Origin of the sequence: Paenibacillus cremeus (assembly GCF_007786445.1) — a bacterium.
GTDB classification, from domain to species: domain Bacteria; phylum Bacillota; class Bacilli; order Paenibacillales; family NBRC-103111; genus Paenibacillus_G; species Paenibacillus_G cremeus.
Genome location: NZ_VNJI01000011.1, coordinates 52,420 through 164,118, shown reverse-complemented (window position 1 = coordinate 164,118; position 111,699 = coordinate 52,420). Strand labels below are relative to the sequence as shown.

Genomic DNA, 111,699 nt, shown 5'->3' with positions numbered 1-111,699 from the left:
GGCCAACCTATGTGTCGCTAGGTGATACCTAAAATTTAAAGGTAATATCAACTTTCTTACCATTAACAACTATGCGAGAAACCAATTGCCTCAAGCAATTCTTCACTATTTGTCTGTCGTCGGATGACCAGTCGCCTTTATAGGTTTTGACTCGCTTAACAAACTGATCTTGAATTCGCTTGGATGAGTCTTGTTGTGCCAATTCTAATTCTTTCGTTATTTCAAGACGTTCTTTTTCAATTCGATCAGCAGCTCTCCGGAAGTCCTCTTTGTTAATTTCGTCATCTTCATACAATTCAATTTGTTTCTGCATTTTATTATTGATCTTTTTCAACCTATCCTGAAGAGCTTGAACGTTAACTTCGGATTTTTGAGTAGTTTCTATAGTCAGCATATTAGCTTGTGCGTACTCTTCAATCTTCTCTAAGGTTTTTATTATTGCAAGTTCTACTTTATCCCGAACAATGCTATGCCGAAAACACTCGCCTTTTTTATGGTAAGCAGAACACAGGTAATGAAAATATTCTTTACTGCCTTTCTTTCGGTATTGACCAGTCATGTTTGCCCCACAGTGCCCACATACAGTCAATCCTGATAATAGCCATCTGTCATTATCTGCTTGTGTTTTTGATTTCTGTCTAGAGCTTATAGCCATTTGCACTAATTCATATGTTTCTCTGTCAATTATAGCCTCATGGTGATTTTCATTCACGATCCATTCTTCTTTTGGTCGTGTTTTAGTCTTGTTCTTTAGTGTGTATTTGCGATTGTAAACGAACATTCCTGCTATAGTTTCTCTTTGAAGTAATTTACGTACAAACCCTTCTGAAAACGAATTTCCGTCCTTTGTTAATTCTCCTTTTAATCTGATTGCGATTGAACGGCAACCATCGCCACTGATAGCCCAATTTGCCATCTTCCGTATAATTTCTGCTTCCCTTTGATTTATAACGTATTCTCCATCAACAACATCGTATCCATAGCAGGGGCGATTTATGACCTTATTGGTTTTCTTCGCGAGTGACTTCATATTGTCTTTAACACGTTCTCGTATGCGTTCGCGTTCAAATTCTGCGAATGCTCCGAGAATTTGTAATACCATTCTGCCAGCAGGAGTGGATGTGTCGAAACTTTCACTTGCTGAAACGTAACCACAATCATATTCAACTAAGTCATCAATAAAAGTGAGTAGGTCAAGCAGGTTACGACATAGACGGTCAATCTTCGTAGTCACGACCATTTGGATTTTATTATTTCTGATTTGTTCAATCATCTCTTGAAGCTTAGGACGATTCATATCTTTAGCCGAATAGCCATCGTCTTCAAAAACCTCATATTCTTCCCAATCCATGGCCTTACAATACGCTTCTAGACGTTCTCTCTGTTCAAGGAGTGAGTTACCCTTTGTCGCTTGTTCATCAGTACTAACACGTATATAAATTGCTACTTTCAATTATTTGTCCTCCCGATTATCGTTCTCTAGAATGTTTAAATGTTATGATTTGTTCTTCTGTCCAAATGGGGCTACTGGCTAGGACTTGAACAGGTTGCGGAAATTTTCCTCGTTTTATATAATCGTTCAGGAGTTGTTTTGACCATCCCAAATACTCAGTTACTTCTTTATGGCCTAATAACTTTGGGATGACATCGTTATTGCTCATACAATACAGAACCTTTCATAATAAATTTGTACAAGCATATTATATCATTGTCACTTTACATCGTAAAGGAAGAGGGCACACGTTATGTACCAGTTCGGAAATGGAAAAATTTTGTGTCTCGAATGTGGAGGGAAATTTAGAGGTAAGCAATTAAGGACTCATAACTCATATACATGTACGACTTATCAGAAACAGGGGAAAGATGCTTGCACCAATTTCACCATCAAAGAAACTGATATCATACATATTGTTGAAACACACTTGAAATTGAAAGGTGTACGTGTTGAAGGTTCATTATGTGAACATGTGCTCAGAATAGAAGTGAAAGATCGTGGATTTAAAATTTACTATCTTGACGGTTCCAACAGTATAGTGAATGACCATTCATCTGAATATGGCGTAAAGTTCAAATATTGACTTTTAGGGGCAACATGGGTATTTTTTCGATATAAGAGAGGAGGGAGGTTTAGGACGCATTACAGAGCCATTTGGAACGTTTTAAGAGGGGGAACGTATTTTCGTGTAAAAATGATAAAAAAAGGGGTAAACTCAGCCTAAAATAGACCAAATTTACCCCTAAAAGTTATCCTTAATTTGATTGTGTTAATTGAACAGATTGATTTGATTGTGCATCTTGAATAGTTTGTTGAACATTAGTTGTAGCCACTGGAATAGTTGGTGCTTGCATAATTGGCTGTTCAGTTTGATGCTCTTTTGCAATAGCAACAGCTTCATCAAACAATTGTTGAACGAGCATACTAAACATTGGCTTACTAATATGTACTCTAACTAATGCTGGAAATTTGTCATACGCCTCTGAGACAACGAAGTCGAACTTATTTTTTCCTGTGGTTAGCAGTAAGTCAGTTGCTTTCTTCTCTACAGCAAACATAAGAGTCTTGGCTAAACCAGTTGCATAATTCTTAGAAGATTGTTGAGTGTATTTATAACCACCAACCGTTACCAAGAAGAAGCCGATAATTGAACTAATCGTTTCCCAATTTTGACTTACCAATACAAGTAAATCATTTAAAACTTGAATCATATGTATTCTCCTTTATAATTTATTTTATTGACCCAATGCTTTATTACGTCTACGCTCATCAATAAATGTCTTCAGTTGCAGCCATTCCACAACATTAATTTGCCTGTCACGCACTTTTTGCACCCAAGCCCAACTTTCGATGATTTTCTCGTTATAAGCATCCCCTACAAATTTATCGAGTTCCTGCCAACTCCAATCATCCATCACTACTGGTTTCATGTATTCATCATCCTCGTTATATAAAAAATCTTGAATATTGCCGTTAAATTCGTTCATATCAACATTTGTCGAGATGCCATCTACACTTCCCGATTCTGCCCATTGAAAGAACAACCAGTCAGACCAAATTCCATTTTCCATTGGGCGAATCGCACCATAATGCGCCACCCACAAAGGATACATAGATAAGTCGGGTTCAAAATACGCAGCCGCGAATGAACCTCCAGTGTAAATTATAGGTAGTTTTCCTGTGCTGTTCTGAACAGTCTGCAAAAATGTCCTTGCCCACGAAGATACCTGAGATTTGCTATAATTCGCACCATCTAGACTACCTTGCTCTAAATCCAAAACGTAGAATAAATCAACTTCCAACCCGTTAACAACAGAAAGAAAATGGTTTGCTTCTTGCACAGGATCATTAGAGACATGAGCAAAATGATAAAAGCCAACTGGAATTCCAACTCGTTTTGCCTCTGAGTAGTTATAACTTAGAGTATCATCGATTGTTCTCGTGCTTTCTGTGGCTTTCATAAAAACGAAACTAATTCCTGCATTTTTTACTTTGTCAAAATCCACTTGACCATTATGATGCGAAATGTCTATGCCTTGACTATTTGTTGCTTGTCTTGATGAATTCATTTATTACACCTTCTTTACATTTTAGGCATTGTCGTCACTGTTGTCTGAGTTGTAGTTTGTTGAACTTGTGTTGGATTAGGATTGATGATAGGTGTCTGATTAGTAATAGTTGGCTGATTCATTCCATATCCATACATATTTGAGTTATACATGTTACTGTTTTGCACTGGCACATTAGTTTTGTTTGCAGTGATATTCCCTGCAACAACAGAGATTGCATTAAATCCAGCTACCGCTGAAATTATTGTTATCGTGATTGATGTAAGTTGTGGAGGAACATCGTGATATTTAATTGCCATAAAACCATCCAAAATCAAGATTCCAATAAGCGATATCGCTAGGAGGCTGACTTTCAATTCGTCCAGTGAAACAAGATTTTTAAACCAACTATTCATACTTTACACCTACTTATTAATCAAATCCTTATATGCCTTTTCACTCATAGAAACTTCGTAACCTTTTCTTTGTGCCATACGAGCCATAAACGTAGGAGTAGATGTACCATGTGCTCCTGTTCCTTCACCACGATGACAAATTTCATCTAAAATTAATTGATTATAAATTGTGTCTGCTGCTGTATCATCACAAGTCCATATTTTATTTCCCTGTGCATCTACAAATTCTGTTTCTCGTCCGTTATAATGGTCAACGAAAAATTTAAAAAGTTCGTCCGATGTTTTATAATCTCTTTTTACATGACCATGAAAATCATAATGATGAAACAAAAAGAACGCTACTCTTTTGAGATCGAGTGCGTTCCAATAAGCTCGTTCAAAGATATGATGACTCTCACGTTTATTCATGGTTCCACATATAAAGCATGGTAAATGTTCGACTACTTCTAATTCATGTTTTGCATTACGAAACTCCAATGTTTCTGTTCGTCCACCATGTTCAGGGAAATGCTCAACTTCAGTAATACGATGGATTTGGTAATGCTCATTGACGATATCTTTCATTATTATTTCACCTCCCAAATATTAACTGTTTTTTCTGCATTATTTGGTTTATAATAGATGTATAGAACGGTTGATTCTTGCTAATTGGTTAATCTCCCTGCGAATGGCGATTGATTAATTGCAAATGAAACCGTTCTTTTATTTGCTTGCATACAAAGCCATAATAGCCACAAACATTGCTCCAAGAGTACCAATGGTTTGTAACCAAATAGGCCATGCAGACTTTGTTTCTTTCTTCTCCTGTCTCACCTGATCCAATGCCGTTTGAAGACCATTTATCTTCTCATCTCTCAGACGCATCTCACCATTAAAATAGTCTTTAGTTACAAAGGTATCGTCTCGTTTGTCAAGTTTTGTTTCTAGACGATTAATTGCATCTGTAAAAGTTTGAAATACAAGTTCGAATTTCGTCTCCAATCGTGTTAAGCGTTCCTCAATATTACTCATTTCATTGTTTGGCACTGTTACCCCACCTTGTTTTTGATATATATAAAATAAAGAGACTGCCCCTTAGACAGCCTCATAAAAGTGGAATCTATGTTAACCCTCGTATGAGGATTGTTTTATTACTTACTAAAAGTAAGTTGTACGATTTGGGGTACAATACATTATTTATTAATAATCTTATACCCGACTAAAATAGTGTGATATGCGAAATCACTATTAATAGATATATTTATTATATTTAAGGAATCTCTTGACCTTGAACTTTTCCTGTGAATCTAAAGGGTGAGGTAAGTACAAGGAGCAAATGTAATCATAATTAATTAACAATTGTAAACAATATTCACCCAAGTAAACTTTTATATTGTCTCTGCGATAAATTTTTCCTTAATTCCTTATCAGAAAAATAAAATCTCAAACACACATCAAAATTGTCCAATTCCTCAGTGGTAAAAACTTCTGTTTCAATTAAACCATCAGATTCGAGACTCCTTTGATAATTCATTCGATACAGATTAGGTAGCATTTTCGCTAATCCCTTACCCTTCGGTTTCCTTCCTCGTTCTATACACTCGACAACTCCAAGTTTTATTAATTTATTTACCTGTGCTTGAACGGCTTGATCGTACAATCCCGTTGCGGTTTCTATGTCTTTAAATGGCATATAAAAAACGCCTTGCTTATTTGCATGACGTTTAGAGTGAATCAACATAGCGTATGTAATTAGTTTCTGATTTTTCTCTGGACAATTGTTCATTATCCATTTAATTTCATCGCATGTAACCGTCAAGTCTTTCTGGTTTGCAGATAAATTATAGTTTTTTTCATAAATGTCTTTTGTTAATTGATCAATATCTCTGCAACATTCATCCAATGGAGTTGTATAAGTATTAGGATTCTGCCATTCCATCCAAGCATAAAGTTCTGCTCTATTTTGCTCTTGACTTAATCCGCAATATTTCAAATACATCCCAAGCAATAATACCGAATTGTGTCTGCTACCTTGTACTTTTAAACCATTAAGAAGCAAATCCTGTGCTCGGTCTATCGAAGAATCTTCGCTTTGCTCATAACTTGGTAATGGTTTGTGTGGACTAATGGCATCTTCTGTACTAATAATTTTATTTTTTTCTTGTTTTGTATCGATCTTTTCTGAGGTATTTATATCTAAACCGATAATATCCAATATACTTTCTGATTGGATTTTCTTGATATTAAATAAAAATTCCTCACTGTTCTCCTTGCTCATTACTGTCAGGTTATCTGGATAGCAGAATCCGCAATAGTTACCTGTTTCCTGATGTATTCCAAGAGGCAACTTAACGCCCTGAGTACTTGTTGGACGAAATTCCACCTTCTTGTCATCCAAGTTTAAACTCTTTATTAGGTGTTCATAAAACTTTTTCGCATGTTTCCATTGGATTAAATCATCAAAGAATATATCGATGTGATAACCCTTGTTACCACTAAAACTAATATAGTGTTCTGGAATGTGCCAATCGGTAAATTGTTCACTAATTTTATTTGTGATCAATTTAGACATTTCCAAGTTTCCTTTATAATCTACGTCAATAGTTATAAATTTTGTGAAAACTTCTTTGCAAAATGTCCCAACTGTATACTCGCCATTTAGATGTGATTCAATCATATAATCTAATAAGGCTTTATATTTTTTACCTGTTGATTTGCTGATTTCACCTTTTCGATAATCACGATAACCATAATTTTTATCTTGAATTAAATAATGCCCTCGTTGTATTAGATATAAATCGCTAAGTTGCTTGATTATATTCCCTTGATTAATGTCCATTTCTGTTACCTACTCTTGCTCTTATACTCTTCTAATGCCTCTTGTAATACATTAGAAATAAGAAATAGGTGGAATACCTTGTGCGTATCTAGATGTCTTGCTTTAGTTAGGTAGGGGATATTTTTATCCTGTTTCAAGTATTTAGCAAGATTAGAGTCGTAACAGTAAAAAAGATTGAGTTTTTCCATATTGAATAATTCCTCCTAAGATTAAAGTTTTTCATTTAAACAACACAAAAAGACCACTCCAACAAAGGAGCAGCCTTAAACAAATGGGAAGATTAAGGTCTCCGTCACCACGCAGGAGACCTTACCCATATATTACCCTTCAATTTCAACCAAATATTCACTTTCCCATAAATCTTGAGGCGACAAGTCAAAAGTAGGTGTTTTATCTTTTATATTCATAAACTTACCAGTAACGTCATACATCGCTTTTGCTAACTCTTCGCTACATATGAATTTATCAGGATCATCATAGTAAAAATACATGCCTAATTTACGTCTAAAGAATAAGGCCACGCATTCCATGTAACCGTAGCTCCTACCTTCAGTTTCAAGAATGCACTCCAATATCTTTTTCCTTGTTTCTAAGTCGCATGTTAATCTTTTGACTTTATACTCATATTCATCTAAGCTCTGGAAGCCGCATGTTCTAAATCCGTTTGCCTCGAACACAATGTTGCCTGAAACGAAATAGGCACAATGGGTTATATCCGAATCAGTAGCCCAAGAGATTAATTTACGTATGATGATATCTCTCAAAGTTTCATTTTTACGTTTTGTAACGAAAATAACATCACAAGGTTGTAGATTCATAATCTCACCTACCACTGAATAGCAGCTACATCTGCTCTAGTTTCACACGCCAATACTTGATTCTTGAGAGTCCAATACTTTGCGATGTTGGTTTGTTTAAACGTCATACCATCGGCGTACAATTGTTTAAATTGATTTACTGTATGAGGCTTATTTCCTTCAGCAGTTTTCCACATGATATCACCAGTAATCATTCCTGCTGTAATTCCATTGAGTGTTCCACCCATATTAATTTGAGCTTCGTAATCAAAGTCATAATGGTTTTCTTCGCCTAAAGCATCAGATGTAAATCCTGCTAAGATGAACTTGTTGCAAGCGTCATTTAACTGGTCAAGTTTAGTCTGCTTAACTTGTTCTAGAGTAGGATAATTTTGAACCTCGTCAACAGTGAACAAAGTTGGATATTGAGCAACCGAAACTTCTGTTCCACTCTTAATTGTCTCAAATGCTTGAGATAATTCCTCTGTCCACTCGGGGGAGTCAGATGTGATAAGTTTAGGTTCTTGTGGCTGCATTGTTACAACAGTCTCTTCAACTGTTTTCCAATAAAGGAGTTTGCCATCAGCGTCTTTTTTCTGCTCCTGAACAACCTCAGTCGTTTGCAACAAAAGAGGAGCACCAACGTTTACAGTTTCTTGCCCTGTTACATTTCCTTCATCATCATACACATCGACAACTTGAGTTGGTTGATAAGTTTTCTGTACTCCTGTAACGGGGTCAAGCATAGGAATATACTTCACCACATCCACGAAAATTGGTTCATTTCCAGTTTCTACGATAGTTTCAACTTGCTTTGTCACAGTTGATGTGAGTTCCAAATCGGGTTGAGCAAGAACATAAAGCACATTGCCTTCAGTGTCCAACTTTGGCAATTGTGCATCCTGTTGAAGCACCTTCTTCAAACCTTCAACATCTACATCCAAAGAATACTGGTTAAATCCAACAGGAATATCGATGCCTACAATTTGATTGTTGGAATCAATGATTATTTTTGACACGCAAATTCACTCCTTTCAGTGTGAAAAGAAAAGAATCTCCCACAAGTTAATGTAGGAGATTCACATATTTTAGTTATTACTTTTGGAGCACTCTACCTTGGAGTTTGAACACATCCCAAATTCCATCTACCGCTTGGAATTGGAGACTAGTATTTCTGCTCTTACGGAAACTAACCACAACCATTTTTAATTCTCCATTGTCAATGATGAGCATTGGAAGTGAGATTAATGCTTCCGATGGTAACGTTGATGGCAGACTAAACTTGTAAGCCGCTGCACCAATAGACTGTGAAGTAATTGTATCGTTGGTGTAACCTGCTCGGCTAGATGCTCCTCGCACTACGGTTTCAGTAGGTGTAGAATACGGATCAAAATATAATCCCGAAAAAGGAGAAAATCTGTAGCCATTATTAGAAGTTAGCGAATTTCTCTTGAGTGTAACATTGTCAATAGTAGTAAGCACACCATCAGATGTAAACTTTTCAGCGACTAAGTTATAGTCTGCTATTGGAGTTGGGAGTTTTGTCGTCACATTTCGAATCCCCACAAGATCAACATCGGTTGCTGTAGATGCTGAACCTGTACCCAATGTGCTAATAATCGGAGTTCCAACAGCCATAATTTTAGACCTTGCAACAGAACCGAATCCACCATACGGCAAATACCTATAGCTCCACCCAATAACGCCAGCTTGAGCGACACCAGAATATCCTGTATATCGGTAGGAGTGTACAGGGAACCATGTTTTGATTTCCTTGGTCTCTGGTCTAACCTTCACGATATTGGACTTATTGTAATCTACGTAATCCGCTAAATTAAGGTCAAGCTTGATATAGTCGGTGTAGATATTTGATGGATTTGTTGCCGATGCAGGATTTGTGCTGTGAACAAGGATGTAGATTTTTTGGTTGCTTGTAATGTAGTTGGTTTGACTTCCATTATTGACAGTCATAGCGACCGATGATGGAGTGCTCGTTGTATTACTCCAACCTCCAAAGGTTGCCCACGAACCTGCTCCAGTTGCATCCCACCATTTAACGGTTGCGCCATAAGTCAGCGCACTTGCATTATCTCCGCTACCGTAGCCTACCCATGTAGCCGTGATTGGTCGTAACGCTTTCTTCAACTCACTCAACGACATGCCAAGATAGGATAAATCGAACTCAAAAAGTTGCTGAGCGTACTGTCCTGCTGTAGAAGATGAGTACGACCATAAAACACCATCTTGTGTTGTTACCGGATCAATTAGATTAGACGCTGTATTCTCTGCATAGTTAGAGAAGCTCGGAATCGGAGATGGGAACGATGCACTGTTTAATCTGCCTAATCTATGAGGATTCTCAACAACACTTCCAGCAACTTTACCCAAATAGTTCAGCGTAATCTTCTTATTTCGTCCTGCTGACCATGGAGTTGCGGTTACACCTTCTTGGACTTTCATTCGACGAATCTTAATTACATCACTTGCACCGGAATTATTAGTAATTTTTAATCCGCTTAGACCGGACTGCCCTATTACAGTAGTTGTGATTAGCGTTACAACTTTCTGCCATGTTCCCTTTTTTGTCAAATCATAACTGCCTATCACTTTCGTAGCACCTGTAAAGTTTCCATCGTCATGAATTTGCACAGAAGTTGCTACACTTGCAGAAGGAACGAAAATTTCTGCGCTAAATGCATACGTAGTTGCTTTAGGGAGTGTTACAGATGCATAGGACAATCCATATCCAGTCGATGGGAAATTTGTTACAAGTATTGTTCCGATATCGCTACTATCCACACTATGTGTTACACCATTGACTGCTGTAAGTCCACTAACATCCACCGGAAATGCCTGATTCGAATTCAACAAATTCTCATTCATCACAGGGAACAAATTCTCAGGCGACAACACTGTAAATCCAGTTTCCGTATTCCCATCAAATGCCGATTTCATGCTAGTATTGAGTGTGATGGAAAGTTCAATGTAGTCGGTGTTAATTGTGGAATAGGTTACACCGTCGGAAGGGTCTGCGTAGGCGATAAAATACATATAACCATTTGCGTCGATGTAGTTTCCGATATTAGAAGATGTTCCTACAGCCATTACTGCTACAGCATTTGTTGCATTCGTAGCCCAAGCAGAACCCCATGAAGAACCTGCAACACTCCAAACAGAAACGCTTGCTTTATTTCCTGTGGGAGATGAGCCATAGCCGTATATATTACATAGGAAGTTTGTAATATTAGCCTTCAACCAAGCAACCTTCGCCGCTGTACCGTCAACAGGGATTTCACCGTATTTGTCTTCGATGGCTCGGATGAGGTCGAATTGGAAAAGTTGTTGAGCGATCGAACTTGCTCCAGATGAGTTTACTACGTTAAGTGCGCCATCGAGAGAAGAAATATTTGCATAGGTTGTACCAGAGCCCCCAACTTCAGCAAACGAACCATTGGACGGTGCCAGTAACGTTGTGTTAGACCCGATATTGCTGTTAATCCATTTTGCAATATGAGGTACAGCATCTGTATTCCCTGCAACCTTGCCCAAATAATTCGCCTTAACACTCACCGTCTGACCACTAATCAATCTCTGATCATTCACACTCGCCTCAAGCACATCCGTAGGCACGTTTCCGAAGCCTTTTCCTGCTGGATAGTTAACCGAATAAGAGCATGAAATGTTCGTTTGATTGGCATTTCCTAAAGTAGCATCTGTAGCGGTAGGCATTGTACCAATAGTGAATGTAGCCGACTTTGTGCCAAGGTTAGTCCATGTTCCCGGCATAGAGATGGAATAGACAGAAGTTGCATCAGGAGTTGTCGTCCACGCAGAAACCGTAGCGACCTTCGTAGAGCCTGTGTAAGCCGTTATCGTCTTGGATTGTCCCGCGCCTGTACCGGAGAGAATCGTAACGATCAAGTTGTTGTAATAGTTATCTGTGGCAGATGCATCCGAAGCCAATTTGATGGTTGTTGATGTGGAACCCGACTGAGCCGTTTTATTCTGCTGTGTTGTGTATGCTATAGATGGCAGAGTGTTTGTTCTAATCACCATGTCACCCACTGAAACAGTGGCGGAGCCTGTCATGGTTAAAATTTTGTTCGTGGTATCAATGGATTGTACAGTCCACCCGACAGCTACTAAATTACTTGAAACAAGATAAAAATTGACTGTATCATTAACAGCGAATTTAGATACGTCATCGACATAAATAGCCGTAGCCCCACTTGCATTTTGAGTAACGCGCGCCACAGCAGCATTATTACTTGCAAGCAATCCATCATTCGATGAAATAACGAGTTTATCGCCTGATGCCCATGTACCTGCTGTGGCCTGAGTTACGGCAATATGCTTTTGCGGTGTCATGAGTGCTTCGATGACATCTGTGCGAGTTTCGCTAGTTTGAGCATCTGAGAATGTTGAGCGTTGACCAGTAAAGCGTCCACCATTAACGTTATCATATCGAGATACAGAGTTATTACCCATGTGAGCGTTATAACCTTGGTAGTCAGCAGGGATATACCAGCGACCTTTAGGAACATATACATTTTCTACCGAGCCTGCTTCCACCTTAATGTTCCAAACGGTAACAGGTTTTGTATTATCTGTTGCTCCCTGCCTACGGAATTTAACGTAAACAGTATTTTGAGTAGGAGTAAACGAGAATGAAACATGCCCTGTTTGCGATGCCTTTGACACTACATCATTTGTTGTAGAAGTGTAGCCTATTTCGACATTTAATGATGCCCCATCCGAAGCTATTGCCGTATCAAGATTTAGCGTATATGCGGTTCCGCTAGCTACAGATAATTGAAATCCTTTACCCCATACACTAGCGGAACCATTATAAATGTTTAATTTTCCGCTTATCCATGCATTATCATAGGTAGAGTTTGTGCCAACATTAAAGGCAGCGTTATCTTGCTCCTGTTCTCCATAAACTAAGTTCTCCACAAAGTTTGGTTGTGAATCCACATAAGGGAATAAAGCACTGATTTTATCGCCACCTGTGTAGTTCGGGTCAACGTCGATGAGGTTGTATGTGGCTTGGTCGATCTGGTAGAGACGAATACCATCAAAATAACTAGTGCTTGTCCCTGTTGCTTGCTCGCCGAATAATATGCGGAAGCCGTTAGGCGTGGTAATCGCACCATTAGCAGGAATCTTAAAATAGAGTGTCTGCCATTTACCAGTTATAGCAGTATTAGCTATCGCAGAATATCGTTGTGTAAACGTGTTGTAGTCTCTAATGTCAATTTGAATGACGTTTCCGCTCGTATATGACTCAATATATACATCACATGCAACGAGATAATAGCCCGATGTAAAGGAAGAAATACTGTAATCCTTATATGCGTATAGTGAATTGTTACTGGTTACAAATTTAAGCGAATTTTTTCCGTACTTTGCCTGTGTTGTAGAAAGAGTACCACCCGTAGTCCATTTGCTTATGTCTTCACAGTTACCGTCCGTACCTAAAAAATTCACCAAATCACGACTCGTACCATCGCTACCCTTAATCGTCACCGATTGCAAACTTTGTGCCAATCCCAATGGTGCTTTACGTAACCCCCAAGTTTCTTTGATGCTCGTTTTCGTATCCTTAGTGGTTAAGTTTCCACGAAGAAGATTATCAAAGTTTTCTTCGAGCAATTGTTGATAATTTACACCTGTTAAGGATACTTTGTGGCGTAGGTCTATGATGTCGGAAGAAGAAATTACATTACTGTAAAGTGAATCAGGTCGGTCACTTTGGATTACTACGGTAGAACCGGAAGCATGAGCAGAATCAGCATTTCTATCTAAAGTTAAAGTTGTACCACTGATTGCATTGATTTTATAGATAGATGATGAACCAATTTTAATACTATTTCCAACACTTAATCCTGTTGCACTAGCAACTGTAACCGTATTAGATATGGTGCTTGCAATAGCAGATAAAGTAGTGGAAATAAAATCAACACAGCCAGAAATATTGTCTTTTCTGTATCCTCCGCTATTACGTCTTTTTACACGAGCAATTGGAATAGCGTAAACTTTTCCATCGAACGTTGCTAGTGTAGTTTTATCACCAGCAGAACCCGAACCGCTGACGTATAATCCCTGATCCACAGAATCTTTAGTGAATGTATAAGTGGTAGGAGATGCTTGACCACCTTGAGCAAATACTACCGCAGAATGACCTACACCTTCGGGATAGGCTGTAAAATCTACTGCATCAACCGTCCTAAATCTAGTGCTTAATTGATATCCATTTCCCGTAGATGGGAAATATGCCTCCACGAAAACAAGTTGATCTTTCATTCCAAACGAACCTGCATTAGGCATAGTAATTACTGTTTGAGGTATGGAAACTTTATATCCATTGATATAAGCAATAAATGCACTAATAGTAAACCCATTTAATGTTGAAGTAGAATCTGTGGTTAATGCACTTACAGAAATTACACCGCTGTGAATAGAGTCGCGTACAATATCTGATTTGGCTTGGTCAACAACGGAAACATTGGAAACCGTCTCTGCACCAGAAATATTCAAATTGTTTATCTTTAACCAAGTGGAATTAGATTGCCATCTCCATACTCCATTATTTGCATTATTTGAATCCGAGGTAACTACATACGTGTCACCAACTTGCTGACCCGAAGATGGAAGAAGGGAAAAAGTAGCAAGAGTTCCCTTATGTGAAATCTTCATGTCAGTATTAATAGCGTTAATTGTGCTCGTCGCATTTGTCGATGCTGTATTTGCTGCTGTGGCTGCTGTATTTGCAGAGGACGCAGCAGAAGTTGCTGTGGAAGCTGCACTAGTGGCACTGGCAGTCGCTTGATCACTCAATGTTTTTGCTGATTGAGCATTAGTCAATGCCGTATTTGCGCTTGAAGTTACACTCGCTACTTTCGTATCAATTTGCGCTTTTGCATCATCTACGTATTGCGTTAATGTTTGGGTAACTAATCCATTTGACTGAGCCGTGAAGACCCTGTTTGAACTGAGAAAATATCCACCCTTCCCCTTATAAGTGAATACCAATTGCTGATTATTTCTCCCAGAATTTAATGTTGCTAATCCTTGATTATAATCGATAATATACTGATTTATAGTTGGCGAACCGCTAGTAATCTCTGTTAGTGTTAATGTTCCATCAGTGGTCGTTACTTTAACTCGCTGAAAATCATCAGGAATTTCGCTCAAATTTACAACAGAGTTAATCACTTGTTTTGGTTCGCTAATTGAAATATAGGGGTCATCCACCGTCCCTTTTCTTAACTGCCCAATTACTGAATTATCATAATCGAAAACCGACATTTATTCTTCCTCCTTTAAAATGAAAAAGAAGCCTGAATGTTATCGGCTTCTTGAATACAATCTTTTTCTTTTATTTTTCTGAGTCTACCAAAATCAAAATTTACTTCGTATTGACTAGTTACTATTTTATTTTCATCTATATCAAATTTAATAAAATGTCTGCCCGTACTTAAATATTTTTTAGCGATTGAAAGCATTTCTAATAGTTTGCTATCCAGAGGTAGTAAATCGCTTTTGGAGATGATCCTAATTTCCTTCCATCCCTCTCTTAATAAGGCAAAACTTCTGCGTAATTCTTTTTTATTAAAATCTTCAATCGATATTTGTCCCATTGCAACTGAAAGCCAGTGGCCTCCACCGTCATATTCGACATATATCTTTTCTTCGGGGAACGCGATATCCAGCATTGCTTTTAAGTCTTTTGAATAATTCAATTTCCCACCAAATAAATTATTTAGATAAATCTGTTGTTTAGAAGTTTTTCCTGTGCCATTTTTATAAAAACTATTAGACACTTTCGTCATAACTTCCCCAGATTGAGTAGGAAAGTCTACCCCTCGAATTCTCTGATTTGTTGCTTTTACTTTTTCAATATACTCCTCTGTCTTTGAGTAGTTATCAACACCATACCTTTGGATAATTGTATGCTTTGCTTTGTTTTTAACATTAGCGTCCTCTGCGAGAGGAACTGCCACTCCATATTTCTCAATATTTGAGTTGGCTAGTTTTTGAACGATTTCTGGATTCTTCATGGGATTATCAAACCCGTGATTCTTCAAATTACTTTCTTTTATCTTCCCTATGATCTCTTTGTTTGCAAATACATTCTCTACTCCATATTTGTCGATATTACTTTTCGATATTCTATTTCTTACTTCTATGCTTTGTATGTGATATGGTACACCGTATTTTTCTATATTTGTTTTCTTTACCTTTTCTTTGTAATCTTCTGTTTGCGTGTAATGCTCAACGCCGTATCTTTCCAAATTGATGTGTTTCTTCTTCTCTTTTATTTCATCAAGTTGATTTACATTCTTTACACCGTACTTGGCTAATGTATTCTCTGCAACTTTTTTGCTAGAGCATTTTCTACAGCAGTCTTTATTCGATATTTCTCTAGATTGTACGAAATGACAATATGGCCTCGAAAAGGCTAAAACGATTCCGTCCTCTAAGCAATAATCACAAATTAACTCGATCTCCTTTGAACTCCCCCTTGGTAAGTCAAGAATATAAACCGAGAATTCATCAAATAATTTTGTGAACTCGTATCCTTTTTCGATAAAATGTGTTTTTATCTTACCACTCCATTTAACTTCAACCATTTGTGGCAATATCAGCATTTAAAGCATCTCCTTATTTGTTGTTTTTATATTTGTTGTTAAAATTAAAAAGACTATCTTTTCAGACAGTCCATAATTCGATCCTTGTTTTGCTTGTAATCTTCGATGGCATTCATCAAGTCATCTGAGTCATTAAAAATGAAAACATTTCTATTGCTCTCCCTTGACTTCTCCATTCCCTGTAGTACGAAATTTCTCATCATCAAGTAAGCAGCAGTTTTCATTGAATAAATGTACATCACACCATCTCCCCTAAAATTTGCACAACAAAAAGAAGGAGAATTGCAAAATGCAATCTCCCTCAATCTCAATATTACTCACTTATTCTCTTGTTTTCAGATATGAAATCCTCATAAAACCTATGTTTCATTAACTTTAAACTTTCCCAATGACATTTAACTTCTTATTAAAATACTCCTGCCTATTCGCCTGTGTCGATTCAAATTGCTTATGCAAATATTGATATCTCCAATCAGTCGTATCATCAATAGGCATATCATTAAGATTAAAAGTTCCTACCAAAGCATCAAAAAAATCCAACTCAGATTGAGTTAGCTTCGTTCGATCAATGGATTTATTCAGGATTTTCGCCAAGCTAACCAAGGCAAATTCAACAGCCGATAAAGCTTTTGCTTGATCTAAAGGAGCAGGTGAATACTCTTTAAATAAAACTAACTTAACCGTATCCTGTTCGTCCTGACTCAATTGGCTAAAATTAGTTGATGTAATTTCACCAACACTAATTTTATTTTTTGCATCTACCTCTCGTTTGGTTGATTCCAAATCAACCTCTGTAGCCACAGAAAGCAAACTGATATTCTCAATATTTTGCTTTCTCTCTAAATGCAATTGCAATCCTTCAGGCACGATTCCATTTTGAAGATGATCAATGATTTCACTTCGACTCGAATATTTGTAGTCTGGATATGGAACTACAATATTGTTTGTGAGTTTTTCAACTGTGAAACTTATACCTTTACCTGTAAAATACTCATCAAAGTGTGCATATTCTTCTGCACTGTAACAGACAATTTGATTACCATCTTCCAGTCTAAACTTTATGGAGTCATTATCTATTGACTCATATTGAGTAACTGAAATAACATGTGTTGCAAAAACTGGCTTACCATCTTCTGATCTTACTCTCATTTTTGTCACCACCATACAACTAGACTCTATTGCCAGAGCCAATATTTGTGCTTGTTCCAGAATCAGATAACGCGCTTGTGGCATAGCCATTAATGCAATCATTATTTGTTACATAATTGCCCGTACCTGAACCTACTCTGATAGCGTAGCCAGCAGTATTACCATTTAACCTTATAGTATTGCTTTGGATAGTATTATAGCTTCCGACTACATTCAAGCAGGCTGATAATGAACTAGTTTGACATCCATTTAATACATTATTAGAAACATTCCCGTTATTAATTTGAACATAATTTATTCCATTATCACTGGTGTTTCTAACGATATTATTAGTAATGAAAGTTGAAGTACTATCGGAAGCATCGATCCCAACCGAAGCGGTGTCAATGATGTTTCCACTTATTGTCGTGTAATATCCATTAAACGATTTTATTCCCTGTTGAGTCATAGAAGTGATAATGTTGTTATTTATTAGCGAGTTATAGGTTTTGATTCCAGTACTAATATCAAACCATATGCCAACCGAACATGAAGATATTTTATTATTAGTAATGGAAATGTTGTAAGCATCAACTGTACCATTATAGTATATTCCATTAGATGATGAGGCAGATATCGTATTTTTATCTATGGTAGAATTGTTTGTATCAAGAACAAGTATATTTGGACAAGTATTATTACCAGTAAAAGTGCAATTTGTAATTGAGAGATTGCTACAACTCTGCACTCGAATTCCATAAACTCCGGTAAATCCAACGCCCGAGTTCTTCCAGTTTTGTACGGTTAGATTGTTGATCTTAATTCCACTCGTAGAGCTTCCGCAATAGACCGCACCGTTATTCCCACCGTTTGAAATAGCGTAATTGCTTCCATCTACACAGAAAGATTCTAGAGAGATATTCGAACAACCGATGGCGCTAATACAATAAAAGACTGGCGTAACTCCAGTTGGCCTTTTAATTACCGTTCCAGTACCTTGCCCCTCAAGTGAAACATTGCTTTTTAAATTAATTGCGCCATTAACATTATATGTTCCTTCAAGTAGTACGATTTTTCCACCACTCGCAGGCAATGCATTAATAGCGGTATTAATTGTATCCTGTGCATTGGTTGCTCCTGCTGGAACTACATAGTCTGCCCTCAATGGATTTAAAGTTGTAGAACCATCAGCAATTATAACTGTTGACGAAGTTTTCGTAGCATTGTTAATTGCGTCAGAATTTCCAATTTCAACATATGGAGTAGCAAAACTTCCTTTTTCAAGTTTTACGGTATCAGCAAAGAGATAACTACTTGTTTGGCTTGCCATTTGTACATCTTTCCATAATAAACATCTTAGTTTTGTACAATTTGTTGGCAACGTTTTAGTTAGTGTCATTGTGGTTGGCGTACTAATATTTGTAATCGATGTACTATTATCAGAACCAATCATGGTATTTGAAGAATCATAGTACTCAAATCTAATCCAGCCACTACATCTGTGTGCTTCTAACAATGCAGAAAGAGTATATGTTTCTCCTGCACTAACTCTGGTATAATCTTGGAAATAAGCACCATTGGTATTTGTAGTAGCAGTACCCGAATAATTTATTTCAAATGACGAATTTCCAGATATCGTCCAAGATGAATCATTTACTCTGCGTGTGAAGGTACATAATGTACTTGGTTGCCAAGTTAACCATCCATCAGGGATATTTGCTCCAAATCGACCAGTACAAATCTCTGACCCTCCATTTTGTAACAGGTTGATATTGCTTGTAGTTGAATTATAAGCAATTGTTGAAGCACTTGTCCCATTAATATTACCTGTATAATTCGGACTTGACGAAGGTTGATAAGGGTTAGGGGAATATGTAGCAATAGAACCAACTATCATGTCACCTGTTTTTTGGTATTGTGCTGCTACCGTATTCCATACATCATGGTCAACTACGCGAAACGCTCTTACCCCAAATGTATAATATGAACTTGGAGACACCCCATGTAAGATATAGGATGTTTTACTTGAATCAAGAGTTATCGTCTTTTCTGCACTTACGCTTGTTCCGAATGTGTAGGCGATATTGGATGATTGAGTATAGATACTAACCATAAATCCATCGATGTTATGCTGATTATCTGAACCGCTAAACGTCCATGAGAAGGCAAGATCAGCAGAACCGTTCGCATTTAATACACTATTGACTGTTAATCCAGTTGGAATCGCAGGGATATCTGATAACCTGTCATTTCTACTGTTAAAATTGGTTGTTGCTGTACTAATCGTTCCAGCACTAGTACCTCCTACATTACCAGTGAAGTTTGGAGTTGTCGAAGGTTGATATGGATTGGGCGTAGCGGTAGCTATTGCACCAACAATTCCATCACCTGTTATTTGATTCGCAACTGCAACCGATGACCAAATATCATGATCGACCATTCTAACCGCACGAACACCAAAAGTATAGTATCTGTCTGGAGTTACCCCATACAAAACAAACGATGTTTGATTAGGTGGTAAATGATAAATTCTCTCTAAAGATGGAGATGTTCCAATTGTATATGTTGCATTTGTAGTTGAAGAATATACATACACCTGAAAACCATCAATATTATGAGCGTTATCAGTACCACTAAATGCCCATGAAAATACAATGTCAGCAGAACCATCTGTGTTTAAATTGTTTGCTAATGTTAAACCTGTTGCTGTAGCAGGAATATCAGCCATACGATCATTACGATTGTTGAAATTGGTTGTAGCGTTACTTACAACCGATGCCCCTACTCCATTTACACTACCTGTAAAGTTTGCGCTAGTGGCTGGTTGATAAGCAGTTCCACCGGAATTGATAATCGTAATAGTCGATCTTATTATTCCACCACTATTTATTGATGTATCAACAATTCGATATGCAAAAATACCAAATGTATAATAAGTTGTTGGATTCGCTCCATAGATAGTGAAATTTGTTGTGGATTTATCTGCATAGTAAATAGTATCGCTTAAACTAGGTGTATGTGTTGTTGAAGAAGTATTAGCATATACAGCAATCCCAAAACCATTTATAGGGCTTGTACTTGATTCTGTATAAGTCCAATTTATTGTGATATCAACGCTTGAATCAGGATTTGTTGTAACACTAATAGGAGTAGTCCCCGCTACTGGAACATTGGTTATAGCATTACTATTTCTAATAGTGTTTGATGTTTGACTATATGCGGTATTACCATTTCCAGCGTTAGTTGTAACTGTAGACGCTGAAACACCATTAATTGTACTAATGCCACTAATGGATGCTGTCACAGTAACACCAGTTGAAATTTGCAATGGGTTCCCTGAAGGATTAACTGTTGTAAAGTTTGATCTAATGATTCCTGATGAGGTAACAGATGTATCGACACTTCGATATGCGAACAATCCGAATGTAAAGTAATTCGTCGGATTGATACCATAAAGTGTAAATGTCGTTGAAGCTTTATCAACATAATATACAGTATCAGTTATTGAAGGAGTATGAGCAGTAGAACTCCCGCTACTATAAACTATAATCCCAAAACCATTTATAGGTGAAGTACTACTTTCTGTATATGCCCAAGTAACTGTAATATCTGCCGAACCATCTGGATTATTAAAAATACTAAATGGAGTCCCTGTAACAGTTGGCAAATTTACAATTGGGTTACTATTTCTGATTGTGTTTGATGTGCCACTGTAAGCAATATTACCGTTTCCTGCATTTGTTACAACAGTAGATGCGGCAGTACCATTGATTTGTGCATTAGTGCCAGTAACATTACCATTGATATTGACAACTGAACTTGGCTTAAATGGATTATACGAAGCATAAGATGGCTGTACAATCGCACTGACCAATACACCATTTGGATTAATATCAGCATCAACCACTCTATACGCTCTTACCCCAAATGTGTAATATTTTGTTGGTGAAACCCCATAAAGTGTAACTGATCTTTGGTCGTACTTCACAACAAGTACATGTTCCAACGACGAAGACGTACCAATTGTATAAGCAGACGAAGAACTTGACGAATAAGTATAAACGTAAAATCCATCAATAGTTGCTGGATTGGTATTACCTGTACCGTTTGTGTAATTCCAATCAAATGTAATGTCAACTGAACCATCATCATTTGTCTGAATAGAAATTGCTGTAGCATCATTAGCAATAGTTGGAGTTGTAGGAGTAGTCGAATTTCGATTATTCCGATTTCCAAAATTAGATGTAGCCGTTGTAATACTGGCAACAGGTGTTCCATTTACCTGTGCATTAGTACCTGTTAAATTTCCGTTAACATTTACGGTTCCCGAAGGTTGATATGGGTCTTGGTTTACCGCTGTAGACTTGATCACATTGGATGTTAAAATTCCATTAGAATTAATATCAGGATCAACATGACGATATGCTTGAACTCCAAACGTGTAATATCGGTTCGGAACTAAGCCAGTTACAATAGCAGAACGTTTATCTGCTTGATAGGTATATGTCTTTTCACTTGCAAGATTGGAGCCGAATGTATAATTTTCATTTATTCCAAGTGAGCGAACATAAACAATAAATCCATCAATGTCATATTGGTCTCCGTTAGGTGTTGCTGCATTATATGCCGTATAGCTCCAATTAAAATGAATATCAGCAGAACCATCATCGTTTAATATCGATGTAATTGCTGTACCATCACTAGCCACAACTGGATCAGCAGGAACAGTTGATTTACGATCATTTCTACTGTCAAAGTTTTGACCAATTAAATCCCAATTGTAACGTTTGTTATTCAACTCCATTACGTTATTTGCAGTATTGTAAATATATTTAATGTATTTATGTCTAGTATGTCTTGCTATTTTTGCGTTTGAAATTGTTAACTGAATCTCGCCTGATTCAAAGTTATATTGAATTTCAGATATTTTCGCATTAATGTCAATGTTCATTGGCTCATATAGAATTGTAACTAAATCGCCTAACACAAGTTTATCCCAATTCCATTGTTCTTCTATACACTGCAAGAAGTTTACGATATCAATTTTAACAATCAACTGTGGAACATTAATCTCTAATATTTTAGATGTAGCATAGTCGTATAGAGATTTAGAATCAGAATAATTAGATTCTACAAGTTCCTTTTCAATAACGAATGATTGTAATTCTGTTAATTGAGCAGAAGTAAAGTTATTTGCATAGGATAAAGTATTTCTTAAAGTCGCAATATTATTGTTAACAGTTGTGATGTTATTATTAGTAGTATTAATATCTACTTGTTTCAGGTTAATCAGATTCTGAGTATAGTCTAAGCAATATTTCGTAATGATTGCCGATTCATTACCAGTAGCCGTGTATTCAGAGTTAAGAATGCTCACAACAACAATGTTAACCGTTACATTAGTAGCTGTTCCGCTAAACTGAACAGAAGTTGTTGTTGCACCATTACCTAATTTACCAAGTACCGTCCAAGTGTTTGCTGTTATTGTTTTTGTAACATTATCAAGTTTAACAGTTAAATTAGTCGCACTTGAAACTTTACACAATATAGCGTAACTGTAAAAATTATTCAATGGTGTTGTATATGTTAAAGTAGAACCATTGTAAGTATTAGTATAACTAGCAACATTTTTAGCATCCTGTAGAAGTGCCAACGTATCAAGTACCTGAGTTTTTTGAACAGTTAGATTAAACATGTCATTCTGCTGTGTTGTTAATGTACTTTGATAAGTTGCTAGAGAAGCTAGATAGTTGCTATATGTAGTCTTATTTAAAGTGATCAAATCATTGTAGTCCAAGATTGCATTTGCTAAAGAATCAGACATGTAATCTGAGTGAGTGATTACATTTTTTTGTGCATCACGAGCGAACGGAGAGAGGAAACGGCTGTAGTCCTCGATGTAAGATTGACCGTTCGGATTTTGATCCTGAATGGAGATGTCGTTTTTACCGTATACCTTCAAGCGAGTACACATATCATCCATATTAATTTCATAATTTACACCACGCAAATAATGGCCTAGAGTGAATCTCAATCCTTTATCTGTTCCAATGTTCTCCGCTGCAACTAAATTGACTAAGCGATTAATTTCATCTAACACCATTAAAACATCAAACGCAGCAGCAACTTCTAAGATTGCATCTAATCCAGTTCTACCAACCATATCAAATGAACGTACTTTTGCGGATATGCTACTCTCAATACTTCCCACGTTCCAATTAGTACCTGCGACTATATCAGAAATTGCTTGAGAACAAGATACGGAATCCACCTTGTATTTATGTATTCTTTTTCTCTTTAATTCATATCCAAGAGAAAAAGCATCAATTTGGTATATATCTTTATCTTGATCCATCACTTTTGTTATCTTGGTAATGATAAACCACCGATAATCAGTTCCTACAACCGCTTTGAGCAGATGTCCTTCTCTGATTGTTTGTGCATTTGGATTCAGTTGTAATTGATGATCAATTTCAAGATAAACTGGCATCTCAAACTTTAACTCGTGTATAGAATTTAATTGTAGATGTAAATCTTTATTGTAAGCCTCTTTTAAAATCCCCACAATTGTCATATCAGGTCTTGCAAGGAAGATATCGAGATTGCGAACTTTTTGAGATAAATCAATTGTATCAAGTAACGCCATTTAATTCCCTCCCTATTAGAATATTGTTAATCTGTCGTATCACTGTAAAATGCGATACTCCCATACAAATTTCAATTTGCAGTTGCCTACAACATTTAAATTGTTTACTCCATAAAGTAGTTCAAGCCAGTTATTATTAAAATTGCTATATCTATATAAGTTATTTTGATCGGTTGAAATATACTGACGAGTAGAATCCACGAATAGATTCTCACCATTCAAAAGTCCAGTAAACTTAAATTCAATCCCACCGTTGCTGTAATTGAAGATTGAAATATCCCCATCACCAACCTTTTGGATATATAGTTTAGGGAATACTGATAAATCACCATTGTTGGTAAATTGAAATAGCGTTCCACCTGCGACATTGGATGAGAAATCGTAAGTTTGCGTGTAGGATGGACTATAGGCATAAGGCGCGTTCGTCCTAAATTTTAGATTGATATATCCATTTGTTCCTGTGTGAATTAGACTCGAATCATTCACAGGCATTGCAAAGTAAATCTTATCTGGATCATCGCTAAAGACGAGAGGACAGAAATAAGATACATTTAGCCAACGAGCAATTTGTCTTAATTTAGTTTGGTCAAAACTATCCTGTAGAGCAAATGATACGCTAAATTCAATAGGTGAAAGTTCCGTATATTGATAATAAGGCTTATCGTTTCCTCGAATTTTCACTTCATGAATTGTTCGAGATGCCAAGAATGGTTCTTCATACATTCCTTGAGAAACATTAACATTCAGAATCCCCATGTCCTGAGAATTGATCCCATTAAACATAAAATAAAGGCTTGATTTAATTGTCAAAAATATTCACCTCTCTTTTGAACAAAAGAAAAAGGAAGCAGATAAACTGCTCCCTCACATTTTTCTTACACAAAATCAAAATCTCCACCAAGTTTATTTACTTCTTTCCTCACTTCATTCATGAAGAAATCTACACCTTTTTTATCTCCTGTGACCGTCCCAATGTTAACACTCATATTAAATGTCTTGTTTCCACCAGCAGAAGGAGATGCTGTTGCTAAATTAGGCATAGACATACTTGGTAGACTATTTGCAATTTTACTCAGAAAGTTTATTGGTCTTGAAATGATTTCTCTTAGTTTCGATTGCATTGCTTCCGTATAAACATATTCGCCAAGTTTAAGAATCGCTGGCATTTCATCAGGGGCTAATGCAGGTTTACCAACTTCGCCTCCTGTATGGTAAATAGGCGTGTCCCCAATCCAACCCATTGGAGAACCTTCGCCACCACCATTATAAATAGTGGGACGATCAGAAGTATAAGTTGTTCCACCTACATTCTCGCTATAAGAACCACCGCCACTATTGTAGGATGGTGTAGGATTGTAAGTAGGCGTGGGTGGTATGTAAGGTGGCGTTGTATTGCCATTCATCGCATTAACCACAATATTTCCTTGGGCATCTTTCCACACACCACTTGGATCATAAGTGAGTCCAAGGATACTGCCCAATGCAACGTTCTTATCGTGCAATGATTTTTGCTGATTTGCGTCACTAGTCATGTTATAAGCAGCAGCATTGGCTTGCATTGCACTAATCATCATATCTTTAAACTTTTGGTCAACTTGAGACAATGAATTAGTTAATCCAGTGAATTTCAATTGGTCAAGTTCTTTAAGTTTAGTGAGTAGACCTTCGACAGCGGTAGTAACTTGACTTGTGACACCAGTTCCAACAGCACCAAGTTTGGATTGTAATATTGATAAGTTATTCCCCATTACCATCGAGATAGTATTCATTGTTGTAGTTAATGAATTCATCGTACTTAATATGCTACTGGAAATATTCTGACCAATAGCTTGCGAATTGGATTGTAGAAAACTACTAAATTGAGCAAAGTCACTCTGAACCTGTGCAAAATTACCTTGAAGAATTTGGTTACGGATTTGGGTAAACTTTTCTTCATTGTTAACTAAGTCACTATAATATTGTTCAGATGCAGTTTTTTGTTTATCAAGATAGTCTACAGCATCTTGATAAGTCATCTGCTGATATTGGTGAGTTTGTTGGTATTGCTGATTCAATTGATCAATAGCAAATGTGCTTGAATCCTTTTGTGCCGTTAACTCCTGCTTCTTCGCATCAAGTTCATCTTGTAAACTTTGTTTACGTAACGTTTTTTCTCTATCACGAGTTAGCTTGTTAATCTCATCCGTTTTAGTCGCTAATTGGGTTTGCAATTCTACACGTTTTGCTTTTGCATCAGTGCTATCATCCATTTGCATCGCGTTGAGTTGCTTGGTGTATGTCGCTGCTTCATCTTGAAGTTTCTTTAACTGTTGATTGTAATCCTCAGTAGCGGTAACTTCATCAATCTGTCTAACTTGAGCTTTATAACGTTCTTCATACTTTTTAATTTCTGTGTCAAGATTTTTAACTAAGTCTTGATGCTGATCGTCAAGTGCTTTTTTCTCTGCTGTGATTGAATCCGTAGATAGTTTCTTTTGAGTGTCATAAAACTTTTTATATACCGCAATAACTTGGTCGGCAACATTGTTCAACTGAGTTTTTAATTTATCGTTAGCATCTTGGATAGATTGAGTCAGCTTTATCTGAGTATCAATAGATGTTCTCAATTGATCATTAAGACTTTTCCATTCTGATTCAGTTAAACCAACTGTAGTCATTTGGTCACGGATTGTTTGCTCATGTTGCTTTTCTGCTGCGATACGTTGTTTAATGATATCGATGTTATTAAGTAATTCTTGATCGTATTTCTGTACATCGAGTTGCTTATTATTCTTAGAACCTTCTTCGTACATTTTAAGACGAGTATCGGATGCTTGGATTTGAGCGTCAAGGTTTTTAAGATGAGTATTCTGCTCATCAATGACACTTTGCATCTTTTTAGATTCATCTTCGTGGATTGCTTTTTGGTTATCCGCTAAGATTTTGTTGTAATTTGCAAGTTGTGCTATTTGTAGATCGGTTAAAGTATTACTCTTTAAGATTTGTTCAGTTTCATTGTTGAGAACATCATTTTTTTGTTTGATAAGATTGATTTCATCTGTTAAATGGTCTCTGTAACTGGAAGAAGTTTTATCATATACTCCATCCAAATCTTTAGAGGCTTGGATTTGTTTGTCAATATCGGCAAGTTCCGCTTTAACAGTTTCATCATGGACACGTTTGATTTCTTTCTCGGCCTCTATACGCATTTTAGCGTTATCTTGATGAGCTTCTGCGACACGTTTCCAAGCTGCCTCTTCATCTTGAAGTGGAAGCAAGCCTAAAGTTTTTTGTTCAGTAATCCAATTTTTAGAGTTATCAAATGCTAACTGCTCCAAGGAAATGTTTGTTGCGTTTGTGGATTCCCTCAAAGCATCTTGCTCTTTTGTTAACTCAACATAACCTTTTTTCTGAACCTGAAGAGCGTCAAAAACTTGCTTTGCAGTTTTTATTTGCTCGGCTAACTGTTTGTTTTCTTTTTCTTCTGATTTAGATAATTTATCTTTACCATTCAGCAGGTTATATTGCTCAGTTTGAAGTTTTTGTATGTAATCCAGATACTCTTTTGAGGCATTGCCTTGGGAGTCAAACCAAGCATCAAACGATTTACCATCTTGACTAAACTTATTACCTAAAGAAGAGAAGCGAGGATCGTTTCTTATTGAATCTGCATCTTTCGATACGTTATTCTTAGCTGTATCCAAGTCAACAAGGGCTTGTTTCTGTGCAATAAGCAGGTCGTTTGTTGTCTTAATTGCATCAGAATAATTCTTTTCCTTCTCATAATTTTTTGCTTTTTTATCAAGTAAATCGATATTTTGTTTCGTAACCTCATATGCTGATTTGGCAAGTTGAAGTGATTCTTTTTGTAGGGACACGTCTTCAACAGTTGGGATTGATGGTGCAGTAACCGATGAAGAACCTGCTGGATAACCTTTTGCTTTTAAACCAATGCCATCCTTAGCACGTTGAATTTCTTCATCGATTCCATAAAGGTCTTTATCCGAAAGTTTGTCGGCAAATTGATCACGTATTTGATTTAGTTTATCAAGTTGTTGTACTGCATCCGTATAACCTTGAGCCTTCATGTTCACCAAATGACGGAAGTCTGCCATTTGATTATCGAAATTCGCTTTGATGTCCTTGGTCGTTTCTCCCTGTGTCTTTCCGCTTTCTCCATTTAAATTATTTAAATTAATTAAGTCTGCTGTTACAGTTATTTTTTTATCTTCGATTTCTTGATTTTTGCGTTTAATATCATCTAATTCTTTGTTTGCCTCTTCTTGTTGCTTTTTAAATTTGTCAATATTTTTCTTTCTATTAATTGCATTAAGAGCACCTGTACCAGCCAAGTCACCAAAGGGAGCATCATCGGATTGTCCATTTAATTTATCGAGTTCTCTATTTGCTTCATTTCTTTTTTGTAAAGCAGACAATTCTCTATCACTTAAACTTGAGGAATCTTCATTTAAAGTATCAAGCATAGATTGTTTTAATGCTGCCTTACGCTTAATTAATGATTGGATAATTTGTTGCGTAGCCTGATCAGTAAATTGTGCTGCTTGTAATTGAGCAAATCCTTCTTGACCAATTGTATCAGCAAGTGCTTTTGATACTTTATCTAAATCATTTTTAGCCTTTGTTTGACCTTCAGCAGATAATGTACCACTTTCCAACGCTTTAGTTAATTCATTATGGAGATTAACCCATTGTGGAATAACTTGAATCTGTTTTTCTGCTTGCATGTATTGCTGTTCTTGTGCAGAAATAGATTTATCTCGCTCATCATTCAAATTTTTCTCGGCTTTTGTTGCTTCCCCTGCATTCATGACGTAAGCAGCCAGTACTCCAACCAAGATGGATGCACCTGCTGTCGCAGCAGCTAATGTAACAGCCGATCTAGCTTCTGCCGCTGTCATTGTATTCACAGCTACTGTTGCACCTTCAGTAGCAACGGTTTTGGCAGTAGTTGCAACAGTTGATGCTTCGGTTGCAACTGTTTGTGCCGTTGTAGTAGTAGTATTTGTTACGTTTGAAGTAGTCAACACACCAATTGCGGTAATTAAAGAAGATACAGGGTTTTTTAACGCAAGGTAAGCAGTTCCAAGACCACCCAAAACCCCAATTATTTCATAGACTCCTGACGGAACTTTTGAAAGCCCAATTAAAAATTGATCAACAACATCAAGTATACTTTTTATTGAGTTTCTAAGACCGTCATCTCCAGCAGTATTAAATAGTTCAAGCATAGTTGCTCGAACTTGCTTAGATTTTCTTTCGATAGTATCCATTTGAGTTACTAAATACTGCGATGTACTACCAACACTATTTATACTCGCCGCTTGACCTTGAACAATAGAGCCAAGATCGAGGGAAGCTGCTAACTTCTGGTACTGATATACCCCTCTTGCAATATCCTCGTACGACTTTGTTAAGTCTTCATTTTTGCCAATGACCTTAACAGATAAATCAAGTAGGATATCTTCGGCTTTTCTCCATTGTTCTGTACCATTAACAACTTCTTTGGTTGCCACACCTAAACGCTCAATCTCACTAACCGCTTTATCAGTATGGATGTTACCAAGCACAGTTTTCCACATATTACCCAAATTTTCACCTGATAAAGCCGTATTTCTAAAACCTGATGCGAGTAAGCCATTCATGAAATCTACACTAACTCCTGTTTGGTTTGCCACTGAACCCATTCGCTCATAAGCAGCCAATAAGTCTTTTGCAGGAATTGCGCTATCATGTGCTACCTTAGAAAATTTATCGAGTAAATTATTGCCTATTACCTGTGCGTCATTTACGTTATTTAATTGTACATGGTACTGAGCAAGAATTGCCTCCATACCTTTAGTTGCATCACCAAGAGATACGAGGTCAATTGTAGATAATTTAGTTGATTGCCTTACGAGTTCCTGAACTACGTTAACGTCCTTATACATACGACCATACAAGCGTGCCGATTCTAAAACACTATCTAATTCTGCTCCAAGGTCATGAGTAGTTTGTATAAATTTATGTGTTTCATCATTTATTTTTTGTTCAGAGTTAAAGTATGCCTCATTAGTCTGAACGTAACCTGCCATCTTAGCATCTATTTCGGAAATAGACTTGGCGAAATCCTCAATAAAATGGATTCCTGACATAAATAGTGTCATACCGCCAAACCATAACGGAATAGACTTAGCCATCTCTTTTAGTTTATCGCCTAGTGTTAAGTTTTGAGATGCGGTAGTTAACCCTCTATCTAACTTATACACTTCTCCGGTTGCTTCAACAACAGAAACAGTATAGTTGCGCCAATACTTCTCTCCCTCTTTAACTCGAACATTCATTTCTTGAATGGAGCCGAACGTTTTATCTAATCTTGTTGTAACTTTTATAAGTTCAGCATCTGCCCCTGCAACTGATTGGGCGAGTTGTTTAAATCCAGCTACATTTGTGCTACCACTCACAGAACTTATTAGACTTGTATTAGTTCCAAGTTTTTGTTGTTCCTGAGTTTGCTTCGTATCATATTCTTTGTTTTTTTGAAGCGCAAGATAGTGTAACTTATCCATATCCTCAATGCGTTTATTGTTATCACGTATGGCATTAAAATGAGCGCGATCTAATGCTTCTGCATCTTTGTTCGCCTGCTCCTGAGCTTTTAAATCAAGTTCTCGATTTTTTTGTAAAGCAAGATAGTGCATTTTGTCTAATGCTTCTTCTCTTGCTTGGTCATCTCTTAATGCTTGCCAATGTATTTTGTCTAATGCTTCAGCTTTTTTATCAAAATCAGCGTTCATCCTATAGGCTTCATCCAACATTCTCTCTAGTGCTTTATTATTGGATTCAATAGGATTTACTTGATTTAATTTTGTTGGAGTAAACATTTTTGAAATGTTATCACCATTAGCAACATTTAACATATCAAATTTTAATTTTTCGATTTTTTTATCTGCGTTTTCAACAGCAATTGAAAATGATTCTAATTCCTTTGTAATAGGATTAAGAGTTTCATTCGTGATTTTTACTTTACCTAATTTTGAATACTCATCCATTACTTCTTGAAGTGTGGCGTATAGTTTTTGACCATTAGAAATCGATGAACTGTCTACCACCTCAATTTTCTTTGTTTGAGACAACTGCTTAGAAATGATTTCAATTTGATTAGTTAGTTGATTTAAATTCTGCGAGTCAACTTTAACATTCAAATTTAAACCTGATACTTTTTTAGCTATTTCATTTATCTGATTATTTAAGTCACCAATTGCTTTAGTGGATGTATCTAGACTAGCTTGAATAATAATTTTTAAATCATCTGCCATTGTTTTAATCACTCCTTTTTTGAAATAAAAAAGAAGCGATTAATCATATCGCTTCCTAAGAATTTTTATTGGTTCAGTAATTCAAAAACTTTAACCTCATACTTATTATATTCATTCATATACTTCTGTTTATTTTCTAAATTATTTTCTTTAACCGCTTCTTTATACAGTTCTAAGTCAACATATAACTGAGTTAATCCACCAAGTATTTGCTTATCATTATCACTTAATTTATTTAAATTATCAGGTTCTTTAAAATGATTCATATAAAAATCAATTTTTCTTTGTTGTTGATCAGTTATTTGACTATTTCCACTCATAAAATCATGGAATGTTTTAGCAACAACTTTTGAATCGTCTTTGAAAGTAGATATACCATTTGCGGAAACTGAACAACCTGAAACAATCAGAAAAACAAATAAAAGGATAAAACAAACCCTTATATGGTTATGCATGTACAGAACAACCCCTTTAAAATTAATGGTATGTATTAATCCATTATAATCCAAAAGGGGTGCTATGTGCATAATTATATATTAAAAAATATTCTCATAAGACTCTTCAATTTTTACTTTTAATTGAAATTTTGATAATTTCTCAATTAACCCAAAATAATTATTATCTAAATCAGTTGGCAAAATAGCGATTAATTGTATGTTCGCTTTTTCACAGTCATTAATTTTTTTAATAGCCTTTTTGGTGTATTTAGAAAATTTTGAATCATTTTTTAAACTTTTTTCATTAAACATCCCAAAGTATTCAATGAAGATATCATGTTCTTGTAATTTCCAATCAAAATTTCTCTTCGTCTTATCGTTTGGAATTACCTTTTTATATGGGTATTCTTTAATAAATTTTATCTCATTGTCAATGAGTATATTTGAAATTACCATTTCTGGGTATGATCTACATTGTTCTCCGTTTCTGTCGAAACAGATTTTTCCTTCTCCAGATTTATACAGAACAATTTCATTTTTATAATCGATGTTTAATAAATTACATATATCTCTAATACTTCCCAACTTATTTTTATATGTTGTATAGTTTGCCATCTCGGATTGATTATTAATGTCTTCCATTAATGGGATTCTTTTTAGTTTATTGTATAATTCAAAATAATCTTGAAGCATTTCTTCGTTTGATTTATTGCTATAAACGTGACCAGTTAACGCCCAACCTAGTTCTTGAATGATTTGATTAAAAGTCATTCCAAATACTCGCTGTATTTGATTAATACTAGTAAGTCCACTTTCCTTTATTTCTATTGTCATAGGCGCTCTACCTAGTTTGTTTTTTAATTCATTTAAAATTTCAATTAGTTCTTCTTTTGATCGTTTGACGATATTTGCTTCTCCAATGTATTTTAAGCAAATATCATTATAATTCAATCCAAGCAAACCCTCTAAGTTTCGTCTGCGACTCAACTTATGTTTTTTTGCATATTCATCATATTCTTGAACCGTTGGACAATAACCTAATTCACTGAATAAATTTTTCAATCCCAATATTGCACGATCAATTCTTTCATTCTTGGTTATTATTTTATCATCTGTAACAAGTCCTGCTTCAAATAATGCTTTATTATAACTGCCAAATTTTAGTGCGAACCACGAATCATTCAATCCAAGATTCTTAAGATCGTTTTTAGTTGGTTTTTTATTGCTACCTTCATAAAATTGTTTCAAAAAAGTAATTCCGTCTTCTTTTGTTTTTAAACTGTGATAATTTTTATTTATTGGTAAATTGCAATCTATAAGAAATTCATTCCAAGAAGGCCAATAATGTCTAATAATATTACTTGAAAATGATAATTCATTATAATAAGGACTTCTATTATTTTTTTCGTAAAAATCAATTGCTTCTTTCATTAAATATTCTTTATCATAAACTTTCAAAGAATTTAATTCGAATCCAGCAGCAATCAGAGCATTATTCCAACTTCCAAATCTATCTTCAAAAACTGTTGAACTTGGAAATTCCTTATCTTTATTCATTCCATTTATATAAGGAGTCTTATTATATTTATAGGAAAACCTTTTTAATTCATTTATCAAAAACTCTTCACTCATAGTCTGTTTACCATATTTCGCTTCTTTACTTCTTTGTAATCCTAATTTCATTGCTCTTAGAACGATTTGAGGCCAACCTCTTTTAATTAATAGCTTACTTAATATTTCTTCTTGTTCTGCCGTATTATATAGTTCGATTAAAACATTATCATCCTCTTTATTCCATTTAATTCCACCCATAAAAAATCACTCCTTAGTTAATTACTCCACCACATAAAAGACAACAGAAGAGGTGAGTGGAGTGTATTCACCTCTTGTCAGATATGGTAGCTAATCATATCCTATCTATTGTAAACTTTATAAACATATTATATAATTTCATTGAATCCATTCAGCATCGGTTCAGTGTTCCAGCACTGAGCCTTTTTCTATGTATTGGCTTGTAAATCTGTTTACATCCCAATGTAGCTCATCGATATTACCTAGAAACCACTTGTTAACAAACAATCCAACGTGATCGTCAAGCCAAGTATTCTTAATTAAATCGAATACCCATTTCTCTTCAGATACAATCTCAAGTAACGATAATAATTGCTGCTTTGTCTGTGCTCGATCCAATTGTTCAGTGAATAGTAGTTCCATCCGAACCATCTCCTCTTGGAATAATTTCCATCCCATAATCAGAGTATACAAGGTTAAGAACCTTGTGTCAATAGTTCATCAAAAGCAATATTTTTTCACTTGGAAGCGTAACTTTTCACTCTATAATGAAATAATTTAACTTTTACAGTTCAACGTTATATGTTATATTGTTGTTAAAAGGTTAAGAACTTTGGTACAACTTTTGATCAGGAGTTGATTATATGGCTATTGCAGACAATAACGAACGGTTTACATTCGTCCTCGATAAAGGATTAAAAAATAAATTGCAGATATTAGCCGATGTAGACAAGCGCAAATTGGGTAATTATGTTGCGCACATTCTTGAACAACACGTTATCGAATATGAGCGAATGCTTCTCGACAAGTATGGTTTTGATGGATATGATGAAGCATATGACGCATTCTTCGGTGGATTGCGATCTCATTTGTTTGTGAATGAAGCAGATTTTGAAATGCAAGCCAAACTAGAACGGCTAAGACAAATTCAAAAAGATTTTGGAGATAAAGTATAACTACATAAAATTCCTTAACAAAATGAACTGCACCTATACTTATAGATGCAGTTTTTTTATTAAGAATAATCCTATGAAACGAATGTTTTATCTCTATATCCCACTTTTATGAAACTTAGCAACACCTGTAAACAAAGTAGATACATGCTCATTTGCATCAATTAACTCAGCAGCATGATAGTAACTTCCTGATAAGTTTTCTGTATCCGCAGGATTGAGATTGATTACAAATTTCCCTGTGGCAGGGTCAATTGAAATTCCACCATCAGATGAAATTTTTAATACTTCATTATTTACATTTATAACTGACTTCTTGACTGCCCACTTGATGGTTGAACCAGATAAATCAGTATTTGCAGACATTGTTACAGGAACGCTTATATATTTTGATTCACCAGCAAACATTTCAAAATCTTGGTTTTGTTTCGTCACTCCTATACCTCCTTCGAGGTTGATGTATAAATCTTGTTCACCGCTAAGGTAAACATAAAGAACTTGTTCGCCACTAAGGTGAACATAAAGAACTTGCTCACCCTCAAGTTCAATTGTTCCGATAAGCGTTGGGGCATTTGGCAAAGTCTTTGTAAACGCTTCTGTAGAAATAACCACATCGTACAAGCGCAAGCTCATACTGGCCTGTTTAGAGAATGTTTCTGCTATACCAACAGAATCAGATTTGCTTTTTTGGATTGTTTTTTTCAGTGATTCGGTAATTGAAATGTTATCGCTCAAAACAACAAGTTTACCTGTGCTAGTAGTCAATACATCCGTCTGTGATAAGAAATCAGATAAGAGTTTATTTGTTGATGCTCTATCTGTTTCGGATGCCAAAACATTGTCTGATCTGGTCAAAGTAAGTGCTTTGCGTATTGAATCAACAATGGCGATAGAATCGCTTAAGTTGACCGCTTTACCTCTTGAAGCAGCAATAGAGTCAGACTGTGAAATCAAGTCAAACAGTTGTTTAGAGGTTAAATCATTCTCGCTCTCTGTTGTAGAAACAATATCTGCTTTGGAGATGGAAAATGACTTGCGAATAGTATCTACGAGAGTAATTGAATCACTCAGATTTATCGCTTTACCTTGCATCAATGCGATGGCATCAGCACTAGTGATAAAATCGTTGAATGTAAATGATTTAGAGTTATTTCTGCTTGTGCTTTCTGAGCTGTTTACTGTGTCGGACAATGATTTACCGGATTGTTTGGCAATGGTATCAGTGGCAGATAAATTATCGATAATCGTAACTGAAAGACGTTTATTTATAGTATCTGTGCTCACTATGGTATCAGACTTGGTTAATGCGCTTGATTTTGCAATAGCATCGGATAAGGTTAAGGAATCTGATTTCATAGATGACAATAATTTATATATTGTATCAGATGAAGAAAGCGAGTCAGATTGAGATTGCATTATTCCTTTTAGCAGTATTTCGGAAAAAGAAACTGAATCAGAAAGCGATTTTGTGTATGATGAGCCTGTGCCCGCTCCAAATACCGCTTGCCCTTGCTCTGTTAGCGCACCGTTTACCCTTCGTCCACGTTCGTCTAGTGTGGATGTGGCTATCCTGCCTCGCTCTGTTATTGGCATGGGTTATTCACCTGCCCTTACCACGTTATTGCCATTACTGTAGGAACATCTGATTCCTTGGTATTTGATTTAATTTGTTTAACCAGCGTATCCCATTTATTGAATTTATCCCGAAGATACAGCCTTCCGTCTTTCCAAACTTGGCAGAACTGGTCTTTTGTATGGTTTACTCCACCTTGTTCCAAGGTATACCATAAAATAGGTAGTCCGTCATAGTCAGTGCTATTAACATAAGCATACTCTGCGTTAAATTTACCTAGTGATGTGTCATCGGCTAAGTAAGTAAAAACAGAGCCTAATGCTGAAGATTGAAAAGTTTGAGTTGCCCTTCGATAATCATTTGTAATTAATGTAATTTGTTGTGTTTGTGCTTCGGAAAGCGATAGTGTATTCACGGGTGCATCTACATAAGTAACTTCACCTGTTAGCGCATCGAAGTTTGCACTTTTCATGCCGTATACACCTCCATTACCGTTCCGTTAGCAATTAGTTCCCCACAATTGAACGTAATCCCCGAAATTAAGGAATCAGCGAATGTCGTGTTTGTAAATACAAAAGCGTCAGTTATACTTGTACCTGTAAACGTCGCCGCCGACGGTGAAGCCGTTATTGTTTTTCCTTTATAGCTTGCTTTGGCGATTCCAGTTGAATCGAAATACGCTTCTACATAGTTCCAATAATTCGCACTACTGCCAAGACTACAGTTACCGAATGTGTTATCTGCGTACCTTATCGAACTGTTATCGTTCCAGTTGTTAGGCGCACTAGGGTAAAGCATTAACGAAACATTCGACGCTGTTGTGCCATACAAAATACATCTATATTTTGGGGCGGGTGGAAGATTAGAAATGCTTATTAGAGTCGCTCCTATCACTTCAAAATGCCACTTGGTTATATCTCCACCACTTATAGTTTTTGCCGCCCCGCCTGATGTTGCAGATACCTGAAAGGTATCCGTTGTAGCATTGACCACATAATAATAAGAATTGTTCGTTGAAAACCCTGTAGGAAAAGCGGTAAAGGGATGTATCTTGCCTGCATTTTGATTAAGAAATATTGCAACCCTCTGACCATTTGTAAGACCATGTGCTGTACTTGTAAAAATGTTATTAACCGTATCAACACTAGAGACTGATACGGATTTATTACCATTAAATACATATCTTGCAACAAGTTCGCCGAGGTCTTTATAATTCGCTCGGGTATCGCCTAACCATTTCACGCTCATATTTTCACCTACTTCGTTACAACGCCGTCATAGGCAATATTGACTGCGCCGCCCGACACGTTTTTGATTTGCAGATATTGCGTGTTGTTTACGTGGAATACCGCACCCAAACGCGCACCAAAAGAGGTATCTGAATCGAATTTAATGGAGTTCGCGCCGTTCACAATGTAGAACTCCACCGCACCGGAATAGTACACGTTATGGACAACCCATTCCGCACCTGATGCAGGCTGAATGTTAACTGTGCCGTTATTTGCTACGGATGCAGATAATCCCGATGTTACGTCACCTACTGCCATATAATTACCCCCTTAAATAATAAAATACCATTTAACATAGTCTCTGCCACGCTATTAACTAAACGTTACTTGCCATGTAATTTGAAGACTGTCAGAAGAGGATGATAAAGTTACTGCTCCTGTAAGTTGATGAGCGAATAATGTGCCAGCAGAGGAAGCACTGAAAAGGCCGCATTCTTGAATCGTAGGTGTAGAGGTTACTCCAGTTAAAGTAGCTTGGTATTGAATTACGTTACCAGATGGATTAGAACGAGTTACAGAAACACGGTTATATCCTGCTGATCCAATTGTTAATTCTGCGCCGAGTGCAGTATCTCCAGCGGCAACTGCGGTAGCAGATGTGCCAAAGCCCATGTGAGTAACAAGAGATGTACCTGCGCTTGCAGAGTTCAACAAAGATGCGAGAGAGTTTTTACCTGCTGTCGTTACAACGTTGTCTCTCCATTGACCTTCTTGTACAAGTACGCCATCGCGATATAAATCAACTTTTAAGCGCCCTGTTACTTTGATATTTGCATCAATCATTTTATAATTCCTCCTATGTTTTTTTGTTTTGTTAGATATAAAAAAGAGAACCTGTAAATTTGGCTCTCTTAGTCAAACTTGCTTATTTTGTTTTTTTTGTGCGATGGAATGAAAGTGTGATTTTATTCTGTTTTAGTTAAGTGATCCTTCAGTTTTTCTAGGTCTTTCCATTTCTTTTCTTTAGCGGTTAAGTCGTTATAGACCTTAACCATGTCAGTAGAATTCCATCCCATCACTTCAACGATAAAATCAGAAGACATTCCTAGACGAGACATGTAGGTAGTTATGAAATGACGAAGGCAATGAGGATAGAAAGGAACTCCCAAAAATAATTCCCATTTTTCGATCCATCCTCGAACTGTCTCAACTGTGGCAGGTTCACCATCTCTTTTAATAAAGATTGAATTATGATCCTTGCCTTTGTCATTCATAATTCTTTCTCTCTCAACCAACCAGTCTTTATAATAGGGCAGGAAAATGTCTTTAATTATATACTTCTCAATCATTTTGCCTGTCTTGGTTCGGCCTTTAGTTTTTATTTTCTTAGTAGTCTCAAGAAACATATCTTCAAAAGCCGTGTTATTTTCATCTATGATATCGGTTGTGAATCGTAGCCACTCAGAGACCCTTGCACCACTTGCGATTGCTAACGCGAGAAGACAGGCTTCTTGAGGTCTGCTGATTTCATTTTTAAGATGATTCAAAAGACTATTTACTTGTTCTTCAGATAAAATCGTTTTTTCTCGTACAGGGTTACGAGGCATTGATTCAATTGCTTTTAGGATAACATTTCTAAAATTGGGATGATCTTCATCATAGTATCGAATGATAAATTCAGAGAGCGAACTAAGGCAAGACTTCATTCGTCCAAAACGAGCAGAACCCCACTTTAATTCTTCAACACAGTAACTAAAGAAATCTGCGAATTCAATCTTCTTAATTTCAATGAAAAATTTATTTTCATTATTCAGAAGATTCCATGTGAAGAAAATATTTAAGTCGCTGGTGTAAGCTTCAATTGTTGTGTCTGAACATCGTGTATTTTTTTCCTTCAAGAAACGATCAATCAGTTTCTTATTTTTTTGATTTATTTGTTCTGTCAGTTCTGGTGATGTGATTTGCTTTTTAAATGTTTTTCTAGGCATTAAACCACCTCTCTTGATTCTTCAAATAAAAAAGAAAATACTTCATCAAGCGATTTATTGTGAAAATCAGCAGGATAAAGTATTTTGTAATTTAAATTATTACGTTTTAGCATTTTGAAATTAAATATGGAATGTATCCCTGACCTTGGTTTTTAACAAATGCAGTATGTATTGTTCGATAACTGGGTAAATTATCATTTTGATCTATTTCAGCATTTGTAGGTATTCTTCCCAATTTTCTTGTATAGTTTATTATTCCTTCATATATAATATTAAAATCTATTTTTGCTGGCATTACTTTCTCATCCTCTCAATTCACCCCATCCCAACTTCCCTATATAAAAAGAAACAAGCGCAACGTATCACTAGGATGAGTTAGTGACACTCAAGGTTTGCAACCCTTGTGCGCTTGTTGAACAAGTAATTCAAAATCTAAAATTTATTTCACATTCAATCCTAGCCTAGTCATACCTTGTTTAAATGCCTCAACGTGTTTCTGATTCTTTAACAATCTTTCAACAGTATCGGCATAGAAATTACGAGGAAATGGTTGCATACTATAAATTTCAGAATTCTTCCATGTATATCCAATACCTGTTGCGAAAATTTGTGCTACATCTGTAGTACCATCCATACGCTCATTAGTAATGGATATAGTGTTATCGTCTATAACCTCTACTTGCATGTTTCGAACGTCACTCAAGCCACCATCATCCATTTGTCTAATATACGGATTCTCAGCATGTGATACATACTTGGGATACTCAACTTCTTTTATTGTCTCACTCATTTCCTGAGTAACTGTTTGAGCAACTTCATTTTTCAATACTTTTGATGCTTGAGACTCGATGTATTTTTGAAGTTCATTCAAACTATTGAATGTTGGCATCTTGCTCAACCTCGTTTTGTGTCAATTTACTCAAAGCAGCCTTAGCAAAAATCTCTCCTAATTGCTCTCCAATCAAGTCGCTATTTTCACTAACTTGTTTCATCATATTATTCACTTTTTCAATTTCAGCAGGATCAAAAGCATTCATGATTTCCTCTAGAATATCAAGGTCGATCAACTTTTCGCAGACAATTACCATTTTATCAACTTCGTTCGGGATAATATTTAAACTTGTGAAGTGGCGTAGAAGGAGCATATAGAAAATAAAAGTGATGTCCTTAATGACGTTCATATCCACTTCTTTTTCTTTAAGTTGTTCGAGGATTTCTTGATAGTCGATTAAGAAGCGTTGAATACTAGTTTTCTTAAACCTTACTTGTAAATCGATATAATCACCTGTTTTAAGTGTTACTCGCTTTTGTTCGTTGAACTCTTTTGCGTGGGCTTTATTTATGGATGAAAGCGTAAGTTGTTTTGACATTTTGGATAAAACCTCCCTGAATATTTTTAATCCTCATATTCAAAAACCCTTATAAATAAAGGGTTTCTCAAGATGAAAATCACAATAAAACCAACATTTCATTTGGTAAATAAAAAGAGAAGCAACCAAAATGATTGCCTCTCTTAGAAGAATATAAAATTATCAAGAAACAGTTACAGTAGAAGTATCAGTCAGTCCAGACGCAGTATGAGTAGTTGTAATGGTGCAAGTACCTGCTGCGACACGTGTGATCAAGCCTCCAGCACTAACAGTTGCCTTGGAAACGTCAGACGATACAAAAGTACAGCCACTAGTTACAACATTGTTTGCGTATACTCCCCCACGAATACCATATACCGTCAACTGAGCCGTAGGTGTTCCGGCAGACACCGAAATTGCAGATGGTGTAGCAGCAATTGCTTGATAAGTTACTGCACCAGCACCAGTAGGCTTCATATTTACATAAGCATATGCGCCATCAGCAGCATTTACGAGAGCCATACCATCCAGTTTGGAGCTGGAGATACCGTTTGCCGTTAAGTTAAGATCGAAGTTACCGGAGATACGGAAGTTAGGGATGACAATTTGCATAGTAGCTGTTTGACCACTAGCCTGAAATACCTTTGCGCTGAGGGTCAGCTCGTACCCGTTCGGTACGCTTTGTGCGTCAATTGTAATAGTATCAACCGCTGTGCTGTAACGATAGGTTACTTTTACAGTTGTATTTGCACCACCAGCAACAGAGAAGCTAGTTCCAGATGGGGTAACTGTGACTAACGAGTTGTCAGCTTTTTGTACATAAACCGAACCTACAGGTGTGTTAGCAAGTGTACCATTACCACTTGCAAGGGTGATAACTTCATCGATTACATAGAAATTTTGTGGGGAGTTGATAATGGAAGCACCATTATTCAAAGCCAAATAAGTTTCGTCAAACTTCGCATCTTCAATCGAAACTTCCAATTTTTTGTCATGTTGATAAACGAAGAGAAGTCCATTATTGGCTCCACCGCGTTGCTCAGTTGTAGCAAGAGTTTGCTTGAAAGCAGAGTTGATCAGCGTCTTACCTTTCAATACTACAGCATCAGCTACAGTATCTCGAAGCACAACGTCAGCTACCGAAACCAAGAACTGATTCGTGTTAGTAGACATATTATTGTATTCCTCCTATATTTTATTTATTAAACTATGCCTTGAACATGTCTTTGTCAGATGTAATTTTGTCAAACTCTTCTTTGGACATAATCACATCGTCGTATTTACCTTTTTCTTCGACATGGGATAGCCAATGTTGTATGTCTTTGCTTGCACCATTTTCCGCTAATAAAGCAGAATAAACATCGAAGTTTTTGATTATTGCAAAGCGTTCTAACGTTTTGTTAAATTGAAAAATGGTGTAGTTTTTGATTTCCTGATACGAAACACCTGATAGACAATGCAGGGCAACTACTCGTTCCTCTAATGTGGCAGGAGTTCCGTTTTTCTTGGCTAAAAACTCTTCTGCCGCTTTAAGTTCTTGTTCCAATTCAGGATCGATGAACTCCTCATTGAATTGAATTAGATTTTGCTCAAGAATAATCTTTTTGAACTCATCGAACTCGTATCCATTGATGATTGCATCTTCGACTTGTAAAGATATCTTGGCAGAGTCAGTTTCATTGTATAAAAATGCATATTTTTGCTCTTTTAAAACTAGGCTCAAAAGTCGATCCAGTTTACCCATTAATGCGTTTTCTTGCTGAATAAGCGCAAATAAAAAATCAAGATATGTCATCTTGATCACTTGGATGTCTTGAACTTTATTTTTTTCATACAAGAATACCTGAACGCATTCATAAAAATCCATGCAGTCTTGCATGGTTATAGGATAGATAGAGACACCTTTGAACTCATGAGGATCGCCCCAGACTCTCATCTAAATCGACCTCACATTTGGATACAATTCATAACCTGAAAAGTAGGCGTTATAGTTTACAATTCGTATTCGACTGTTAAAATACAAATTCCCAACAAGTTCAATGTCTACTCCATTAAGACTTTTCAGCAACTCTTGAATGATGACCAATGGCCTTTGTTTACCTTCATCGAGTCTCCATATCCTATTACTTACAATAACCTGAAAGGCAATATTAACATTGGCAATATGAATATTTTCAGGCTCAAAATCTCTGATAAAGATTCGCAATTCACTTTTTGCTTCTTCTACTGTCGTTAGGTTGAAAGGTGTGAAAGATATCCTTATGTCTCTGGGATCAGAGTCATAGTCGAAAAGGACATTGATTTCATCTTGAGTTAAATCAGGTTTACTTAATGCATCAGGAGATGGATACTTGAGACATTTTAATAAGTTTTGATTGTCAATCAATTTAATTAAGATATTTTCGATGACTCGATCAACATTATCTAAGGTATACACTTTACACCCCCTATATCAGACTTTTTACTTGTATTCGCTTTACACTAAAAATTGACCCATCGCTCACCAAACTTGCTTTCACCTTACAGTATCCATATAACTTATTGTCATTACCCTTAATCACACACTGAGTTCCACTTTGACTTGTAATAGTAACTAAGTCTGTATTACCATCCTCACTATCATTTACAAGTACCCAAGTTACAGTTTGTGTATTGTCAATTACTCCATTGAGATATACATTAGCCGTATAAGTTTGACTTTGTGTTACTTTGCAAATATCAGAACCTGTAACCACAATTGAATATCCAGATGGTTGAGGGGAAGGCGTAGAGGTTGGTGTAGTGCTAGAGTAATAATCAACTAATCGTAAATCCAAATTATCCTTGGATGGATTGATGGAGTCCTCAGTTAACTCTAAGTAAACAAGTCCAGTTGTCAACCTATCAACACCTACAACTCTCCAGCATCTTCCGTCAATGATAAAACGTCTATCTTTATCAATTTTAATGGTATCGGCATTATTCTGGACATAGATGTATCTTCTCTCTTGAGGCATAATGAGGACAGTTCCATCATTTACACCTAACCCACGAGAAGTATCAGATTTATAAGTAAACCACGCCTCTTTTATCACGCCAGTTTCCATCCACTTTAACGATGATACACATTTTCTCAAAGTCCCACGATAATAGACATCGCTCATATTGTCCGTTAAAATGTTGATCCACTTTTCACTATTCCATGTGATGATATCACCATTTGCAATAGGGTTATCATGTAGAGAAAGCAACATTTTTTGCTCACGCACATCAGAATCATCGACAATATGGACTCCAATAGGAGTTGTGGAGGAATTTAATAGGACTTCATAGTAAGATGGAGAAGAGGTAAAATTGTTATCGATTATTTTAGATGTAGTTTTGAGCAAGGAATTTCTAATTGTTCCATGTACTCTGGATTTATAATCATTAATTGAACTCATAGTTCACCACCTTATTAAGTGGCATAGTAGTAGTACACCATATCTTCAACCGCTTCAGAAATTAACTGCTTCTTCAGAGTTGTGAGCTTATCTAGAAAGTTGGCTCCAGAATAAATCTGAAAATCCTTGTTTCCTAAATTTTGTCGTATGTTCTCCAATCGAAGAATATTAGGATTAATCCAATGTACCAACATAAACTTAGCAAGAATCTCCTGTTCAGAGTCATTCAAGTCAATGTTAAATGTCATTGCGGAATCATCACGATTAGACAAGTCTTTTGGGCAATATTTAAAGTCAGAAATTGCGCCTCTAAGGAATTTATTCAGATTAGACTCAAGATCAGCATCAATCAACTCTGCAAGCTCATAGTCAGTTATTTTACTGAGGAATCGGTCAAAGATTATGTCATATGTGGTAGCCATTTAATCACGGCTCCTTATTTTTCTTCTTTACCTGTGTCTACAAGTTGATCAAAGTCGTATCCAGACCACTCTTGAAGATATGTGATTTTATTGCGTTGCAAATCTTCCATTCCTTTTGCAACATCAATAACTCTGTCAATCTCATGTTTTTCAGTTACATTGACAAGAGTATCTTTGATTTTGTTAATTGTTCCACGAAGTAGAGTTTTAATTTCTTCATCAGAAAGTCCGATAACTGGCTTCTCTGCATATCCAAGCGCTTGATTGATTTCAGGATCAGCAATAAGTAGATGCTTGTGGCTAAACGTTCTGCTTACACTGTTGATGAAGTATACTTCATCCTCATCGAGTAGCGTGAATGAACCACCAGCAATATTGATTTCACGAATGCCATCCATTAATTTGAGTCCATGAGCAAAAGGATTTGGATTAACAAGTTTCACTTTTTTATTTGCCATTTTAAAATCTCTCCCTAAGTAATTTTAAAAATAAAAAGAGAGGATGATCGAAACCATCCTCTCAACTAATTAGTTAATACTACAGAGTAGTATCTTCGTATACGGCAAGGGCATGACGAGTACCAGCGATTACACCAGCACCCATATGCTTGTCAAAACGCATTTCATACGAGCCATCTTCAATATTTTGACCTTGCATGGATTGAACTCCACCAGCAAATTGAATTTTCAGAGTCTTATTCATGTCACTAACAGCAGGAACGATATAAATATAACCACGATCCAAAACAGTGTTGAAACCAGACAGGCCAGTGTATGGGTTAGTCAGGGAAACAACTGGAGCGCCTTTATATGTACCGATGATACCATTGCGGTTCAGGTCGTTGATGATTTCATTGCTCGTACGACCACTAATAGCAGTAAGAGCAGGAAGTTTTTGCAGAGCTTCGTAGTCACCGATAATAGCTGCTCCACCAAGACGCATCATAGAGTTCAAAAGCGTATCGAAAGTAGCAGTTACGCCAGCACCACTAGCATAGTTAGGGGAGGACAGACCGCTGAAAGTTGCATACAAAGTGTTTTGAACTTTTTGTGCAACTTTAACTTCGAAATCGTTAGTGATATCACGAGTCAGTTCAGCGAAGTCATAACGACCAGCGGCAACTTCAGCCCATTCAGTAATCGGACGAGCAGACAATGCATCGATTTTCAAGGAATCATACTTGTAACCGATTTTAGTCTTTTGTGGAGTTGCACCAACAGCTTGCCAGAAACCTTGTGCATTTTGAGTCTTAATTTTGAATTTTGGACGCTCATCGAAAGCAGTGTTTTTAACTTCAGCAATTTTGCTCATATAGTCCATGCGAACATCGATTACAGCGTCAACAGTATAAGCGATAATTTGGTTCAACTCATACAGGTTATTTGGATTAGGGTTGGAAGCCAATTCTTTCACCAGTTCCATTGCAGAAGCATAATCGGATTTTTCAATAGCAGTCATTTGCTTGCCATGGTTCAGTGCGGCTTCGGCAAAAGTTTCAATAATAGCGGATTTTTTATTAAGTTGAGACATTTATTTTATACCTCCTATGTATGTTTTATTTATTAAACGGACAATACTACGCATTTAATAGCGTTGTTGCCGAACAGAGTAGTTTTCTCGATAACTTTTACCGACAGTTTAGGCGTACGAGCACCAATTGCGTCTAACTTACCAGCGGCAGCAGCAGCAAGAACATCATTCACGTTGATAGAGCCAATTGCTGGAACAAATTGATCAGTCGTGAAAATGTCACCAGTCTCAAGAGCTTTCAGACGCAGATATTCACCATTAGCAACAGCAAAAGTGTCATCTCCAACAGTTTGTTGATCGATGTTGATATTTACGTTGTTCACGAACAAAAGACCAGCAGCGTCACCCTCAGCAGTACTTGCAGTAGCAGCAGCAGTACCAGCAGCATAGTCAGCCTTTACGAAAACGCCATTAGCAATAGATGCTACAGCTTTAAGAGTTCCAATATAATCGTTATCACCAATATTAATTACAGCAGCCATTTAATATAGCCTCCTTGTGTGTATTTTAGTTTTATTGTTTAGAAGCATAGAGTTTGCTTCTGAGGTCTTGCGGAAGAAGGTCTTCCGATTGACGAGCACTTACAACAACATCGGTTTTAGCAGGTACTTCTTGAGTGGATTTAGATGCAATTTCTTTTGCAACCTCGGACACAACAATTGCATTCATAGCAACTTCATCAAGTGCTTCAATTGCATTTACAACTTGCTCAGATTTCATAGTCTCAGCAGACAGTAACTTGCTAAATTTCTCTGTCATACCATCTTTTTTAGCTTGTTTCTCAGCAGTTTCAACCTGCTCTTTAAAAGGTTGCAGACCTTCGATTACACCGTTAAGTTCAGTTTCTTTATTTTGCAGTTGAACGATTTCTTCCTTTTGCGATACTACGATACCGTTCAATTCAGAAACTTGATTTTGCAGTGTTTCAAGTTGAGATTGAAGCTCTTTAATTTGTTCTTCTGTCACCTGTAATGCCTCCTCATGCTTGGTATTAAGTTCATTTTTGATATTATTTATCTCAATCTCAGCAGCGTTTTGTTGTGAGATAAGATCATCCACATTAATTCCTTTCGGGATAAAGCCTTTATACCCCTCAATCCAATTCTCCTTAGCGTCAAGTACAACCATGTCGCTCTCAATGCTAAAGTTGATACGAAAAAGAGTTGAGCAGTCTTCCCAATCTTCAACGATCACATAACCGTCAAAATTATCCGTCTTTGCAAAATAGACAGCATTAATCCAATAGTTATATTTTCTATAGTTACTTTTCGGGTCAACCGGATTCAGAACGTTATAAATCTGATTAGAGATATCACTTGAAGTTAAAGCAGAAATTTCAATGTTTCCATAGTAACTAATTTCAACACCCTTATTGAAAACGAGAACTTCAGACACGTTTTCACCTCCTCCCAAGTCTTTTTCCAAAGCTTCTGCTACCAACAGATTCGCTTTAGATTTCGGTTCGGCTGGATTTGTGACAATGCACGAACCGAACAAACTATTGATACTTCCTTCATATTCATAATTGACGGAACGCTCATTTGTTTCAGTATTGATATCAGCATAACCGTAGGCGTAAATCTCACAACTAAACTCTAAATCCTCGGATTCAAAAAGCTCAATCATTGCATTGCAAACATTTGGGTAGCGCTTATACACTCGAACAAGACCCATGAGTTTTAAAACACCGTCATCATCAGTTTCAGACCAAAAATCAACGAAACTACCGATAGAATCTGTTTTAAGAATTCCGGTTTTCTTATCTAGCTCATGAGTAAGATTGTAGTATAAACCGTTTTCAAGTTTGTCTCTATTTGCAACAAGAGGTATCCCAATATATCGATCTTTGTTATCAACAATTCCGCTGATATAATCATCAGTGAATTTTAATTTATTAAGATTGGTTTCATTGGTAAGAACACACATGGTTAATTCCATGTAAATATCATTTGCTTCTTGTAGATGGAGAATCTTTGGTTTTACGGATAAGATTTCTTTGTTCAATAATTTCACCTCCTTCTTCCGGTTCGATTGAACCAAGTTCAAGAAAAGTAGTGGTGAGAGAATTGGTTTGAATCTTTGTTGTTGGTTTATTGAGTTGAATAGGAGAGCTGCCTTTCAAAAAATCACCACCTTAAAAAGAAAAAGAAGCGTCAAAAACGCTTCAGTTTAATTACATATCAGGTTTTGCGTTACCGTTGTTCCCTTTGGATTTAGCAGTGTTATCATTAGTTGGATTCTTTACACTCGGCCTGCCACTACTGTTTCCATCGCCAGATTGAGTGAATGAGGTTACGTGAATAGGTAATGTTTCATCCAATTTAAGAACTTCATTCTCGTACCTAACTTGTGCAAGCCAATGGTCAAAGTCTCTGCCGCTTGCCTCAACATAGTCTTTAAGACTTCCTCGCCCTTTAAGATACAGTGATTCAGCCTGAGTAAATGCACTATCCTTATCCAAAATAGTTGCTCGACTAAATCTAATCTTAGGATTGAAGTTGCCACTTGGCACAATGATTCCTAAGAACTCGTTTAATGCAGATTCAATATCTTCTATAATATAGAAAACAATGGAATATACTTTTTCAACGTTAATTGTACCTGAACCAAAACTCTGGCCTGTTCCACCACCCATGTTAAGAGTAGAGGAGAACCCTAATTTTTTGTAGATATCTCGATCAATACGTTCCCAAATTTCTTTTGGGAAAGTGCTCATATTGATTTTCAACTCTTCGATATCAACGAATGAAGGGACAGTCAATGGAGCAGTTGCAGCATTATCAGAGGAATTTGTATCAAATTTTTTCTGTAACAAATTTTTAAGATTAGTGTGGTATCCCTCAACGGTTGCTTTAGGAACTGGAAGACCCACTTTTCCATCAGCACTAGGCATGTTACCAACCTTTTGAACAATAATCTGATTGATAATACGATCAGCTACAGCCTTCTCCGTCTTTTCAAGCAAATCCCTATGTATGATGCTACTAATAGCAGGTATCGAATAGGGAATACCGTATGGCTCATTTCGTGATCCACGAAGTTTAAAAACCTGAGTCTTATCGATATCTAATGGCACATATCTATATTTTTTATTATCTTTCTTATATAGATTATATTTCTCAAGCGTCACTTCATCTGGGGCAGAATCGATCTTTGCCATAATATAATCAAGATTATGACTTGTACGATATTGGTCGATATAGAGCATATCGTAAAACACTTGCCATTTACCGTTAACCATATAATCAATCATATATTCTTCATTTTCGAGAAATTGAATGTACTTGTTATCACGGTTATACCAAACACAAGTACCCTCTTGAATGACAGAGAAAATGGTGTCTCGAACTAACTTTTTTACTTTAATTTTTTCGAGAAAAGTATCGACAGTTAGTTTATTTTTAGTAAAAGCCTTCATGTTCATGTTCTGCCAAAGAACCGAGAAATTTAGCACAGGAAGAACATTAAAAAGATCGTAACAATCCGTTACGACTCCATCACGATTGTAATAATATTTACTTAATTGAATAAGTTCTCTACGAAACTTTGGTGGGTTCCGAAGCCAATTCATTAAATTGTTGATATTAATATCGATAATTCCTCTACCAACAGCAGATGTGCTAATAAAATCAAAATAAGCAGCCAATTCGTAATACGATGTATCAACCATAGAATTGGTGTCGATTTGTTGCTTGGGTGGGCGACCACGTTTTTTCTGTTCTGTTATTGTTTTCACCCTCTTTCATATTTTATTTAGTTGTAGATGAAGTAGTTATAGTCGTCGTAATTGTTCTCTTTAAATAAACTACGCTCAAGTTCCGAAGCTATAAAATTCCCATATGTAACCGAACTATAACGGTCTTTCCGTTTGGACTTTGGCTCTTTAAGACGAATTAAACCATTATCTGTTCGTTCACCCTCAAGATTAATCATTTCATTTACGAGTAGAGTAGTTTGGATAAATACGGCTTCGTATTTTACCTGTATCTCAATCGGGAGAGCTTCGAAACCTTTTAAACTCTTCAAATACTCTTTGCCATCAGCCTCTTTAGCAAGCAATCTAACCTTTCCTCGCTTTAATCCATCTCTAAGAAGGATTGCACACTCGCTATTGAACTGCATATTACCCTTGATGCTATAAATAAGTTTCGGTGCGTTTGTATAAGTACATCTTTCAGCCATTTTATCGTCATTGATACAAGTCCAAGGATCATATTCAACATTTCTGTCCTTGTCATACAAAGGCTGAACCAATTGGTCATATATGCCCAATCCCATATTCTGCGTATCTAATACAAGATAATCGCAGTCAAAATCATCATATAATTGTCTTATACGGATTGCTTGAGTTACGGTATGACCACCAGACATACTTTCCATATAGACGATATGGCGATCAAATCCCTTAGAGTTTGGTATTAAGCGAAAAATAGTGTATACGCTGGCATCATTTTCTTTTCCTGCCATACCTGCGATATCGCAACTAACCAAGCGTAATTCACCATCTTTTTTAGGCTCGTATTTAAATGAGTTATCCTTTAAAAGAGGATACATTTCCTTTGGATACAATGGCTTAGAGATTCTTCTGTTCTTGTCCAATTCCTCAAATTTAAAGAAGGCTTTCTCTGACTCGCCAAAGAATAAGCATTCCATTTCCATGCTAAATCCAATTTCATCAAAATCTGCTTCAGACATCTCATCTTCAACTTGTTCCTTCATTAGCAATCCTTCTTTGACTGCTAACTGATAAGGGAGCCCACACACAAAATAGTTCTTTGCTTCAGACATCGATTTGTAGAATGCAAGCAACTTATTCCATGACCAATGAATCTTATACCAACTGGACGAGAGATAGATTTCCTTGTTTCGCTCTTGTAAATGTGCGTACTCAGGCTTGTTTAGATATTTTGGTTGCCGAGGAGCAGTTAAAAACTTTCTTAGTACCTTGTTGATGATTTCTAAGTCAATCATTCGAAACTCATCTGCAATAAGACAGTTTGCTCTTTTACTTCGTGCTCCATCATTTGACGCAACTACCTTTATCCAACTACCGTTATGAAACTCTACTTTAGGATCGTTTGTTGAAGTTGATAAGTCACTAATTTCTCTAGATAAATTAGGTGAGTTCTTTCTTAAATCAGCAATCTTCTCTATAACTTCTCTTGCCTGTTTCATATTACCTGAAGCAACTACAATTTTAGTTTCAGGCCAAAGGATACAGCGAATCACGCAATAGATAGAAGTAAGGAATGTTTTCCCTTGACCTCGACTAGCTAAATACATGAAGTAGTGAGAGAAGTTCATCATGAAAATGAGGATTATTTGAAACAACTTTAATGTAATCCCAAGATATTCTTTAGCAAATCGATGTGGATTTGCACGATAGAAACTAGCCCAAACCCCTATGCCATCCAGAAGTCTTTCAGATTTATCTGCTGACTTATTAAAATTTCTACTTTTAGCGAAGATATCGTTACCATTATGAGCCTTGTTACGATTAACCTGAAAATTCGCAAAACCACTCATACTGTTACCTCTTCGCTGATGTCATCATCGTACTTTGGAGGATCAACAGTATATTTGGCAATTTCTTCATCATAAAGTCTGGAATAGTCGTTGTTAATTCCAATCATTCTACACAGGTGTCCGAGAAACCAAACTTGGATATAACGCTTTATTCCATCAACATCTTTCCAAGCTTCATCAGGCTCAGGAATTGGACGCTCGTTTTCATATTTCTTAATCAAGGTTCCAAACGTGGCCTGTTCCGTTGCATTTGCACCTGTCTCTTGAACGGGTTTAACATTTGCTGATCCCAACAAGTCTTGGAGAGTTTTGAGTTCTTTGTCTACCGATTTACCTTCTTGACGCAATTTATTAATTGTTAACCTTTGCTGAGATGCTTCTTGGAAAAGCAATTCCATTGCATAGGAGTCGCATTCATAAGAGTTTAGAAATTTCTCATATTGTGTTTGCAGATATTCAAGTTCATCAGGAGTGTAATTTTTACCCCAAAATGAAGATAACTCTGAAATTTCTTCACTCGTGTAACTGCTTGGAGAACTGTTTAGCACAAAGCTTTCATTTGGGTTTTCTGTGTTTATTTTTTTATCAGTAAATGTACTATCTGCATTCGTCAATCCTTTGTACTGAGGAAACGAAGATAATTGAGGGATATACCTTCCCCAATCTTCATCTCTTGATATCCATAAGTCATAGAGGAAAGGTTTATCCATAAGTCCAAGAACAAGTTTTACTCTATTCAGATATCCTGACGAACTTTTAGTACCTATATATTCTGATATGCAATCCTTACACACTTCTAACTTCTCAGAAGAGAAGAGTGGGTTTGTATTTATATAAAAATTTGTTGGCGCTTTTTCTTTACCACACTTGCCTTTACATTTAATCTTTTCTATTACGAGTTTATCTTTAGCGCTGCTCCCTTTTGGCCTAGCCATATTTCCACCTTCTTTCAAAAAAGAAAAGAATCTCCCTAACCCGAATATGGGCTAAAATATCTTGAGCTGGACTAAGGGGTAGACGGGAGATATCGCCCTTACTTTACACGACCTTAAACAGATTGCTTCCAGCTCAAAAACTTTGCAAACCAAAAAGACCCACCAAGATGGTGAGTCAGTCTAGTTCAAAAAGTTTATGAAATGTGAGTTTTAATAAGTTTTAATTAATTAAATAATCTCATCGATAACGCCCCACTCTAATGCACTTTTAGCAGTGAGCCACCACTCACGATCCTTCATATCCTCATACTTTGCATCTGTAATCTTAGTGTTACGAATAATAAAGTCTCGGATTTGTTGATCCTTTTCCTCTTGGAATTTAACATGGTCTTTTACCTTGTTACTGGAACCATAAAGTACGGTCGAACCATCGTGGAAGAGGACATTCGAGAACTCGTATGCTCGTCTACGTCCGTGCCTAGAACCGGACACAAGCAAGAGAGCACCCATTGAAGCAGCATTACCGATGACAGTGATTGCAATAGGAGTTACTGATTTCTCAATTACAGCGCATAGTGCCATGCCAAGATATACGTCTCCACCGGGACTATTGAGAATAATTTCAATTTCCTTGCGAGACTCACCATCAGGCAATTTATCGTCTTCACGATTCCACTTGATGATTTGATATCCAACACGTTCGAGAAGATAATCATCGACTTCGCTATTTAAGATAATTTGACGATCTTCTAAAGCTCTGAAAAAAGTATATTCCTCAAAATCAAGTGCAGAGTAGGGCATTTTAAATTGTTCTTTTTCCATGTTTCATTCCTCCAATATGATTTAGCTTGGAGGCATCGGTCTGCTCTGGACAGGGTGGAGGCTTTTAATAAACAGAGCATACATACCTAAGACTTTTTTATTTTCGTCTCTTCGAGTATCTTAGCTTGATGTTGAATATTTTTGGTTAGAATATCACGCAACGTATTGTCACGTGTATCATCGATAATCATTCTGATGAGAGCATAAAATTCATCGGCTTTCTTACACGTTTTCAGAATTTCAATGTAATCATCCACGTGTTCATAGCGCTCTTCCTCATAGTTGTTGAGCATTATAAGGTTGATAGGAATATCATGGTCTAATTCCATAGTTTATTCCTCGTCATCGCCATCCATATATTGAACTTCTTGCATTAGAGTTCCTGCAATTTCAGCAAGAGTATCGCGTCTAGTCAAATACTCAACATATCCGATTAAGTTTTCAACTTCCTCACGGAATGTCTGACCGTTGATACTCAACCCTTTAATACGACTAATAAAATTATCAATTGTTTTGTCTTGCCACTCACAGTGAGGACATACATGCTCATGGTTGCAATTTTCTTTTTGATTTAAGATAGTATCAAAATCAATAACATTCTTATTTTTATCCATGAACATATCTCCCTATAATCTAATATCGTATGTATTAAATATTACAAGCATATTGTCTCGTATTTAGTAATTTTCCAAAGTTGTAGGGTATCTCAAAAATACTCGTTCTAACTGTCAACTTGTCAATATCAAAAGTAATCCATGAATGCTCCTTGAGGTGTTCCTTGGAGTATTCGAACATGGAAATTAGAACTTCTTCATTTGGAAGATAATCGTACTGAGAAGTAGAAATAATTTCGATCATTTTCCACCCTCTGTTTTTCAGGTAGTAATATCGTTTCTTATCGATTTCTTTCTGCTCTTCTTTGGATATTTTATTCATTTTAACAGACAGGTCATGACCTGAACCTTGATACTCCAAATAAATTTTATCCAATAAGAAACCAATGTCTAAATTAATTCTGTCAACGGGATAATTTAGTTCTCCTCCGAGCACATTCCAGATATATATTTGCTGTCTCGACGTTGACACATCGCCATTTTTATATAATGTTTGTGCCCTTTTTGACAATGCTATTTCTAAATGCTCAGGAATTTGCATCAGATTTGTAGCGCCATAATTTTTTAACAATGTTTGTTTACTTTTTTCTTTTACTTCTTCTCTTTGAAACTGATTGCTTACGCCGTATAATTCAATCACTGTATTGTTTATTTTATTTCTTACAGTTTCATTACTCAACGGACTTTCTGTGCCGTACTTCTTTAAGCATGTTCTTTTGCGTTTCTCCTTGGCTTTGGGGAGTTGTGCTGCGCTATTAACCCCGTATAGCAACTGTGAACTTTCCATTGATTTAATATTGCCACATTTAAAACAAGCATCTTTGTCGATTACTGAATTCTTGCGTATTAAATTATGGTCTTTAAATGTTCTAGAAAATTCTTTGTCGCAGTAGTCACATTTAATTCTAACTTTTTGATGACTTCCCTCAATTAAATCATAAACTGGTACTTCAAATTCTTTTAGATGTCCTGTATAGACATACCCCTTAGACTCGTACCATTCTCTATTAAAATTATGCCATTTAACCTTTACCATTTGCGGTAATATTATCATGTTTATCCTCCTTAAATAATAAAAAGACCGCTTAATGTCTCACGACAGAAGCAGTCCCTTATAAAAGGAGGTAGAGGATAGTGTTTCACAACATGACCTAAACCTCTATTTATTTCACTCTAAAATCATGAATGGTCGATCTTCCCACATCTTCTTTAATGACCATCAACTTAGCTCCAGCATTTGCTGTCTTTTTAATTTTTAACGAGAAGTCGTCAATTCCAACAACGCTTTGACATTGGATATACTCAATATCCCTAAGCCCATTCATACCAACGGTTTTGCTGTCTGTATGATGCAAATGCCCACTTATCATTAAATCAACGTTATGACCATAGATTTTAGGATACTCTGTTAAACTCATGCTCAAATTTCGCTCGTCATGTCCATGAACAGCAAGAACTTTTGTGCCTAGAATGTCAACATACATGTGATTTTTACATTTATGTATATTTACGTTTTTATTGTCTTTAAGATTGCATGAGATGATATGCGAAACAACTTTCTCCATATTTTCGTTAGAGAAGTCGCCTCGTTTACCGTTAAGTAATCGAAGTTCCGTATGATTGCCTGATACGGCATAGTAGTCCACTTTAGAGTATTTAGATAATTCATTTAACCAAGTACTCATAAACTCTGCGAACTCAATTGCCGAATCAACATTTCCCATCTTGATCCATTGCAACTGACTCATACGAAGAATACCGTCTAAGCTGTCACCTAAATTAAACAAATGAACATGATTAATGTTATCAATGTCGTTTTGGTTAACATACAGCTCAAGAATGTCCCACAATCGTCTTTGTGCAATTTGAGGGTTATATTCATTAAGGATTTCATCCATCCATCCTAAGAGTTGGAAGTTAGCTGCATAATGAATATCTGCGAGAGTAAAGAGGTAGTCTCTTTTTAATGTGTTCGGTCTAATGTAGATGTCAGGAACTTGGATTGTCTGCCTATTCTCAATAGCCTTAAGAATTTTTTCTTCAATTAATTCGTCTCTAGCCTCTAGTCGCAAATCCCTGCTTGGCTCAAATCTCACAGATTGAAGTTTAATTCTCTCTTTTTTTAACTCCAAAGTTTTATCTTCGATCTCTTTGATTTGATCATTATCCAAACCGGATTGTTTTCCTAACTCTAAACCATCAGAAAATGCAGCCCACCATTTGCGGTAAGCAGATTCACCGTAGTTATCGCCAGTTTGCTTATTAATAAGATCACGAATATCATCCCAAGTTAGACCATAATGTTCTTTATTGGAACAGATACGAATCTTGAAGTCTTTGATGGTTTCATTTTCCAGTTTGTTTAATTCAGATGGAGTCATTCAATCACTCCTCTGAATCGTATCCACCAACTGGAATTTCATATTCCTCGTTTGGTGCTACTTTAATTTTATCCCCATCAATAGTTACTGTAATTTTTGTTGCATTGGGATAAATAGCGAATAGTGCTTCACGAACTTGGTTCAATCCAACAATTTTTTCACTAGACATGGATAAAACATCTCCCTAAGTATTTTTTATTATTAAAGCAGTTCAACCAGCGAGGCAACATTAGAACGTTCATTTTTATCCAAAGTTACCATGCCAAATAGTTTGTGGCCTTTCAACTTGTAAAGTGTTCGAATACCGCTATCGGAATCATATCTCTTGTTATCTCGCTGCTTTAAGTCCCCGTTAATCCACAGTTCAGAACCTTGTCCTACGCGAGAAATGATAAGTTTCATATGATTGGACGATAAATTCTGTCCCTCGCTACAGTATAAAATTGAATTAGCAAAGCTTCTGCCACGTAAAGCAGAAAAGTTAGCAATTTCAATTTTTCCTTTTTCAACGAGCATTCGTAATCCTTCATACCCACCTAGACAGTCAGCAATCATTCCGACCCACGGTTCCATTTTTGCCATCAAATCCCCCGGCAAAAATCCTAATTCTTTGCTTCCTTCAAGTGGTTCTGTATTTCGAATGAATATCATTTTCTCAAATGCATTATCTTCAATTAACTTAATCATGTTAGCAACCATGGAGTAATCTTTTCCTGTGCCAAAGTTACCTTGGCAGAGTTTAATTCCAATATTGCGATTTTGCAACAAATCAAATAAAAGACGCTGCTTATAGTTAATAGGTGATACTTTACCCATAAAACGGCTCTCTGCATGTTTATATTTGATTTTAATTAATCGATTGCCATCCCATTTTAGTTGGTCGATTAATTCATATCCGGTTACTTTATTGTTTTCATCGTATGTTGGTTTAGATAAATCCCAGATTGAAATGTACTCATTGAGTGACAAGTCATATACATTTTGTTCCTGTGATTCATAAATACTGGCTAATTTAATTTGATCCTCTGTACTATTCCGATCAAAATAAATATCTTTCACGCCTCTATAGTGTTCATGAGTTACATCTGTTCGACTTGGAACGACAACCTCAATGCCAAATCCTTCTGCTTTAAGTTTTAGCAGGATGTCATTGGTTACTAATCCATATTCGTTTTCAACACACGCTTGAAGCATACGGTTATCTTCGTAGTAATTATCAAATATTTCGTTTAAATTGAAATGATAATCTTTCAAGTCATACGAAATATTGCTATTCTCATCCAAAAATCTTTTTACTTGTCTCGCTTTATATGATAATTCTTGATTATGACTATGTTCATGTTTCTCGATTTCACGCAAAGCATGGCTCGAAACAACATACTTTGTATCGTTGAGAATTTCATATTGATCAAGAATAACGTTGGTATCTACAAGATAGCTCTTCATAGGCAGTCTTTACCTTTCACGGTAGATTAGGAAATGGGGAAGAGAGCTAACCGTAATCGGCTAACCCTCTTTGTATGTATTGCGCCTCTTTGCGAGGATAACGTTATTTGCCTACAACTTCATCTAGACGTTTCAATGCTTTGAATGCGATTTTCTTACCTTTAGGAATTTCAATTTCTTCGCCAGTTTGAGGATTGCGACCTTTACGTGCAGAAGTTTCTTTTACGGTTAGTTTCAGCACCTTAGTGATATCCACTACACCATCTTCGTCAAGTCCTTCAACGATACAATCTAGGAATGCGTCTACGCAAACTGTAGCATCTTTCTTGGAATGACCTGTTTTACCTGCAAATTTCAAAATCAAATCTTCTTTTTTCATTGTTTATTTCTCCCTTTGGATTATAATTTAGTTTTTAAAGCGGAGTTCCGCTTCGCATGTTAAAATAATGTACGTAAAATATGTAAAAACATATCTTACTATATAAAAACCTTTGCATGTACCGAAAAATCCAGTAAAAATAAGGGTTTTTTCGACCTCTTTTCTAAAAAGTGTGTATTTTTATGTATTAATTGCATTTAAAAAAATGTTTTTCTGTGTTCTATATAAGACATTCATCAATCTTGTTGACACTTTACTTTTATTTTTCTGTATCTTTGATAAAATTGCATACATTGTTTCCGGTTTAACCTTTAATTTGCTAATATAGAAGTCGTAATACTTGATTATATCATCTAAAATGTGATTTCTTTCGTCTTCATCGGCTATATTAATGTACACCTTAATTATCTTATTGCTCATTTCCTCAACGTATTTGATTATTTTTTGTTCCTGATTTCTATCTCCATCTTTTATTTTATGCTTCACGAGTAGTTCATTCAGAGATATACTTTCTCGCGTCTCAGCATATTTAACGTCTGAAAACTCTATGTATAGATAATCCATGGGGCATTGCATCTCAAATGTTTTTATTTCCTTGTTCTGGCTAACGTATTTCCAGAACAGAGGCTTCCGACAATTTAATTCCTTTGTTTTTGCAACTTGCTCAACCTCTTGATTAATATCAATATCATAGAATTTCTTTGCCAAATCAATGCATATGCCACTTAAAACAGTCATAATATCTATTTTCTTCAATAAATCAGTAAGGTTGTCTTTATTCACTCCTTTGTTCAATAAGTCCCAATACTTTGACATACAAAATTGCCCAAGGTTTACGACTCTGCCAATATTCTTTTGACTCATTGACAATTGGTTATCAATGATTGCCATATCTGATTCGGTTAAGTTATATTGCCTTTTGCTGCTCTCAACCTTGTTAATGCAGACATTGTATTTGCCAAAGCAATTCATTGCTAACTCAAGCATTTTCGAATTATCGAATAGTAGCAATGTATCTGAATCATAATCAGAACCGCTTAATATGTCTTGCAATGGGAAATTAATTGCGTTGACACAAACGATGTTGTCAGTTAAGTTAAAATATTTCTCAATCTCCGCATTATAAGTGTTTTTGACTACTAATACATTACTAGGACTTGTGTGAGGATTTCTAAAGCCCACCAAACACTTGTTAAACTCAAATAAAGTAGTGTATATTTCATTTTCTTTAAGACTGGATTCATCCTCACAAATATTTAAGCGCCCAATGGAATGAACCAGAAATTCCATTGGATTCCCTAACATCGTGCAGTAATCACCGTGCAATCTAATCTTTCCATGTTTAATATGAGTCAGGTGCTTATTAACCTCGGCCTTGCGGAAATCTTTAAATATCTTCGTATGTGCAATTTTCTTGTTACGGTAATAAAGATCAGCAAACATAGCGTTACTATTTACAGTGGTGACAGACTTTAAGATGTGTTGAACAAAAAAGTCATCGTCATTTTTTAATTTTTCAATATATGTATTTTCGTATTCAGCAAGTTCATGGATGTCATTTTTATTTACTGGCATACTATTGAGCATTTGATACGATGTTTGCTGAAGGATTTCTCCACTCTCATTTAACCCATGCTTAGATTTCTTTTCACTCTTAACAACACCAAAGAGTGATGCTCCGTCAATGCTTACGTCAGAAATATAATTCTTCCAATAACTAAACATTTCTGAATCGTTACCAACTGCGTGACTAAATTTTAAAGCCTTTAAACTGCTTGGAGTAATTATTAAATGAATATCCTTTGCGAAGACTTCATTATACGCGTTTTTTATTTTCCACTCATCGAAGTTGATACCTTCTGGACAGTTATCCCTTAGATACGATTGAATATTGCAATTGAAGGCTGCTGATTTAAACATGTGATTACGAAGCAACATCATTCCTTTATCTTCAGGGAAGTAACTGCTATCTAACAGCGATTCGCCATCAAACAAACTATTAGAAATTACAATATCTTCTTGAAAACTGTCCAGCAATCCATTTTCGCCCTTTCGGACAACATTGCACTTTCTTAAGAATTTACTCTCAATGTCATCGACCAAGAGAATATTATTAGGATGAATTTTTACAACATCATCGAGAGACGAACCAACTAGGGATTGATACGCAAGCAAACTAGGAACATCCACCTTAACATCCTGAAGAGGGAGGTTCATACGACTCCAATTTATCATCTCATCGTATAAGGTCTCTTTAATAAACAAGCACTCTCCAACTCGACTCTTTGCGGAACTCCTCTTGTAAACCACATATCTTGTTTTAATAATAGCGTCTGTTTTGTCATCAATTGAAGTTAGAACGAAGCCATTCTCGTATAATAGTTTTCTTAATTGGTCATTACTTACTTCTTTCCATTTGGGAAGAATTTTTTCCTGTTTCAATAGTTGTACGAATTCTTCTAATTTATTTTTGTAATCAGCCTGATTATCTGTAAGCAGATTGATCTTCTTCTTAATCTGTGATACCATTTCATCTGCTGATTTAACCTTCTGCTTAAACTTAACGTTAATAATATCGTCTGATAGAAATTTCTCACTTGGCTTCTTTTTATACATGGAAAGACCAATACTTACTAATTTATTCAATTCTAAGCTACTTGGAATCATCCCCACATACTTACGATCAATGTCCTTATCTCGATGCATGTGCGAATAAATATCATTTGCTTCAATTGACGGTATGTATACAGGCTTATGCAAACTATTATTCAAATAATTTATCCCCCTCTAGTCCATTGGAACCCAATTTCCTTCATCGTCTACGTTGAAACCAAGACCAGCAGCAACGGATTCTTCGGTTTCATCATCACCGTTATAATAGTTATCCAACTCTTCATCACAAATAATATATTGTTCTTTGTTTTTCATCGTATGTATCACTCCTGATTATTTTTGTTAAAAAAAGTTGATATGTATTATTTATTTATAAAGACAAAGACATCATCTGTTTTAGGATCAAACGGCTTTCTATAATAAGGGGAGTCCTCGCACATATTTTTCAGTTCAATAAAGTGGTCATCGTTACAATTACACTCGTCTATGTATTTTTTATCTCGTAGATGATGATCCCATCCATCATTTACTCTTACATTAAAAATTTTCTGTGACTCTTCATCGAAAATCTCATACCGTTCATCAATCAGTCCATCATAATAGAGGTCTTCCCATGTTAATCTCGAATGTTTACCTTTTCCCATTTAATCTTCTCCTTTGTATTTTTCATTTTATCACTCCCTCTAAGATTTAGATTCGGCAGGTACATTTGGTAGTTGTTCCCTGCACACTTAAATTACCATCTTTTGCTTTTAAAGGTCAATACTTTTCAAAATAAAAAATAAAGAATCCACAAAAATGGATTCCATTAAAATAATGATTTCATTTTTCTATGCATTTTCTTCCTCATCTTCAAATTTATGTTCCCAACAAGTGGAACAATAATCGCAATTAAGGCACAAATGCAATTCCTTGCAATCATCGCATTCAACTACCACATTTTTTCTGAAGCAAGAGTCACATATGAATTCCACCTTAGACGGAGTAGACCCCATACGATATATCTTAAAAATAATTCCGTTATCGCTTACATCATCCACTTTGGGAAAGTATATTGAAGCATAATTTTTCTCTAAATGCTGAATATGAAATTCCAAATGTCCATATTCGGACAGCATGGTGTTTACGGCCTCGAAAATGCTTTCATACTCTCTAAAGTCCCATCCACCGTATTCACTGTCATCGTCATCAGGTACGCATGAATAACCAACGTCGAATGTGTAAAAATGTTTTTTCATTTGAGCCTCAAATCAGACCCTTTAGCGATGGTCACTATCTCATTATACTTTGAATACTTACCATGAATTTTTTTATTCAATCTTTTGCCCATTTTACTCCCAAGTGATGCTCCCATGTAAGTAGCTCCGACAACCCCTGTAATCAAATTAACGACTATTAGAGTCCCAAGCATGTTCGTCACCCTCCTTAAAATAGACTTCCTATAGCACTAACAGCATGATCGTAAGCATGACTCCAGAAATTTATCATGTTGATATCTCCATTAATCAAATGATGACCAGCATACGTAATATCAACGTTAATCGGCGTATGAATAATTTCAGCGATATCCAACTTAACATTTACTCCACTATCATCAATAGTTAATGGAATTCCATTCATTTTCAGAACCATTCAATTTCACCTCATTTTAATTTTTCAAGTTCAACTTTACGTTGTTCAGGGGAGAGTAGTAATTCATATCCCTTCGATCTAGCACTATGCTTCTTAACCCAACCTAATATGACCAATTCATCCATATATGCTTTGACTTTTTCTGTTCTCATTTCCAACACTTTCGGCAATTCTGATATCCGTGTTTCACCTGTTTCGAGTACGACTTTTCTGAACGCCTTGGTTTCATCGTTACGTTTCTTATTCCTAGCAGCCTCAAGATCAATAACTTCTTTTTTGTTGTCGCTTTTCCAAAATGACGACAATCTCTCAATTGCTTTTTCCTGCTCATCGTCATCCTTGCCTATTACAGCCCCTTGGAACCTGTGTATGCCTTGGATACCCTCAAGCCGATACATTCCATCTCCTTTACCAAGAAGCGTGTACTTAGGAGCCTCGTCAAGCACAACACGATACGCTGTTGAACTGTCTAACATAAGACATACGCGAGAATAAATGTTCCGCTTGATGAGCGGTGTTACAACCTCTCTAATTGGATATTGTGTTGCAATTATAAGGTGGATTCCTGCTGCTCTGGCCTTTTGAGCTAATCTAACCAAATACTCCTCCACTTCAGAGTTTGTTGACATCAAATCAGCCAACTCATCGATGACTAGTAGAAGGTAGGGGAGTTTCACTTTCTCATGCTTGTTATATTGTTGAATATTTTTATAGCCCTTTTGTTCGAATAACGAGTAACGCTCCTCCATTTTCGCACACAAGAAGAACAGCACACCTTCGGCTTCGTTCATTTCAGTATAAACATTCTGGACGTGGGGAAACGACCTGTATCCTGATAACTCAACTTTTTTTGGATCAAGCATATACACTTTTAGCATGTCAGGACTAACAAGTGAGAATAGCACAACAAGCAACGTATTTAGAAAATAACTCTTCCCTGAACCAGTTGTACCAGCGATTAGAAGATGCTTTATCATGGTAAGACAAGTCATGACGATTTCTCCAGCGGTATCCACTCCAAAGAATATTGGCAACTCATACTTTTTCGTCTTCTCCTGAAATGCTAATGATTCACTGCAATCACGAACGAATACCATTTCTCTATCCTCTTGTGGGATAATAATGTTAGCCGTACCTGCGACATCGCCTTGTTCAAAACTTATGCTATTCATTCCAAGCTCCACTTGAATATTCTGTGTTGACTTCGTTAAGTCTGACAATTTTAATCCAGCAGGTAAACTAAATGTAATTTTTTGTGTGGTTGCCCCATGTTGAAATTTTTGTACTACAACATCTGCTGTGGTCAATGAAAGTTTTTTAAGGGCATTATTTAGATTCGATGCAAAGTTAACATCATTTTCACGTACCAGTTTCGAACCTCTTGGAAAGAGCGCAAATGGGTTGCTCTTATCTTCCTCTGACACAGGCGATTCAATCGCAGCAGGAATAGGAGGTGCCGCAGGTTCAATGATTGGAGTTACTACTTCTAACGGTTGATGTTTCGAGATCATTAACAAGTTAACCAACTCTGAGGCACACAATATTTGTCTAGGGTAACTCAACGATGGTCTACGCAACTGCACATCCTCAAAATAGCCATGAATGTCCTTATCTTCTGACAGTAGCCAACTATTCACATAATCGACCTTGGAAAATTTCGAATGCACTAACCTTGCCAATTTTCGTCTAGTGTCTCTATTTGGCGCGATTACCATGAAGCGAACCTCGGTCTGAAACATATCCTCCTTTAGTTTTTTTTCGGCCTCATTAATACGTTGATTTCTTCTATATCCACCTTCGAGTTTAGCCTGAATCTCCATTATTTTGTGCTGAATACCTCGGATTATTTTATTATTTGTGGGATATTCCACTCCATTGATGTAGTCAATATACTGATCCGTTAATTTGTCATTCCAGAACTCGGTTTGTTTTTTAATCGCAAGTACTTGCAATATGATCAATTCATCATCTTTCATTTGTGTGCCGATTTCATGCAGCCCCTCGATAGGGGATTCACTCATTGTAAATGGAAACACTGATGATTTGTTGGAGTAGAGAAAGCTACAGTTTGATTCACCATATTCTCTCAGGATAAGCTTACTTTCTGTCTGCTGAATTGGAAGGTCAACTGAATGCGATTCGGCAATAAAGAAAGGTTCTAACTTATCCTTGCTAATGAAACATTCAATTCCGTATATCCTATCTGCCACAGGAATTGTGGCAAGATAGGACTTTAACATATGAATAGTTAATCCATCGAAATTGAAATGCCGTACATCTGGAAGCGATAATGACTTAGGTAAAAGTTGTTTTAGTACCATCAAGTATCAACCTCTCTTTTTAAATATAATTCTGTATGCTTTACCTGCAATCTTAGCCGAACCAAGTAGAGCACCTTCACTCATTTCTTTGGCAGTTTCAACACGTTTCAATTTGCCATCTCTAATTTCTCTATCCTTCAACTGTTGCATCCATCTATACATACCTGCTGCGTTATCATCAAAATTCTTTACAATTTGAGGAGGAAAAGCGAGACGGTATATTCCACCTGTTAGCAAAAGTGTTTTAGAAATTACTCCTGTGAATGTAGTGGGGTTAGGTGTCCCGAACATTAATATTCCTATAACTGTAACGAATCCTGCATACGCAAGTTGAACCAATCCCAACCGCTTAATTCCTCTTAGCCATTGATTAAAATAATCTCTTGTAGAGTCAAAAATAAATGCAACCATAGCTAAAGGTGTTAACATTCCAAGCATAGTAAGATCGAACCAACGACGAGCATGTAATAAGAGCATAGGTACGCATAATAATGAGATTAGAATTAAGAATAGAACCATCACGATTGCATTTACTGGCTCAAAAAGTATGGGAGTAATGAAAATCCCAACAGCCTTATTTGCACCGATTTCATCTGCCCCTAGTTTAAGAATCCAGTCAGTTACCGTGTTAAGTAATTTAAGACCACTTGAAAAAATGAATGGCGTAGCAGCCGATACTCCCAAAGCTATAGGAAGTCTTTTTAGGAAATCTGGATAAGGTGTATGATTGAGTTTGCACATGCGCTTGATACCTTCAATCATCGCTATGATGATAATCAGGATCACGCTTACTGATGAGAATTTTGCAACCGAGGAAGGGAACCATGAGTTGTTAAATATCCATTCGGGAGTATAGATGACGATTTTGGTTACAAACTCATATATCTTCTTAAAAACAAATTGCACAGAATTATGAGTCAACTGATTGAACATCGCACTGATGTAGATGATTATTTCTTTAAACCAGTCAGGCATAAAATGAGTGGCTGGAGCTGCGCCTACATAGTCATACATGTATTTTACAAAGTCAATCTTATCGTCATTAGGGTCAGGTGTTAGGAGGGCTTGTTGGTGGAGTTGTTCTGCTAATTCTTGAATCTTCTGCTTAATCCCTAGCCAATCGCTAATTGAAGGAAAGAGAGAGGATTGCTTCATGTTCTCCTGCATCTTCTCATTTGTCGCGAGTTCAGTAATAACTCCCTTTTGATGCTCTTTCCCAAACAATAAATCCGAGAGTGAAAGTGGAGCCATTGCAATCATAAATTGTTGTTTGTTTTTTAATGATGTTGAAAAAATACTCGAATTGGGTCTTCGATTGGCTGAAAAATTGCAACGTTGCCAAAGAGAAGAAAGTATAGTCCCACTATCAGACCGACTATGATTGGAGCCATCAGTAGTTGAGCTAGACCCTTGAGGATGTTCACCGACCATTCGTCTGCCTTGTTTTTTATTGGAGACATTTTGAGAATTGAGGACAGTGAAAGCAAAATTATCGATAAACCTACGCCTATTACAATTATTGTTATTATTGTTGCCTTTAGTCCGTCCGTAATATCTGTCGGAACTGGACTTGTTGGAGCAGCCATAGCTAAGTTTGTTTGCATTAACATGGATGCCAATGTTGTACCTGTTGTACAAAGATTCTTGAGCAACGATTTGGCTTGCTTTGGGTTCTGCATCACCTCCTCTTTTAATGCTTCGAAAAAATTTTCCGTTTCACTCGTTACGGCATTCTCTCCCACAACAAATGATTTACTCGATATCATCACGGTGAAATCTCGGGAGGGATTCATGCTTACCTTCATCCTTACCACTACCTTTCAGATTAATGGTCTTCTTGTTGAACCAATTGACTCCTGAAGTAATTCCGACCACTGACCCCAGAGCTACTGCAACTTTCAAGCCAAGTGCAACCACTGCCATTGCTGTTATTACTTCCATGTTTAAAACACCTCTCCTCGGAACATAATAAAAATAAAAAGCAGAGGGGGAGATTATTCATGACTAAACTTAATAAAATTATTTCTGCTGCTTCTTATGTAGTTGGAATCTCCAGTATGATCCTCGACAACCACAAAAGAATCAAACCGGAGTGGGAAAGAAAATTTGAGTTCTATGAAGGTGAAATTGCCGACAAGACTGGACTCTCTAAACGCAAACTTAGAGAGGTCATTGAAATAATGAAGGAATATGAGGTATTGGAAAGAGAGGGAAAGAGATATTAATCATCTTTCCCTTTTTCTTTTGTCTCGAAAAGTGGGCAAAACGGCACTTGGGAAAGATGATTTTAAACAGTGAGAAGATGAAATTAAGGAAAAGATGGATTAACCAACCAACTCTTGAACATCTTCGGACGTTTCCCCTAAAACCTCTTGTTGCAGTTGGTAATACCACTCGAATCCCTCTTTGGTCAGATTTAACTCCACGCCTTGAGTCTCCAATTTAAGCAGCATTGCGATGATTTCCATTTTGTTTTGTTTTGTCATAGTAAACACTCTCCCTTAGACAATGTATTTTTTCATTTCGCTGATTTTGCAAACTACTTCAAATTTCTTTTCCTTTTCTGCATCATCCATTGTTTTCTTTATTGTTAAAGCACCCATGAGGCCACAATACTTAAAGGGATGTAACATCGCCACTTTAACGGTGTACGCGAGCAATGTTTCAAGAAGCATTTTTCTCACCTCTTATATTTACTCAAAATATCCAGCATCGACTTTTTCTGCTCTTTCTCAACTGGTTTACGAATCTTACTAAGCAGGTCAGAAGCATTAGACTGATAACTCATTTGATTCGCCATCATGGATTCAACACGCTCTTGGTTGCTCTTGTTCAATCTTTCAATATCTTGTAAGCGCGAGTTACACCATGCAAGACCAGTCAAGATAGAGACAATTTTCCCATTGCTTTCATGATAATTACCCTCGAACAAATCCACTGGCATCCCATGTATAAACTCCGAGAACATCAGGTCGTGACGAATTTGCTCCATTAAAGATTCCTGACCATCGAAGATAATTGCTGCTCGTGTTACTTTTTCCATTTCAACAGGTGTAAATAATGTATTAGCCCACGACTTTCTGACTTTATCGGCTACACCTTCAGGAGTGAGGCTGATGTTTTGACCTACAACAGCAATATCTACTTCAGCAATTGTTGCGATCCCCTGAGTTCTGAGAACAGTTATGAAATCTTTTTTATCAAAGTTACCGTTTTTGGAGTGCATATCTGTATACATAGCCAATTTATAAAGCAACGCAATGGAGTTCCTATTGGACAATTCATATAGTTTATTTTTTCCGACATACGGATTTTGGTTCCGAACTAGTTGATTATCAACAGGGAAGATTGCAATGTTTAAGCCAGATAACTCCTCAAACGTCTTTAGGCAGTTGATTTGACTAGAAGTTGCTTCGCTTAATTCGGGCATTACCACAAAAGCAATGAATGTTTTATCAGGCATGGAATTAGTGGCTATGTCCAGCAAGATTGGGCTTATACCGCTTCCAGAACCTCCGCTCGATGAAAAAGCGAATGCAATTACATCACAGTTTGAAAAATGATCTTGGATGAACTTTAAAGCAATTTCCCACTGATCCTGAAAGAGAGCGATGGCCTCATCTCGATTTTTTCCTACTCCCTCTGACCCCAACAACCTCAATTTGTGTTTTACATCGACTGAATCCAAATCTTTTTGAGAATAGTTAATGACACCAGATACAATTCCGTATTTTGAAGCTTCTTCTGCGAAATTCGATCCTGCCTGACCTAACCCTAGAACACCTAACATTAAGCACTCACTCCTTCGACGTTAATCTTCAATGCTGCGATACCATAGTGGGTGAGATAAACGCTGTGTTGACGCTTATTTGGGACTGTAGAGATGAATTTGTTCGCTACTAGTCGATATACCACTTTACGGAATGTAGCCTCTGACAAACCAACCTTATCCATTACAACACTATGCGTCATAGCTTTAAATCCTGCTGTAGCGTCATTGTCGTAAAGAACACCGAGGAAGTTCATATCGTCTATTGATAATTCGCCAACCACATCTTTAAAATACTGTTCCATCTTCATCGCTCCTTTCTGAATTCATGTTGTTTTTGCTTTATGTTACAGGATATGAGTGGATATTTTGTCCTGATACCAACTCATACCAAAAAATTTCGGTATAGCTTGTTTTAAAATGTCACTGCTTGGACAATACTAGTTTCTAACTTAAAGTCCAAGGAGATGTATTTTTTATGTCGCTAACACCGTTTGGCAAATGGTTTTATGATGAACAGGACGCATACAACCAAGTTGAGTTTGCCGAAGAGATAGGTATTACTACAGATACTCTTAGAACCGCATTAACTCGGAACGGATGGATTCCTAGCCAAAATGTAATGAAGAAGATTATGGATGGTGTAAAGCAGATTGATCCAAGTAAGAGAGCGAGTCATTTTTGGGATTATTAATGAAGAAAGTATTAAGATAAATAAAAAATAAAAAATAGTGAAAAAATAATTGACCACTAATTGGTAAATATGTTATATTAAAAATAGGAGATGTTCAATCTCCGAATTTTTTATACATAGGTAAACAAAAGTTTACCCTATACGAAAGGCTGAATGATGTGGATTATAAACAACTAATTAATGAGAGAGGTATTAAGCAGCAATTTCTCGCAGATAAGCTTGGCATAAGCAAAACAATGATGTCATTATTTTTATCTGGAAAAAAGAATTTGTCTCCAGAAAAAATAAGTATGCTAAATAAATTATTAAACGTTAAGGAGGAATAAAGTTGGCGATTATTACCGATATTTATAAGGATGGGTCGTATTGGGTAGAGACATCTTTAGCAAGTAAGATGATTAGATATTACGAAGAATTAGGTTATGTTATTCCGAGAAAACCAAATTATGAAGGCAAATTAATTGTTCCCAAGGGAACAAAAATCTTGGTCAGAATCGAACATTTGTTAAAAAGTAGTAATGAGAGGGTTATTAAGATATGTGACTGCTGCAATAAAAGAATATTAAATCAAAAATATCAGAATATAATCAGACACAGAAAAATCGATGGATTAGACAGATGTGTTGATTGTGGAAAATTAAAAAGTGGAGAGTCGAATCGAACAAATGCTCCATATAATAAATCATTGGACTATTTGTTTCCTAATATTGCAAAAGAATGGCATTCGACAATGAATGGGGCACAGAAACCGAAATCTACATATGCCCAATCTCAGCAAAAAGCATGGTTTCTTTGTTCAAATTGTGGACTGCCGTTTGAACTGAAAGTACAAATAAGAACTTTATACAATGTTGGTTGTCCATTTTGCTCAGACAGTATTAGCTACCCTGAAAAATTTATTACTTCCTTATTAAGACAACTGAATGTGCAATTTGAAAAAGAAAAAATATTTAAGTGGTCTAGTGGAAAAAGATATGATTTTTACTTTAAAGTAAATCAAGTCGATGTTCTATTAGAGACGCATGGGCTACAGCATTATGAGAAGGGATTTGCAAATGTAGGAGGAAGAACATTAGAACAAGAAATTGAAAATGATAAAATGAAAAAACGACTTGCAGAGGAAAATGAAATTAACAAATATATTGTTATTGACTGTCGATATTCTGATTTTAATTTTATTAAAAATAGTTTAATAAATTCTGAGTTAGCAATATTATTTGATTTAACAGATGTTGATTGGAACGTTTGCAATGAATTTTCAATGAAATCCATTATTAAAACAACATGTGAATTATGGAATAATGGTAAAACAGCTAAACAAATCGAGAAAGAATTATTGTTAAACAAAAGTACAGTGATAAGATATTTAAAATACGGTCATGAACTTAGGTGGTGTGCATATGATCCTCAAAAATTAAAAAACCAACCTAAACCCGTAGTTCAATTAAATTTAGATGGAACATATATAAATAAGTATAGTAGCAGTGTTGAGGCTGCAAGACAAACTAATATTCATCATCAAAGTATTCGAGATGTGTGCATAGGGAAATATAAGCATTCAGGTGGGTATATATGGATGTACAAAGATGATTATGAAAATGAAAAAGATAAAATAAAAACGCCAGAAAAAATACACATCACTAAAAGTATTGTAAGATTAACCCTAAACGGAGAGTATATTGATGAATTTGAAAGTCAATCGAAAGCAGCGAGAGAACTAAATTTACAACAAAGTAGTCGCATATCAAATGTTTGCAATGGAAAGGGAAAATCAGCACATGGATATAAATGGATGTTTAAAAATGATTATGAAAAGTTGAAATCATAAAATAATGAGGTGGGATACCAATGCAAAGTCTTAAAAATATTGTTGGATTTGTTAATAGTTCAGTATATTCTGATATATGCTTATTTCTCGAAGACGTGCGACTTTCAGAGGGAACAAAAATAGGTTATAAACATGATATTGAATTATTTTTCTCATTTCTAGGGAAAAACTTGCTTTCGCTATCATTTGATGATCTTCAAATAGAACATAAAACAGTTGTTCATTATAGAAACTTTTTAATTAATGATAAAAAATATTCTTCCAGTAGTGTGAATCGCAAAATTGCTTCCCTCCAAAGCTTATATGCATTCTTCAAAAGGAATAAATATGATACGAAATACGGAATCGATACCGAAGTATTTCAAATTGATAAACTAAATAATAAAAGCAAAAGTTATGGCGACTTATCCCCTGAAGAAGTAGATGCTATGATTGTTGCAGTGCAAAAACAGGTTAAAGGATTGGAGAAGAGTCTTCTTATTAGAATGGCTACTCGCACCAGTTACAGGGAAGATACGCTGTTAAATCTCTCTTGGGATGATTTGCAAGTGGATCATGAACAAAATTGTTGTTTCGTTAATACAGTTGAAGAAAAAACTGATAAAGAAATGTCTCAACCGATTACTCTTGACTTGTACAATGACCTGAAACAAATCAAGTCGCTTACATACTACCAGCGGTACAGTGACAATAAAATTTTCCATCTAAGCAAAAGAACAATTTGGGAAATGATGAACACTCTAAAGGAAGAGTTGGGCATACATCCGAAACGGAATATCGTTTTCCACAGTTTCAGAAATTTTGCCCCCAACTTCATCATTGATACTCAAGGGGACTTTAAAGCTGCTCAAATGCAGACTGGACATAGTGATATTAATACTTTATGGAAATCTTACGTGAACAAAAAGCGTGATGTATCTAAGATGGCTGGAATTTTGTTGGATGAAGAAATTGACAATGACGCTTTTGACGAACTTACATTTGATGAGATGAAAATGCTACTCAACGGAACAAGAAATGGAATGAGAACGCAATTGCTTAGAGAAGCGATGAAGATTATAGGAAATAGATAAATAATAAAAGATGAAAAAGATGTGTAAAAAGTATTGTATTTCGAATGGTGAATAATGTATATTACAAGTGTACTAAATATATAGTACACTTTTTATTTTTTATTTACTTAAATATAATTAACGGGAGATGTTTACAATGGAACTACAGAGTGCCATCAAAAACAAAGGACTTAAACAGAAGTGGATTGCAGAGCAATTAGGAGTTACAGGAGCAATGTTGAGTATGTATTTAAGAGGAAAGACTAGCATGTCACCAGAGAAGGTTAGAAAACTAAAATTGATATTAAAATAAAAAATGGAGATGAAATATGTCAAAAAACATTATTGAAGTTGAAATTGTGCCAACTAAAAAGTTATTTTACAACAATTCATTTGGTATCTATTCTGCGATCCCTCAAAACCCTAATGACGAACACTTATTTCAGCTAAACTCATACGGCAATTTTTGCATTAAAGGAAAGATGCAAGAACTCATCTTAGACATAGTGTACAAGGCTAAACTAGAAGGTGTAGAAGATAAAAAATACGGTTTCGGATACAATGTTCATACCATTTATAGAGACGTACCTAAGACTAATCAAGAAAAACGCGATTTTCTTTCGACAATGATGACTGAATTGCAGTTGTCAGCATTCTATAATGCATATCCAAACCAAGACATACTGGAAATGTTCATACATAATACGTTCGAATTATTTAAAATTAAAGGAATTGGCAGTAAAACATATAATAAAATCAGAAAAAAATTGCTTGAAAACGTTGAACAGCAATCCCTATTCGCTGAGTTGGGTAAATACGGAGTCAAGTATGAACACTTCAGCAAATTGATCGACGTATTTGGGACGGCTGATAATGCGATTGAAAAAGTAAAGAAAAATCCCTACTGTTTAGCTGAACACTTACATGGGATCGGCTTTAAAAAAGCAGATATCATCGCTAAGAACATGGGTATCCCCGACAACTCTAAGTTTCGTATCCAAGCAGGAATCAAACATATTATAAGCGAAGAGGAGCAATCTGGTCATACATACTTAGAATATGATGATTTGTTAGAGAAGGCTGCTGAATGTCTCGTCTTGGATAGAGGTTTAATTGAGCCTGAAATTGATAAAACTGAAGGGTTATACATAGAAGACGACAAGATAGCACTGCGCAAAACATACGATGCTGAATCTGATGTTGCGAAGTTGTTATTGAACAGATTGAATAAATCAACCACGCTTAATATTGATATTGGTGAGTTTCTGATTACTCAGGAACGTGAAATGGGTATGACTCTGACAGATAAGCAAAAAGAGTTCTTTCACAATTTTGCAAAGTATAATGTTAATTTTTTGATTGGATCAGCAGGTATGGGTAAATCTGCATTACAGAAGATACTCATTAATCTTGCAAAGAAAATGAATGCTGAAACAAATGTATTAGATACAATAGAAGTAAAATATGATGAATATAGCGACGAGACTGATGTCGAAGATGGGGGCAGTTCTGCTATTAAGTACAGACTATTAGCTCCAACAGGGAGAGCTGCCAAAGTTTTATCTACTTATGTTGGAGATACTGAAGCTTCAACCATACATCGCGCAATTGGATATGGACGACAGGAAAAGAATAAAGAGGATAAGGCTAATTATGAATTGCGAGAGGACATTATTATTATTGATGAAGTCTCAATGATGGACGTTAGATTAGCATGTGTATTATTAAAAAAAATTGTAAACCCATTTGCACGAGTTGTATTTATTGGCGATGACGCTCAAATAGCTTCCGTAGGGTGCGGAAATTTTCTAAGGAACTGTTTGGATAGCGGAGTGCTTCCTGTTACAAAGTTAGATAAGGTGTTTCGTCAAGCAGAAGGTGGAGGACTTTCTATTGCCACAGATGTAAGACAGGGACATAAATTTATCGAGAGTAATTTTGTCGGAGAAAAGAAATTTGGTTCAGATGCATTGTTAAGATCAGTATCACAAGAACATATGGAAGATGGTTACAAATACTACTATAAGTTGCTGCTACAATATTATAAGCCTGAAGATATCATGGTGCTTACCCCAACTAAAAAAGGCAATCTTGGAACAGTGATGATTAATAAGCATATTCAGTCTATTGTTAATCCTCCAGATGAGATGAAGAAAGAATTAAAGTATCATGATGACTGCACATTTAGAATTGGCGATTATGTTATGAATACAAAAAATACATATGAAATTCGAGATTTAAATGGTTCTTGGGTTGATATTGTTAACGGTGATACTGGAGTTATCGTTGATATTGTAAAGGAAAGCGACTTAGAAGCGACCGCTACAAATGAGACTGATGACAATGTTGATGACAATGTTGATGACGAAGAAGACTTATCTCATAAGATTGGGATATATGTTCAATTTGATGTTGGAATTGTATCTATTCCATTTGAGAAAATGGAGCAACTGATGCATGGATGGGCATTGACAATGCATAAATCTCAAGGAGGTAGTGGTCAAGGAGTGTTATGTATCCTCGACAAGTCGCATAAGTTCCAATTGAACGCTAACCTCATCTACACGGCTATCACAAGGTTCAAACAACGAGTAATCATACTGTGTCAGGCAGAGACATTGAATTTTGCATGTAAAAAGTTTGAAAATATGCGAAGAAGAACATTTTTAGAAAATTTATTAAGAACAACAAAGGAGAGATTGAATGAAGTTATTGCTTGATACTGTTGAATATAAAAGTAAACCGGATAAGATTGAAGTAAAGAAAGTAAATAATAGGATTATTAATAATATTGTTGATATTAGTACTCAAGAGTTGGCTCAGGAAATAGTCAAAGGTAAAACATTTGTACCAGCTCTGATTGATAAGAAAATTAATGGAAAGGTGAGACGATCAATTAACTCTTGGTCGTCTCAAGAGATTGTTTGCTTAGACTTTGATGATGGCATGAGATTGGATGAAGCCGTAATGGAGTTTAGTGATACTGCTGCATTCATTTACACTACATTTAATCATACTGATGATCATCATAAGTTTAGAGTTGTCTTTGTGTTGGATGAGACTATTGATGATTATAGTGTGTTTAGTGATTTGATTGGAACATTGCTTGCCAAGTATCCTATGGCTGATAAGAGTTGTTCTGATGGTTCTCGAATGTTCTTTGGTGGTAATGAGATTATTGAATTGGATTATAATAATAAACTCATTGTTAGTGACTATATTGATAAGAGTAAAATATATACAAGTGACTTTTGTCGTGCAGGGGTTTTTTCTACCAAGGATACATTAATACCTAATAATATAATTGGTAGAAAAAACCCCCCATCTCATGAAAAAGTCAGTAATCATAAGGAATTATCCAATGTACTCGATGACTATGTACAGATAGCAAATATAACTCATGAATTTACACACATCAATGACGCATACGACTTTTTGTATAAACAGGATTTGACCGACTATTTAGTTAGATATAACCACTTAGATGACGATAGTTATAAATTTCGCTGTCTCTTCCATGAGGATAAAAGTCCATCTGCCTCTATATTTAGAGATGTAAAAACAGACAATTACATGTACAAGTGCCATAGTAAAGAATGCGGATTCACAGGGAACATTGTTCGTGTTGTGGAAAGGCTAACTGGATTAAAGCGAGTCGAAGCATACAAGTTGCTTTGCAAGCAGTTTAATATCCATTTGATTGAAACCGAATGGCAGAAACAACAGAAGGAAATCATGGATCATAACATACATATATTGACTAGCAGCGGATTGAAGGATGAGCATCCTGAGTTATATAAAAGAATCAAACGATATATACCTTTGCTCATTATGATGAATTTATTAGCAAAACAATACATAGGCACAAATACACTGAGGGAAATCGAGGTGAATATGTTCTCAGCAAGTAAAAGTTACTTATCAGAAATGGCTAGGGATTTATCCGATATGATTTCAAATGCATATAGCAATGATTTGGAATATGTGAAAATCAATAGTGACATTAAGGAAATTAGTAAAAGGATTGATTTATTTGCTTTCCTTGGAGTGTTAGAGAAGATACATATTAACGAGTTGCCCAAAGAGTTGTATCAGATTGCTACATTTGAACGTGAGAAGAAAATGAAAGGGAATGGAAATAGAGAGGTTAATTTTCAAAATTTTTATTCCATGCCTGAATATGGAGATCAGTTGATGACCAGTGCTAACCTGAAAGCGATTGAGTTTAAAGAGAACAATATGGCGATGACTGGATTTGGAAGGGAGATGGTGATAAGAGGTATGAATAAGGATGAGGCCGATAAAGTTTATCCTATGCTTAGTAATGTAGAATTATCAAAACAGAGTAATGAGATATCTGAATACATAAAGAAAAAGTTTGTGGATAAAATTGAACAGAATGGATGGGTGAGTGAGAGTGAGATTTTGGATGAATTGGTGAAGGAAAATTTGGAGAAGACCAATGGAGAAATCAAAGGTAAGACGAGAAGTATGAAAAATATAAAAAAGAGTTTGAATGAACTGGTTGATGGATATGGATTAAAGAGGGAGAGATTGAGTAAGAAGTTGGTTAAGTTGTTAGGAATAGAGGGTATGGTGAATGGGTATCCGTTTGTAATTTATAAGGTGTAGGAAGTGGTGGAAGTTGAATATAAAGGAGAGATTGAATGACTAGTGGTGTTTATAAACAAATTAATATAGAAGTGCAGGGCACAGAGATACCATTTGTATTTGATGAGATAGGGATTCGATGGTGGCCTTTAGGGAGGTTAAATAAATTTATTTTGGGGCGTTCATTGTGTTCCGATAAAGAAATGACAACTATATATAAGCATCATTTCAAATTTTTTGATATACGATACACTCCTAAACAACCAAAGAAAAGCACAACATACATATCTGAGCATGGACTTATTGAAATTTTAGTAAAAACAAATATTGCAAGACTGACAGCAGCAAATATATTGGATCAGAATAAATTGCATGAATATTTAGGCATACATACTTTGCATATTACCGAGAGATTATTAAAATCGTTAAAAAAGAAGAAAGTTAAGAATAAAAAATGGACAAAGAGAATGATAATTAAAGAAATTAAAAAAAGACAGCAAGAAGGGCTATCTTTATCAAGTGCTTCTGTACAAAAGGAATATCGATCATTACATGATGCTGCTATTAATAACCTCGGCTCATGGCAAAATGCAATTTCTGAAGCTGGTTTAGATTACGAGGAAATAAGAGAAGATGCGGAATTGCTTAGGTACTGTGGCATTAAATTTGAAAAACTATTAGGCGATATTCTTAGAGATGTTTATCAGAGGGAAGTCCCAAAAGGATACGATCATCATGCTAGACCTGATTTTGTTGTTGAATATGGTGATTGGATAGACGCAAAGCTATCTGTTTGGACAAATAGCATAAATGAGACAATTGATAAATATGAGCTGTATTGTCATCAACTCACTATCATATATTTACGTGGAAATAAGAATATAGTAAAATATTTAACCGAAAAAACAAAAGTAATGAGTGTTTATAAATACATAAAGAGATTATCTAGAGAGAGACAAGATTACTACATACCTATTTTAAATAAATTGTATACAGAGGCTAATAACATTGAGGAAGAAGAGCGACAGAAAGTTTTGTCCGTAGAATAAAATATAATAAATTAAATTTTGTAGAAATGTATCGATGCGGTGCTATCGTATTCTTGATACATTTTTTTTATTTTATCCAGCGTTTATCAGGGATATGGCGAAATTACCTAGCGAATTATATGGCAAATATCGCTCAAATCCTTATGCAACAAGAGTTTTTGCTGATTAATATGCAATAAATGATAAATTAACGAAAATTATGCAGACTCAAAATCTTTATTTTATATGACATTTTACGATAGAAAATCGATTGAAATAATAGTGGAGATGAGGTGAAATTGATGGTAAATATAATCGAGTAAAATTATAGGAATAGTGTCGATTTTGATGTGCTCTGGTGCTATACTTACTATAAGTAAGTGATTTCGATGTAAAATACGCCCCGATACCCTTATGAATACATGCCTAAATAACCCTTATAGATGCTATATAATTATAGTTCTAATGCATCTAGGTTTATGCTGCTGGTTAGCTCCAGTTGATCCATATAACCATGAAGCAGTTGACCGGATAGGCGTAATGAAGCCGTATATGGGACAGGATGAGAGGTAAAATGGATATGGGAGCATACTGGAGCAGTGTATTAATTTAATCATTAAGGTAATCGCATAGTAACAGTAACCGCATGACCTAACACATAGTTTAACGAATAAACTAACTATAATAGTTAATCATATAAACTTATCGTATTAGTTTAACTATTAAACTAACTATCATAAATGGGTCACATATTGTCCCACTTGCATTAACATTACATCACTCATAATAAAATAAAATACGAATAATAACCATTATTATCTTGATTTACATATATAAACTTGGTATAATTAACTTATAGAATAAATCGCCTAAAGGAGTGTTACCTATGACTATTAAACTGAATTATGCATTAGATAAAAATGTTTTCGCTTCAGATGAATCATTCAAACTTGCAGTAACTCAAGTTAAATCTAAGCAAATTACTGTCGATGAACTACAATCCGATATTACCACTCAAATTTTATCCTTTTATTCAGCTATCTATAACCATTTTAATGGATCGAATCTTATTCAAGATGACATTCTTTACCGCGATTCCATTCACTCTTTTATTGAGTCAAACTACAATAATCCTCAGTATTGGACGTTCTTTTCTATCTTGAAGAATAACGGTTTAATCGGTGTATGTGCTAGGGGTTATACATTCGACTATAAACCTGTTGCTGAACCAGTCCAAGAAGAAACTACAGAACCAACAAACGAACAAACGAATACATATTACACCGCTTATAACCGTTCTTTTCCTACTTATGCCGAAGCCGAAGCATATTGTATTTCCAGTGACTTCGATCCCTCTTTCATTGTCTCAAGTGAGCCTATAACAACTATATCCGGTCAATGTACACTATACAATAAAACTTACCCAACATATACTGAAGCTTATCAATACGCTATAATGAATCAGGTTAAAACATTCATGATACACCATGAAAAGTCACCTATAACAAATGACCGATTACATGAATTAGAATGGCAATATATTACCGCTAAACACTCCATGTCATTAAATGACGCTTTAGCATTTCTATCTCATCTAAATACATTGCCATTATCTCTAGACATTGAACAACGTATTAACCATTTAAACTTTATAATTAAGCATCGTAATGAATCTGAACAACGTAAAAAACAAAAAGAACAACTTCAATCATTCATGTATAATCAAATTAATTCCATGATAGAGGAGATGCAACAAAAGGGACTAGAGAGAGTCGCTATAAGTTACGGAATAAAATACACCTATAACAACGATGTTTTAATATCTTTTATCGGGTCAGGAATAACCATTGAGAAAATGTATGATAATGTTTTGACGGTGTATAATGAGTATTTTAAATCAGCATAATGCAGCATAACAGCACGTTATAATTATTCCAGCAACTTTTTATTTCTGATCCATCAAAAAGTCGCATAACAGCACTTACTTTTGATTGCTGGCCTTTTTAAATTTGACGCATAACAATGAATGAATAAAAGTAAAATATAAAATGTTGTCCATTCAGAAGCCCGATATTAATAATAATATATAGGGGATGAGATTGGACAACATTGTGCTGCACAAACAAAAATAACCGCAACTATTGATAAAGTGTATTATGATTCTCAAGAGCACGTATACTTTGCCGATACGCTTCCAGATGCTACAGGAGGCCATTGGACGCTTTCACTGTTAGAATCTGATAAACTGGATCAAGCAACATTAAAACAGCTTACAGAGCAATATAAAGGCCGTTCTATAGTTATTGTGTACACTGGCAGTCTAGAGACCGATGACGAAATAGAAATTATCTCTTCTGAGTTTGTAAAGGATGCTGATACATATGCAAATTAAAGTATACTATGGTAAAGTGTTTGACCATTACACTACAGTTAATGAAATTTTAGAAACATTCAGCAATAAAGAAAAGGCTCAGATTCTAGCTAATGAAATTGTATCAAATGGTTATGCAATTAGGCCGATTAAAGGCACATATGATTTTATTACTTATAAAGTTGTATAAAGTACATAAGCGGTTAATGCTTGAAAGGATGACATATAATGATTTACTTTAATCATGCATTCAAAGTATTGAAAGCGCATAAGCAAGAACCAGCAGCGAAAACTTTTCAGTGCATGAATGAATATAAATTAACTAAATACAATGGGGATGTTATCAAGGTTTTATATTTTCAGTTTTACAATGGAAAGATGATTATACACAATCAAAACGGCCTACATATGCGTGATATAGAGGAGAGCAGCGAATACACTTACAAGATACTCAAACGCAAAATCAAAGCTTCTGGAGGCTTTGCAGGCCTTTTAAACTTTACACTTCGCACCTCTACAGACTTTGATGATCCATTAAACCGATTCTATTTTAATGTGTTAGATAAGATTGCATAAGCCGATAAAGTTTTAATTTTATAACCAAAAATAAAACGTAAAAGATGTACTTTAAATATTTACATTTATAAATTTCTATGGTATTATTTAACTATAGAGTTTAATACATAGGAGGTTTTACAAATGAAAACAAAAAAAGCGAATTTAGAAGTCAGAATTATGGAAAAAGGCTTTCATGTTGTAGGCTACAATATTACTCCTGTTATGCATGGCGATATTACTGGATTCATTAAAGAAACGCTTTACGATAAAGAGGCGAAAGCATTTTTAAAGGATCAAGGCTATGAAATTGCCTTAATAAATGGTCGTAACTACGAATGGGAAAAAGTTGACGAATTAAAAAAAGATGCTGAAAAAGGTAAAATTAAGGTTAGAAGAGATGAAAAAGGATTAATACATGTATTAAGATAAAGGGGATTAATATTTCCCCTTTATTTATTATGTATAATAATCTACTAGGAGAGATTATAAAATGAAATTTGCAATTAGACTTAAAAACACGAATGAATTTTTATGTAATTCCCCTTATCGGCTTTGAGATTATAAAAAAAGGAGTTTGAATAAATTAGATGGATAAAATAACCTTAATTCAAGAAATTGCAAACTTAAAACATGATTTAGAAATCATTAAATCACTAACTAATTTGCAATCCAAAAAAACGATTGACAAATTAATAAAAATTGAAATTAAGCGGTTAAATAATGAATTGAATTATTAGAATAAAATATTACATTTATAACCTTAATGGAGGTAATACCCATGTTAAAATTAAATGAATTCATTCTGTTAAAAGCTGTTTTCAATGAGGAATTGCATAATGCAGTACTAACAAAGGATCAAACCAAAATATCAGAAATTGTTAATACACGTTATCAATATGAATTAAATATTGAGCTTGAGCCAATCGACGTAAACCGATTATATAGTGAACATAAAAAGCAGCTAAAGAATGATAATTTTGATTGGGCAAAATAACCGAAACAAAACAAACGTAAAAATAATAAAAATTACGTTTGTTTTGTCATATTTCTATTAACTCTCTCATATAATAAAGTATAAAGCAAAAGAGGAGAGGATAAAAAATGAAATATGATTACAAATTGTTTGACGCTGCTTTTCGTTCTTATCACACTGGAACGCTTCAAACCTTTGTAAACTCGCTAACTGATCCAGAACTAAACGAATTAAAAAAGCAGCTATTAATCAAAGTTAACACTAAAAACCGTGAGAAGCTCATAAACATTATTATAAATCAAGTTGATAAGATGGCGAACAAAGGAAAAGCGTTCATGGTGTGAGAGGCTGAAAAGCCTCTTTTTGTTTTATTGTGTGAGTGTAAAATAAAATACGTATAATGAAATGAATAACTTTACATTTATAAATGACTATGGTAAAATATAGTTAAGGGGTTAGTTAATGTTTAAAGGAGGTTGACAGATATGAAATTTAAAGTTGATTATGAAGGAAATTCAATCTCGGTAAAAGTTTCTTATTACTCTGTAAATGGCCTATTATGAAGTAGATAAGAATCAAGGTGGGGTTACTTTAGTTAATGGGGATCATAAAGAATTCAAACGTTTAGCAGCGTGGAAAAAAGCGGTCGAAACTCGGTTTAATAATGGTTTGCCATTCGAATGGCAATAACCCTATAAATGAGTTGTTTTATGGGGCTATATAATACAAAAAATATAAAATTAATGGTTATAAACTGAACTTGATTCACATATATATAAAGTATAAACTAAAGGAAAACAAATGGAGGGATTTTCTAATGATGTACTTTGTAAATGGTGGTTATGTATCGGCTGACACAGAAACAGGAAAACAACTTCTTGATATCTTCAAAGGTTGTAACTGGAACAACTTCAAAGAAGGATACAAAGTATACGTAAACAGCGCATATCCTGAAATCAATTACGATCTAGTTATTGATTCAATAGAAAAGGATCGTATCAAATTACATTGGGTTCCTACAAAAGAATATTCCTTACCTATGTATTCTTGCCGCTAAAAAGCGGTTTTCTTTTTGTATCAGGGAATGAAATAGCTGCTTCATAGGGTTACAAACATTTAAAATAAAAGATATAAAAACAATAAATAATGTTTGACTTTATATATGTAAAGCCTTATAATAAGAAATATAAGGAATTAAAAAAATTCAATTAATCACTGGAGGCGGTTCTAATGACAAACAAAACACTTCTGCAAGTGATCAACACAATTCCCCATGAAGCAAAGCAGGCTATCAAAAATCTGTATCACGGTAAGGTGTATGTTATTGGAACCGCATGGGGAACGGTTTACCACTTTTCCAAAACTAAAAGAGGTGCAGAAGGTTACATTTCTAAAAAATCCAAAGTTTCTTGGTGTGATGACATGACTAATAAAATGGTCAATGCTGCTGATGGTTTGTTTATTGAAGAAATTCAAGAAAGTGAAATTCTTAACCCTGAAGCGTCTAAACAACTTTGGTATAACTGGCTCAAAAATATTCACGGTAAAGAACATATGTATTCTCATACTGTATCTGATTTGCAGTACTACAATGTAACTGAAGAAATTAGAGAGTATGTAACGAATGCAATTGAATCCATGAAAAACCGTGAAGGTTTAACAGTTATTGAAGAATTCGAAAATGCTCCAGCCATCGAAGAGCAAGCGGTCAAAACAGTACATGAAGCTAATACATATAACAATTCGAATAACGAAGCGACTTTAAACGTAAATAAAGAAAAGAAAGGAATAGAAATCAAATTTACTGTAAAACCATCTCAAAACGTAATTGATACATTAAAGGAAAATGGTTTTAAATGGTCTTCTTACAACTCTGTATGGTATACAAAACAAACTCCAGACGCTTTAAATTTTGCTCAGATGTTTGTTGATACTTTTAACGGAATTACTCAAGAGGAACCGGATTCAATGGAATCTGAGGCCGTTTGTGAGGCTCAGGAGCAGCAAACAACTAATGATCCATACGCTTTCAAAATTGATTTTAATTACCTTTACCATGACGTACATTTTAAGGCATGGAATGACGATGCAGAGACGCTTGCAAAGCTATTAGACCACAAGAAAATTAATTATTATGTAGCTGGCGAAAAGTTTTTTTGTAAAGGTTTGACGGTTGATGAGGTGGCATGGATTGAAGTAATCAACAAGGAAAATGGAGCTATCATTTTCTGTGATGCCAAATATGACGAATTGGAGGAAGAGCAGCAAACAGAAGTAAACCGCAATGACGGTGAAAAAATAAAGGTAAAAGAAATAACTTTCCTTTGGTCTGAATCCTCAGAAGTAAAAGACGGTCAAACGGTTTCAACCTTTGCTGAAGCCGAAGAAATCATTTTAAGAATCGCTTATAGCAAAGATACTCAGGGATATGATAAAACTAAATTCTGCATAACATGGGAAGATGGTAATACTTATTCAGGCCGTATTGATGTATTAGCAAGTTACAGACATAAGGCAGCACCGTTAAAAGAGCACATTGAAGGCCATTGCCTGTTTATGATGGGAGACAACAAACCATCCCATTATACACAACAGGACTATGAGAGCACTTTAAAAGCGTATGGAATTACAGATAAAGAGAAGGCCGAATATAGAGAGTTTTTGGATACATACGCACTAGTAGATATTGTAGAGCCATCACCAGAACCGGAAAAGGAAACTGTTAACACTTCCAACGTTATCGATTTTGCATCATTCAAAAGCAACAAAACAACCAATAACAGCGACAACAAGACAAACACACTAACAGCCGAACAAGAGTTTAAAAAGTTGATCCTGCTTGAATTGTTCGGGGAAGATAACTTTAATCAAGGCATAGAAGCTTTTAATAATGACATTGATAAGTTATTTAATGTTAGTGCAGAAGTTGCAATAATGCTCAAAGGTAACAAAGTTAAAAATAAATAATAAATATCAATAAACAGGCCGTTATCTAATGCGGTAACGGTCTAACAATCCAATATAAATCGGAGGTAGTACAAATGAGTGAATACATATTAAACCGTGAAACTAATAAAATTGAATTGCATTTCAGCAAATCAGAATATCAAGTATTGTCAGTAGAGCAAAAAGCCGATTTAAAACGATCCTTTCTCTTTAGTGGTAAATTGTCTGCATGGGTTTCTAGAAGCTCTAATAACCATTATGCAGCCATTAGAACGGCTGAAAAGTTGGGCTTTACTAATGGAGGCAATGTTGGGGAACGTCTCTCTTATGCTGAAGAGTTAGAACGCAAAGCGGAAAAGGCCGAAGCTCGTGCAGAACGTTTTGAGCAATATTCAGACAATGCGTATAACAGAGGTAAAGATTTGCAGTCAGGTTTTAAGGAAGCTGCTAGAGATTGGTCATGGGTAACACAACCTATTATTGCTGGTCATTCTGGGTCTGAGCGTTTCGCACGACAAAAGCAGAAACTTATAGACCGATACGAAAAAGGTTTTACAGAGTATCGGAAAAGCGATTATTTCAAAGATAGAGCCATAACAGCACGACAAACGGCTGACAAGTCACAGTTAAAAAATAAATCTTATCTTAATAACCGGATCGAAGAATGCAATACCAGTATTAGAGCCTTAGAGCGTTCCATTGTGGCAGCAGAAGAACGTAATAACAGCGAGTGGCTGGAATCGCTGCTTGAAAAAATGGAGTATGAGTTGGATAAACTGGCATTCATGCATAATTGCATGGATGAGCTCGGGGGAGTCCTATACAGTAAGGATAATGTTAAAGCTGGTTATTTAGTGAAAATTCGCAATGATTGGGAAATTGTAGTCAAGGCCAATACCAAAACAGTAGAAACTCAATCTAGACACGTTCCCTATACGCTTAAATATGCTTATGCGGATATCAAAGATATGAAAATTCCTGAAGGATGGACAGAGAAAAAGGAGATAACAGTTAACCCTTTTATTATCGGGGATATTGTTACCATGAATCAAATTGGCACTGACAGAGTTATGAGAGCTTTTCAAATATTAAAAACAACAGACAAAAGCGTTATGATCCAACGTATAAAAGTTGAAAATGGTATACCGTTTCCTGATGAATTTACCAGTGAGAAGCAAGAGCGTAGAAGTGTAAAAATGAACCGTAGCGGCGTAATGGTTGTAAACTATGATGATTATTACCTCTACAAATACAATCAACCTGTAACAGTTTAACAGAACCATATATAACAGGCTGTGAGTTTTATTGTGGCTTGCAGCCTAATCAAATCAAATTATAGGAGGTTGTTAACATGCTAGAAATCCGTTCAAATGGTTCTAAGTGGTACGGTCAGGAGTTAGATACCATTGAAGATTTAATGAAAGTCTTATCTGAATATCCATTGGATGCTACTTTTGAAAAATACGGAAACTTTGTTACTGAGTTTAAACCTGCAAAGGGTTGGAGGCCAGAAAACGAAAAGTATAAAGGATGTACTTCCTTCTTTGGAAATTTCCATACGTATTCTCATGTATTCAGCATTATAACAGATGAATTAGAGTTAATTGATCGTTTAACAGCAGCCATTCGTGAGAATCAGCAAACAGAAGCATATAAACAGGCTAGGATTGAAGTAGAAGAACGGGAACGGCAAATCGAAGAGGAAAGAGAAAAGAGAATGGAACGCTTAACAGAAAACCAAAGAATGAGAATGCAATTCACTGTATAACAGAACATCGAAAATATTCCAAGGAGGTTTTATTTCTTATGAAAAAAGCATTTCAAGAATATCATAAAAATGTTCCATGTTGGTCTGTGGTTGAATTGGATGATGAAATAAAAACAGTCAAATTCTTTAATTATGATATCATTGACGGTCATCTGTTAATGTTTGGCGAATGGATAACAGACTTTAACTGGTTAGGAGTAGAGACAATTAAACAGTTTGAAAAAGGCAGAGCAAAGCAATTAAAGTATGAGGTATTACATAATGGATTCGATCTATACCACTTGCCTGAGTATGAACCAAAACAGCATATAATGGCATAAAGGAGGCTATAGATATGTCAGTATACTACAAGGATAAAGTTACTGGTGAGTTATTGGAACGTGTTACAGATTGGAAAATTACAAACGATGGTGTTAGAACATTCGTGAGCGCATACTTTAAGACAAAATCAGGCGCAACTTTCTCTATGGACAGAAATGAAGTAGAATTATCTCAATAACAGCAAGCAAAAATTTTTTCACGCTAATTTTTATTCTGGCACTATAACAGAGTTTGAAAAATATTCCAGAAAAAGTATTGAACTTCTCATCTTTTATATTGTATATTAATGGTGTAACAGGATTTAAGTTTCTGTTACACCATTAAAACTAAAAAATATAAGGGAGATGAGTTTATTAAACTCAAGGATTTGACAGGGCAAAAATTTGGTGAACTAATAGTTATAAGCAGAGCAGACAATTTAATGGATAGAGTTGCTTGGAATTGTTTATGTGATTGTGGAAACCCAAACTATGTAATTACTAGAGGAAGTGACTTAACTAGAGGACGTACAAAAACTTGTGGTCATATACAAAACAAAGATCATACAAAATTAAACAATTCTAGAAAAAATGATATTACTTTTGGACGAATATCTAGGATTTATCATAATATGAAGCAAAGATGTTTAAATTCAAACCATAGACAATTCCAAGACTATGGTGGTAGAGGAATAATGATATGTAAGGAATGGTTAGGCGGAAATGGTCTGGACAATTTTTATCAATGGTCTATAAATAATGGATATAGTCAAAACCTAACTATTGACAGAATAAACGTAAATAAAGGCTATAGTCCATCAAATTGCAGGTGGGCTACAAAAGAAATTCAGGGCAATAATAAAACACTAAATATACAACTGAAAATCAGCAATAGTGATATTTGATACATAACAGCCGACACTTTTCATTCTAAGGCCGCTATAAAGGAGGCTATAACAATTACAGAAGAAAATAAAGATCATGCATGTCAAGACTGCTCATGGTGTCATGACTATGGGACATACGGCTATTGCCAGAATCGAAACGTGAAAAAGAATGAATTGAATAAATTAACATTTGAGGAATTGGTAACAGACAATGATTGTCCGTATTTTGATGATGACATTTGGCTTGGTGGATAGACTAATGATGTATCTTTCCTTCTATAACAGCGAGGAGGTATTATTCCATGGAAAAAATAATTTGTGATGGTTGTGAAAGAGAAGTAAACGAATCTGAAATTGTTCAAGTCTGGTATGAGCCAAAACAACTAGAAGGATCAGGAGTAATGCTGGATATCTGCAATAAATGCTTAGAAGGGGAATCAGAATGACATCTCTCATTGATAAATCATTTCGTTGGGTCGTCATTTACCATGACGGAAGCAAACATTACAGTAACCTAGCCACAAAGAATGACGTTTGGCTCTGGTATAAGAAAATGGGTAAGCTAGATAATATCTATGACATCGAGGAAAACCCTCTGTATGAGGCTCCTAAGCAGCCTAAATGGTTTTATGAGGATCAAGAAGAAGGGAAATAAAATTAAAAAGTGGCTTTTTATTTTGTGTTAAATAGATAAAAATAGCATATTGAAATTAATGTGAAATATACTATATTATCAAAGCACAAAGGAGAGATACATATATGAAACAAGTGATTATCGGCATGAAAGATGGTAAACCATACGTTATTTCTTCCCCTAAGAAGATCGAGGTTGTCTTTAGAGAGGAGAAGAGACGCAGCTTGAGGAAAGTGTGGAGAACGATGGTTTACCGTGTTAAATCTGCTCTGAGGGGTTAATCCCTTGGAGTTTTTTATTTTCCTATATTTACATACATAAATTCATATGTTATATTTACATTAATCAATTATAAATTATATAAAAGGAGATGTTTATTTTGACAAATTTAGCATTACAGGAAAAATTCATTGAGGATCAAAGTTTTCGAGATCAATACATAGTTAAAACGGAAGTAATGAATAAGGTTAAATTGCTTTCATTGTTACCGGACGGTGAGAGCATGACGGTTCAAATGGTGGCAGATTATTACGAAGTAAACAAGACAGCTATTGACCAAGTATTGCATAGGCATAAAGATGAATTCAAATCAGATGGAGTCAAGAAAGTTACTTCTAAATCAGAGGGTTTTGACATCTTGTCAAAAGCCTTAAACCCTAACCAGTTCATAGTAAAGTTGATTCCGAGAAGGTCGATCCTACGCATTGGAATGCTTCTCAGAGACAGCGAAATTGCAAAGCAGGTTAGAACGTACCTCCTTAACGTTGAAGAGTCTGCAAGCAAAGAGCAACGGTCTAAGGCCATGGATCACCATCTTGTAACATGGACACCAAAAGAAGAATTGATTTTGCTGGATTGTTACTATAGTACAATCAATAATGGTGGAACACTTGGAGAGGCAGCACAAAAAGCATCAGAGAAAATAAATCATACAAAGGCTGCTTGTTTGAATAAATACAACAATAGCTTAAAAACGATCATCACAGACGAAAAGTTTTTTGAAACTGTTGAACAAAATAAAAAGTTAAGAGGAAGAAAGAAAAATCACCTCCAATTGGTAACGGTTGAAGAAACGGCTTCATCTGTTGAAAGTGTATATATTGATAATGGGATGCTGGAACAGATACATAATTCCCAAACAATTGTTATTGATGACTTGTTTAAGAAAAACAGTAATTTGCTTGATGATGTATTTAAACTAAAAGATGATAACACGATGCTGAGACTTCGGGTGAATGAATTGGAAAGCGACAAGACAATGGCTGACTTTATAACCATGGATAAGGATCGACTTATTGAGCAGGTGAATGAGAAGAATCAGCAACTTTCAGAAGAAGTTGAAAAGTGGAAAAAGAAGTATGCAGAGAGCAAGAAGAAACTTAGTTCAATTGAGGATATGATTACTGGTAGGTCACAGGCCAAAAAGAAACAAGTGGAGAGCAAAGAAAACAAAGGTATGCAATATACAATTAAAGATGGTGTGCCAGTGTTTAAATAAGCCCTTTTTTAGGGCTTTTTCTTTTCCCATTGAAAAGATGATTTCGTTTGAAAATAAATAAAGTAAAATATAGATATTAAAACTTTACATATATAAATATATGGGTTATAATGGAGTCAAGAAGGAAATACATAGGAGGTGTCGAAATGAAAAAGTTTAAATATAACTTCTCACTAGAAGATACTGAACAAAAACCAGCTAAAGTTGATAAATGGTACGACAGAGGAACACGCTCGTGGGTTGTTCAGTTGAAGGATCATGAAGGAAACCAAATAGGTGACGCAATTTATGTTGCAAGCAAATCAGAAGCAGCAGAACAAGAAAAGGATTGGAGGGCTGAGTATGGAATATAGCAATGAAGAACTCTTTGTTAAGGCTAAAACCAGTTATCACAAAGCGAAATTGGGTATCACAACTTCGTATACTGAATGGCGAGAGTACAAGAGCATTATGTTTGAGCGAGGCTTATTTAATTTAGTTTGGGATATTATTACCAAATAAAAGGGTTATTTTATTGTGTGAAATGGAGGGAAAGAAAATGAGAAGTTTTATTATCGATGGAGATAAATACACAACTCTGGAATACGGAAAGTACATGTTAGAAAAAACCTTATCTGAAGGTATTGGAAAGCTTGATCCTAAAGAGATGTCCGATGAAGAAGTATCTCAGTGGGGCTTAGATTTCATTCTTGAGCAAATTAACGAAAGAGAAGACATTGAAGAGATTTTCCAATAAAATGACTGATTCATACTCTCATTTAAAGGAGTTGTATACAAATGAAAAAGCTTGAAGTTGGTCAAAAGGTTTGTCTCGCTTATGCTCATGATTTCCCTTATATCGGATTAATATCTGATGAAGTTGAAATAGTTAGCATAGGTGAAAAAATCAAAGTTAAAGTAACTGAAGGCTTATCCAAAGGTTTTATTTTTGAAATTGGAGATTCGGACATAGCATAAAATGTAGATTTCTTTAGGATCATCTCCGCAAGCTGGAGGTGATTTTTTATTACTTAAAAATGAAAATATGATTATAATTTAATGATTAAATGATTAGCATATGTACAAACTGGGTATAAATAAGATATACAAAGGGGTGTGATTGATGATGCCGATACCATAAAATGGAGCATATTTCAAGATGGATTTTCATAACAGAAAATAGTATTGACAAGTTGGAAATAAAACAAATGTTCGCTTGTGTTTGGTTAATTGGAACAGTATAATGTGATTATAAACATAAAATATGAATTTAGATATAGGAGTGAAAAGTATGGATCAATTAGAAATCAAACGTGGAGATATTGTGCTTTGCGACTTAACCTTCGCTGTGGGAGCTGAACAAAAAGGATTGAGGCCATGTCTAGTTGTTTCTAATGACATTGGAAATAGATTTTCACCAGTTGTGGGCATTTGTCCTATTACTTCGAAGGTTAAAAAAATGTTACCTACTCATGTTAATCTAAATTTAAAAGAAAGCAGCATTGCGCTTTTGGAACAATGCAGATTTGTAGATAAGGGAAGAGTATTACATAAACTAGACGCAGTTGTTAGTACAAGAGATATGACTAAAGTTGATGAGGCTCTTATGATTAGTTTTGGATTGTTTAATTATATTCCAGAAAAACAAGTTGCTGCTTGTGTATAAATAAAAATTTAAAAGGAGAGTCGATTATATGTTTCTTGTTGTTGGCAAAGGAGCTTTTACAAAGGAAATGCTGATGAATAAACTTATTGAATGGGGTATTGATCCTCAGAAAGCAATTAGCAAAGCAGAGAAAGATAAGCGTTTTGAACAAGGAAACATTAGAATAATGCTGGTCATGTAACCAACAGTCGAAAGGGATGTTACTAGTTGCCGTTTATATTTAAATTTAAAACATGATCCCATGTATCAATGAATAATTGATATGTGGGATTTTTAATATGAATAAAGAAAATAAATTAAGTAAAATATAGAAAATACATATTGATTTATATATGTAAACGTGCTAATATTAAGGTAACAAATGGTAATGAAACTATATTTTCATTCGATGAGGAGGATTTTCAAAAATGGAAAACAAAGTGATTGTATTTTTTCAGGAGTCTAGTCAAAAAAATACTTCAGGTAGTAGAAAAATTCAAGTTAAACAAAACACTTACTACACTGGTAGTTCAAATGTAGCGGCGAAAGTTTTAAAAACATTTGATAATATGATTGATGCTGGAAAGTGGATTGTTAAAAAAGGGTTTTATGACCACTGTTCAAGCAATACAAGACAATGGATGATTGAGAAAGGATTGATAAACTAATGAAAAATATTCATCTTTCAATTGAGGGTAAAGACTTTTTAATTAATCACTTAGATGAAATTAAAAAGGATAAATCAAAAAAACGAAACCTAATGTGTGTAGAAGATTGCATTTCTATAATTTTTACAAAGGGTCAGTTGTATGAGATTGTTTATGAAGATGATAAAGAGATTATATTGAAAGATGAGCAAAATCAATGTAACACCTTATCAAAGAAAAAGCAGGATGAACACTATTATGGCAAATGGTTCTGATGAATTGAATATTTTAAAAGGAGATGAAGTAAAATGAACGGATTAACGGCGCAACCTTTCTATTTAGTTTACCATACTCTTTCAAACGGTAAGGAGATATTTACTCGGATTATAGCTAACGATGAAAAATACGCAGTTAAAAAAGCAACAAAGGAACATGGAATTAATGAAAAAGACATAACACGAGTAGAATTAGAAAAAAGACGATAAAAGGATTCTTTCATGAGGAGGTAAACTTAAGAATGAATGATTGGCAATATGATGATGATTGGACACAGGAGCAGATTGATTTTATTGCAGAACAACTTGAGCAACTGGAAAAAGAAGTACAATAAAAGAAGTATTTCGAGGGGATGGTGTCTAAAATGATTAGTCAAAAAGTAATCGATGTTTTAAACAATGATGCGAAAGCACGTGCTTTACTTGGAGAGTTTAGACAGGTTGCAAATCGTAAGGGTTTAACTGGAGAAGAATATAGAAAGGTGTACGAAACATTTATGATGATGCTTATTTCTAATAACACAGAAGCAATGTCGTTAATGGCAAACGAAATGTATATGGACTTGAATCGATGACTCCTTTTGAACGAGGTTAAAAATGAAAAATAAGCATATTGCAGTAAAAATATTTATGTTACTAATACAGATATTCTCATTGTCTTTCGGATTGTTATTTTCTTATGTATCTTTAGCTGGCATATTAGAAAATGTAAACCTAGGTGTAATTGGAACGTCAGTAACAGCGGCTTGGTTCTTCTTGTGGGTTTTTTATGGATTTACTAGGGATAATATATGGAGGAAAAACTAAATGTTTGTAGTTAGAAATATTCTAATGGATTAATTAATGAATGTATATGATGTTCAAAAGATTGAGAATGGCTCGATAATGTTTCTTGTTTATATAAAGCATAAACCATTGGAGAGATGAGACTATGAGACAATGAAAAGTTTTAGCTAGGCACAAACGGGTGGCTGGAATTTATGCCACTGAATCACAAGGAAAGCAGGGATGAAAAATTAATCTATATGCCAAATTAAATTCTTATGTTATTTCCGATGTATTAAATATCCGAACAGTAGTTTTTACTATTGATAACAAGATGTATTTAGTTGTAGCATTTAGCATGAATTGATTAAATTGTGGAATGGAGGAGATAAACATGGGCAGTGAATTTGACTTTCAAGAAATTATTAACGGCAACAAACAAAAAGAGAATTTTTCAATTTATCAACGTGGCTTTATGTGGGTGGTTGAAGATTTGTTTGGCAGAGTGGCTTTTGGTAAGTCTAGAAGCGAGGCTATTGATAACATGATTGACTTTATCAATAAGGAGCAACAATTTGCGAGGAGTTGATTTATGTGTCTGGAATAACCACTCAAGAACTATTGCAGCGGATTAGATCAGGCGAACCATTCAAGCTTACATCACGCAAATTTCCTGCATACAGCAATTTCACTATTTACGAAATACACATCGGTTATGATACGTATAAGATTAACGAGGCCATTGCAAAAGTTATAAAAGAAAAATATATGAATTGAATTGTAACATGAATATAGGCCAGTGCATATAATATCCTATAAAACAGGAGATGAACCAATACATATGACAATGTGTAAAAAAGAATGTAAAAGATGTAATTCTCAATTTACCTTTGCGGAGTATCAAGAGAAAACGATGGTTTGCCCCAAATGTTACTCGCCTAACTGGAAACCAATCTTTACTCTAATAACATCAAGAGGAGTGTTTGAACATGAAAGCAAAAGGTTTGGTAATGGTGTTAAAGTCAGAGGAATTCGTTGAAGTATTGTTAGATGTGCAATTGACTCAGGCCGAAGCTGCTGAGATTGGTGTTAACGTAGTGACTATTTTGAATCTGGTTTATGATCCAGATGGTGAAATCATCATAACGGCACTGCTTGAAGGTACGGAGGCTTTTGAAATCTCGCTCACCAATGAAGAAGTTGAACATGTAAATCAGTTTATCTATGACAATGGTATCTATGATGAAGTCTTAGAGGCTCTAGGATTGGCTCAGGCAAGTTGAAAACTAAATTATGCATAGGAGTTGAGTGTGCATGGTAGAGGTTGAATTTAAAGTCTGTAGCAATTGTGGAGAGGTTCATTTTGGTTTCTATGATGAATGTAAAACCTGCTATAACAGCGAGACGGATGCAGAGTATGAGGCCAGAAGTATTGAAGCAAAGGGGAATTTGAAAATTGAAACAGTTAATTTGTAAGTTATTGCATCAACATCATTGGGAATATATTGGTTCTTTCTATGTAGAATGTAAAAAGTGTAAGACTCAACATGTGATTAGATTGAACTAATGAAAAAGCAATTTTATTCGATAGCAGGAGAGATGAAAAATGAAACCTAAGAAATATGAAGTGAGATTGATTGGATGGACGACTACAGTTTATGCATTTTGTGAGAAAGAAGCATTAATTCTTGCTCAAGCCGAGGCGATTAAAAATTGTTGTAATTATGAATTGGTCTCAATTGAGGAATTTTGATAAAGAGCAGCTTTTTTAATCATAACAAAATAAAAACTAGGAGATGGACTACAATGCAAACAAAATTTAATTATCCAATGAACGTAGTAGCTAAAGACAGTGTATCTGGATTTGAAGGTATTATTATTGCTCGTAACGCTCATTTGTTCGGATGTGCTCAATATGGCATAGCACCTCAAGAATTAGCATCAGATGGAACACCCAAGAAAACGGAGTATTTTGATGAGTCTAGAATTGAAATTGTCGATGATTCTAAAGCAGTGCATGGAGAAGATGAATATCAAAAAATATATGCTATTCCTCTGGGTACAGAAGTTCAGGATAAAGTGTCTGGTTTTCGAGGTAAGGTATTAGTGGTAATTGAAAACCTTCATAATTGTAATCAATATTGGGTAGAACCTCCAGTTGATAAAGATGGTAAGCCTCGTGATGGGCAATGGTACGATGAAGGCCGTTTGAGTGTAGTAGGTAAAGGGATTGCTCCAGAAGAAGTAGCAGCACCTAAGCGTGGGTCTGTCTTTTCTCGTGATTTACCTCGATAAAATCTTCGATTTATCATATAACAGGAGGACAACAAAAAATGATCTTCGCAAAGAATCAAGCAGTTTGGATTAATGGTTTGGGTAAAGCAATCATTAAGGATTATTATCCAGAGCAAGAAAAATACTTGGCTTCTGTTTTTATTAACGGAAAGCAACGTGTAAAAACTTATCGTAGTTCTATATTAAGCGTATTCCACACCAAAGAGGAACGGGATACATATAAAGAGGAGGCCGATGTATGGACTTTATAGATTCAACTTGGTGGAAAGCGTTAGGTTCGATCCTATGGCTTGCTGTAATGGTTGGTATTGTGTGGGCAGTCAATGACGCTAAAAAGGAATATGGGAGGATTTAAAACGTGAAAAATGCCAAGAGGATTCGATTTATTGAAAGAGACTATTTACTTAAGCGGATTATTTCTAACAGTGAATACATAACAGCAGATGCAGCAGAAACAATCCTTGATGAGCATGATTACTACGCTGATGTAACTTTTGTAATTTTTGAAAAGCCGAATGGATTCAAAGTTGATATCATCGACAACTATACAGATGAGCTTATAACAGTCGAAGATTTGAATTCCAGCAGTTTTGATTATTACTGTAGAATGGTTAAAGATTTATCGTTACAGCAGATTAAAAGTAAATTAGTTAAATCGGCTTAAAATTTGTGATTCAACTGGAGGTAAGTATGAAAATTTTAAAATTGCCAAGATGCGATAATATCATAGTTATTCCGCTTCGATATTCAGGTGGAGGTATTGTATGCACTGAAATCAGGAACAATGGCGAAGTTGTTTCTGGAGAATGCTATATTCATGAGATTGCATTTGAAGATGCCATTGATCTTACTGAAATTTTTAAAAGCTTATGAAACTCGTCTTTCCTTATAAGTTAAGGAGTGTTTGGTACACAACATTGTTCAAGGAGAAGTGATCTTAGTGAAAGTAGATGAACTCGAAGAAGCAGAGTTTATTCAAGATTATTTGAAGAATAAAGGAAAGTTGTACACAATAGAAGACATTTTGCTGATAACGGATGCTCAAATTGAATATTTAAAATCAATCGGACTGGTGGTTGAAAACAAATAATCTTTTGCGGAGGCTACTATGCGAAAAAGTGAAGACGTATATTGGTCAAAAGACCCTAAAATCAGATCAAAGACGTTTGATTTTTCAAATTTCCATAATAGCGAACCAAATATGTTCGATAGGTTATTTGAAGGATTGCCACCTCTAAAAAGTGTAAAAGTTACAGTGACAGAGATACGAGACGGTTGGAATTGGTGGGCTAAGTATTATTGGGTATTTAGTCTCCCTGTAATAAACGCAACTTATAGCAATGGTAAAATCGCTGGTGAAGGTAAGGCGAAGTATCAGCATATTATTAAAGAAGCAATTAAACGATTTCAACTTAATGGGACAGATGAATCAAAAGCAGTGAAAATATGCGATGACTATATTCTTAAACCTGCTGTCATGTACGACATAACTGACTATCATGTTTTTCAATTAGATGAGTACAGTGAGCTAAAACTAAATTATAGTACGAAGAATTATGATACTACTGCAAAAGATAAGCAAAGAGACCATAACAATGTTCGGATTGCGTTGCTACCCATTATTTATGAAGGAAGAAGACATCATGAGGTGAGTTCATCATGGAAGTGGTTTATCGTAAGAGTGGATTCGTTACTATGATTGTTCCTGTGGGCACTGTAAGCGCAGGATTCGGATCAGTAGACTCAGTTCATAAAATTCCTCATACGGGCATCGACTTTACGTGCAACGCAGGAGATTCGATTTATGCGCCTCTAAGTGGGGTTGTGTCACGAGTAGTCGAGCAAGGATCAAAAGGTTTAGGCCATGGGATCATCATAAAACTAAATGACGGTAAGCAAATGGTGTTCGGGCATTTTAGCGAGTCAACAAAGTTACACGTTGGAGATTTTGTTCAACGGGGAGACGCAATTGGAAAATGCGGAAGCAGCGGAAACTCAACGGGCAATCATCTCCATTTTGGTCTCATTGATGCGAATGGAAAGTTTATGAATCCAGTTGAGCTGTTTAAAGATATTGGATCATTCTTGAGTCGTATCTCAGATAAGGCGATTGCCGCGTATACTAATTCGGATATTCTCATGGACTTATTTGACTTATTTCAAACGTCATCAACTTCAATATAAATATAAAACACAGGAAGAATTAATCTACCTGTGTTTATTTCTTTCCCTTATCATCTTTTTCATCGACTTCTACAATGGTTATAAGTTCCTTTATATCCTTCACACCCAAAGCATTGATTATGCTATTTAAATTATCTCTGGCAAACATCTTGTTTTCATCCTTAACCATGTCGCCTATAGTTAATTCCCTAACTTTAGAGATGTTATGTAGTGTTTTCTGATCTATTCCATGCTTTCGAAGCAAATCCTTTAAGTTTGATTTGACTACTCTTCGTTTCGTCATATGTATCCCCTTTATTTGCCAATTAAGATCGAAGTGTTATCAGTGCAGCATAAACAATTATATTGCCGTACCCAAAATAATACAAATAAATTCCTTGACAATAGCGTTTTGCGTTATTATAATGTGTGTCAATGACGAAAAACGTTATTGAAAAAAGTAAAGCTGGGGAGAGCAATGAGTGATTCAAAGAGTAAAAGGTACTGTCTAGAGAGATTATCCAATTATGATCCAGTTAATAAAATGGAGACATGGATAAAAACGGGATTAACTAGTAACCATAAAAGTGCATTGACATTCTTCCTTGCTGATCGTTACCGGATAGTGGATACTAAAAACAATAACAAAGAAGTAGTACGCAATGTGGATTTAACTAGATGGTAAAAATAAAACCTGTTTCCGTGGGCGATTCGGAAGCAGGTTTCTTTGTTTATAATTCATCATCTGACACAGCATCAAGCCATGTCAATTTGCAGTTGGTCGCTATAAGTGGAAAGCAGCGTCCGTCAGACGTATGTATATCGCCATCGAGTACAGTGATTAGCTTACTATTGAGAGCGTCTGTAGCTGCTTTTATGACTTCCTCACGGCTGTAATATTGGGTAGGGTGTTCAAGGTATATTTCGAGTTTACCCCATGCTCTTCGTGTCTTTTGCGGCTCCATGTAACCATCTCCGATTCATTTTGGTGGGCGTGGGCTGTTCTGTAACGGTTGAATATATAATAGCATGACTTGCTGGAAATTACAAACACTTGTTCGTATTTATGTTCGCATATTTGTTCTCATCTCCTTTCCCTTAAACGTAGTAAAACTAGTACAACGATTGTTGTATTTAATATACTACATATATTCGTTGTAGTCAACGTACAACATTGGTTGACTAAAAAATACAACGAGTGGTATGATATGTAACGGGTGATGATAATGAACTATGCTGACATGATAAAGGATTATATAGCAAGGTCTCCATTTTCACTGCAAGTATTATCGAACAAACTTAAGAAAATTGGATTCCAAGTTGATAAAGCCTATTTGAGTAAGTTGCAAAATGGGAAGGTTTCTCCTGCGAATAACGAATTGAACAGGGCAATTGCAGAATTAACTGGAAACGATCCTGAACTGTTGATTCGAGCAGCATATATGGAGAAGGCTCCAGAAGAAGTTAAAGAGGAACTTAACAAGGCCGACTTGGTAACAGATTTGTTAACGATGATAGGCGATTTATCTGCCATAGCAGACAAAGGGAAACAGCATAAAGATGATTTAGTTAAGTTGAAACGTCTAAAGATGCAATATCAACTACCTATTGATATAGATGAAACTTTGTATTTGAATAATCCTATTGAGTTGTTAATGCAATTGAATCATTTACTTAGATTTCAGAAATGGAAAGATACTAGAAAAAAACAAGGTATTATCATTAAAACTAAATTTGAAGAATATCTAAAGGAAGAAGAAACAAGTATTCCCCAATGGTTTCTTAATGCTCGCTCTAATTCTTATTCGATGACAAATTTAACATCTGACGAACGCGATTACTTAGAAGCATGTTTGATGACGTATAGGGCATTAAAATTAAAACCAATGAAGTAATAAGTTTTATGAGGCAGCAATGCCTCTTATCATGAAAAAAATAAAAGATGAATAATATATAAAATATTAATTATCGTATTGATTTACACATGTAAACATGTTATATTCAATATATGGAAATTATGTTGGTTATTGAGGTGATAAGATGATTAATTTTAGTCCATTATTGAAAACTCTAGAGGAACAAGAAATGACATTTAAAGAGTTGATTGAATCTCATGGTTTCTCATCGAGGACACTTGCTAAGATCAGAAAGGGTGAGTCGATTACGTTGGAAACCATCGACAGACTTTGCTCAATTCTCAAGGTTCCGATTGAACAGGTTGTAGAGATATTGAATGATAATGGTGAGAAGTACTGAGTCGTTAAAATTCAGATTTCATTGTAAAAATGATGATGAAAAACAGAGCATTAGAGAACATGAGCGAGATTGATGGAGGTGTAAAAATGGAGAAATTGAAATTAGAAATAGATTTAGTGCCAGAAACTTCTTTTTACAATAATCTCAGAAAAGTTGTCTCGAAAGAAACTTGGGATAAATTGAGAAAACAAACTTATTCAAAATATAAAGTAACTTGTGGAATATGTGGTGCTGAAAATGTAGTTCTTGACTGTCATGAAATTTGGGAATACGACGAGACTGACTTGATCCAGAAACTTGTAGGATTAATTGCAATTTGTAAACCGTGCCATTTGATTAAACATCATGGTTACGCCAATATTCTTGCACAAAAGGGTGAATTAAATTTAGATGAATTAGTTTCTCATTTCATGAAAGTTAATAATTGCACAAAAAAGGAATATGAATCACACAGGAAACATGCATTTAAAGAATGGAGAGAAAGATCGACAAAGCAGTGGACGATTGATTTGGGTCAGTATGAACAGTATGTAATTAATAAGTGATGTTAAATCAAAAAAAATTCTAAAGGGAGGTGAGCCATATGAGGTCAATTGAAGTTAAAGGTAAAGAATATAAATACTTCATTGGACGTAGATATGTTAGAATTGTAGATGAGGCTCATGGCATTAAGAAAGCACCAAGTTTATCTGAGGTGACAGGTGAGAACTGGTACGACTACTTGGACACTTCAGGACGAAATATTGCGATAACAGCAGGAGTTTTGGAGTCGTACATTGAAAGAGAAATGATTTAGAATTTTTCTACGCGAGATAGGAGGTGAAAATATTTCTTGTCAACATTTATTTTAGAATTACCTTTAAATTCATCAATTTCTGACAATCATGCGTTAGAGAAATACTTTGAGTTGTCTCGCAAACTTTACAATGCCTTACTAAAAGAGTCGCTAAAACGGCTCAATCTAATGCGACAATCAAGACAATATCGAAATATTAAAAATCTGCCAAAAAAAGAACAGTCTAAGGCATACGCACGAATTCAAACTGAATTTAAATTTACTAAAAATGACATGATCATGTTTTCAACTCCTTTGCGTGTGAATGAATTTAACGGCATTGATTCAAGTACAACTCAGAAATTAGCACAAAGAGCTTTTGCTGCAACGTTTAAAATAATGATCGGCAGAGCCAAGAGGGTATATATTAAACGAGTTGGCGAAATGGACTCAATTGAAGGTGCAAGTAATAGACAAGGTATTAAGTATCGTAACGAGCATCTTGAATGGAATAAATTAAAAATTCCAGTCCTTCTTAAGAAGAATGACGATTATGCATATGAAGCATTAACAAGAAAAATTAAATATTGTCGTATTGTTCGCAAATTGATTAGAGGTGAAACTAGGTATTATATTCAACTTGTACTTGAAGGCATCCCTCCAAAAAAGATTGACAATGAAACTGGAATGTTTAAACATAAATTTGGCGAAGGTAAAGTTGGGATTGATACATCATTACAGATTATGGCTGTGTCGTGTGAAACTTCTGCTAAAATATATGAGCTTGCACCAAGTATCAACAGTATTGATAAAGAAAAACGTAGATTGCAACGCAAATTAGATCGTCAATGTAGGGCGAATAATCCTCATAAATTCAATGAAGACGGGACAATTAAAAAAGGAAATAAAGACAAATGGATTTTAAGTAAGAGTTATATTAAAACGAAAAACGCACTGGCAGAATTACAACGCAAATTAGCAAGCATAAGAAAAATGGATCATAATGTTCTTGCTAACGAAATTGTATCACTTGGAAATGAATTTTATATAGAGCCAATATCTTATGCTGGATTGAGTAGACGATCCAAAGAAACAGAGAAGAATAAACATGGAAAATTCAAGAGCAAAAAGAGATATGGTAAATCAATAAGTAATAAAGCGCCTTCAATGTTTATTAATATACTAAAAAATAAATTGAGTTATTATGGATTGCTTTTAAACGAAATTGACACAAGATCGACAAGAGCAAGTCAGTACAGTCACATTGATGACACATACAAAAAATCTACTATAGAAGAAAGATGGAAGAAGATTGGAAATAATTTAGTGCAACGTGATTTATATAGTGCTTTTTTGATTATGAATGTGAATAGTAAATTAAATGAAGTTAATAGAGAAAAATGTATTGAAACTTGGGACAACTTTTTGAGGTTGCATGATGTAGAGGTTGGTAGACTTGAAATGATGGACAAGAAATTAAGTGTAGTTTAGTATCAAGTTTGTATCAAATATCAAAAGGTGTTGAATTGCGCCTACGTGACTTTAAACATCGCTGAGATGTTTGTCCATTAAAGTCTTTGGATACTACTTTCAATAACTATGATGATGTATTGCGATATGCAAGAGAGCATAGAGACGAAAGTAGAGAAGAAGAACCTGCCAAGTATGCAGAGATTCGGAGAAAATAATTTCTGATCAATTGGGAATTTTTCGAGGGGAGATTTTTGAAGGTAATGAACAAGTTTTACATTGGAACAATTGATGTTGGAGGAGAACTTCATCTTACTTTTACAACAGAACAAGATGACTTAATTAGTGTATTACTTATTAGTGATGCAGAACATGTGGATCAAGACTTGCATAGACTTTCTAATGAGTTGAAGAAACCAAAATACTTACCTTTTTAGTGTGCAAGGGTAGGGGGTTTTTGCTACCAAGGATACATTAACCTAATATATAATTGGTAGAAAAACTTAATTTTATTCGACAAAGTGTCGAACGTTTAAGTTAAATGTTTTCTGTTTATTATGATTAATAAAACTAAGTAAATGGTGATGTTTTGATGCTCAAATACAAAAGTGAAATCAAGATGTTTGGCGTATCACTCAAACCTCATTATGCGAGAAAACAATACACTGTTATTCTTCATGCGAGAAGAGAAATTCTAAAGGCGCAGAAACTACATTACAGCTATAATGTGCCAGCTCGTATATTAGTGTATCTTCAAACTGAAGATAAGTTTAACGAGTGGGAATTGATCGATCAAGTTGAAGTTGATATTTCTGCAACTTAGAGTATTATTTCCTAGCTCAGTAAAGATTATCAAACATAATTTTAAATATACATTTTTATTTTATATTAGTGTGTATTTTTTATATTTAACAAAGAAGTAAAATATGGTATTCTATAATATAAAGGTGGTGGATAATAATTGAATAAAGTATTTTTAGATGACCTTCCGAAAAAGGGAAAGTATGTTGACTGGAAACGATGTGTAGGGTTGAGCGTTGGTTTTATTTATGAAGGAATGTCTGGGTTTGTTGAGATACTGGAGTATAATGAGAATTACTACATAAAGCTAAAATATAAAAATCGAATTCATTCGATGTATATAAGCGGATTTACGAGTTGCAAGCTAGGGTGCTTATTGGGGAAAATAACCTCTGATCATTTTCACGAGATTGGAAGTATTATCGACAACGTTAATTCTGGGAAACTAGAGATAACGGGAAAATATAAAGACAATAAGAAGGCTAAGATTTATTTTTATAAGTGTCTAAATTGCGGAAATGAAGACAAAATAAGAGAGGCAGCTATATCTCGCGGAGCAGGTTGTAATGCATGTTGTATTGCCCCAAGAAAGATTGTAAAGGGGATTAATGATATTCATACTGTCGATCCAATTTTAGGCACCCTACTTTGGAATCATGAAGATGGATATCGGTATACAATCATGAGCAAAAAACATGTTGATTTTAAATGTCCTGATTGTTTAAGTAAAATAAAGAATAAAAGAATAAGTTCTGTTAGCTTGTACGGTGTTTCTTGCCCCAAATGTTCTAATACAATTCCTTACCCAGAAAGGCTTATGTACAATCTACTATTTCAAGCAGGTATTGATTTTGAATATCAAAAATCTTTTGAGTGGTCAGAAAAAAAGAGTTTTGATTTTTATATCCCATCCTTAAACTGTATCATTGAAACTCACGGGAGACAGCATTATGAGGAAAACACATTAGGCAAAAGAACATTAGATGAGGAAAAAATGAATGACTGTTTTAAACGAGATATGGCCTTACGTCATAATATAAGGTATTATATAGTGATTAATTGTAGCAAGTCAGAGTTGAATTATATAAAAGGCAGTATTCTAAATAGTGAATTGGCAACAATTATTAATTTGAGTAGAATAAACTGGGATTCGTGCCACGAACTAAGTTTAAAATCAATGATAAAAATAGCTTGTGAATACTTCAATAACGACAATATTACCGCTAATGAAATTTCTGAAATAATGAAAATATCTAAACCTACGATAATTAAATATCTTAAGATTGGGTTGGAATTAGGTTGGTGTGCGTATGATCCAACAAAAGAATCGAGAAATGGAAGTGCTAAAGCAGGTGTAAAAACGAGAAAACCTATTGTTCAGTTGACATTGAATGGTCAATTTATCTGTGAATATATAAGTGCGACTGTTGCTTCAGAAAAATGTAAAGTATCAATTGAAAATATTTCTTCAGTGTGTAACGGAAAACGAAAAACAGCAGGTGGGTTTAGATGGGCATATAAAGTTGATTTCATAGATGAAGTTTAAATTTGAAATTGAGATTCACTCTGTTAATTTTAACTTCTGCAAAATCACATAGAACACATTTATATAATTTCCGAATATACATAGTATGAAATTGCGTAGACTGCAATTTTCATTTATGTGTATTTTTTTATTTATTTGGTGTATAATTAAAGTAATGGATAAAAAATATGAGGGGATGGTCTTGATGAGTAACGTTGCTGAAAATTTAGATTTAATTGATGCATTAAGTTTAGTTCTACAAGACGTAAATAAGAAAAAAGAACAACAAATGCAGATAGATGATGAACTTGCGAAGCACCATATTCCAAGAGGAAGATTTAATGAAATTCTAATTCACAATGAGCGACTGGATCAGTTATCACAAGAAGAATTAACTCTGCTTACAATTGTAGTTCACAAAATTACAGATGATAAAAGAATTGATCCAAAGTCATTTTACAGTTCTAGAGAAATAAATAAAGCCTTAAAGTATGAATACGAAAGTGAATTACCAACTTTCCCTTATACAATTGTAAATGTAATTAGAACTGGTAAGACAGAATTCATAACTGCCATGTCATATAAAGAGATTGTAGGATGGTACTTGGCAGACATGATTACGTACAACTTCAAGTGTCAAAGACTTCCGATTGAAAAAGCAACAAAGAAAGGAAAAGTAACAGTCAAACCTAAGACAGTCAAGAAAAGTGTAGAAGCAATTGCTGACAAAATGTTAAAAGGCGATTTTAGTACTGACACCATCATCTTCAACATTTTGGTGAACGGAAACGATAAGATCGAATATGATAATGGCGATTTGACAATTTATGAGGGTACAGAAGTTGATATTATTGACGGTTGGCACAGACTTCAGGGTATGGTTAGAGCACTTCAAATCGATCCAAATCTAGAAGGTTATATGAACGTGTCAATCAAGCATTACACTCTCAAGAAGGCACAGGAAGCCTTGGGGCAGTTCAATACGGTCAATCCATTTGATAAGGTATTGGCAAAGCATTACAATGAAAAAGGGTCAGAAAGAAATATTGCTAAAAGACTTATGGATGATTCTGCATTAGAAGGTAAAGTGTCAATTAGAACGAGAGTCGATAAAAAACTGGGGCAGCTTACAAACATTGATGTACTTTCTAAATCAATTGGAACTATTTTTGAAATTAAAAACGACTTAGAAGAAGAAATGGTATTTGAACATCTCAAGAGATTCTTTGGGATTCTTCTCAATTCTTATCCTGAACACTTCAAAACAAACATTCTTGCAAAGTCGAAAGAAGATTGGTTGAATCATCATAATACCTTTGTAGGGTATTGTGTAATAGCGAAACATTTATATGATAATAAATCTCTTTCAGTTGAGAGTGTTACTCAATTAGTTAACTCAATCGATATGAGCAAGGATTCTGAGTATGGAACAATTATGAAAGAGCAAGGAAATAGAAACTCTAATCAGACTAAAGATTTAATTAGAAAGTTTTTTGAAAAACAAGTTAAGGGAACTGAACCTGATGGCAATGTAACTATAGATGATTTGATTAATTAATTTTCGTGGGAGAGGAATTGTTTAGCGATGTCCAATATTCTTTATGGGGATCAGATATACAACGAAGAATTTAAAAATGAATTTATGTCTCAGTATGGCAAAGGGACACAAAAAACTTTGGGTAGAATATTTAAGATTTCTTTTAATAAAGAGAGCGATTTAGGAAAAGACCTTTATGATTTCAACATTGAGCAAATCAGACAGTTATTATATTTGTTCAGGCCTACAACAGAGTATTCCAGCAAACAGAATATAAGCTGGATTAGCAAATATATTTCATTTGCCTTAGATTCTGGAGCAAAAAAAGGACTGAATCCACTTGATTTCACCCCTAATGATTGGGCAATCCAGTTTGTCAATAATCAAATTAAAAAGTATTGGACTGGAGAGGAATTAGACAAGATTATTGATAGTTGTGTTAACGCTCAAGACGGAGTGGTAATTAGTTTGCTTAGAAATGGGGTCTCAGGGAAAGAAAGTAGCGAGCTCCTTAATCTTAAGGCATCTGATGTAGATAGAGACAATGAGACGTTAACTCTGACGGACGACGAAGGGAACAGACGAACAATTAAAGTAAGCCCTCAATGTATCAAATTAGTTGTCCGCGCATCTCTGGAACTCGATTATGAAAAAATGAACGGAGAGCCGAACGTCAACCGCAAAGCTGATATTGCAAATCTGATCGACACGGAATTTGTAATTAAGACAGCTAATACTAATACCAAAAGCTACTCGCAAAGCGAAAAGAATATAATTCACCGAAGACTTACTAAAATTGCTGCGGATTTGCAGGAGCCGATGTTTGTGCCAAAGCATATTGCATATAGTGGCATGTTAGAAATGGCGAATTCGTTACTTGGTTCGAAAGATCAACTAAGCTCTGAAGACTATAGTTTGATTATGAAACAATTCGGCATCGATGGTGAGCAATCAATGTATAGGATCAAGTCAGAATTTTTAAATGTGGAGACAATTCGCAATCTGTACCCTCGTTAAATTACGAGGGTATTCTTATTTTTCAAATAAAATAAAATATACAAATAATATATAAAAAACTGTTGACTTATACATGTAAAACATGGTAAATTAATAAATGTAAGGACGAGTTAAATTGCTTGAAGAGATTAAATAGATAATGTATAATTGGGACTATGTTTCTAGAAGGGGGAGATTGCAATCATAAGTCGTATGGCCTACGGATTGGCTGTTTTAGTCAAGAAGTGGGATAAAGAATCGGATGTAGAAGTTGAGTGGCTGCAATATGGCTTAAGTTTATGGTTAAATTACATATTTGTTATTACGTTCACGATAACAATAGGATTGATCATCGGAAGTCATTTTCTAGACATTATTCTAGCAATTTTCTGCTTCGCTTTACTAAGGCGATATTCTGGTGGCCTACATGTAAATTCATCTGAGATGTGTGTGTTGATATCAACCATCATATTAACAACGATCCCTCTAATAAAAGTAACTGAACAGACTGCGCTTATAATGTCTATAGTCTCGATAGTAATACTATTCATTGGAGCACCGTTAACATACAAGGTTAAAGCAAATTGGCAAAGTAAAGTATATCTGAAACTAAAATTTATCTCTATCCTAATAGTCCTGCTTAACTTGCTGACAATAAATTATGAAACAATAACAGTAGCATTTTTTGTTCAATCCTTAACAACATTATTTAAATTAAATAGAAACCATTAAAAAGAGAGAAGGTTATTCTAATGTTGGAAAAGGCGTTATTTATTCTATTGTCATCTCTTGAGTTTTCATCGATTTTATTGTTGGTAATGTCAATATTCCACTTCCACGTAAAGTATTACATCAAAGAGTTAGTTGGATCATCGGTACTCTTGGCAGGTTGTTCTTACATAATTATTGAACTGCTTAATATGCAGCAATACGCAATTCCGATTCAAGTTTTGTTAGTTGTAGCTATGATGATTCTGATGTTCAAGCAGAAATTACTCTATGGATTTTTTACTTCAATAGTTGGGTATGCTGCTTTCCTGAGTGTTCAAGGACTTTTAGTCTTCATCATAAAAATGTATAACATTGTCGATCTTGAACAAATTCAACCTGATTCATTCGAAGGACATGCATTACAAGTTGTCACAGTAACCATCATTTACATTTTCTGTTGGTACATAAAATTCACAAATACGAGCTTTGGATTTGAGTTAGACGGAAAAGAAAATGTAACAACGAAGAATATTGTATTCCTTAATTTGGGTGTACTTGTTGTGATCCAGTTAGCGGTGTTTAGTTACATGTACTTTTCAGAAAAAAACGCTACAGCATTGATTGCATTCGTCGTTATTCTAATTTTGATAACGATGGTTACAATATATTTCTCAAGCAAACGTAATAAGGAAGAGTTTAGTAGAATGTAAATTATTGCCTTTCGCATATTTCATTAAAGGAGGTGAAAATACATGTTGAACAAACTTCTTACTAAAGCAATCATGAAAACTGCTGTTGATGCTGCCTATACTGATACAACTCCAACAACTGGTGATGTTGTTATCACTCCATCGTCTGCTGGTTTTGTTAACGAGCCAAAAGCTCCAGCATCTTTGCTTGAAAAAATGTCCCAAAAGAACTAATGATTCTCTATTGGGTTGCCATAAATAACTCCCGTTTATGGCAACCATAACAGGGGGATGAATCAAGATGCTTGAAAGAGTCAAAGCATTGCTCCTTGATAAACTTGGATCAAAAATCACAACAGATGAAATTGATAAATTATCTCTTGAAGTTGCCGATGAGATTTCCACTGAACCTGAGCGATCTATACCGCTGGTAAATACATCATCAAAAGAAATAGAGTGGGTTCCATTAAACACCATTTTATTTTTAGAGCAGCCAAAAGACATAATGATGTTTTATACTCGGTCGATTGTTTATGAGCGACTGACTTGTAGTAAAGGAAGTGGTAACTTCGACAGGTTTTTGGCTCAATATGGTTTTATACCAACTCATAAAAGACAATATGTAAATATGAGGTTAGCCAAAAAATATGACAGTTACTACATGCGAGTATATTTTGATGAAAATGCAACCCATGAAACTAAGTTATATGTAACTGTTTCTGGAGATTGTATAAAGGGGAATATATCAAAGGCACTCGGAAAAGAAAATGACATCAATACTCAAGTTGGCATATATTCATCTAAGTTAAGTTTCCCGAAAAAAAGAAGCGATGTTCTGATATGAACACGCTTCTTTTTTATATTCGACAAGGAATCGACAAAAATTCGACACATATACATAAAAATAAGGCATTGTAAACGCAGATTTTTATGCGAAAATCTGTAGTTCCAAGCGAAGTAAATTGTGGTATATTTAACAAATGTAATACTGAACTTACAAACATTAAAAGAGGTGATACATATGATTGTAATAAAAAATACTCCCTAACTAAGTGGATTTGTTTGGCGACAGCTCACTATGTTAAGGAGTATGTGTAACGCTTGTGTTGCGCTGTATCTTACAAGAATGATTATAAGTTAATGCACAGTGTATGTAAATTACTTTTCATGGACTGTGAAAATTCATTGACAAACGCTAAAGGTTGTGATTTGAATGATGACTGGCGATAATTTAGTTTTGCTTAACATAAGATCAAGTATATTAGAAATAGTAAATAAATCAGATATTATCATGATCGAAACTGAGTTAGGTGAAAAGGGAGTTATTTTCATCACCGCAACTGACCGTTACAAAATAGCAAATACAATTGAGCAATGGAGCGACATTTTGTTCTTTGATAATTTTAGACAAACTGATAGAAATAACATCTTAAACCTGCATCAAATTGAGTCAATGGATGAGAATGGCAATGTTAATTTTTACGATAATAAAGAGTTGCTCGGAAGTGTAGCGAGAATACATGAGGATTATATCAAGTTTACTTTAAAACGGATTAAATTCGGTGCGTCTATAAAAGAGAGTGATTATGAATTTGCTCAGCAGAGCAGAAACAAAAAGGGCATAACAAAAATTCTAGCATCGATTATTAAACGGCTATCACATGATGAGAAAAATTTAAGGGCAACAAAAATATAATAACTAAAGGGGAAAAATTTATGCCACATGCAGCCAGATTAGATAAACAAAACTTTGATTATGATTTTTATCTTGAAAATTGGGATAGAGGTAGACAGTTTTTTATGATTTGGCTGGAGTTTGTTTGTGGCTTATCCAAAGAGTCTGGTCTATATAAAATCATTGACTCTTCTGTTTGTTCTGACAGCGATCTAATCTTCTGGATCGACCATTACGATGGTGACTTCAATCCAGAGGGATTAGAGGCCACTACAAGGCGCTACATACAATCGAAACTTGGCGATAACAGTTAGGAAAAGTAGGTAGTATTGAGGTGAGCTGAGGAAACTCAGCTTTTCTTTATATTTTGACAAAATAAATAATGTATAAATAAACGTTAAAATATATTGACTTATATTTTTTATGTATGTTATATTCTAAATACAGGAAGTAATTGGATACATAACGGCACGAAATGGTTACTTTATTCTAGGAGGCCAACAGAATGCAAAAGAAATTATCGTCGATCAAAGTTGATGGAAGAGAATTATCCTTCGAAGTTGGATTTATAACCGTAACTACTAGTGGTAATGGAATGAAATTTTGGACTGTGGGCATTGATGGCGCACAAAATGAATTGACTAGCCTATTGCTAGGCACAAGACAGCAAGTGAATTTAGAGATGATCTGTGATGATGGGGTTGGGCTAAAGGGCAATGCTATTCCAATTAGAGTAAACGAATTACAGGGTGCTGGAGCACTAGAAGAAATCTAAAGTTGTTGTTCGGTTTCATCATCTGTTTCTGGTGATAAGGTTGTGGATGATGAAACCGAAATTTCATGAGGAAGTGATAAAGGTGCAAGTTGGAGACAAAGTATATCTGAAGGCCGTTGGGAATAATGCCAGAGGTCGAAAAGAAGTATATATTAGAGAGGATATCATATCTAAGGTTGGCAGGAAGTATTTTGAGGTGGGCGATGGTTTAAGGCCACTTAAGTTTAGAATCGAAGACAAGCAGCAGAAAATGGGAGGGTATATTGCAGATTGGCAGTTGTACTTTTCTAAGCAGGAAATTCTAGACGAAGAGGAAGTTAGCAAATTGCAATGGGAGATAAGAAAAGTATTTGATACTTTAGGAAAGATTGATTTGACGTTGGATCAGTTGAGACGAATCAAGACTATTATAAGCGAATAAAATAGATATTTCGAAGGGGTGTGTAATTAAAATGGAAAACAGATGTGGGAAATGTAATTATGAAATCCCTTTTGAACATGCTTCTCTAAATCGCATGGAGAACGATGGGACAGTTACTAGTTACCATTTTCACTGTGGGAATGTTGGAAAACCTTGTTTGGATTGTGGACACCACCGTGAAGTTTGCGATGAATGTAAAGAGTGATGAAAGGTTAAGTTCATTCAAATAACAGAGGGGTTGGGATTGAGATATGGCTAAATTTTTAGTGTTAGCACTGGATATGCAGGAAGTAAACGAGAAGATATATATGAGATTGATGATGAAGATTTTGACGGTTTGAGTGAACAAGAGGCAGAGTCTTTGATCGAAGACCATTATGATAAATGGTTACATGAGAAGATTAATTGTTCTTGGTCAAGAATCGAAGATTAGGTAATGAAAAGATAATTTTATTAAGGGAGAGATTCAGATATGAATGAGTTGGAGTTTTACGAAAAGGTAATGATTAAAGAATTTATTGAAGAAAATTGGGCTATGTTCGTTGAAAAGGTCGGTACTGAAGAAGAAGCAGAAGAGATTATTAAGAAATTCGAAGATAAGTAGAGGGTGATATATAGATGGATGTCAAGGTTGAGGATTTGGTTAAGGAAGCGGTTGACCATCTTCTTGAAGCAGAATTGCTTGAAGTAAACGGTTGGACAAAAGAACACATCAAATTATTG

Annotated in this window: 131 protein-coding genes (1 of these 131 only partly in view); 69 read left to right on the top strand and 62 right to left on the bottom strand. The window is 35.3% G+C overall.

Going from position 1 to position 111,699, the window contains the following annotated elements; all coding sequences use genetic code 11:
• Positions 1-28: 28 nt before the first annotated feature.
• Complete coding sequence (locus FPZ49_RS11490) at positions 29-1,453, bottom strand: recombinase family protein (RefSeq protein ID WP_144846660.1); 1,425 nt, start codon at positions 1,451-1,453, stop codon at positions 29-31.
• Positions 1,454-1,745: 292 nt separating this feature from the next.
• On the opposite strand from FPZ49_RS11490, the gene FPZ49_RS37465 reads away from it, so the two are divergent.
• Positions 1,746-2,078, top strand: coding sequence for a zinc ribbon domain-containing protein (locus FPZ49_RS37465; RefSeq protein ID WP_144846658.1), 333 nt, complete (start codon positions 1,746-1,748; stop codon positions 2,076-2,078).
• 172 nt (positions 2,079-2,250) lie between these two features.
• On the opposite strand, the gene FPZ49_RS11480 is transcribed toward FPZ49_RS37465, so the two are convergent.
• The 18 genes from FPZ49_RS11480 to FPZ49_RS11400 form a co-directional block, all read right to left on the bottom strand.
• The gene (locus tag FPZ49_RS11480) at positions 2,251-2,706 is read right to left on the bottom strand and encodes a hypothetical protein (RefSeq protein ID WP_144846656.1); all 456 of its coding nucleotides are present in this window, start codon (positions 2,704-2,706) and stop codon (positions 2,251-2,253) included.
• 24 nt (positions 2,707-2,730) lie between these two features.
• The gene (locus tag FPZ49_RS11475) at positions 2,731-3,564 is read right to left on the bottom strand and encodes a glycoside hydrolase family 25 protein (protein ID WP_144846654.1); all 834 of its coding nucleotides are present in this window, start codon (positions 3,562-3,564) and stop codon (positions 2,731-2,733) included.
• A gap of 14 nt (positions 3,565-3,578) precedes the next feature.
• Entirely contained in the window at positions 3,579-3,959 is a 381-nt protein-coding gene (locus tag FPZ49_RS11470; protein WP_144846653.1) for a hypothetical protein, read from the bottom strand.
• A gap of 9 nt (positions 3,960-3,968) precedes the next feature.
• On the bottom strand, positions 3,969-4,523 hold the full coding sequence (locus tag FPZ49_RS11465) for a hypothetical protein (protein ID WP_144846651.1): 555 nt from the start codon (positions 4,521-4,523) through the stop codon (positions 3,969-3,971).
• Positions 4,524-4,661: 138 nt separating this feature from the next.
• Positions 4,662-4,985, bottom strand: a complete 324-nt coding sequence (locus FPZ49_RS11460) for a hypothetical protein (protein ID WP_144846649.1) — start codon at positions 4,983-4,985, stop codon at positions 4,662-4,664.
• Positions 4,986-5,310: 325 nt separating this feature from the next.
• Entirely contained in the window at positions 5,311-6,777 is a 1,467-nt protein-coding gene (locus FPZ49_RS11455) for a TOTE conflict system archaeo-eukaryotic primase domain-containing protein (protein WP_144846647.1), read from the bottom strand.
• Between the two features lie 320 nt (positions 6,778-7,097).
• Positions 7,098-7,307, bottom strand: coding sequence for a hypothetical protein (locus FPZ49_RS36395; RefSeq protein ID WP_144846645.1), 210 nt, complete (start codon positions 7,305-7,307; stop codon positions 7,098-7,100).
• A gap of 296 nt (positions 7,308-7,603) precedes the next feature.
• Positions 7,604-8,593, bottom strand: coding sequence for a DUF4376 domain-containing protein (locus FPZ49_RS11445; protein WP_144846642.1), 990 nt, complete (start codon positions 8,591-8,593; stop codon positions 7,604-7,606).
• 76 nt (positions 8,594-8,669) lie between these two features.
• Positions 8,670-14,885, bottom strand: coding sequence for a hypothetical protein (locus FPZ49_RS11440; RefSeq protein WP_144846641.1), 6,216 nt, complete (start codon positions 14,883-14,885; stop codon positions 8,670-8,672).
• A 14-nt stretch (positions 14,886-14,899) separates the two neighbouring features.
• Positions 14,900-16,228, bottom strand: a complete 1,329-nt coding sequence (locus FPZ49_RS11435; RefSeq protein WP_144846639.1) for a DUF7487 domain-containing protein — start codon at positions 16,226-16,228, stop codon at positions 14,900-14,902.
• Between the two features lie 53 nt (positions 16,229-16,281).
• Positions 16,282-16,452, bottom strand: coding sequence for a DUF5659 domain-containing protein (locus FPZ49_RS37460; RefSeq protein ID WP_391563814.1), 171 nt, complete (start codon positions 16,450-16,452; stop codon positions 16,282-16,284).
• A gap of 151 nt (positions 16,453-16,603) precedes the next feature.
• The gene (locus FPZ49_RS11430) at positions 16,604-17,377 is read right to left on the bottom strand and encodes a hypothetical protein (RefSeq protein WP_144846637.1); all 774 of its coding nucleotides are present in this window, start codon (positions 17,375-17,377) and stop codon (positions 16,604-16,606) included.
• A gap of 19 nt (positions 17,378-17,396) precedes the next feature.
• Entirely contained in the window at positions 17,397-24,002 is a 6,606-nt protein-coding gene (locus FPZ49_RS11425) for a phage tail spike protein (protein ID WP_144846635.1), read from the bottom strand.
• A gap of 39 nt (positions 24,003-24,041) precedes the next feature.
• Entirely contained in the window at positions 24,042-24,812 is a 771-nt protein-coding gene (locus tag FPZ49_RS11420; RefSeq protein ID WP_144846633.1) for a distal tail protein Dit, read from the bottom strand.
• A 65-nt stretch (positions 24,813-24,877) separates the two neighbouring features.
• On the bottom strand, positions 24,878-31,297 hold the full coding sequence (locus FPZ49_RS11415; protein WP_144846631.1) for a hypothetical protein: 6,420 nt from the start codon (positions 31,295-31,297) through the stop codon (positions 24,878-24,880).
• A 65-nt stretch (positions 31,298-31,362) separates the two neighbouring features.
• Positions 31,363-31,752: a hypothetical protein gene (locus tag FPZ49_RS11410; protein WP_144846629.1), complete on the bottom strand. Its 390-nt coding sequence runs from the start codon at positions 31,750-31,752 to the stop codon at positions 31,363-31,365.
• An 81-nt stretch (positions 31,753-31,833) separates the two neighbouring features.
• Positions 31,834-33,546 (bottom strand): homing endonuclease associated repeat-containing protein, encoded by a 1,713-nt coding sequence (locus FPZ49_RS11405; protein ID WP_144846627.1) that lies wholly within the window; start codon positions 33,544-33,546, stop codon positions 31,834-31,836.
• Positions 33,547-33,708: 162 nt separating this feature from the next.
• Positions 33,709-33,948 carry a hypothetical protein gene (locus FPZ49_RS11400; RefSeq protein ID WP_144846625.1) on the bottom strand — a complete coding sequence of 80 codons (240 nt, stop codon included), beginning with the start codon at positions 33,946-33,948 and terminating at the stop codon, positions 33,709-33,711.
• 221 nt (positions 33,949-34,169) lie between these two features.
• Between FPZ49_RS11400 and FPZ49_RS11395 the strand changes: the two genes are divergently transcribed.
• Positions 34,170-34,481, top strand: a complete 312-nt coding sequence (locus FPZ49_RS11395) for a hypothetical protein (RefSeq protein ID WP_144846623.1) — start codon at positions 34,170-34,172, stop codon at positions 34,479-34,481.
• 93 nt (positions 34,482-34,574) lie between these two features.
• Here FPZ49_RS11395 and FPZ49_RS11390 read toward each other — a convergent pair whose 3' ends face one another.
• From FPZ49_RS11390 to FPZ49_RS11220, 38 genes are all read right to left on the bottom strand, one after another.
• Positions 34,575-36,071: a hypothetical protein gene (locus tag FPZ49_RS11390; protein WP_144846621.1), complete on the bottom strand. Its 1,497-nt coding sequence runs from the start codon at positions 36,069-36,071 to the stop codon at positions 34,575-34,577.
• A 17-nt stretch (positions 36,072-36,088) separates the two neighbouring features.
• Positions 36,089-36,523 carry a hypothetical protein gene (locus FPZ49_RS11385; RefSeq protein ID WP_144846619.1) on the bottom strand — a complete coding sequence of 145 codons (435 nt, stop codon included), beginning with the start codon at positions 36,521-36,523 and terminating at the stop codon, positions 36,089-36,091.
• Positions 36,520-37,299: a hypothetical protein gene (locus tag FPZ49_RS11380; protein WP_186445772.1), complete on the bottom strand. Its 780-nt coding sequence runs from the start codon at positions 37,297-37,299 to the stop codon at positions 36,520-36,522. The genes FPZ49_RS11385 and FPZ49_RS11380 overlap by 4 nt, the downstream gene beginning before the upstream one ends.
• A gap of 8 nt (positions 37,300-37,307) precedes the next feature.
• Positions 37,308-37,598, bottom strand: a complete 291-nt coding sequence (locus tag FPZ49_RS11375; protein ID WP_144846615.1) for a hypothetical protein — start codon at positions 37,596-37,598, stop codon at positions 37,308-37,310.
• Positions 37,599-37,652: 54 nt separating this feature from the next.
• The gene (locus tag FPZ49_RS11370) at positions 37,653-38,123 is read right to left on the bottom strand and encodes a hypothetical protein (protein ID WP_144846614.1); all 471 of its coding nucleotides are present in this window, start codon (positions 38,121-38,123) and stop codon (positions 37,653-37,655) included.
• A 122-nt stretch (positions 38,124-38,245) separates the two neighbouring features.
• A complete protein-coding gene (locus FPZ49_RS11365) occupies positions 38,246-39,268 on the bottom strand; it encodes a tyrosine-type recombinase/integrase (RefSeq protein ID WP_144846612.1) in 1,023 nt (340 codons plus the stop codon).
• A gap of 106 nt (positions 39,269-39,374) precedes the next feature.
• A complete protein-coding gene (locus FPZ49_RS11360) occupies positions 39,375-39,563 on the bottom strand; it encodes a hypothetical protein (RefSeq protein ID WP_144846610.1) in 189 nt (62 codons plus the stop codon).
• A 144-nt stretch (positions 39,564-39,707) separates the two neighbouring features.
• A complete protein-coding gene (locus tag FPZ49_RS11355) occupies positions 39,708-40,157 on the bottom strand; it encodes a hypothetical protein (protein WP_144846608.1) in 450 nt (149 codons plus the stop codon).
• On the bottom strand, positions 40,141-40,638 hold the full coding sequence (locus tag FPZ49_RS11350; protein WP_144846606.1) for a hypothetical protein: 498 nt from the start codon (positions 40,636-40,638) through the stop codon (positions 40,141-40,143). The genes FPZ49_RS11355 and FPZ49_RS11350 overlap by 17 nt, the downstream gene beginning before the upstream one ends.
• 162 nt (positions 40,639-40,800) lie before the next feature.
• Positions 40,801-41,790, bottom strand: coding sequence for a hypothetical protein (locus FPZ49_RS11345; RefSeq protein ID WP_144846604.1), 990 nt, complete (start codon positions 41,788-41,790; stop codon positions 40,801-40,803).
• Positions 41,791-41,824: 34 nt separating this feature from the next.
• On the bottom strand, positions 41,825-42,553 hold the full coding sequence (locus FPZ49_RS11340) for a hypothetical protein (protein WP_144846602.1): 729 nt from the start codon (positions 42,551-42,553) through the stop codon (positions 41,825-41,827).
• On the bottom strand, positions 42,554-43,054 hold the full coding sequence (locus FPZ49_RS11335) for a hypothetical protein (protein ID WP_144846600.1): 501 nt from the start codon (positions 43,052-43,054) through the stop codon (positions 42,554-42,556).
• Between the two features lie 10 nt (positions 43,055-43,064).
• The gene (locus FPZ49_RS11330; RefSeq protein ID WP_144846598.1) at positions 43,065-44,039 is read right to left on the bottom strand and encodes a hypothetical protein; all 975 of its coding nucleotides are present in this window, start codon (positions 44,037-44,039) and stop codon (positions 43,065-43,067) included.
• 14 nt (positions 44,040-44,053) lie between these two features.
• A complete protein-coding gene (locus FPZ49_RS11325) occupies positions 44,054-44,461 on the bottom strand; it encodes a hypothetical protein (RefSeq protein ID WP_144846596.1) in 408 nt (135 codons plus the stop codon).
• A 14-nt stretch (positions 44,462-44,475) separates the two neighbouring features.
• Entirely contained in the window at positions 44,476-44,919 is a 444-nt protein-coding gene (locus FPZ49_RS11320) for a hypothetical protein (RefSeq protein ID WP_144846594.1), read from the bottom strand.
• Positions 44,920-44,998: 79 nt separating this feature from the next.
• On the bottom strand, positions 44,999-45,991 hold the full coding sequence (locus FPZ49_RS11315) for a hypothetical protein (protein WP_144846592.1): 993 nt from the start codon (positions 45,989-45,991) through the stop codon (positions 44,999-45,001).
• A 32-nt stretch (positions 45,992-46,023) separates the two neighbouring features.
• The gene (locus FPZ49_RS11310) at positions 46,024-46,473 is read right to left on the bottom strand and encodes a hypothetical protein (protein ID WP_144846590.1); all 450 of its coding nucleotides are present in this window, start codon (positions 46,471-46,473) and stop codon (positions 46,024-46,026) included.
• A 31-nt stretch (positions 46,474-46,504) separates the two neighbouring features.
• Positions 46,505-47,995, bottom strand: a complete 1,491-nt coding sequence (locus FPZ49_RS11305; protein WP_144846588.1) for a hypothetical protein — start codon at positions 47,993-47,995, stop codon at positions 46,505-46,507.
• Complete coding sequence (locus tag FPZ49_RS35665) at positions 47,937-48,113, bottom strand: hypothetical protein (protein ID WP_186445771.1); 177 nt, start codon at positions 48,111-48,113, stop codon at positions 47,937-47,939. Before FPZ49_RS35665 ends, FPZ49_RS11305 begins: the two co-directional genes overlap by 59 nt.
• A gap of 51 nt (positions 48,114-48,164) precedes the next feature.
• A complete protein-coding gene (locus FPZ49_RS11300; RefSeq protein ID WP_144846586.1) occupies positions 48,165-49,727 on the bottom strand; it encodes a hypothetical protein in 1,563 nt (520 codons plus the stop codon).
• Between the two features lie 17 nt (positions 49,728-49,744).
• Positions 49,745-51,517, bottom strand: a complete 1,773-nt coding sequence (locus FPZ49_RS11295; protein ID WP_144846584.1) for a terminase large subunit domain-containing protein — start codon at positions 51,515-51,517, stop codon at positions 49,745-49,747.
• Positions 51,514-52,470, bottom strand: coding sequence for a hypothetical protein (locus FPZ49_RS11290; protein WP_144846582.1), 957 nt, complete (start codon positions 52,468-52,470; stop codon positions 51,514-51,516). The genes FPZ49_RS11295 and FPZ49_RS11290 overlap by 4 nt, the downstream gene beginning before the upstream one ends.
• A 210-nt stretch (positions 52,471-52,680) precedes the next feature.
• Positions 52,681-53,274 (bottom strand): ClpP family protease, encoded by a 594-nt coding sequence (locus FPZ49_RS11285; protein WP_144846580.1) that lies wholly within the window; start codon positions 53,272-53,274, stop codon positions 52,681-52,683.
• A gap of 86 nt (positions 53,275-53,360) precedes the next feature.
• Entirely contained in the window at positions 53,361-53,603 is a 243-nt protein-coding gene (locus FPZ49_RS11280) for a hypothetical protein (protein ID WP_144846578.1), read from the bottom strand.
• A gap of 3 nt (positions 53,604-53,606) precedes the next feature.
• Positions 53,607-53,888: a hypothetical protein gene (locus FPZ49_RS11275; RefSeq protein ID WP_144846576.1), complete on the bottom strand. Its 282-nt coding sequence runs from the start codon at positions 53,886-53,888 to the stop codon at positions 53,607-53,609.
• 34 nt (positions 53,889-53,922) lie between these two features.
• Positions 53,923-54,942 (bottom strand): DUF7487 domain-containing protein, encoded by a 1,020-nt coding sequence (locus tag FPZ49_RS11270; protein WP_144846574.1) that lies wholly within the window; start codon positions 54,940-54,942, stop codon positions 53,923-53,925.
• 109 nt (positions 54,943-55,051) lie between these two features.
• On the bottom strand, positions 55,052-56,269 hold the full coding sequence (locus FPZ49_RS11265; protein WP_144846572.1) for a hypothetical protein: 1,218 nt from the start codon (positions 56,267-56,269) through the stop codon (positions 55,052-55,054).
• A 4-nt stretch (positions 56,270-56,273) separates the two neighbouring features.
• Positions 56,274-56,438 (bottom strand): hypothetical protein, encoded by a 165-nt coding sequence (locus FPZ49_RS35660; RefSeq protein ID WP_186445770.1) that lies wholly within the window; start codon positions 56,436-56,438, stop codon positions 56,274-56,276.
• 32 nt (positions 56,439-56,470) lie between these two features.
• Positions 56,471-57,715 carry a PhoH family protein gene (locus FPZ49_RS11260; RefSeq protein ID WP_144846570.1) on the bottom strand — a complete coding sequence of 415 codons (1,245 nt, stop codon included), beginning with the start codon at positions 57,713-57,715 and terminating at the stop codon, positions 56,471-56,473.
• A gap of 103 nt (positions 57,716-57,818) precedes the next feature.
• Entirely contained in the window at positions 57,819-58,094 is a 276-nt protein-coding gene (locus tag FPZ49_RS11255) for an HU family DNA-binding protein (protein ID WP_144846568.1), read from the bottom strand.
• 180 nt (positions 58,095-58,274) lie between these two features.
• Positions 58,275-60,866, bottom strand: coding sequence for an RNA dependent RNA polymerase (locus tag FPZ49_RS11250; RefSeq protein WP_222429901.1), 2,592 nt, complete (start codon positions 60,864-60,866; stop codon positions 58,275-58,277).
• A gap of 15 nt (positions 60,867-60,881) precedes the next feature.
• A complete protein-coding gene (locus FPZ49_RS35655; RefSeq protein WP_186445769.1) occupies positions 60,882-61,022 on the bottom strand; it encodes a hypothetical protein in 141 nt (46 codons plus the stop codon).
• A gap of 47 nt (positions 61,023-61,069) precedes the next feature.
• Positions 61,070-61,351 (bottom strand): hypothetical protein, encoded by a 282-nt coding sequence (locus FPZ49_RS11245; RefSeq protein ID WP_144846566.1) that lies wholly within the window; start codon positions 61,349-61,351, stop codon positions 61,070-61,072.
• 590 nt (positions 61,352-61,941) lie between these two features.
• Positions 61,942-62,118 (bottom strand): hypothetical protein, encoded by a 177-nt coding sequence (locus FPZ49_RS35645; protein WP_186445767.1) that lies wholly within the window; start codon positions 62,116-62,118, stop codon positions 61,942-61,944.
• A 14-nt stretch (positions 62,119-62,132) separates the two neighbouring features.
• Positions 62,133-62,339 (bottom strand): hypothetical protein, encoded by a 207-nt coding sequence (locus FPZ49_RS11240; RefSeq protein ID WP_144846564.1) that lies wholly within the window; start codon positions 62,337-62,339, stop codon positions 62,133-62,135.
• Between the two features lie 11 nt (positions 62,340-62,350).
• Complete coding sequence (locus FPZ49_RS11235; protein WP_261381363.1) at positions 62,351-64,660, bottom strand: FtsK/SpoIIIE domain-containing protein; 2,310 nt, start codon at positions 64,658-64,660, stop codon at positions 62,351-62,353.
• A 6-nt stretch (positions 64,661-64,666) separates the two neighbouring features.
• Positions 64,667-66,091 (bottom strand): type IV secretion system protein, encoded by a 1,425-nt coding sequence (locus tag FPZ49_RS11230; protein ID WP_222429900.1) that lies wholly within the window; start codon positions 66,089-66,091, stop codon positions 64,667-64,669.
• 321 nt (positions 66,092-66,412) lie between these two features.
• Positions 66,413-66,601: a hypothetical protein gene (locus FPZ49_RS11220; RefSeq protein WP_144846556.1), complete on the bottom strand. Its 189-nt coding sequence runs from the start codon at positions 66,599-66,601 to the stop codon at positions 66,413-66,415.
• Positions 66,602-66,660: 59 nt separating this feature from the next.
• Here FPZ49_RS11220 and FPZ49_RS11215 point away from each other — a divergent pair, with 59 nt between their 5' ends.
• On the top strand, positions 66,661-66,885 hold the full coding sequence (locus FPZ49_RS11215) for a hypothetical protein (RefSeq protein WP_144846554.1): 225 nt from the start codon (positions 66,661-66,663) through the stop codon (positions 66,883-66,885).
• A gap of 99 nt (positions 66,886-66,984) precedes the next feature.
• On the opposite strand, the gene FPZ49_RS35640 is transcribed toward FPZ49_RS11215, so the two are convergent.
• Genes FPZ49_RS35640 through FPZ49_RS11205 form a run of 4 tightly spaced genes read right to left on the bottom strand, consistent with a single transcriptional unit; the run spans position 66,985 to position 68,734 of the window.
• Positions 66,985-67,146, bottom strand: a complete 162-nt coding sequence (locus FPZ49_RS35640; protein WP_186445764.1) for a hypothetical protein — start codon at positions 67,144-67,146, stop codon at positions 66,985-66,987.
• A gap of 15 nt (positions 67,147-67,161) precedes the next feature.
• Entirely contained in the window at positions 67,162-67,335 is a 174-nt protein-coding gene (locus FPZ49_RS36385) for a hypothetical protein (protein ID WP_222429899.1), read from the bottom strand.
• A 5-nt stretch (positions 67,336-67,340) separates the two neighbouring features.
• On the bottom strand, positions 67,341-68,450 hold the full coding sequence (locus FPZ49_RS11210; protein WP_144846552.1) for a hypothetical protein: 1,110 nt from the start codon (positions 68,448-68,450) through the stop codon (positions 67,341-67,343).
• Positions 68,450-68,734, bottom strand: a complete 285-nt coding sequence (locus FPZ49_RS11205; RefSeq protein WP_144846550.1) for a hypothetical protein — start codon at positions 68,732-68,734, stop codon at positions 68,450-68,452. Before FPZ49_RS11205 ends, FPZ49_RS11210 begins: the two co-directional genes overlap by 1 nt.
• A 173-nt stretch (positions 68,735-68,907) precedes the next feature.
• Here FPZ49_RS11205 and FPZ49_RS11200 point away from each other — a divergent pair, with 173 nt between their 5' ends.
• From FPZ49_RS11200 to FPZ49_RS11025, 45 genes are all read left to right on the top strand, one after another.
• On the top strand, positions 68,908-69,123 hold the full coding sequence (locus FPZ49_RS11200) for a transcriptional regulator (protein WP_144846548.1): 216 nt from the start codon (positions 68,908-68,910) through the stop codon (positions 69,121-69,123).
• A gap of 158 nt (positions 69,124-69,281) precedes the next feature.
• Complete coding sequence (locus FPZ49_RS35635; protein ID WP_186445763.1) at positions 69,282-69,449, top strand: helix-turn-helix domain-containing protein; 168 nt, start codon at positions 69,282-69,284, stop codon at positions 69,447-69,449.
• 2 nt (positions 69,450-69,451) lie between these two features.
• Positions 69,452-70,951 (top strand): zinc-ribbon domain-containing protein, encoded by a 1,500-nt coding sequence (locus tag FPZ49_RS11190; protein ID WP_144846544.1) that lies wholly within the window; start codon positions 69,452-69,454, stop codon positions 70,949-70,951.
• Positions 70,952-70,971: 20 nt separating this feature from the next.
• The gene (locus tag FPZ49_RS11185; RefSeq protein ID WP_144846542.1) at positions 70,972-72,024 is read left to right on the top strand and encodes a tyrosine-type recombinase/integrase; all 1,053 of its coding nucleotides are present in this window, start codon (positions 70,972-70,974) and stop codon (positions 72,022-72,024) included.
• Positions 72,025-72,160: 136 nt separating this feature from the next.
• On the top strand, positions 72,161-72,316 hold the full coding sequence (locus tag FPZ49_RS11180) for a helix-turn-helix domain-containing protein (protein ID WP_186445762.1): 156 nt from the start codon (positions 72,161-72,163) through the stop codon (positions 72,314-72,316).
• Positions 72,317-72,332: 16 nt separating this feature from the next.
• Positions 72,333-74,723, top strand: coding sequence for a helix-hairpin-helix domain-containing protein (locus FPZ49_RS11175; RefSeq protein WP_144846538.1), 2,391 nt, complete (start codon positions 72,333-72,335; stop codon positions 74,721-74,723).
• Positions 74,707-76,635: a CHC2 zinc finger domain-containing protein gene (locus FPZ49_RS11170; RefSeq protein ID WP_144846536.1), complete on the top strand. Its 1,929-nt coding sequence runs from the start codon at positions 74,707-74,709 to the stop codon at positions 76,633-76,635. The genes FPZ49_RS11175 and FPZ49_RS11170 overlap by 17 nt, the downstream gene beginning before the upstream one ends.
• 35 nt (positions 76,636-76,670) lie before the next feature.
• Entirely contained in the window at positions 76,671-77,663 is a 993-nt protein-coding gene (locus tag FPZ49_RS11165; protein WP_144846534.1) for a hypothetical protein, read from the top strand.
• An 865-nt stretch (positions 77,664-78,528) separates the two neighbouring features.
• Positions 78,529-79,548 carry a hypothetical protein gene (locus tag FPZ49_RS11160; protein ID WP_144846532.1) on the top strand — a complete coding sequence of 340 codons (1,020 nt, stop codon included), beginning with the start codon at positions 78,529-78,531 and terminating at the stop codon, positions 79,546-79,548.
• Between the two features lie 475 nt (positions 79,549-80,023).
• On the top strand, positions 80,024-80,203 hold the full coding sequence (locus tag FPZ49_RS11155) for a hypothetical protein (RefSeq protein WP_144846530.1): 180 nt from the start codon (positions 80,024-80,026) through the stop codon (positions 80,201-80,203).
• Positions 80,204-80,241: 38 nt separating this feature from the next.
• A complete protein-coding gene (locus tag FPZ49_RS11150) occupies positions 80,242-80,589 on the top strand; it encodes a hypothetical protein (protein WP_144846528.1) in 348 nt (115 codons plus the stop codon).
• A 123-nt stretch (positions 80,590-80,712) separates the two neighbouring features.
• The gene (locus tag FPZ49_RS11145; protein ID WP_144846526.1) at positions 80,713-81,000 is read left to right on the top strand and encodes a hypothetical protein; all 288 of its coding nucleotides are present in this window, start codon (positions 80,713-80,715) and stop codon (positions 80,998-81,000) included.
• Positions 81,001-81,349: 349 nt separating this feature from the next.
• Entirely contained in the window at positions 81,350-81,565 is a 216-nt protein-coding gene (locus FPZ49_RS11140; RefSeq protein ID WP_144846524.1) for a hypothetical protein, read from the top strand.
• 107 nt (positions 81,566-81,672) lie between these two features.
• The gene (locus FPZ49_RS11135) at positions 81,673-81,888 is read left to right on the top strand and encodes a hypothetical protein (protein WP_144846522.1); all 216 of its coding nucleotides are present in this window, start codon (positions 81,673-81,675) and stop codon (positions 81,886-81,888) included.
• A 473-nt stretch (positions 81,889-82,361) separates the two neighbouring features.
• Positions 82,362-82,601, top strand: a complete 240-nt coding sequence (locus tag FPZ49_RS11130) for a hypothetical protein (RefSeq protein ID WP_144846520.1) — start codon at positions 82,362-82,364, stop codon at positions 82,599-82,601.
• 173 nt (positions 82,602-82,774) lie between these two features.
• Positions 82,775-84,511 (top strand): LPD25 domain-containing protein, encoded by a 1,737-nt coding sequence (locus tag FPZ49_RS11125; protein ID WP_144846518.1) that lies wholly within the window; start codon positions 82,775-82,777, stop codon positions 84,509-84,511.
• A 74-nt stretch (positions 84,512-84,585) separates the two neighbouring features.
• Positions 84,586-85,764, top strand: a complete 1,179-nt coding sequence (locus FPZ49_RS11120) for a DUF3560 domain-containing protein (protein WP_144846516.1) — start codon at positions 84,586-84,588, stop codon at positions 85,762-85,764.
• Positions 85,765-85,841: 77 nt separating this feature from the next.
• Positions 85,842-86,258: a hypothetical protein gene (locus FPZ49_RS11115; RefSeq protein ID WP_144846514.1), complete on the top strand. Its 417-nt coding sequence runs from the start codon at positions 85,842-85,844 to the stop codon at positions 86,256-86,258.
• Between the two features lie 38 nt (positions 86,259-86,296).
• The gene (locus tag FPZ49_RS11110; protein ID WP_144846512.1) at positions 86,297-86,578 is read left to right on the top strand and encodes a hypothetical protein; all 282 of its coding nucleotides are present in this window, start codon (positions 86,297-86,299) and stop codon (positions 86,576-86,578) included.
• Between the two features lie 14 nt (positions 86,579-86,592).
• Positions 86,593-86,757, top strand: a complete 165-nt coding sequence (locus FPZ49_RS35620) for a hypothetical protein (RefSeq protein WP_186445759.1) — start codon at positions 86,593-86,595, stop codon at positions 86,755-86,757.
• Between the two features lie 243 nt (positions 86,758-87,000).
• Entirely contained in the window at positions 87,001-87,462 is a 462-nt protein-coding gene (locus FPZ49_RS11105; protein WP_144846510.1) for a hypothetical protein, read from the top strand.
• 284 nt (positions 87,463-87,746) lie between these two features.
• Positions 87,747-87,890: a hypothetical protein gene (locus FPZ49_RS35615; RefSeq protein WP_186445757.1), complete on the top strand. Its 144-nt coding sequence runs from the start codon at positions 87,747-87,749 to the stop codon at positions 87,888-87,890.
• 313 nt (positions 87,891-88,203) lie between these two features.
• Entirely contained in the window at positions 88,204-88,359 is a 156-nt protein-coding gene (locus tag FPZ49_RS35610; protein ID WP_186445756.1) for a hypothetical protein, read from the top strand.
• Between the two features lie 98 nt (positions 88,360-88,457).
• Positions 88,458-89,576 (top strand): hypothetical protein, encoded by a 1,119-nt coding sequence (locus tag FPZ49_RS11100; protein WP_144846508.1) that lies wholly within the window; start codon positions 88,458-88,460, stop codon positions 89,574-89,576.
• Positions 89,577-89,722: 146 nt separating this feature from the next.
• Complete coding sequence (locus FPZ49_RS11095; protein WP_144846506.1) at positions 89,723-89,929, top strand: hypothetical protein; 207 nt, start codon at positions 89,723-89,725, stop codon at positions 89,927-89,929.
• Positions 89,919-90,077 (top strand): hypothetical protein, encoded by a 159-nt coding sequence (locus FPZ49_RS35605; protein WP_186445755.1) that lies wholly within the window; start codon positions 89,919-89,921, stop codon positions 90,075-90,077. Before FPZ49_RS11095 ends, FPZ49_RS35605 begins: the two co-directional genes overlap by 11 nt.
• Before the next feature lie 37 nt (positions 90,078-90,114).
• On the top strand, positions 90,115-90,312 hold the full coding sequence (locus FPZ49_RS11090) for a hypothetical protein (protein ID WP_144846504.1): 198 nt from the start codon (positions 90,115-90,117) through the stop codon (positions 90,310-90,312).
• Between the two features lie 41 nt (positions 90,313-90,353).
• Positions 90,354-90,533: a hypothetical protein gene (locus tag FPZ49_RS11085; RefSeq protein WP_144846502.1), complete on the top strand. Its 180-nt coding sequence runs from the start codon at positions 90,354-90,356 to the stop codon at positions 90,531-90,533.
• Positions 90,534-90,846: 313 nt separating this feature from the next.
• Positions 90,847-91,221, top strand: a complete 375-nt coding sequence (locus tag FPZ49_RS11080) for a type II toxin-antitoxin system PemK/MazF family toxin (RefSeq protein WP_144846500.1) — start codon at positions 90,847-90,849, stop codon at positions 91,219-91,221.
• A 28-nt stretch (positions 91,222-91,249) separates the two neighbouring features.
• On the top strand, positions 91,250-91,402 hold the full coding sequence (locus FPZ49_RS35600) for a hypothetical protein (protein WP_186445754.1): 153 nt from the start codon (positions 91,250-91,252) through the stop codon (positions 91,400-91,402).
• A gap of 226 nt (positions 91,403-91,628) precedes the next feature.
• On the top strand, positions 91,629-91,868 hold the full coding sequence (locus FPZ49_RS11075) for a hypothetical protein (protein ID WP_144846498.1): 240 nt from the start codon (positions 91,629-91,631) through the stop codon (positions 91,866-91,868).
• Positions 91,868-92,122 carry a hypothetical protein gene (locus FPZ49_RS11070; protein ID WP_144846496.1) on the top strand — a complete coding sequence of 85 codons (255 nt, stop codon included), beginning with the start codon at positions 91,868-91,870 and terminating at the stop codon, positions 92,120-92,122. The genes FPZ49_RS11075 and FPZ49_RS11070 overlap by 1 nt, the downstream gene beginning before the upstream one ends.
• Before the next feature lie 33 nt (positions 92,123-92,155).
• Positions 92,156-92,332, top strand: coding sequence for a hypothetical protein (locus FPZ49_RS35595; protein ID WP_186445753.1), 177 nt, complete (start codon positions 92,156-92,158; stop codon positions 92,330-92,332).
• Between the two features lie 155 nt (positions 92,333-92,487).
• Positions 92,488-92,697 (top strand): hypothetical protein, encoded by a 210-nt coding sequence (locus FPZ49_RS11065; RefSeq protein ID WP_144846494.1) that lies wholly within the window; start codon positions 92,488-92,490, stop codon positions 92,695-92,697.
• A gap of 584 nt (positions 92,698-93,281) precedes the next feature.
• A complete protein-coding gene (locus tag FPZ49_RS11060) occupies positions 93,282-93,476 on the top strand; it encodes a hypothetical protein (RefSeq protein ID WP_144846492.1) in 195 nt (64 codons plus the stop codon).
• Positions 93,477-93,876: 400 nt separating this feature from the next.
• Complete coding sequence (locus tag FPZ49_RS11055; RefSeq protein WP_144846490.1) at positions 93,877-94,170, top strand: hypothetical protein; 294 nt, start codon at positions 93,877-93,879, stop codon at positions 94,168-94,170.
• 31 nt (positions 94,171-94,201) lie between these two features.
• Positions 94,202-94,363: a hypothetical protein gene (locus tag FPZ49_RS35590; RefSeq protein ID WP_186445752.1), complete on the top strand. Its 162-nt coding sequence runs from the start codon at positions 94,202-94,204 to the stop codon at positions 94,361-94,363.
• Between the two features lie 130 nt (positions 94,364-94,493).
• Positions 94,494-94,640: a hypothetical protein gene (locus tag FPZ49_RS35585; protein WP_186445751.1), complete on the top strand. Its 147-nt coding sequence runs from the start codon at positions 94,494-94,496 to the stop codon at positions 94,638-94,640.
• A 53-nt stretch (positions 94,641-94,693) separates the two neighbouring features.
• On the top strand, positions 94,694-95,182 hold the full coding sequence (locus FPZ49_RS11050; protein WP_144846488.1) for a hypothetical protein: 489 nt from the start codon (positions 94,694-94,696) through the stop codon (positions 95,180-95,182).
• Between the two features lie 38 nt (positions 95,183-95,220).
• Positions 95,221-95,433 (top strand): hypothetical protein, encoded by a 213-nt coding sequence (locus tag FPZ49_RS11045; RefSeq protein WP_144846486.1) that lies wholly within the window; start codon positions 95,221-95,223, stop codon positions 95,431-95,433.
• A 107-nt stretch (positions 95,434-95,540) separates the two neighbouring features.
• Positions 95,541-95,846 carry a hypothetical protein gene (locus FPZ49_RS11040; protein ID WP_144846484.1) on the top strand — a complete coding sequence of 102 codons (306 nt, stop codon included), beginning with the start codon at positions 95,541-95,543 and terminating at the stop codon, positions 95,844-95,846.
• Between the two features lie 26 nt (positions 95,847-95,872).
• Positions 95,873-96,055, top strand: coding sequence for a hypothetical protein (locus FPZ49_RS11035; RefSeq protein ID WP_144846481.1), 183 nt, complete (start codon positions 95,873-95,875; stop codon positions 96,053-96,055).
• A 67-nt stretch (positions 96,056-96,122) separates the two neighbouring features.
• Positions 96,123-96,272 carry a hypothetical protein gene (locus tag FPZ49_RS35580; RefSeq protein WP_186445750.1) on the top strand — a complete coding sequence of 50 codons (150 nt, stop codon included), beginning with the start codon at positions 96,123-96,125 and terminating at the stop codon, positions 96,270-96,272.
• An 18-nt stretch (positions 96,273-96,290) separates the two neighbouring features.
• Positions 96,291-96,881 (top strand): hypothetical protein, encoded by a 591-nt coding sequence (locus FPZ49_RS11030; protein ID WP_144846479.1) that lies wholly within the window; start codon positions 96,291-96,293, stop codon positions 96,879-96,881.
• Positions 96,842-97,366 carry a M23 family metallopeptidase gene (locus tag FPZ49_RS11025; RefSeq protein ID WP_144846477.1) on the top strand — a complete coding sequence of 175 codons (525 nt, stop codon included), beginning with the start codon at positions 96,842-96,844 and terminating at the stop codon, positions 97,364-97,366. The genes FPZ49_RS11030 and FPZ49_RS11025 overlap by 40 nt, the downstream gene beginning before the upstream one ends.
• 34 nt (positions 97,367-97,400) lie before the next feature.
• Here the strand turns inward: FPZ49_RS11025 and FPZ49_RS11020 are convergent, their stop codons facing one another.
• Complete coding sequence (locus tag FPZ49_RS11020) at positions 97,401-97,649, bottom strand: helix-turn-helix domain-containing protein (protein ID WP_144846475.1); 249 nt, start codon at positions 97,647-97,649, stop codon at positions 97,401-97,403.
• Between the two features lie 922 nt (positions 97,650-98,571).
• Here FPZ49_RS11020 and FPZ49_RS11015 point away from each other — a divergent pair.
• The 21 genes from FPZ49_RS11015 to FPZ49_RS10935 all read left to right on the top strand — a co-directional run.
• On the top strand, positions 98,572-99,240 hold the full coding sequence (locus FPZ49_RS11015; protein ID WP_144846473.1) for a hypothetical protein: 669 nt from the start codon (positions 98,572-98,574) through the stop codon (positions 99,238-99,240).
• A 145-nt stretch (positions 99,241-99,385) separates the two neighbouring features.
• Positions 99,386-99,601: a helix-turn-helix domain-containing protein gene (locus FPZ49_RS37455; RefSeq protein WP_144846471.1), complete on the top strand. Its 216-nt coding sequence runs from the start codon at positions 99,386-99,388 to the stop codon at positions 99,599-99,601.
• Positions 99,602-99,687: 86 nt separating this feature from the next.
• Positions 99,688-100,146: an HNH endonuclease gene (locus tag FPZ49_RS11005; RefSeq protein ID WP_144846469.1), complete on the top strand. Its 459-nt coding sequence runs from the start codon at positions 99,688-99,690 to the stop codon at positions 100,144-100,146.
• Between the two features lie 38 nt (positions 100,147-100,184).
• Positions 100,185-100,397, top strand: a complete 213-nt coding sequence (locus FPZ49_RS11000; protein WP_144846467.1) for a hypothetical protein — start codon at positions 100,185-100,187, stop codon at positions 100,395-100,397.
• Between the two features lie 36 nt (positions 100,398-100,433).
• Positions 100,434-101,867 (top strand): transposase, encoded by a 1,434-nt coding sequence (locus tag FPZ49_RS10995; RefSeq protein WP_144846466.1) that lies wholly within the window; start codon positions 100,434-100,436, stop codon positions 101,865-101,867.
• A gap of 242 nt (positions 101,868-102,109) precedes the next feature.
• Positions 102,110-102,283, top strand: a complete 174-nt coding sequence (locus FPZ49_RS35575) for a hypothetical protein (RefSeq protein ID WP_186445749.1) — start codon at positions 102,110-102,112, stop codon at positions 102,281-102,283.
• A 155-nt stretch (positions 102,284-102,438) separates the two neighbouring features.
• Complete coding sequence (locus tag FPZ49_RS10990; protein ID WP_144846464.1) at positions 102,439-102,669, top strand: hypothetical protein; 231 nt, start codon at positions 102,439-102,441, stop codon at positions 102,667-102,669.
• Positions 102,670-102,807: 138 nt separating this feature from the next.
• Complete coding sequence (locus FPZ49_RS10985; protein WP_144846462.1) at positions 102,808-104,193, top strand: hypothetical protein; 1,386 nt, start codon at positions 102,808-102,810, stop codon at positions 104,191-104,193.
• 184 nt (positions 104,194-104,377) lie between these two features.
• Complete coding sequence (locus FPZ49_RS10980) at positions 104,378-105,730, top strand: DNA sulfur modification protein DndB (RefSeq protein ID WP_186445748.1); 1,353 nt, start codon at positions 104,378-104,380, stop codon at positions 105,728-105,730.
• Positions 105,731-105,757: 27 nt separating this feature from the next.
• Positions 105,758-106,726, top strand: coding sequence for a tyrosine-type recombinase/integrase (locus tag FPZ49_RS10975; protein WP_144846458.1), 969 nt, complete (start codon positions 105,758-105,760; stop codon positions 106,724-106,726).
• Between the two features lie 192 nt (positions 106,727-106,918).
• Positions 106,919-107,437, top strand: coding sequence for an accessory gene regulator B family protein (locus FPZ49_RS37450; RefSeq protein WP_144846456.1), 519 nt, complete (start codon positions 106,919-106,921; stop codon positions 107,435-107,437).
• Between the two features lie 20 nt (positions 107,438-107,457).
• Positions 107,458-108,126, top strand: a complete 669-nt coding sequence (locus FPZ49_RS10965) for a hypothetical protein (protein ID WP_144846454.1) — start codon at positions 107,458-107,460, stop codon at positions 108,124-108,126.
• 42 nt (positions 108,127-108,168) lie between these two features.
• On the top strand, positions 108,169-108,339 hold the full coding sequence (locus FPZ49_RS35570; protein ID WP_186445747.1) for a hypothetical protein: 171 nt from the start codon (positions 108,169-108,171) through the stop codon (positions 108,337-108,339).
• A gap of 67 nt (positions 108,340-108,406) precedes the next feature.
• Complete coding sequence (locus FPZ49_RS10960) at positions 108,407-108,949, top strand: hypothetical protein (RefSeq protein WP_144846452.1); 543 nt, start codon at positions 108,407-108,409, stop codon at positions 108,947-108,949.
• A 369-nt stretch (positions 108,950-109,318) separates the two neighbouring features.
• Positions 109,319-109,801 (top strand): LytTR family transcriptional regulator DNA-binding domain-containing protein, encoded by a 483-nt coding sequence (locus FPZ49_RS10955; RefSeq protein ID WP_144846450.1) that lies wholly within the window; start codon positions 109,319-109,321, stop codon positions 109,799-109,801.
• Positions 109,802-109,821: 20 nt separating this feature from the next.
• The gene (locus tag FPZ49_RS10950) at positions 109,822-110,094 is read left to right on the top strand and encodes a hypothetical protein (RefSeq protein ID WP_144846448.1); all 273 of its coding nucleotides are present in this window, start codon (positions 109,822-109,824) and stop codon (positions 110,092-110,094) included.
• Between the two features lie 191 nt (positions 110,095-110,285).
• Entirely contained in the window at positions 110,286-110,555 is a 270-nt protein-coding gene (locus FPZ49_RS10945; RefSeq protein ID WP_144846446.1) for a hypothetical protein, read from the top strand.
• A 46-nt stretch (positions 110,556-110,601) separates the two neighbouring features.
• On the top strand, positions 110,602-110,976 hold the full coding sequence (locus tag FPZ49_RS10940; protein WP_261381362.1) for a beta barrel domain-containing protein: 375 nt from the start codon (positions 110,602-110,604) through the stop codon (positions 110,974-110,976).
• Between the two features lie 259 nt (positions 110,977-111,235).
• Positions 111,236-111,409 carry a DUF7167 family protein gene (locus FPZ49_RS37885; protein ID WP_449289940.1) on the top strand — a complete coding sequence of 58 codons (174 nt, stop codon included), beginning with the start codon at positions 111,236-111,238 and terminating at the stop codon, positions 111,407-111,409.
• Positions 111,410-111,448: 39 nt separating this feature from the next.
• Complete coding sequence (locus tag FPZ49_RS36735; protein WP_261381361.1) at positions 111,449-111,580, top strand: hypothetical protein; 132 nt, start codon at positions 111,449-111,451, stop codon at positions 111,578-111,580.
• A 14-nt stretch (positions 111,581-111,594) separates the two neighbouring features.
• On the top strand, positions 111,595-111,699 hold the 5' portion of the coding sequence (locus FPZ49_RS10935; protein ID WP_144846444.1) for a hypothetical protein. Its footprint extends 78 nt past the window's final position; only the first 105 of its 183 coding nucleotides appear in the window; its start codon is at positions 111,595-111,597; its stop codon lies off the right edge, out of view.

Bases quoted from the DNA above. Each gene is read 5' to 3' on its own strand.
- FPZ49_RS11160 (WP_144846532.1), top strand. From the start codon at position 78,529: ATGACTATTAAACTGAATTATGCATTAGATAAAAATGTTTTCGCTTCA.
- FPZ49_RS11085 (WP_144846502.1), top strand. From the start codon at position 90,354: ATGAAAAAGCTTGAAGTTGGTCAAAAGGTTTGTCTCGCTTATGCTCAT.
- FPZ49_RS10955 (WP_144846450.1), top strand. From the start codon at position 109,319: ATGATGACTGGCGATAATTTAGTTTTGCTTAACATAAGATCAAGTATA.
- FPZ49_RS11375 (WP_144846615.1), bottom strand. From the start codon at position 37,598: ATGGCAGTAGGTGACGTAACATCGGGATTATCTGCATCCGTAGCAAAT.
- FPZ49_RS10980 (WP_186445748.1), top strand. From the start codon at position 104,378: ATGAGTAACGTTGCTGAAAATTTAGATTTAATTGATGCATTAAGTTTA.
- FPZ49_RS11180 (WP_186445762.1), top strand. From the start codon at position 72,161: ATGGAACTACAGAGTGCCATCAAAAACAAAGGACTTAAACAGAAGTGG.
- FPZ49_RS11045 (WP_144846486.1), top strand. From the start codon at position 95,221: ATGATCTTCGCAAAGAATCAAGCAGTTTGGATTAATGGTTTGGGTAAA.
- FPZ49_RS11310 (WP_144846590.1), bottom strand. From the start codon at position 46,473: ATGGCTGCTGTAATTAATATTGGTGATAACGATTATATTGGAACTCTT.
- FPZ49_RS11430 (WP_144846637.1), bottom strand. From the start codon at position 17,377: ATGAGAGTAAGATCAGAAGATGGTAAGCCAGTTTTTGCAACACATGTT.
- FPZ49_RS35620 (WP_186445759.1), top strand. From the start codon at position 86,593: ATGTCAGTATACTACAAGGATAAAGTTACTGGTGAGTTATTGGAACGT.
- FPZ49_RS11140 (WP_144846524.1), top strand. From the start codon at position 81,350: ATGTTAAAATTAAATGAATTCATTCTGTTAAAAGCTGTTTTCAATGAG.
- FPZ49_RS10940 (WP_261381362.1), top strand. From the start codon at position 110,602: ATGATGAAACCGAAATTTCATGAGGAAGTGATAAAGGTGCAAGTTGGA.
- FPZ49_RS35590 (WP_186445752.1), top strand. From the start codon at position 94,202: ATGGTAGAGGTTGAATTTAAAGTCTGTAGCAATTGTGGAGAGGTTCAT.
- FPZ49_RS11095 (WP_144846506.1), top strand. From the start codon at position 89,723: ATGAAAAAGTTTAAATATAACTTCTCACTAGAAGATACTGAACAAAAA.
- FPZ49_RS10975 (WP_144846458.1), top strand. From the start codon at position 105,758: ATGTCCAATATTCTTTATGGGGATCAGATATACAACGAAGAATTTAAA.
- FPZ49_RS11330 (WP_144846598.1), bottom strand. From the start codon at position 44,039: ATGAGTTCAATTAATGATTATAAATCCAGAGTACATGGAACAATTAGA.
- FPZ49_RS35575 (WP_186445749.1), top strand. From the start codon at position 102,110: ATGAACAAGTTTTACATTGGAACAATTGATGTTGGAGGAGAACTTCAT.
- FPZ49_RS11090 (WP_144846504.1), top strand. From the start codon at position 90,115: ATGAGAAGTTTTATTATCGATGGAGATAAATACACAACTCTGGAATAC.
- FPZ49_RS36735 (WP_261381361.1), top strand. From the start codon at position 111,449: ATGAATGAGTTGGAGTTTTACGAAAAGGTAATGATTAAAGAATTTATT.
- FPZ49_RS11145 (WP_144846526.1), top strand. From the start codon at position 80,713: ATGAAAACAAAAAAAGCGAATTTAGAAGTCAGAATTATGGAAAAAGGC.
- FPZ49_RS11200 (WP_144846548.1), top strand. From the start codon at position 68,908: ATGTCGCTAACACCGTTTGGCAAATGGTTTTATGATGAACAGGACGCA.
- FPZ49_RS11150 (WP_144846528.1), top strand. From the start codon at position 80,242: ATGATTTACTTTAATCATGCATTCAAAGTATTGAAAGCGCATAAGCAA.
- FPZ49_RS11240 (WP_144846564.1), bottom strand. From the start codon at position 62,339: ATGGTTCTGAAAATGAATGGAATTCCATTAACTATTGATGATAGTGGA.
- FPZ49_RS11245 (WP_144846566.1), bottom strand. From the start codon at position 61,351: ATGGGAAAAGGTAAACATTCGAGATTAACATGGGAAGACCTCTATTAT.
- FPZ49_RS11455 (WP_144846647.1), bottom strand. From the start codon at position 6,777: ATGGACATTAATCAAGGGAATATAATCAAGCAACTTAGCGATTTATAT.
- FPZ49_RS11355 (WP_144846608.1), bottom strand. From the start codon at position 40,157: ATGCCAACATTCAATAGTTTGAATGAACTTCAAAAATACATCGAGTCT.
- FPZ49_RS11110 (WP_144846512.1), top strand. From the start codon at position 86,297: ATGAAAAAAGCATTTCAAGAATATCATAAAAATGTTCCATGTTGGTCT.
- FPZ49_RS11025 (WP_144846477.1), top strand. From the start codon at position 96,842: ATGGAAGTGGTTTATCGTAAGAGTGGATTCGTTACTATGATTGTTCCT.
- FPZ49_RS11035 (WP_144846481.1), top strand. From the start codon at position 95,873: ATGAAAATTTTAAAATTGCCAAGATGCGATAATATCATAGTTATTCCG.
- FPZ49_RS11410 (WP_144846629.1), bottom strand. From the start codon at position 31,752: ATGCATAACCATATAAGGGTTTGTTTTATCCTTTTATTTGTTTTTCTG.
- FPZ49_RS11170 (WP_144846536.1), top strand. From the start codon at position 74,707: ATGAAGTTATTGCTTGATACTGTTGAATATAAAAGTAAACCGGATAAG.
- FPZ49_RS11400 (WP_144846625.1), bottom strand. From the start codon at position 33,948: ATGGAACTACTATTCACTGAACAATTGGATCGAGCACAGACAAAGCAG.
- FPZ49_RS11285 (WP_144846580.1), bottom strand. From the start codon at position 53,274: ATGGAAAAAGAACAATTTAAAATGCCCTACTCTGCACTTGATTTTGAG.
- FPZ49_RS10965 (WP_144846454.1), top strand. From the start codon at position 107,458: ATGTTGGAAAAGGCGTTATTTATTCTATTGTCATCTCTTGAGTTTTCA.
- FPZ49_RS11125 (WP_144846518.1), top strand. From the start codon at position 82,775: ATGACAAACAAAACACTTCTGCAAGTGATCAACACAATTCCCCATGAA.
- FPZ49_RS35640 (WP_186445764.1), bottom strand. From the start codon at position 67,146: ATGACAAAACAAAACAAAATGGAAATCATCGCAATGCTGCTTAAATTG.
- FPZ49_RS11015 (WP_144846473.1), top strand. From the start codon at position 98,572: ATGAACTATGCTGACATGATAAAGGATTATATAGCAAGGTCTCCATTT.
- FPZ49_RS35595 (WP_186445753.1), top strand. From the start codon at position 92,156: ATGAACGGATTAACGGCGCAACCTTTCTATTTAGTTTACCATACTCTT.
- FPZ49_RS11435 (WP_144846639.1), bottom strand. From the start codon at position 16,228: ATGCTGATATTGCCACAAATGGTTGAAGTTAAATGGAGTGGTAAGATA.
- FPZ49_RS11120 (WP_144846516.1), top strand. From the start codon at position 84,586: ATGAGTGAATACATATTAAACCGTGAAACTAATAAAATTGAATTGCAT.
- FPZ49_RS11185 (WP_144846542.1), top strand. From the start codon at position 70,972: ATGCAAAGTCTTAAAAATATTGTTGGATTTGTTAATAGTTCAGTATAT.
- FPZ49_RS11210 (WP_144846552.1), bottom strand. From the start codon at position 68,450: ATGTTAGGTGTTCTAGGGTTAGGTCAGGCAGGATCGAATTTCGCAGAA.
- FPZ49_RS11105 (WP_144846510.1), top strand. From the start codon at position 87,001: ATGGATAGAGTTGCTTGGAATTGTTTATGTGATTGTGGAAACCCAAAC.
- FPZ49_RS11340 (WP_144846602.1), bottom strand. From the start codon at position 42,553: ATGAGAGTCTGGGGCGATCCTCATGAGTTCAAAGGTGTCTCTATCTAT.
- FPZ49_RS37460 (WP_391563814.1), bottom strand. From the start codon at position 16,452: ATGAAAACTGCTGCTTACTTGATGATGAGAAATTTCGTACTACAGGGA.
- FPZ49_RS11135 (WP_144846522.1), top strand. From the start codon at position 81,673: ATGAAATATGATTACAAATTGTTTGACGCTGCTTTTCGTTCTTATCAC.
- FPZ49_RS35605 (WP_186445755.1), top strand. From the start codon at position 89,919: ATGGAATATAGCAATGAAGAACTCTTTGTTAAGGCTAAAACCAGTTAT.
- FPZ49_RS11215 (WP_144846554.1), top strand. From the start codon at position 66,661: ATGACTAAACTTAATAAAATTATTTCTGCTGCTTCTTATGTAGTTGGA.
- FPZ49_RS11385 (WP_144846619.1), bottom strand. From the start codon at position 36,523: ATGAAAAGTGCAAACTTCGATGCGCTAACAGGTGAAGTTACTTATGTA.
- FPZ49_RS11390 (WP_144846621.1), bottom strand. From the start codon at position 36,071: ATGCCAATAACAGAGCGAGGCAGGATAGCCACATCCACACTAGACGAA.
- FPZ49_RS11350 (WP_144846606.1), bottom strand. From the start codon at position 40,638: ATGTCAAAACAACTTACGCTTTCATCCATAAATAAAGCCCACGCAAAA.
- FPZ49_RS37455 (WP_144846471.1), top strand. From the start codon at position 99,386: ATGATTAATTTTAGTCCATTATTGAAAACTCTAGAGGAACAAGAAATG.
- FPZ49_RS11345 (WP_144846604.1), bottom strand. From the start codon at position 41,790: ATGTCTACTAACACGAATCAGTTCTTGGTTTCGGTAGCTGACGTTGTG.
- FPZ49_RS11440 (WP_144846641.1), bottom strand. From the start codon at position 14,885: ATGTCGGTTTTCGATTATGATAATTCAGTAATTGGGCAGTTAAGAAAA.
- FPZ49_RS11470 (WP_144846653.1), bottom strand. From the start codon at position 3,959: ATGAATAGTTGGTTTAAAAATCTTGTTTCACTGGACGAATTGAAAGTC.
- FPZ49_RS11370 (WP_144846614.1), bottom strand. From the start codon at position 38,123: ATGATTGATGCAAATATCAAAGTAACAGGGCGCTTAAAAGTTGATTTA.
- FPZ49_RS11115 (WP_144846514.1), top strand. From the start codon at position 85,842: ATGCTAGAAATCCGTTCAAATGGTTCTAAGTGGTACGGTCAGGAGTTA.
- FPZ49_RS11265 (WP_144846572.1), bottom strand. From the start codon at position 56,269: ATGACTCCATCTGAATTAAACAAACTGGAAAATGAAACCATCAAAGAC.
- FPZ49_RS35585 (WP_186445751.1), top strand. From the start codon at position 94,494: ATGAAACCTAAGAAATATGAAGTGAGATTGATTGGATGGACGACTACA.
- FPZ49_RS11395 (WP_144846623.1), top strand. From the start codon at position 34,170: ATGGCTATTGCAGACAATAACGAACGGTTTACATTCGTCCTCGATAAA.
- FPZ49_RS11165 (WP_144846534.1), top strand. From the start codon at position 76,671: ATGACTAGTGGTGTTTATAAACAAATTAATATAGAAGTGCAGGGCACA.
- FPZ49_RS11480 (WP_144846656.1), bottom strand. From the start codon at position 2,706: ATGATTCAAGTTTTAAATGATTTACTTGTATTGGTAAGTCAAAATTGG.
- FPZ49_RS35600 (WP_186445754.1), top strand. From the start codon at position 91,250: ATGTTTCTTGTTGTTGGCAAAGGAGCTTTTACAAAGGAAATGCTGATG.
- FPZ49_RS11220 (WP_144846556.1), bottom strand. From the start codon at position 66,601: ATGGAAGTAATAACAGCAATGGCAGTGGTTGCACTTGGCTTGAAAGTT.
- FPZ49_RS11295 (WP_144846584.1), bottom strand. From the start codon at position 51,517: ATGAGTGGTTTTGCGAATTTTCAGGTTAATCGTAACAAGGCTCATAAT.
- FPZ49_RS36395 (WP_144846645.1), bottom strand. From the start codon at position 7,307: ATGGAATGCGTGGCCTTATTCTTTAGACGTAAATTAGGCATGTATTTT.
- FPZ49_RS11060 (WP_144846492.1), top strand. From the start codon at position 93,282: ATGGGCAGTGAATTTGACTTTCAAGAAATTATTAACGGCAACAAACAA.
- FPZ49_RS11475 (WP_144846654.1), bottom strand. From the start codon at position 3,564: ATGAATTCATCAAGACAAGCAACAAATAGTCAAGGCATAGACATTTCG.
- FPZ49_RS11000 (WP_144846467.1), top strand. From the start codon at position 100,185: ATGAGGTCAATTGAAGTTAAAGGTAAAGAATATAAATACTTCATTGGA.
- FPZ49_RS11050 (WP_144846488.1), top strand. From the start codon at position 94,694: ATGCAAACAAAATTTAATTATCCAATGAACGTAGTAGCTAAAGACAGT.
- FPZ49_RS11465 (WP_144846651.1), bottom strand. From the start codon at position 4,523: ATGAAAGATATCGTCAATGAGCATTACCAAATCCATCGTATTACTGAA.
- FPZ49_RS11075 (WP_144846498.1), top strand. From the start codon at position 91,629: ATGGAAAACAAAGTGATTGTATTTTTTCAGGAGTCTAGTCAAAAAAAT.
- FPZ49_RS11270 (WP_144846574.1), bottom strand. From the start codon at position 54,942: ATGATAATATTACCGCAAATGGTAAAGGTTAAATGGCATAATTTTAAT.
- FPZ49_RS35615 (WP_186445757.1), top strand. From the start codon at position 87,747: ATGGAAAAAATAATTTGTGATGGTTGTGAAAGAGAAGTAAACGAATCT.
- FPZ49_RS11005 (WP_144846469.1), top strand. From the start codon at position 99,688: ATGGAGAAATTGAAATTAGAAATAGATTTAGTGCCAGAAACTTCTTTT.
- FPZ49_RS10960 (WP_144846452.1), top strand. From the start codon at position 108,407: ATGCTTGAAAGAGTCAAAGCATTGCTCCTTGATAAACTTGGATCAAAA.
- FPZ49_RS10945 (WP_144846446.1), top strand. From the start codon at position 110,286: ATGCAAAAGAAATTATCGTCGATCAAAGTTGATGGAAGAGAATTATCC.
- FPZ49_RS11405 (WP_144846627.1), bottom strand. From the start codon at position 33,546: ATGGGTGGAATTAAATGGAATAAAGAGGATGATAATGTTTTAATCGAA.
- FPZ49_RS11055 (WP_144846490.1), top strand. From the start codon at position 93,877: ATGAAAGCAAAAGGTTTGGTAATGGTGTTAAAGTCAGAGGAATTCGTT.
- FPZ49_RS11230 (WP_222429900.1), bottom strand. From the start codon at position 66,091: ATGGTCGGTGAACATCCTCAAGGGTCTAGCTCAACTACTGATGGCTCC.
- FPZ49_RS11255 (WP_144846568.1), bottom strand. From the start codon at position 58,094: ATGAAAAAAGAAGATTTGATTTTGAAATTTGCAGGTAAAACAGGTCAT.
- FPZ49_RS11275 (WP_144846576.1), bottom strand. From the start codon at position 53,888: ATGGATAAAAATAAGAATGTTATTGATTTTGATACTATCTTAAATCAA.
- FPZ49_RS11380 (WP_186445772.1), bottom strand. From the start codon at position 37,299: ATGAGCGTGAAATGGTTAGGCGATACCCGAGCGAATTATAAAGACCTC.
- FPZ49_RS11425 (WP_144846635.1), bottom strand. From the start codon at position 24,002: ATGGCGTTACTTGATACAATTGATTTATCTCAAAAAGTTCGCAATCTC.
- FPZ49_RS36385 (WP_222429899.1), bottom strand. From the start codon at position 67,335: ATGCTTCTTGAAACATTGCTCGCGTACACCGTTAAAGTGGCGATGTTA.
- FPZ49_RS35660 (WP_186445770.1), bottom strand. From the start codon at position 56,438: ATGTCTAGTGAAAAAATTGTTGGATTGAACCAAGTTCGTGAAGCACTA.
- FPZ49_RS35570 (WP_186445747.1), top strand. From the start codon at position 108,169: ATGTTGAACAAACTTCTTACTAAAGCAATCATGAAAACTGCTGTTGAT.
- FPZ49_RS10990 (WP_144846464.1), top strand. From the start codon at position 102,439: ATGCTCAAATACAAAAGTGAAATCAAGATGTTTGGCGTATCACTCAAA.
- FPZ49_RS11020 (WP_144846475.1), bottom strand. From the start codon at position 97,649: ATGACGAAACGAAGAGTAGTCAAATCAAACTTAAAGGATTTGCTTCGA.
- FPZ49_RS11325 (WP_144846596.1), bottom strand. From the start codon at position 44,461: ATGGCTACCACATATGACATAATCTTTGACCGATTCCTCAGTAAAATA.
- FPZ49_RS11205 (WP_144846550.1), bottom strand. From the start codon at position 68,734: ATGGAACAGTATTTTAAAGATGTGGTTGGCGAATTATCAATAGACGAT.
- FPZ49_RS11235 (WP_261381363.1), bottom strand. From the start codon at position 64,660: ATGGTACTAAAACAACTTTTACCTAAGTCATTATCGCTTCCAGATGTA.
- FPZ49_RS11030 (WP_144846479.1), top strand. From the start codon at position 96,291: ATGCGAAAAAGTGAAGACGTATATTGGTCAAAAGACCCTAAAATCAGA.
- FPZ49_RS11415 (WP_144846631.1), bottom strand. From the start codon at position 31,297: ATGGCAGATGATTTAAAAATTATTATTCAAGCTAGTCTAGATACATCC.
- FPZ49_RS37465 (WP_144846658.1), top strand. From the start codon at position 1,746: ATGTACCAGTTCGGAAATGGAAAAATTTTGTGTCTCGAATGTGGAGGG.
- FPZ49_RS11320 (WP_144846594.1), bottom strand. From the start codon at position 44,919: ATGGCAAATAAAAAAGTGAAACTTGTTAATCCAAATCCTTTTGCTCAT.
- FPZ49_RS35655 (WP_186445769.1), bottom strand. From the start codon at position 61,022: ATGAAAAACAAAGAACAATATATTATTTGTGATGAAGAGTTGGATAAC.
- FPZ49_RS11065 (WP_144846494.1), top strand. From the start codon at position 92,488: ATGATTAGTCAAAAAGTAATCGATGTTTTAAACAATGATGCGAAAGCA.
- FPZ49_RS11080 (WP_144846500.1), top strand. From the start codon at position 90,847: ATGGATCAATTAGAAATCAAACGTGGAGATATTGTGCTTTGCGACTTA.
- FPZ49_RS11260 (WP_144846570.1), bottom strand. From the start codon at position 57,715: ATGAAGAGCTATCTTGTAGATACCAACGTTATTCTTGATCAATATGAA.
- FPZ49_RS11175 (WP_144846538.1), top strand. From the start codon at position 72,333: ATGTCAAAAAACATTATTGAAGTTGAAATTGTGCCAACTAAAAAGTTA.
- FPZ49_RS11130 (WP_144846520.1), top strand. From the start codon at position 82,362: ATGATGTACTTTGTAAATGGTGGTTATGTATCGGCTGACACAGAAACA.
- FPZ49_RS35645 (WP_186445767.1), bottom strand. From the start codon at position 62,118: ATGCTTGGGACTCTAATAGTCGTTAATTTGATTACAGGGGTTGTCGGA.
- FPZ49_RS11315 (WP_144846592.1), bottom strand. From the start codon at position 45,991: ATGTCTCAACTTAATAAAAAATCCGCTATTATTGAAACTTTTGCCGAA.
- FPZ49_RS11155 (WP_144846530.1), top strand. From the start codon at position 80,024: ATGCAAATTAAAGTATACTATGGTAAAGTGTTTGACCATTACACTACA.
- FPZ49_RS11280 (WP_144846578.1), bottom strand. From the start codon at position 53,603: ATGGAATTAGACCATGATATTCCTATCAACCTTATAATGCTCAACAAC.
- FPZ49_RS11360 (WP_144846610.1), bottom strand. From the start codon at position 39,563: ATGCCAGCAAAAATAGATTTTAATATTATATATGAAGGAATAATAAAC.
- FPZ49_RS11070 (WP_144846496.1), top strand. From the start codon at position 91,868: ATGAAAAATATTCATCTTTCAATTGAGGGTAAAGACTTTTTAATTAAT.
- FPZ49_RS10950 (WP_144846448.1), top strand. From the start codon at position 109,822: ATGCCACATGCAGCCAGATTAGATAAACAAAACTTTGATTATGATTTT.
- FPZ49_RS35610 (WP_186445756.1), top strand. From the start codon at position 88,204: ATGAAACAAGTGATTATCGGCATGAAAGATGGTAAACCATACGTTATT.
- FPZ49_RS37450 (WP_144846456.1), top strand. From the start codon at position 106,919: ATGGCCTACGGATTGGCTGTTTTAGTCAAGAAGTGGGATAAAGAATCG.
- FPZ49_RS11365 (WP_144846612.1), bottom strand. From the start codon at position 39,268: ATGCCTAGAAAAACATTTAAAAAGCAAATCACATCACCAGAACTGACA.